The sequence below is a fragment of the Pseudomonas sp. BR20 genome, from assembly GCF_050780135.1.
Classification (GTDB): Bacteria; Pseudomonadota; Gammaproteobacteria; order Pseudomonadales; family Pseudomonadaceae; genus Aquipseudomonas.
In genome coordinates this window covers 728,347-843,689 of record NZ_CP172012.1, presented here as the reverse complement: position 1 = coordinate 843,689, position 115,343 = coordinate 728,347, and the positions used below count along the sequence as shown (strand labels likewise).

General features: G+C 61.6%; 92 protein-coding genes, 2 tRNA genes and 1 riboswitch (1 of these 95 running past the window's edge). Of the genes, 23 read left to right on the top strand and 71 right to left on the bottom strand.

Going from position 1 to position 115,343, the window contains the following annotated elements:
* The 14 genes from ACHPFG_RS03660 to rnr form a co-directional block, all read right to left on the bottom strand.
* Positions 1-511 carry the 5' portion of a transglutaminase family protein gene (locus ACHPFG_RS03660; protein WP_431701632.1) on the bottom strand. 380 nt of this gene lie to the left of the window's left edge, so 511 of the gene's 891 nt are visible here — the first part of the coding sequence; the start codon lies at positions 509-511; its stop codon lies off the left edge, out of view.
* The gene (locus ACHPFG_RS03655; protein ID WP_431701631.1) at positions 511-2,997 is read right to left on the bottom strand and encodes a circularly permuted type 2 ATP-grasp protein; all 2,487 of its coding nucleotides are present in this window, start codon (positions 2,995-2,997) and stop codon (positions 511-513) included. The genes ACHPFG_RS03660 and ACHPFG_RS03655 overlap by 1 nt, the downstream gene beginning before the upstream one ends.
* Positions 2,998-3,156: 159 nt before the next feature.
* Positions 3,157-6,447: a DUF2126 domain-containing protein gene (locus ACHPFG_RS03650; RefSeq protein WP_145336023.1), complete on the bottom strand. Its 3,291-nt coding sequence runs from the start codon at positions 6,445-6,447 to the stop codon at positions 3,157-3,159.
* A gap of 187 nt (positions 6,448-6,634) precedes the next feature.
* Positions 6,635-7,015, bottom strand: coding sequence for a hypothetical protein (locus tag ACHPFG_RS03645; protein WP_431701630.1), 381 nt, complete (start codon positions 7,013-7,015; stop codon positions 6,635-6,637).
* A gap of 65 nt (positions 7,016-7,080) precedes the next feature.
* The gene (locus tag ACHPFG_RS03640) at positions 7,081-7,539 is read right to left on the bottom strand and encodes a hypothetical protein (protein WP_024073094.1); all 459 of its coding nucleotides are present in this window, start codon (positions 7,537-7,539) and stop codon (positions 7,081-7,083) included.
* Positions 7,536-8,456, bottom strand: coding sequence for an NAD synthetase (locus tag ACHPFG_RS03635; RefSeq protein WP_431701629.1), 921 nt, complete (start codon positions 8,454-8,456; stop codon positions 7,536-7,538). The genes ACHPFG_RS03640 and ACHPFG_RS03635 overlap by 4 nt, the downstream gene beginning before the upstream one ends.
* Before the next feature lie 209 nt (positions 8,457-8,665).
* The gene (locus tag ACHPFG_RS03630; RefSeq protein WP_431701628.1) at positions 8,666-10,969 is read right to left on the bottom strand and encodes a YgiQ family radical SAM protein; all 2,304 of its coding nucleotides are present in this window, start codon (positions 10,967-10,969) and stop codon (positions 8,666-8,668) included.
* 96 nt (positions 10,970-11,065) lie between these two features.
* Positions 11,066-12,463, bottom strand: coding sequence for a replicative DNA helicase (gene dnaB, locus ACHPFG_RS03625; protein WP_017526410.1), 1,398 nt, complete (start codon positions 12,461-12,463; stop codon positions 11,066-11,068).
* A 110-nt stretch (positions 12,464-12,573) separates the two neighbouring features.
* A complete protein-coding gene (gene rplI / locus ACHPFG_RS03620; RefSeq protein WP_003171376.1) occupies positions 12,574-13,020 on the bottom strand; it encodes a 50S ribosomal protein L9 in 447 nt (148 codons plus the stop codon).
* A gap of 18 nt (positions 13,021-13,038) precedes the next feature.
* The gene (locus tag ACHPFG_RS03615; RefSeq protein ID WP_431701627.1) at positions 13,039-13,932 is read right to left on the bottom strand and encodes a hypothetical protein; all 894 of its coding nucleotides are present in this window, start codon (positions 13,930-13,932) and stop codon (positions 13,039-13,041) included.
* Positions 13,933-13,968: 36 nt separating this feature from the next.
* The gene (rpsR, locus tag ACHPFG_RS03610; protein ID WP_003171373.1) at positions 13,969-14,199 is read right to left on the bottom strand and encodes a 30S ribosomal protein S18; all 231 of its coding nucleotides are present in this window, start codon (positions 14,197-14,199) and stop codon (positions 13,969-13,971) included.
* Positions 14,200-14,228: 29 nt separating this feature from the next.
* Positions 14,229-14,651: a 30S ribosomal protein S6 gene (gene rpsF / locus ACHPFG_RS03605; RefSeq protein WP_003171371.1), complete on the bottom strand. Its 423-nt coding sequence runs from the start codon at positions 14,649-14,651 to the stop codon at positions 14,229-14,231.
* Positions 14,652-14,962: 311 nt separating this feature from the next.
* On the bottom strand, positions 14,963-15,718 hold the full coding sequence (rlmB, locus tag ACHPFG_RS03600) for a 23S rRNA (guanosine(2251)-2'-O)-methyltransferase RlmB (protein WP_003217493.1): 756 nt from the start codon (positions 15,716-15,718) through the stop codon (positions 14,963-14,965).
* Entirely contained in the window at positions 15,715-18,348 is a 2,634-nt protein-coding gene (gene rnr / locus ACHPFG_RS03595; protein WP_339451380.1) for a ribonuclease R, read from the bottom strand. The genes rlmB and rnr overlap by 4 nt, the downstream gene beginning before the upstream one ends.
* 224 nt (positions 18,349-18,572) lie before the next feature.
* On the opposite strand from rnr, the gene ACHPFG_RS03590 reads away from it, so the two are divergent.
* The 4 genes from ACHPFG_RS03590 (at position 18,573) to ACHPFG_RS03575 (ending at position 21,636) form a co-directional block, all read left to right on the top strand.
* A tRNA-Leu gene (locus ACHPFG_RS03590) sits at positions 18,573-18,659 on the top strand.
* 154 nt (positions 18,660-18,813) lie between these two features.
* Positions 18,814-18,900: transfer RNA gene (locus tag ACHPFG_RS03585), tRNA-Leu, on the top strand.
* A gap of 145 nt (positions 18,901-19,045) precedes the next feature.
* Entirely contained in the window at positions 19,046-20,071 is a 1,026-nt protein-coding gene (locus tag ACHPFG_RS03580) for an extracellular solute-binding protein (protein ID WP_431701626.1), read from the top strand.
* The gene (locus ACHPFG_RS03575) at positions 20,071-21,636 is read left to right on the top strand and encodes an ABC transporter permease (protein WP_259244676.1); all 1,566 of its coding nucleotides are present in this window, start codon (positions 20,071-20,073) and stop codon (positions 21,634-21,636) included. The genes ACHPFG_RS03580 and ACHPFG_RS03575 overlap by 1 nt, the downstream gene beginning before the upstream one ends.
* A gap of 93 nt (positions 21,637-21,729) precedes the next feature.
* Here ACHPFG_RS03575 and ACHPFG_RS03570 read toward each other — a convergent pair whose 3' ends face one another.
* The 12 genes from ACHPFG_RS03570 to ACHPFG_RS03515 form a co-directional block, all read right to left on the bottom strand.
* Positions 21,730-23,664 (bottom strand): methyl-accepting chemotaxis protein, encoded by a 1,935-nt coding sequence (locus ACHPFG_RS03570; RefSeq protein WP_431701625.1) that lies wholly within the window; start codon positions 23,662-23,664, stop codon positions 21,730-21,732.
* 139 nt (positions 23,665-23,803) lie between these two features.
* Positions 23,804-25,093: an adenylosuccinate synthase gene (locus ACHPFG_RS03565; protein WP_027604896.1), complete on the bottom strand. Its 1,290-nt coding sequence runs from the start codon at positions 25,091-25,093 to the stop codon at positions 23,804-23,806.
* A gap of 54 nt (positions 25,094-25,147) precedes the next feature.
* On the bottom strand, positions 25,148-26,335 hold the full coding sequence (locus ACHPFG_RS03560) for an ATP phosphoribosyltransferase regulatory subunit (RefSeq protein WP_053139387.1): 1,188 nt from the start codon (positions 26,333-26,335) through the stop codon (positions 25,148-25,150).
* A gap of 293 nt (positions 26,336-26,628) precedes the next feature.
* Positions 26,629-27,495, bottom strand: coding sequence for a protease modulator HflC (gene hflC / locus ACHPFG_RS03555; protein ID WP_010213607.1), 867 nt, complete (start codon positions 27,493-27,495; stop codon positions 26,629-26,631).
* Complete coding sequence (gene hflK / locus ACHPFG_RS03550) at positions 27,495-28,670, bottom strand: FtsH protease activity modulator HflK (protein WP_131696767.1); 1,176 nt, start codon at positions 28,668-28,670, stop codon at positions 27,495-27,497. The genes hflC and hflK overlap by 1 nt, the downstream gene beginning before the upstream one ends.
* 96 nt (positions 28,671-28,766) lie before the next feature.
* Positions 28,767-30,068 (bottom strand): ribosome rescue GTPase HflX, encoded by a 1,302-nt coding sequence (gene hflX, locus ACHPFG_RS03545; RefSeq protein WP_431701624.1) that lies wholly within the window; start codon positions 30,066-30,068, stop codon positions 28,767-28,769.
* A 12-nt stretch (positions 30,069-30,080) separates the two neighbouring features.
* Positions 30,081-30,341 carry an RNA chaperone Hfq gene (gene hfq, locus ACHPFG_RS03540; protein WP_003171355.1) on the bottom strand — a complete coding sequence of 87 codons (261 nt, stop codon included), beginning with the start codon at positions 30,339-30,341 and terminating at the stop codon, positions 30,081-30,083.
* Positions 30,342-30,435: 94 nt separating this feature from the next.
* On the bottom strand, positions 30,436-31,407 hold the full coding sequence (gene miaA, locus ACHPFG_RS03535; protein WP_431703436.1) for a tRNA (adenosine(37)-N6)-dimethylallyltransferase MiaA: 972 nt from the start codon (positions 31,405-31,407) through the stop codon (positions 30,436-30,438).
* On the bottom strand, positions 31,407-33,320 hold the full coding sequence (gene mutL, locus ACHPFG_RS03530; RefSeq protein ID WP_131696769.1) for a DNA mismatch repair endonuclease MutL: 1,914 nt from the start codon (positions 33,318-33,320) through the stop codon (positions 31,407-31,409). The genes miaA and mutL overlap by 1 nt, the downstream gene beginning before the upstream one ends.
* Entirely contained in the window at positions 33,320-34,741 is a 1,422-nt protein-coding gene (locus ACHPFG_RS03525) for an N-acetylmuramoyl-L-alanine amidase (protein ID WP_431701623.1), read from the bottom strand. Before ACHPFG_RS03525 ends, mutL begins: the two co-directional genes overlap by 1 nt.
* 15 nt (positions 34,742-34,756) lie before the next feature.
* The gene (tsaE, locus tag ACHPFG_RS03520) at positions 34,757-35,227 is read right to left on the bottom strand and encodes a tRNA (adenosine(37)-N6)-threonylcarbamoyltransferase complex ATPase subunit type 1 TsaE (protein ID WP_131696771.1); all 471 of its coding nucleotides are present in this window, start codon (positions 35,225-35,227) and stop codon (positions 34,757-34,759) included.
* Entirely contained in the window at positions 35,215-36,075 is an 861-nt protein-coding gene (locus tag ACHPFG_RS03515; protein ID WP_131696772.1) for an NAD(P)H-hydrate dehydratase, read from the bottom strand. The genes tsaE and ACHPFG_RS03515 overlap by 13 nt, the downstream gene beginning before the upstream one ends.
* 63 nt (positions 36,076-36,138) lie before the next feature.
* On the opposite strand from ACHPFG_RS03515, the gene queG reads away from it, so the two are divergent.
* Positions 36,139-37,203, top strand: coding sequence for a tRNA epoxyqueuosine(34) reductase QueG (queG, locus tag ACHPFG_RS03510; RefSeq protein WP_131696773.1), 1,065 nt, complete (start codon positions 36,139-36,141; stop codon positions 37,201-37,203).
* On the opposite strand, the gene ACHPFG_RS03505 is transcribed toward queG, so the two are convergent.
* A complete protein-coding gene (locus tag ACHPFG_RS03505) occupies positions 37,200-37,817 on the bottom strand; it encodes a trimeric intracellular cation channel family protein (protein ID WP_172681530.1) in 618 nt (205 codons plus the stop codon). The two genes, queG and ACHPFG_RS03505, sit on opposite strands and share 4 nt — an antisense overlap.
* Positions 37,818-37,999: 182 nt before the next feature.
* Positions 38,000-38,542 carry an oligoribonuclease gene (gene orn / locus ACHPFG_RS03500; protein ID WP_124408924.1) on the bottom strand — a complete coding sequence of 181 codons (543 nt, stop codon included), beginning with the start codon at positions 38,540-38,542 and terminating at the stop codon, positions 38,000-38,002.
* Between the two features lie 108 nt (positions 38,543-38,650).
* Between orn and rsgA the strand changes: the two genes are divergently transcribed.
* Positions 38,651-39,682, top strand: coding sequence for a small ribosomal subunit biogenesis GTPase RsgA (gene rsgA / locus ACHPFG_RS03495; protein WP_431701622.1), 1,032 nt, complete (start codon positions 38,651-38,653; stop codon positions 39,680-39,682).
* 49 nt (positions 39,683-39,731) lie between these two features.
* Here rsgA and motB read toward each other — a convergent pair whose 3' ends face one another.
* Complete coding sequence (gene motB, locus ACHPFG_RS03490; RefSeq protein WP_431701621.1) at positions 39,732-40,754, bottom strand: flagellar motor protein MotB; 1,023 nt, start codon at positions 40,752-40,754, stop codon at positions 39,732-39,734.
* 3 nt (positions 40,755-40,757) lie between these two features.
* Positions 40,758-41,609, bottom strand: coding sequence for a flagellar motor stator protein MotA (motA, locus tag ACHPFG_RS03485; RefSeq protein WP_053139364.1), 852 nt, complete (start codon positions 41,607-41,609; stop codon positions 40,758-40,760).
* Between the two features lie 167 nt (positions 41,610-41,776).
* Between motA and ACHPFG_RS03480 the strand changes: the two genes are divergently transcribed.
* Genes ACHPFG_RS03480 through asd form a run of 3 tightly spaced genes read left to right on the top strand, consistent with a single transcriptional unit; the run spans position 41,777 to position 45,062 of the window.
* On the top strand, positions 41,777-43,312 hold the full coding sequence (locus ACHPFG_RS03480; protein ID WP_431701620.1) for an HDOD domain-containing protein: 1,536 nt from the start codon (positions 41,777-41,779) through the stop codon (positions 43,310-43,312).
* A gap of 57 nt (positions 43,313-43,369) precedes the next feature.
* Positions 43,370-44,185, top strand: a complete 816-nt coding sequence (locus ACHPFG_RS03475) for a rhodanese-like domain-containing protein (protein ID WP_431701619.1) — start codon at positions 43,370-43,372, stop codon at positions 44,183-44,185.
* Between the two features lie 16 nt (positions 44,186-44,201).
* The gene (gene asd, locus ACHPFG_RS03470) at positions 44,202-45,062 is read left to right on the top strand and encodes an archaetidylserine decarboxylase (protein ID WP_431701618.1); all 861 of its coding nucleotides are present in this window, start codon (positions 44,202-44,204) and stop codon (positions 45,060-45,062) included.
* A gap of 110 nt (positions 45,063-45,172) precedes the next feature.
* On the opposite strand, the gene serB is transcribed toward asd, so the two are convergent.
* Positions 45,173-46,387, bottom strand: coding sequence for a phosphoserine phosphatase SerB (gene serB, locus ACHPFG_RS03465; protein ID WP_431701617.1), 1,215 nt, complete (start codon positions 46,385-46,387; stop codon positions 45,173-45,175).
* 133 nt (positions 46,388-46,520) lie between these two features.
* On the opposite strand from serB, the gene ACHPFG_RS03460 reads away from it, so the two are divergent.
* Entirely contained in the window at positions 46,521-48,053 is a 1,533-nt protein-coding gene (locus ACHPFG_RS03460; protein ID WP_431701616.1) for an AhpA/YtjB family protein, read from the top strand.
* A gap of 116 nt (positions 48,054-48,169) precedes the next feature.
* On the opposite strand, the gene ACHPFG_RS03455 is transcribed toward ACHPFG_RS03460, so the two are convergent.
* From ACHPFG_RS03455 to ACHPFG_RS03420, 8 genes are all read right to left on the bottom strand, one after another.
* Positions 48,170-48,880, bottom strand: coding sequence for a PqiC family protein (locus ACHPFG_RS03455; RefSeq protein ID WP_431701615.1), 711 nt, complete (start codon positions 48,878-48,880; stop codon positions 48,170-48,172).
* A 173-nt stretch (positions 48,881-49,053) separates the two neighbouring features.
* Positions 49,054-51,318 carry a DNA topoisomerase IV subunit A gene (gene parC / locus ACHPFG_RS03450; RefSeq protein WP_090400876.1) on the bottom strand — a complete coding sequence of 755 codons (2,265 nt, stop codon included), beginning with the start codon at positions 51,316-51,318 and terminating at the stop codon, positions 49,054-49,056.
* A gap of 73 nt (positions 51,319-51,391) precedes the next feature.
* Entirely contained in the window at positions 51,392-52,387 is a 996-nt protein-coding gene (locus tag ACHPFG_RS03445; protein WP_431701614.1) for an esterase-like activity of phytase family protein, read from the bottom strand.
* Positions 52,387-54,291: a DNA topoisomerase IV subunit B gene (gene parE / locus ACHPFG_RS03440; RefSeq protein WP_027604917.1), complete on the bottom strand. Its 1,905-nt coding sequence runs from the start codon at positions 54,289-54,291 to the stop codon at positions 52,387-52,389. The genes ACHPFG_RS03445 and parE overlap by 1 nt, the downstream gene beginning before the upstream one ends.
* A gap of 54 nt (positions 54,292-54,345) precedes the next feature.
* The gene (locus ACHPFG_RS03435; protein ID WP_431701613.1) at positions 54,346-54,954 is read right to left on the bottom strand and encodes a YqiA/YcfP family alpha/beta fold hydrolase; all 609 of its coding nucleotides are present in this window, start codon (positions 54,952-54,954) and stop codon (positions 54,346-54,348) included.
* 49 nt (positions 54,955-55,003) lie between these two features.
* Positions 55,004-55,819 (bottom strand): 3',5'-cyclic-AMP phosphodiesterase, encoded by an 816-nt coding sequence (cpdA, locus tag ACHPFG_RS03430; protein ID WP_431701612.1) that lies wholly within the window; start codon positions 55,817-55,819, stop codon positions 55,004-55,006.
* Between the two features lie 97 nt (positions 55,820-55,916).
* Positions 55,917-56,366, bottom strand: coding sequence for a DUF1249 domain-containing protein (locus ACHPFG_RS03425; RefSeq protein ID WP_003171323.1), 450 nt, complete (start codon positions 56,364-56,366; stop codon positions 55,917-55,919).
* Positions 56,357-56,974, bottom strand: a complete 618-nt coding sequence (locus tag ACHPFG_RS03420) for an NUDIX domain-containing protein (RefSeq protein WP_131696786.1) — start codon at positions 56,972-56,974, stop codon at positions 56,357-56,359. Before ACHPFG_RS03420 ends, ACHPFG_RS03425 begins: the two co-directional genes overlap by 10 nt.
* Before the next feature lie 194 nt (positions 56,975-57,168).
* On the opposite strand from ACHPFG_RS03420, the gene ACHPFG_RS03415 reads away from it, so the two are divergent.
* Complete coding sequence (locus ACHPFG_RS03415) at positions 57,169-57,915, top strand: RsiV family protein (protein WP_167655556.1); 747 nt, start codon at positions 57,169-57,171, stop codon at positions 57,913-57,915.
* On the opposite strand, the gene cytX is transcribed toward ACHPFG_RS03415, so the two are convergent.
* Together cytX and thiC are read right to left on the bottom strand one after the other, a co-directional pair.
* Complete coding sequence (cytX, locus tag ACHPFG_RS03410; protein WP_131696788.1) at positions 57,884-59,173, bottom strand: putative hydroxymethylpyrimidine transporter CytX; 1,290 nt, start codon at positions 59,171-59,173, stop codon at positions 57,884-57,886. The two genes, ACHPFG_RS03415 and cytX, sit on opposite strands and share 32 nt — an antisense overlap.
* Positions 59,174-59,353: 180 nt before the next feature.
* On the bottom strand, positions 59,354-61,258 hold the full coding sequence (gene thiC / locus ACHPFG_RS03405; protein ID WP_431701611.1) for a phosphomethylpyrimidine synthase ThiC: 1,905 nt from the start codon (positions 61,256-61,258) through the stop codon (positions 59,354-59,356).
* Positions 61,259-61,406: 148 nt separating this feature from the next.
* Positions 61,407-61,512, bottom strand: a riboswitch (TPP riboswitch).
* Positions 61,513-61,708: 196 nt separating this feature from the next.
* Here thiC and ACHPFG_RS03400 point away from each other — a divergent pair.
* A complete protein-coding gene (locus ACHPFG_RS03400) occupies positions 61,709-63,148 on the top strand; it encodes a TolC family outer membrane protein (RefSeq protein WP_431701610.1) in 1,440 nt (479 codons plus the stop codon).
* Between the two features lie 27 nt (positions 63,149-63,175).
* Here ACHPFG_RS03400 and waaA read toward each other — a convergent pair whose 3' ends face one another.
* Both waaA and ACHPFG_RS03390 read right to left on the bottom strand, forming a co-directional pair.
* On the bottom strand, positions 63,176-64,453 hold the full coding sequence (gene waaA, locus ACHPFG_RS03395) for a lipid IV(A) 3-deoxy-D-manno-octulosonic acid transferase (RefSeq protein WP_431701609.1): 1,278 nt from the start codon (positions 64,451-64,453) through the stop codon (positions 63,176-63,178).
* A 23-nt stretch (positions 64,454-64,476) separates the two neighbouring features.
* Positions 64,477-65,367 carry a LysR family transcriptional regulator gene (locus ACHPFG_RS03390; RefSeq protein ID WP_131696792.1) on the bottom strand — a complete coding sequence of 297 codons (891 nt, stop codon included), beginning with the start codon at positions 65,365-65,367 and terminating at the stop codon, positions 64,477-64,479.
* Between the two features lie 102 nt (positions 65,368-65,469).
* Here ACHPFG_RS03390 and ACHPFG_RS03385 point away from each other — a divergent pair, with 102 nt between their 5' ends.
* The 4 genes from ACHPFG_RS03385 to ACHPFG_RS03370 all read left to right on the top strand — a co-directional run bounded on the left by ACHPFG_RS03385 (position 65,470) and on the right by ACHPFG_RS03370 (position 68,920).
* Positions 65,470-65,805: a DMT family transporter gene (locus ACHPFG_RS03385; protein ID WP_074848568.1), complete on the top strand. Its 336-nt coding sequence runs from the start codon at positions 65,470-65,472 to the stop codon at positions 65,803-65,805.
* Between the two features lie 120 nt (positions 65,806-65,925).
* Complete coding sequence (locus ACHPFG_RS03380; RefSeq protein WP_431701608.1) at positions 65,926-67,101, top strand: NAD(P)/FAD-dependent oxidoreductase; 1,176 nt, start codon at positions 65,926-65,928, stop codon at positions 67,099-67,101.
* Positions 67,098-67,910, top strand: coding sequence for an aldo/keto reductase (locus tag ACHPFG_RS03375; RefSeq protein WP_431701607.1), 813 nt, complete (start codon positions 67,098-67,100; stop codon positions 67,908-67,910). The genes ACHPFG_RS03380 and ACHPFG_RS03375 overlap by 4 nt, the downstream gene beginning before the upstream one ends.
* A 41-nt stretch (positions 67,911-67,951) precedes the next feature.
* Positions 67,952-68,920 (top strand): metal ABC transporter ATPase, encoded by a 969-nt coding sequence (locus ACHPFG_RS03370; protein WP_131696795.1) that lies wholly within the window; start codon positions 67,952-67,954, stop codon positions 68,918-68,920.
* Positions 68,921-68,943: 23 nt separating this feature from the next.
* Here ACHPFG_RS03370 and ACHPFG_RS03365 read toward each other — a convergent pair whose 3' ends face one another.
* From ACHPFG_RS03365 to ACHPFG_RS03340, 6 genes are all read right to left on the bottom strand, one after another.
* Entirely contained in the window at positions 68,944-69,879 is a 936-nt protein-coding gene (locus ACHPFG_RS03365; protein ID WP_431701606.1) for an NAD-dependent epimerase/dehydratase family protein, read from the bottom strand.
* On the bottom strand, positions 69,872-71,296 hold the full coding sequence (gene hldE, locus ACHPFG_RS03360; RefSeq protein ID WP_145335988.1) for a bifunctional D-glycero-beta-D-manno-heptose-7-phosphate kinase/D-glycero-beta-D-manno-heptose 1-phosphate adenylyltransferase HldE: 1,425 nt from the start codon (positions 71,294-71,296) through the stop codon (positions 69,872-69,874). The genes ACHPFG_RS03365 and hldE overlap by 8 nt, the downstream gene beginning before the upstream one ends.
* A 103-nt stretch (positions 71,297-71,399) precedes the next feature.
* The gene (cysC, locus tag ACHPFG_RS03355) at positions 71,400-72,008 is read right to left on the bottom strand and encodes an adenylyl-sulfate kinase (protein WP_431701605.1); all 609 of its coding nucleotides are present in this window, start codon (positions 72,006-72,008) and stop codon (positions 71,400-71,402) included.
* Positions 72,001-72,705 carry a sulfotransferase family 2 domain-containing protein gene (locus tag ACHPFG_RS03350; RefSeq protein WP_431701604.1) on the bottom strand — a complete coding sequence of 235 codons (705 nt, stop codon included), beginning with the start codon at positions 72,703-72,705 and terminating at the stop codon, positions 72,001-72,003. The genes cysC and ACHPFG_RS03350 overlap by 8 nt, the downstream gene beginning before the upstream one ends.
* Before the next feature lie 153 nt (positions 72,706-72,858).
* Positions 72,859-74,667 (bottom strand): lipid A export permease/ATP-binding protein MsbA, encoded by a 1,809-nt coding sequence (gene msbA, locus ACHPFG_RS03345; RefSeq protein WP_131696800.1) that lies wholly within the window; start codon positions 74,665-74,667, stop codon positions 72,859-72,861.
* Positions 74,668-74,676: 9 nt separating this feature from the next.
* Entirely contained in the window at positions 74,677-75,855 is a 1,179-nt protein-coding gene (locus ACHPFG_RS03340) for an O-antigen ligase family protein (RefSeq protein WP_431701603.1), read from the bottom strand.
* 148 nt (positions 75,856-76,003) lie between these two features.
* On the opposite strand from ACHPFG_RS03340, the gene ACHPFG_RS03335 reads away from it, so the two are divergent.
* Positions 76,004-76,570, top strand: coding sequence for a toluene tolerance protein (locus tag ACHPFG_RS03335; protein WP_178116734.1), 567 nt, complete (start codon positions 76,004-76,006; stop codon positions 76,568-76,570).
* Here the strand turns inward: ACHPFG_RS03335 and ACHPFG_RS03330 are convergent.
* The 7 genes from ACHPFG_RS03330 to ACHPFG_RS03300 are packed head-to-tail and all read right to left on the bottom strand — an operon-like array spanning position 76,559 to position 84,639.
* The gene (locus ACHPFG_RS03330; RefSeq protein WP_431701602.1) at positions 76,559-77,656 is read right to left on the bottom strand and encodes a glycosyltransferase; all 1,098 of its coding nucleotides are present in this window, start codon (positions 77,654-77,656) and stop codon (positions 76,559-76,561) included. The two genes, ACHPFG_RS03335 and ACHPFG_RS03330, sit on opposite strands and share 12 nt — an antisense overlap.
* Before the next feature lie 39 nt (positions 77,657-77,695).
* Positions 77,696-78,460, bottom strand: coding sequence for a glycosyltransferase family 2 protein (locus ACHPFG_RS03325; RefSeq protein WP_431701601.1), 765 nt, complete (start codon positions 78,458-78,460; stop codon positions 77,696-77,698).
* Between the two features lie 49 nt (positions 78,461-78,509).
* On the bottom strand, positions 78,510-79,466 hold the full coding sequence (locus ACHPFG_RS03320; RefSeq protein WP_431701600.1) for a glycosyltransferase family protein: 957 nt from the start codon (positions 79,464-79,466) through the stop codon (positions 78,510-78,512).
* A gap of 11 nt (positions 79,467-79,477) precedes the next feature.
* Positions 79,478-80,875, bottom strand: a complete 1,398-nt coding sequence (locus tag ACHPFG_RS03315; RefSeq protein ID WP_431701599.1) for a PIG-L deacetylase family protein — start codon at positions 80,873-80,875, stop codon at positions 79,478-79,480.
* Positions 80,872-81,768: a GNAT family N-acetyltransferase gene (locus ACHPFG_RS03310; RefSeq protein WP_431701598.1), complete on the bottom strand. Its 897-nt coding sequence runs from the start codon at positions 81,766-81,768 to the stop codon at positions 80,872-80,874. Before ACHPFG_RS03310 ends, ACHPFG_RS03315 begins: the two co-directional genes overlap by 4 nt.
* Positions 81,768-82,898, bottom strand: coding sequence for a glycosyltransferase (locus ACHPFG_RS03305; RefSeq protein ID WP_431701597.1), 1,131 nt, complete (start codon positions 82,896-82,898; stop codon positions 81,768-81,770). The genes ACHPFG_RS03310 and ACHPFG_RS03305 overlap by 1 nt, the downstream gene beginning before the upstream one ends.
* Positions 82,882-84,639 (bottom strand): carbamoyltransferase family protein, encoded by a 1,758-nt coding sequence (locus ACHPFG_RS03300; RefSeq protein WP_131696808.1) that lies wholly within the window; start codon positions 84,637-84,639, stop codon positions 82,882-82,884. The genes ACHPFG_RS03305 and ACHPFG_RS03300 overlap by 17 nt, the downstream gene beginning before the upstream one ends.
* A gap of 316 nt (positions 84,640-84,955) precedes the next feature.
* Between ACHPFG_RS03300 and ACHPFG_RS03295 the strand changes: the two genes are divergently transcribed.
* Complete coding sequence (locus ACHPFG_RS03295) at positions 84,956-87,040, top strand: TonB-dependent receptor family protein (protein WP_431701596.1); 2,085 nt, start codon at positions 84,956-84,958, stop codon at positions 87,038-87,040.
* A 189-nt stretch (positions 87,041-87,229) separates the two neighbouring features.
* Here the strand turns inward: ACHPFG_RS03295 and ACHPFG_RS03290 are convergent, their stop codons facing one another.
* The 12 genes from ACHPFG_RS03290 to glnE form a co-directional block, all read right to left on the bottom strand.
* Positions 87,230-88,156, bottom strand: coding sequence for an ABC transporter permease (locus ACHPFG_RS03290; RefSeq protein ID WP_259244658.1), 927 nt, complete (start codon positions 88,154-88,156; stop codon positions 87,230-87,232).
* A complete protein-coding gene (locus tag ACHPFG_RS03285) occupies positions 88,153-89,139 on the bottom strand; it encodes an ABC transporter permease (RefSeq protein ID WP_431701595.1) in 987 nt (328 codons plus the stop codon). The genes ACHPFG_RS03290 and ACHPFG_RS03285 overlap by 4 nt, the downstream gene beginning before the upstream one ends.
* On the bottom strand, positions 89,132-90,655 hold the full coding sequence (locus ACHPFG_RS03280) for a sugar ABC transporter ATP-binding protein (protein ID WP_431701594.1): 1,524 nt from the start codon (positions 90,653-90,655) through the stop codon (positions 89,132-89,134). The genes ACHPFG_RS03285 and ACHPFG_RS03280 overlap by 8 nt, the downstream gene beginning before the upstream one ends.
* Positions 90,655-91,641: a sugar ABC transporter substrate-binding protein gene (locus ACHPFG_RS03275; protein WP_131696813.1), complete on the bottom strand. Its 987-nt coding sequence runs from the start codon at positions 91,639-91,641 to the stop codon at positions 90,655-90,657. Before ACHPFG_RS03275 ends, ACHPFG_RS03280 begins: the two co-directional genes overlap by 1 nt.
* Positions 91,642-91,831: 190 nt before the next feature.
* The gene (locus ACHPFG_RS03270; protein ID WP_259244656.1) at positions 91,832-93,274 is read right to left on the bottom strand and encodes a lipopolysaccharide kinase InaA family protein; all 1,443 of its coding nucleotides are present in this window, start codon (positions 93,272-93,274) and stop codon (positions 91,832-91,834) included.
* Positions 93,274-94,026: a lipopolysaccharide kinase InaA family protein gene (locus tag ACHPFG_RS03265; RefSeq protein WP_131696815.1), complete on the bottom strand. Its 753-nt coding sequence runs from the start codon at positions 94,024-94,026 to the stop codon at positions 93,274-93,276. Before ACHPFG_RS03265 ends, ACHPFG_RS03270 begins: the two co-directional genes overlap by 1 nt.
* Complete coding sequence (locus ACHPFG_RS03260) at positions 94,023-94,757, bottom strand: lipopolysaccharide kinase InaA family protein (RefSeq protein ID WP_431701593.1); 735 nt, start codon at positions 94,755-94,757, stop codon at positions 94,023-94,025. The genes ACHPFG_RS03265 and ACHPFG_RS03260 overlap by 4 nt, the downstream gene beginning before the upstream one ends.
* Complete coding sequence (gene rfaP / locus ACHPFG_RS03255; RefSeq protein ID WP_167655568.1) at positions 94,757-95,563, bottom strand: lipopolysaccharide core heptose(I) kinase RfaP; 807 nt, start codon at positions 95,561-95,563, stop codon at positions 94,757-94,759. Before rfaP ends, ACHPFG_RS03260 begins: the two co-directional genes overlap by 1 nt.
* The gene (locus ACHPFG_RS03250; protein ID WP_431701592.1) at positions 95,560-96,684 is read right to left on the bottom strand and encodes a glycosyltransferase family 4 protein; all 1,125 of its coding nucleotides are present in this window, start codon (positions 96,682-96,684) and stop codon (positions 95,560-95,562) included. Before ACHPFG_RS03250 ends, rfaP begins: the two co-directional genes overlap by 4 nt.
* On the bottom strand, positions 96,684-97,745 hold the full coding sequence (waaC, locus tag ACHPFG_RS03245) for a lipopolysaccharide heptosyltransferase I (protein ID WP_131696819.1): 1,062 nt from the start codon (positions 97,743-97,745) through the stop codon (positions 96,684-96,686). The genes ACHPFG_RS03250 and waaC overlap by 1 nt, the downstream gene beginning before the upstream one ends.
* A gap of 1 nt (position 97,746) precedes the next feature.
* The gene (gene waaF, locus ACHPFG_RS03240) at positions 97,747-98,781 is read right to left on the bottom strand and encodes a lipopolysaccharide heptosyltransferase II (RefSeq protein ID WP_167655570.1); all 1,035 of its coding nucleotides are present in this window, start codon (positions 98,779-98,781) and stop codon (positions 97,747-97,749) included.
* A gap of 54 nt (positions 98,782-98,835) precedes the next feature.
* Positions 98,836-101,775, bottom strand: a complete 2,940-nt coding sequence (glnE, locus tag ACHPFG_RS03235; protein ID WP_431701591.1) for a bifunctional [glutamate--ammonia ligase]-adenylyl-L-tyrosine phosphorylase/[glutamate--ammonia-ligase] adenylyltransferase — start codon at positions 101,773-101,775, stop codon at positions 98,836-98,838.
* Between the two features lie 383 nt (positions 101,776-102,158).
* Between glnE and aceE the strand changes: the two genes are divergently transcribed.
* The 4 genes from aceE (at position 102,159) to msrA (ending at position 110,186) form a co-directional block, all read left to right on the top strand.
* Positions 102,159-104,804, top strand: a complete 2,646-nt coding sequence (gene aceE, locus ACHPFG_RS03230; protein ID WP_131696822.1) for a pyruvate dehydrogenase (acetyl-transferring), homodimeric type — start codon at positions 102,159-102,161, stop codon at positions 104,802-104,804.
* 11 nt (positions 104,805-104,815) lie between these two features.
* Positions 104,816-106,468, top strand: a complete 1,653-nt coding sequence (gene aceF / locus ACHPFG_RS03225) for a dihydrolipoyllysine-residue acetyltransferase (protein WP_431701590.1) — start codon at positions 104,816-104,818, stop codon at positions 106,466-106,468.
* A 304-nt stretch (positions 106,469-106,772) separates the two neighbouring features.
* Positions 106,773-109,466: a putative bifunctional diguanylate cyclase/phosphodiesterase gene (locus ACHPFG_RS03220; protein WP_431701589.1), complete on the top strand. Its 2,694-nt coding sequence runs from the start codon at positions 106,773-106,775 to the stop codon at positions 109,464-109,466.
* 72 nt (positions 109,467-109,538) lie between these two features.
* Positions 109,539-110,186 carry a peptide-methionine (S)-S-oxide reductase MsrA gene (gene msrA, locus ACHPFG_RS03215; protein ID WP_131696825.1) on the top strand — a complete coding sequence of 216 codons (648 nt, stop codon included), beginning with the start codon at positions 109,539-109,541 and terminating at the stop codon, positions 110,184-110,186.
* A 68-nt stretch (positions 110,187-110,254) separates the two neighbouring features.
* On the opposite strand, the gene ACHPFG_RS03210 is transcribed toward msrA, so the two are convergent.
* Positions 110,255-111,091: a 23S rRNA (adenine(2030)-N(6))-methyltransferase RlmJ gene (locus tag ACHPFG_RS03210; protein ID WP_131696826.1), complete on the bottom strand. Its 837-nt coding sequence runs from the start codon at positions 111,089-111,091 to the stop codon at positions 110,255-110,257.
* Positions 111,092-111,266: 175 nt separating this feature from the next.
* Here ACHPFG_RS03210 and ACHPFG_RS03205 point away from each other — a divergent pair, with 175 nt between their 5' ends.
* Entirely contained in the window at positions 111,267-112,544 is a 1,278-nt protein-coding gene (locus tag ACHPFG_RS03205; RefSeq protein ID WP_431701588.1) for an O-acetylhomoserine aminocarboxypropyltransferase/cysteine synthase family protein, read from the top strand.
* On the opposite strand, the gene ACHPFG_RS03200 is transcribed toward ACHPFG_RS03205, so the two are convergent.
* Positions 112,530-113,255 carry a DUF4123 domain-containing protein gene (locus ACHPFG_RS03200; RefSeq protein WP_431701587.1) on the bottom strand — a complete coding sequence of 242 codons (726 nt, stop codon included), beginning with the start codon at positions 113,253-113,255 and terminating at the stop codon, positions 112,530-112,532. The genes ACHPFG_RS03205 and ACHPFG_RS03200 overlap by 15 nt on opposite strands.
* Complete coding sequence (locus ACHPFG_RS03195; RefSeq protein WP_431701586.1) at positions 113,230-115,284, bottom strand: type VI secretion system tip protein VgrG; 2,055 nt, start codon at positions 115,282-115,284, stop codon at positions 113,230-113,232. The genes ACHPFG_RS03200 and ACHPFG_RS03195 overlap by 26 nt, the downstream gene beginning before the upstream one ends.
* Positions 115,285-115,343 lie beyond the last annotated feature (59 nt).

The following is a 115,343-nucleotide window of genomic DNA, read 5'->3' as shown; positions in this document are numbered from 1 at the left end:
CTTCGGCATCGAAGGTGAATTCGCTGAAGATCTTTTCCATCAAGGCCTGCACCCCCAATAGCAACGGGGCACTGGGGGGGAAACAGCTCTCGGAAAACTCGACGAAGGTTTTTTTCAGGTGTACGTAGGGCGATTCGAAGCGATAACGGCAGGCTTCAATCAACTCGGGCGACAGCGGCTGGCTGCTGTAGGTCAGGCTGTCGCGGGTCTGGTCCCAGGCGGGCGAGTGCTGGAAATCCAGCACCGGCCGCGCCAGTACTTCCACAGTCAAACCGGCATTGACCAGCAATTCATCGTGGGGCCGTTCGAACGCCAGGCGGGTGATCGGGTTGCCGAACACGTCCAGCTCATCCCGGCGTGAAGACGGCTGCGGGCTGATATCCAGTTGCTGGTCGCTGCAACGCTGCCAGGCGCACGGCCTCGGCCATAAATGCGCCAGTTGCTGGGCCAGGGACACCGGGCTGTCGTAGTGGTAATGGGTATCGTGGAAAATCTGGTAGCGCGCACTCATCACACCGACACCGTTTGCTGGCTGACATCATCCACATGGGCAAAGTGGCGCAAAGCCAGACGATCCGACACTTGCCCACTCTCATCGGCGACCGCTTGCAGCAGGTCGGCCAGGCCTTCCAGCGCGGCATGCACGCTGGATTCGCCAAACAACGGGTTCTCCAGGCAACTCAGGTCGAAACGCGCCAGGCGCTCCACCAACGGCGCCAACCCGGTCTCCCGTGGCACACCGAAATCATCGTTAAGACGGCGCAGGGTACGGCTCACCAGTTTCAGCTGGAACAGCACCGCGTGGGGGTTTTGCTCGTCCAGCAGCAGCAGGTCGAGTACCGGAATCAGCTGCGGCACCGCCAGGTAGCGCGAGCGGTAGGTGATGCTGCTGTTGCCCAGCTCCAGCAACCACTCCAGCCCCGCCTGGTCGAACACCGCCACGCCGCGCAGGAATGCGGCCAGGCTGCTGCTGAGAAATTGCAGACGCTCGATGCGCCGGCCCATCATCAGGAAACGCCAGCCTTCGTCGCGGGTCATGTCGTCGAGGGCAAACCCGGACAGCGCCGCCAGGGACATCACCAGGCGGTTGAGAAAGTCCAGCAACTCACCAAAGTCAGGGCTTTCGCTTTCCAGCTCCAGGGCTTCACGCTGCAGCTCCACCAGGGCCTGCCAGTTCTCACGGGACAACTTGCCGCGCACCTGGGACGCCGCCCACTGCAAGCGTTGCAAGTTGGCGCGCAGGCTCGACGGCCAATCATCGCCGAGCAAGGCCGCCTGCAAACGCTCGGGCAACTCGCCCTCCTCCGGCAGCAGGCGCAGGTTTTCACCCAACTCGACCGCCGCCTGCAACGCCAGTGGGTCATCGCCGTCGACATAACGCGCCAGCACGATCCGCAGCCAGCGGGCGCTGTTGTCGCAGCGTTCGCAGTAACGGCCGAACCAGAACAGGTTTTCCACCACGCGGGACGGCAGATAAGGGTCGCGGCGCACCAGGTCGTGCGCACTAATCGCGCGCTGGGCGCGCCAATGCTCGCCACCGGTGGCACGTTCGCCCAGCACCCAGGTGTCCTTGCTGGCGCCGCCGCGCTGCATCGACACCACTTCGGCATCGGCATCGGCCGCCACGCGGGTCAGGCCGCCGGGCAGTACACGGTAGCCCTCCGCGCTGGCCACGGCATACACGCGCATGCCGATGGCGCGGTGTTGCAAGTGATCATCCACGGTGTGCCACACCGGTGCCTGGGACAGTTGCGCCAGCTCCTGGGCGACGTAGGCGTACGGCCGCGCACGCATGCGTTCGGCCAGGGCCTGGCGTTGTTCGTCGTTCAAGTCGCGACCGAATACCGGGGTGAAACTTTGCGACGGGAACGCGGGTTTGATCAGCAGTTCAGGCAGCTTCTCCAGGGCCTCGGCGAGTACCGGCGCCTCACCGCACCACCAGGTGGCGATGGACGGCAGGATCAACTCTTCGCCAAACAGGAACTGGTTGATCTTGGGCAGAAAGCCGAGCAATCCGGGGGACTCCAGCACGCCGCTGCCCAGGGCATTGGCCACCAGCACATTGCCCTGGCGCGCGGCGTCGAGCAGGCCGGGTACGCCGAGGGCGGAGTCGGTACGCAGCTCCAGCGGGTCGCAGAAGTCGTCATCGAGGCGACGCATGATCGCGTGCACCCGACGCAGGCCACTCAGGGTTTTCAGGAACACCGTGCTGTCGCGTACCGTGAGGTCGCCGCCTTCCACCAACGGGTAGCCGAGCTGGCGCGCGAGGTACAGGTGTTCGAAATAGCTCTCGTTGAAACGCCCAGGGGTGAGCAACACGATCAGCGGTGGCTGGTCATCGCTCGGTGCCTGGCGGGCCAGGGTTTCCTGGAGCGTGCGGAAGAAACCGGTGAGGTGCTGCACCTGCAGATCACGGTACAGGTCCGGGAAGGCGCGGGACACGATGGTGCGGTTTTCCAACGCATAACCGGCGCCCGAAGGCGCCTGCGTCCGGTCGGCGGTGACCCACCAGCGGCCATCCGGGGTACGCGCCAGGTCCACCGCATACAGGTGCAGAAACGCACCGTCAGGCGGTTGGATGCCCTGGCACGGCCACAGGAAATTGTTATGCCCGAAGACCAGCTCGGCCGGTAGCAGGCCTTCCTTGATCAAACGTTGCGGCCCGTAGAGGTCCGCCAGTACGGCGTTGAGCAAGCGCGCACGCTGGGCGATACCGGCTGACAGCTGCTGCCATTCATCGGCCGCCAGCACATGGGGCAGCAGGTCCAGTTCCCACGGGCGATCGGCGCCCTTGGGGTCGGCGTAGACGTTATAGGTCACGCCGTTTTCCTGGATCTGCCGGGTCAGCAGCGCCTGGCGCTGGGCCAGTTGCGCGGGTGTGCTGCGTTGCAGGTGATCAAGCAAGCGCTGCCAATGGGCGCGCACCGCGCCACTGTCGTCCAGCAGTTCGTGATAAGTACCCGCGGTCAGCGGGTATTGGTCGAGCAAGTCGGGCATGGAACGCTCGGCAGAGGCAAAGGGGCTCAGATTAACCTAACAAACACTGCAAATCCTCGTGGGAGGGAGCTTGCTCCCGATCGCGGTGGGTCAGTCAACCTATGTATCGGCTGATTCACCGTAATCGGGAGCAAGCGCCCTCCCACATTTGGATCGCATTTAGTCATTATTATTGGGGTGACGCCGTAGATCCAAGGTCATCGGGAATTCGTCATTGATCACAACACTCGGCACGGTGAGCTTCCCAGGCGTGTGGCCGAGACGGAAAAACCGCGCCATGCGCCGACTCTCAGCCTCATTGGCGTTCACCGGCAAGCTGTCGTAGTTACGCCCGCCCGGATGTGCAACATGGTACTGGCAGCCGCCCAGCGAGCGCTGCATCCAAGTGTCCAGCAGGTCGAATACCAGCGGCGCATGGACCGGGATGGTCGGTTGCAGGCAATTGGCCGGTTGCCAGGCGCGGTAACGCACGCCGGCGACGAATTCACCGATGCGCCCGGTCGGTTGCAGCGGCACCGGGATGCCATTGCAGGTCAGCAGGTAGCGTTGCGGCGGCAGCCCGCTCAACTTCACCTGCAAACGCTCCAGGGACGAATCCACATAACGCACCGTGCCGCCCACCGCGCCCTCTTCGCCCAGTACATGCCAAGGCTCCAGGGCCTGGCGCAGTTCCAGTTCGATCCCGCTGACGGCGTAATCGCCCACCTTGGGGAAGCGGAACTCCAGGTGCGCGGCGAACCATTCGGCACGCAACGGGTAACCGGCGGCGTTCAACTCGACGATCACGTCGGCAAAATCCTGCTCGATAAAGTGCGGCAACAGGAAGCGGTCATGCAACTCGGTGCCCCAGCGCGCCAATTTCGGTGGTGCATAGGGTTCACGCCAGAAGCGCGCGACCAGCGCCCGCAGCAGCAGTTGCTGGGTCAGGCTCATGCGCGCATGGGGCGGCATTTCGAAGGCGCGCAACTCGAGCAAGCCCAGGCGGCCAGTGGCACCGTCGGGCGAGTAGAGTTTGTCGATACAGAATTCGGCGCGGTGGGTGTTGCCCGTCACGTCGATCAACAGGTTGCGCAGCAGGCGATCCACCAACCACGGCGGGCATTCTTCACCCGGCTGCGGCATTTGGGCAAAGGCGATTTCCAGCTCATACAGCGCGTCGTTACGGGCTTCGTCCACCCGCGGAGCCTGGGAGGTCGGGCCGATAAACAGGCCGGAAAACAGGTACGACAGCGAGGGGTGGTTGTGCCAATAGCTGATCAGGCTGCGCAGCAGGTCGGGCCGGCGCAGGAACGGCGAATCCTTGGGCGTCGCGCCCCCCAGCACAAAGTGGTTACCGCCGCCGGTGCCGGTGTGGCGGCCGTCGATCATGAATTTTTCCGTGGTCAAGCGGGTTTGCCGTGCCTCTTCGTAGAGGAACTCGGTGCGCTCCACCAACTCGTCCCAGGTCGCAGACGGCTGCACGTTGACCTCGATCACACCCGGATCCGGCGTAACACGGAAGTTGCTCAGGCGCATATCGAACGGTGGTTCGTAGCCTTCCAGCAGCACCGGGCAGTGCAGTTCCTCGGCGGTGGCTTCGATGGCGGCCACCAGCTCCAGGTAATCCTCGACGCGCTCCAGCGGCGGCATAAACAGGTACAGGCGCCCTTCCCGCGCTTCGGCGCAGAGGGCGGTGCGGGTCAGCCAGTCGGCGGACTCGTCGACCTTGGGCACACGCTCGTCGCTCGGCGCAGGTTCGCCATGGCTTTGCAGTTGCGTGCTGGTCGGCAGTTCCGGCTGATCCTGGTTAGGGTCGGTGGGGTGCACGAACGGATACTCAGCCGCCGTCACCCACGGCTGCGAGGCCAACGGCAGGCGATAGCCCAGCGGCGAATCCCCCGGCACCAGGCGGCAATGGTTATCGCGCAGGTACCAACGCCCGCTCTGCCAGCGGTCATTGGCCGCTGTACGCGCCAGCGGCAACACCTGGCCGATGACTTTATCCAGGCCCTGGCTGAACACTTTGCGCAAGCGCTCGCGCTCCAGGTCGTCGCTCAAGCGAGGGTCCTGGGCGGTGACGTTTTGTGGCAACGCACCTTCGCGCCACAGGTAGTAGAAATTGTCTTCGAAGGCCGGGAATACAAAGCGCGCCGGCAGCTTGAGGCGCTCGGCGACGCTGGCCAGGAAGCGCCCAGCCATTACGCCATCAGCGCCGTAGTCCTGCTGTTCATCGGCAATAAGCGCGCTGTTGTGCCAGATGGGCACGCCGTCACGGCGCCAGTAGCAGTTAAGCGACCAGCGCGGCAATTGTTCGCCGGGGTACCACTTGCCCTGGCCGAAGTGCACCAGGCCCTTGGGTGCGTAGTGCTTGCGCATGCGCTGGAACAGTTCGGCGGACAAGCGTCGTTTATCCGGGCCGAGGGCAGCGGTGTTCCACTCGGCGCCGTCAGGGTCGTCAATGGAGACGAAGGTCGGCTCGCCGCCCATGGTCAGGCGCACATCATCCTTGAGCAGGTCGCCATCGATCTGCCGGCCGAGGGCCTGGATCGCCAGCCATTGCTCTTCGGTGTAGGGCTTGGTGACCCGTGGCGCTTCCCAGATGCGCTCAACCGACATCTCGTGGGTAAATTCGCACTCGCACGGCTCCACCAGCCCACTGATCGGTGCCGCAGACGATGGATCAGGACTACAGGCCAACGGGATATGCCCTTCACCGGCGAACAGCCCGGAAGTGGCATCCAGGCCGATCCAGCCGGCGCCGGGCAAATACACTTCGCACCAGGCATGCAAGTCGGTGAAGTCGACGTCGGTGCCGGAGGGGCCGTCGAGGGCTTTAACGTCGGCGGTCAACTGAATCAGATAACCGGACACAAACCGCGCCGCCAACCCGAGGTTGCGCAGTAACTGCACCAGCAACCAGGCCGAATCACGGCAGGAGCCGGATGCGTTTTCCAGGGTGAATTCCGGGGTTTGCACCCCCGGTTCCATGCGGATCAGGTAGCCGATGTCGGCGGCCAGGCGCTGGTTGAGGCCCACCAGGAAATCCACGGCCGGCAGGGGCGTACGGTCGATGCCGGCCAGGTAGGCGGCAAACTTCGGCGTCAGCGGTAGGGTTTCCAGGTACGGCGCCAGCTCGCGCTGCTCATCGGCGGCGTAGCTGAAGGGGATTTTTTCGGCGTAGGGCTCAAGGAAAAAGTCGAACGGGTTGAACACCGCCATCTCGGCGACCAGGTCGACTTCGATACGCAGCTCATCGGTCTTTTCCGGGAACACCAGACGCGCCAGGTAATTGCCCTGGGGGTCCTGCTGCCAATTGATGAAATGCTGCTCGGGCAGCACTTTGAGTGCATAGGACAAAATCCGCGTGCGGCTATGGGCCGCCGGGCGCAGACGTACGATCTGCGGGCCGAGTTCGACCGCGCGGTCGTAGCGGTAATGCGTAACGTGGTGCAACGCGACATGAATCGACACGGCGGCCTCCTGCGAGCCAGGGCATGGACACAAAGCGCGCAAGACTTATGCCAGAGCGGCGGTCATTGCGCTTTATCGTAAGACCCGGTGCAGTACAGCACCAAAACGGCGCCAACGTGTGCGCCCTGGTGCGAGGGTTGCACATATTTGTGGCGCACGTGTGGGCGTTGGTGGTGAATCTACCCAGTCAGCGCGCTTTGTGCCTGGCGATCACGGCGTCTTTAAGGCGGCGAACTTCCAGCAGCTTTTGGCGCATTTCGCGGTGGCGCTTGCTGTTGAGCAACAGCAAGCCCAGCAACGGAAACAGCACCGCCGAACCATAGACCAGGGTGTTGATGCCGTATTGAGTCATCGGCAACACGAACAACAGGCAGCACACCAGATAGCCCGTCACTAGCCTGGTCGCCCCCGGATACCCTCGAGCGATCATCACGTTGCCAAAGACCAGCACCGCCACTAGCACCAGGATCGCGCCTACTGAATAGTTGGCCTTGACCGCGGGATCAAGACCGCGCAAATAGGTCACGCCAGCCATGGAAACCGAGGCTGAGCCGGAGAAGATCGCCATGAAAGTCGTCCCCATGAAGACCGGGAAATAGCGCGCGAGGAAACCGTTTATCGAAGGCGGCTCCTTCACATGCGACTACTCGATCTGACGGTTGATTTAACCGCCTGCCGAATGCGACGGATTCCCACGAGTTTCGTGCGCATCTCTCGTTGAACCTTGCTGTTAAGTGTCAATAATCCGAGCAATGGGAATAACAGCGCCAACCCATAAAGGACTTTGTGAGGCTGGAATTGAACCATCGGAACTACAAACAGTAGACAGGCGACATAGATACCGACCATTACCCACACCCAGGAGGGTCGGCCCCGCAAAATCATAAAGTTGCTATGGACCGTCAACAGAATGAGCAGCGCCCCGGCAGACATGATCTTGAGCCCCACTTGAGCCATCGGCGCATCACGAAAATAGGTGATGAACGCCAGCGCCACAGCCAACGCCAAAGAAAAACACGCAGCAAATACGCCGCCCATAAACGTCAGAAAGTATTGTCTGAAAAAGTCGCGTAGCGTCATCAATTCGCTCATTCGCTTACCTCCTCGTACAGTCCAATCGCGATGGTGTTGACGTTTCCGGAGTACGCACTCCCGCCAAACCCAACGCTTGCGCCCAGGACATCTTTGATCTGGGTAGTGGTGCTGTGCTTGAGCTGCGTAGGGGTAAAACGCTTGGTGAGTTCGCCCGACGCCTGCCTCAATTTGATCATCTTCGCGGTCAAGCTGGGATGGTTGATGCTCAGCAGCTCTTTCGTCAGCTTGGCTCTTTCCTGGCGATTCAAACCGCGAAGCACATCACGCAGGCTCTTGCCCGTCGATGCTTTGGCGGCCCTGACCAGCTTGACCGTCGTCAGGGCCGAAGCGCCCACGCCTGCCAGTGATACGGCGTCCAGCACGATGGACGCATTCTGGTACCAGCCTTCACTGTCGAGCGAATCCTTGACCTCAGGTTTAGCGACTTCCAGCGCTGTTCGGGCAATGCCGTTGAAACACTGAAGCGTACTTGCGCCGGCAGCCGCATATCCCACTACAACGATGACGGAACTGGCGCCAGCGCTGAAAGGCACCAGAATTGTTCCACTGGCGATCGCAGCCCAACTGATGACCGCCCCCAAGCAGGAGATTCCGGTATTCACGGCTTCGCCAATCAGTCGCGATTCTCGAGGATTGCTCACGACATGTTGAGCAAACTGTGTTGGCGCAATGTACTTCTGCGCCTCACGCAAAATGATGCGCTTGGGCTTGATGCTGCAGATCGGCTTGAATTCGCGCAGGGTAATGACGTTGAAGTCGGCGTCGATGTAGACAACGCCTGCGCCAACGATGCCTGGATCGGCGTCGATGGCCGCAAACAGGCTCGGCAGGTTGATCTGGCTTTCGATGCGCTGGCGGGCCATGAACTGGGAACGGTTGGAGTCCATGCCGATGTTGAGCAGGGGGTTGCTCATGGGGTGTTCATCCTTGAAGGGGTGGTGACTGGACTGATGCTATCGGGGGCAAGCCCCCTCCCACACTTGATGTGTGAATACATTCAAAATGTGGGAGGGGGCTTGCCCCCGATAGCAATTTAATGGGCGCCACATTAACAAACAGACTCCCCACCGCCTAGAAAGCAAAACGCCAGCACAAGGCTGGCGTTTGCATTTTCAAGCGACGATCAACGCGGCACGACCGGCTTGCGGGCTGGCTTGCCGCCCTTGCCCTTGGCTGCATCGCTACGTTCTTTAGCTGCCTGCTTGTTACGTGCCTGCGCCGCAGCCTTGGCTTGTTCGCGCTTGTCCCACGGGTTGCTGCCGTCGCTGCCACGGGGCGGCAGGCCGGTGTGCTGGGTGAGGATCTTGGTGGTGGTTTCCTTCGCAACCTTGTGGCTGCCAGCCGGCGTCGAGTTCTTGCGACGGGCGCTCTGGTAGCTGTCGGTGGACGGCTGATGCAGCGGAATCAACTGATCCTTGCCCGGCCCGATCAGGTCGGCACGGCCCATGCGGGTCAGCGCTTCACGCAGCATCGGCCAGCCTTTCGGGTCGTGATAGCGCAGGAACGCCTTGTGCAGACGGCGCTGCTCCTCGCTCTTGACGATGGTCACCGCGTCGCTCTTGTAGGTGACCTTGCGCAGCGGGTTCTTGCCCGAGTGGTACATCGCGGTGGCGGTGGCCATCGGCGACGGGTAGAACGCCTGCACCTGGTCGGCGCGGAAGCCGTTGCCCTTGAGCCACAGGGCCAGGTTCATCATGTCTTCATCGGTGGTGCCGGGGTGGGCCGCGATGAAGTACGGGATCAGGTACTGCTCCTTGCCCGCCTCCTTGGTGTACTTCTCGAACATGCGCTTGAACTTGTCATAGCTGCCAATGCCCGGCTTCATCATCTGGTTGAGCGGACCTTCCTCGGTGTGTTCCGGGGCGATCTTGAGGTAGCCACCGACGTGGTGGGTCACCAGCTCCTTGACGTATTCCGGCGACTCGACCGCGAGGTCGTAACGCAGGCCGGAAGCGATCAGGATCTTCTTCACACCCGGCAACGCACGGGCGCTGCGGTACAGCTGGATCAACGACGAGTGGTCAGTGTTCAGGTTCGGGCAGATGCCGGGGAACACGCACGACGGCTTGCGGCACGCGGATTCGATTTCCGGGCTCTTGCAGGCGATGCGGTACATGTTCGCGGTCGGGCCGCCAAGGTCGGAGATCACACCGGTGAAGCCGGGAACCTTGTCGCGGATCTCTTCGATTTCGCGAATGATCGACTCTTCGGAACGGTTCTGGATGATCCGGCCTTCGTGCTCGGTGATCGAGCAGAAGGTGCAGCCGCCGAAGCAGCCACGCATGATGTTCACCGAGAAACGGATCATGTCGTAGGCCGGGATCTTCTCCTTGCCGTACGCCGGGTGCGGAACACGGGCGTAAGGCATGCCGAACACGTAGTCCATTTCTTCGGTGGTCATCGGAATGGGCGGCGGGTTGAACCACACGTCCACGTCACCGTGCTTCTGCACCAGGGCGCGGGCGTTGCCTGGGTTGGTTTCCAGGTGGAGGACGCGGTTGGCGTGGGCATACAGCACCGAGTCGCCACGGACTTTTTCCACGGACGGCAGACGAATGACCGTCTTGTCGCGGGTCATGCGCGGGCTGGCCAGGATCTGTACGACCTTGGCTTCTTCCGGGTCTTCAACCGGGCCCTTTTCCTGCTCGATGGCGCAGGCCTGGGTGTCCTGGGTATTCACGTACGGGTTGATGATCTTGTCGATCTTGCCCGGACGGTCGATACGGGTGGAGTCCACCTCGTACCAGCCTTCGGGCGTGTCACGGCGAATGAACGCGGTACCGCGCACATCGGTGATGTCTTCGATCTTGTGGCCCCACGACAGGCGCTGGGCGACTTCAACGATGGCCCGCTCGGCGTTGCCGTACAGCAGGATATCGGCGGTGGCGTCGATCAGGATCGAGTTGCGCACGCGGTCCTGCCAGTAGTCGTAGTGAGCGATGCGGCGCAGGGACGCTTCGATGCCGCCGAGTACGATCGGCACGTTCTTGTAGGCTTCCTTGCAACGCTGGCTGTACACCAGGCTGGCGCGGTCCGGACGTTTGCCGGCCATGCCGCCTGGGGTGTAGGCGTCGTCGGAACGGATTTTCTTGTCGGCGGTGTAGCGGTTGATCATCGAGTCCATGTTGCCGGCCGCGACGCCGAAGAACAGGTTCGGCTCGCCGAGCTTCATGAAGTCGTCTTTGGACTGCCAGTTCGGCTGCGCAATGATCCCGACGCGGAAGCCCTGGGACTCCAGCAGCCGGCCGATGATGGCCATGCCGAACGACGGGTGGTCCACGTAGGCATCACCGGTGACGATGATGATGTCGCAGGAATCCCAGCCAAGCTGATCCATCTCCTCCCTGCTCATCGGCAGGAATGGCGCAGGACCGAAACATTCGGCCCAGTACTTGGGATAGTCAAATAACGGCTTGGCTGTTTGCATGACGGTGACCGGTGTTGAGATGAAAAATCGCGGGCGCGGAATATAGCACAAATTTTGACCAATTCCGACGGTAATGGTCGGAATTGAACAGAAGGGTTATTCGTCGTCGTCGAAGTTGTAGCTGCCCGGCGCCAGGTTCTCGAAACGCGTGTATTTACCGATGAATGCGAGGCGAATAAAGCCGATCGGGCCGTTACGCTGCTTGCCGATAATGATTTCGGCAATGCCTTTGTGCTCGGTCTCGGGGTGATACACCTCGTCGCGGTACACGAACATGATCACGTCAGCATCCTGCTCGATCGCTCCGGATTCCCGCAAGTCGGAGTTCACCGGGCGTTTGTTGGGGCGTTGCTCCAGGGAACGGTTGAGCTGGGACAGCGCGACTACCGGGCAGTTGAATTCCTTGGCCAGGGCCTTGAGGGACCGGGAGATCTCGGAAATCTCGTTGGTCCGGTTATCGCCGCTGGAGCCCGGGATCTGCATCAACTGCAGGTAGTCGATCATGATCAGGGCGATATCACCGTGCTCACGTACCAGGCGACGGGTACGTGCGCGCATCTCGGACGGGCTGATACCGGCGGTGTCATCGATAAACAGCTTGCGGTCGTTGAGCAGGTTGACCGCCGAAGTGAGGCGCGGCCAGTCGTCGTCTTCCAGGCGGCCGGCACGGACCTTGGTCTGGTCGATACGGCCCAGGGACGACAGCATACGCATGATCAGCGATTCGCCTGGCATCTCGAGGGAGTACACCAGTACGGTCTTGTCGCTGCGCAACACGGCGTTTTCCACCAGGTTCATCGCAAAGGTGGTCTTACCCATGGATGGACGGCCGGCGACGATGATCAGGTCGGACGGCTGCAGGCCGCTGGTCTTCTCGTCGAGGTCGGTGTAGCCGGTGGAAATACCGGTGATGGCGTTGTCGGTGTTGAACAAAGTGTCGATGCGGTCGATGGCCTTGGTCAGCAGGTCGTTGACGCTGACCGGGCCACCGGTTTTCGGGCGCGCCTCGGCGATCTGGAAAATCTGGCGCTCGGCTTCGTCGAGGATTTCGGCGGCAGTGCGGCCTTCGGGGTTGAAGGCGCTGTCGGCGATTTCGGTGCTGATGCCGATCAGTTGGCGCAGGGTGGCGCGCTCGCGAACGATCTGGGCATAGGCCTTGATGTTGGCGACGGACGGCGTGTTTTTTGCCAATTCACCAAGGTAGCCCAGGCCACCGACCTGGGATGTCTGGCCTTCCTTGTCCAATTGCTCGGCCAGGGTCACCACGTCGATTGGCGAGTTCTGGTCGGCCAGTTTGGCGATGGCACGGAAGATCAGGCGGTGGTCATGACGATAAAAATCACCGTCCGAGACTTGATCCAGCACGCGTTCCCAGGCGTTGTTGTCCAGCATCAGGCCACCGAGCACGGCCTGTTCGGCCTCGATGGAATGCGGCGGCACCTTCAGGGCAGCGGTTTGCAGATCGTATTGCTCAGGAGCTGAAATATCGTTCATGGCCACTTGGAATTAGGGGATTGTAGAAAAACAAAAGGCACGACCTGTAAACAGGATCGTGCCCGATGTTAACTGCCTGACACGCGAGGTGCCAGTCAGTTAGGTGTTGCTTAAGCTGCTACCACGACAACGCGTACGGTGGCTTCAACTTCGGCGTGCAGGTGCACGGCTACGTCGAATTCGCCTACGTTGCGGATGGTGCCGTTCGGCAGACGAACTTCGCTCTTCTGCACTTCAACGCCGGAGGCGGTCAGTGCATCAGCGATGTCGTGGGTGCCGATCGAACCGAACAGCTTGCCTTCGTCACCGGCGGTGGCAGTGATAGTCACTTCCAGCTCAGCCAGTTGGGCAGCGCGAGTTTCGGCCGAAGCTTTTTTGTCTGCTGCTGCTTTTTCCAGCTCAGCACGTCGCTCTTCAAACGCAGCCAGGTTGGCAGCGGTTGCAGCGGTGGCTTTGCCGTAAGGCAGCAGGTAGTTACGACCGTAGCCGGCCTTAACGTTCACTTTGTCGCCCAGGTTGCCCAGGTTGGCGACTTTTTCCAGAAGGATCAGTTGCATGTGAAAATCCTCTAACTTTTAACCTTCACCGTTCGCGTTATCGGCGTCTTTCGGCGCCAGACGACCGCGAAAATCAATCAGGCCGTCGACAATGGCCAGAACCACGAGTAACGGATAGATCAGCTGCATGAACAGCAACATCGTTACGTACAACCCCACCAGCCAGAACCTGGCCAGGCGCTTCTGCGCGACCAGCCCGTGAATCAGGGCCAGCCCGGCAAACACCAGCGGTACGCTGCAAAACAGCACGGTCAAGGCCATCTGCGAACCGAGGTTCGGTCCGACAACCATGAGTGCCAGCAGCAACATCGCCGGGCCCACAGGGATTCTGATACTGCGAAATTCGCGACCAAAACCACCCGGGTTGTACAACAACGCCTGCCAATAACGCCCAAGCATCAGGCTCAGCACGCTGACGATCTGCATCATTACCGCCATCAGGCCGATCAGGGCCGGTGCAACCAGTGTCGCAAGACGCGCTCGCTCATCTACCGAAAGCTGCTGGTAGAGTTCCCCGAGGGCCAGCGGCAGGATCTTGACGATCTCCTGCGCCAGCGCCTCGATTTGCGGGCGGAAAGCCGCGTCAATCAACACTGAAAACACCAGCCCCAATGCCACGCTGACCAGCAGCGTGCGGACCCAGGACTCACTTGCGCGCAAAACCAACGCAAGGCTCGACGACCCCAGCAGCACCAAAAGTACCTTGGGTTCGCCCAATTGCAGCCACCAGATCAAGGCGGCTACCAGTCCCAGGGCCAGGATGCCAAAGGCATCCTGCAAACCGCGCCGCAGCAGCACAAGGCAACCTGCGGCAGCACCCAACCAATAAAGCAACGGCAATGCCGCACATCCAGCCACTACCAGAGTGGCCTGCACACGACCGCGCATGATGAACTCAGCTAAGGCGCGCATGCATTCAATCCCTTACTACTTGTCGACTGCCCGGTCTCAGCGGCCGTGGCTGTCGGTGTAGGCCAGCAGGGCCAGGAAGCGGGCGCGCTTGATAGCGGTGGCCAGCTGACGCTGATAACGTGCTTTGGTACCGGTGATACGGCTTGGAACAATTTTGCCGGTCTCGGATACGTAGGCTTTCAGAGTGTTGAGATCTTTGTAATCGATCTCCTTCACTTCTTCAGCGGTGAAGCGGCAAAACTTACGACGACGGAAGAAACGTGCCATTTGATAGGCTCCTTAATAAGGTCCGTGGATTACTCGTCAGCGTTATCGCTGCTGTCGCTGTCATCACTATCAGCGCTATCAGCGCCTTCGTGCTCAGGACGGTCGCGACGCTCACGGCGCTCACTGCGGTTTTCTTCAGCCTTGAGCATCTCGGATTGGCCGGTAACGGCTTCTTCGCGACGGATGACCAGGTTACGGATCACTGCATCGTTGTAGCGGAAGTTGTCTTCCAGCTCGGCCAGGGCCTTGCCAGTGCACTCAACGTTCAGCATCACGTAGTGAGCCTTGTGAACATTGTTGATTGCGTAGGCCAGTTGACGACGACCCCAATCTTCCAGACGGTGGATTTTGCCGCCGTCTTCTTCGATCAGCTTGGTGTAACGCTCAACCATGCCGCCGACTTGCTCGCTTTGATCCGGGTGGACCAAAAAGATGATTTCGTAATGACGCATGAATGCTCCTTACGGGTTGTAGCCTGCCGCTCAAAAACGGTCAGACAAGGAGTGAATGACACTTATGGACCTTGCCGCAGGGAGGCACATTGGTGCCTGCCAGGAAGGCAAGGGGCGCAATTGTAGAGAAGGGGAAGAACGGGCGCAAGGTGATTGGTGATTATTTGAACAATCTCCCCAAGCACCTCAAAAGCAAATGTGGGAGGGCGCTTGCTCCCGATAGCAGTGGGTCAGTCACAGCATCTGTAGCTGAAACACCGCTATCGGGGGCAAGCCCCCTCCCACACGTTGGTTCTATTCCAGGCTTAGAACTACTTCTTCGCCTTGGCCTTGGCCCCACGCTGACGCTGGGCCTCAAACAGGCACACGCCGGTCGCGACCGACACGTTCAGGCTGCTGACACTACCGGCCATCGGCAGGTGCACCAGGTAATCGCAATGTTCACGGGTCAGGCGACGCATGCCCTTGCCTTCGGCCCCCATGATCAGGATGGTCGGGCCGGTGAGGTCCTGGTCATAAATGCTGACCTCAGCCTCTCCCGCCGTGCCCACGACCCACAGGCCGCGCTGCTGGAGTTTCTCCAGGGTGCGCGCCAGGTTGGTCACGGCCACCAGCGGAATCACTTCCGCCGCGCCACAGGCGACCTTACGCACAACCGGCGTCAAGGTAGCCGACTTGTCTTTAGGCACAATCACCGCCAGCGCACCCGCAGCATCGGCCGAACGCAGGCACGCGCCGAGGTTGTGCGGGTCGGTCACGCCGTCCAGCACCAGCAACAGCGGCGCACCTTCGGTACGGTCGAGCAGCTCATCGAGCATCGCTTCGCCCCAGACCTGGCTCGGACTGACGTCCGCCACCACACCCTGGTGAACGCCTTCGACCCACACGTCCATTTCACGACGCTCGGCCTGACCGATTGCGACTTTGTTTTGGTTGGCCAGCTCGACCAACGCCTGCACGCGCGGCTCGCTGCGGCCTTCGGCCAGCCACACTTGCTTGACGCGCTTAGGGTGGTGACGCAGCAGTGCTTCTACGGCGTGGACGCCGTAGATTTTTTCCAGACTCATGACTTGGCCTTAGGTTTGCGCGACCCGCCGCTTTTCGCGGGGGCCGAACCCGCTTTTGGCGGGCCTTTACGGTGTTTACTTGGCTTGCTCGACGGCTTTTCCGCCCCCTGGGACTTTCCCCCAGACGCCGCTTTACCACCGCTTTTGGCTTCGTTGAGCAACTGCTGCTTCAATTCACGGCTTTTGCGCAATTCGGCATTTTTCGCCGCCGCGTCGCTTGGGCGGTAGGCTTCGGGAGCCTTGTCCTTGGAAGACGAACGACGACCTGCCTTGGCTGGCGCAGGCTCGGCGGCAGCAGCTTTCGCAGGAACGCCCTTGCCTTTGCTGGCTGGCGCAGCAGGTTCGCTGCCTCGTTTTTTACGGCCCGCCGGCTCGGCAGGTTTGTCAGGCATACCGAAGTCGATCTTGCGCTCGTCGAGATCGACGCGCATGACCTGCACTTCCACGGTATCGCCCAGACGGAAGCTGCGACCGGTACGCTCACCCGCCAAGCGGTGGTGCACAGGATCGAAGTGGTAGTAGTCGCCCGGCAAGGCAGTGACGTGCACCAGGCCTTCGACGTAGATGTCGGTCAGCTCGACAAACAGGCCAAAGCCGGTCACGGCAGTGATCACACCCGGGAACGACTCGCCCACGCGGTCTTTCATGAACTCGCACTTGAGCCAGTTCACCACGTCGCGAGTGGCTTCGTCGGCGCGGCGCTCGCTCATGGAGCACTGCTCGCCCAACTGTTCCAGGGCCGCTTCGTCGTACGGATAGATCCGCGCCTTTGGAATGGTCATGGCACCGGCACGCTTGACGTGCGGGGTGTTCTGCTTGGAATGGATCACGCTGCGGATTGCGCGGTGCGTGAGCAAATCCGGATAACGGCGAATCGGTGAGGTGAAGTGGGTGTACGCCTCGTAATTCAGGCCGAAGTGGCCCTGATTGTCGGCGCTGTACACCGCCTGGCTCAGGGAACGCAGCATCACGGTCTGGATCACGTGGTAATCCGGACGGTCCTTGATGCTGGCCAGCAGTGCCTGGTAATCCTTCGGCGTTGGGCCGTCCTTGCCTTTGTGCAGGGACAGGCCCAGCTCGCCGAGGAACGCGCGGAGTTTTTCCAGGCGCTCCGGTGGCGGACCATCGTGTACACGGTAGAGCGCAGGGATTTCGTGCTTTTTCAGGAATTCAGCGGTAGCCACGTTGGCCGCCAGCATGCATTCCTCGATCAGCTTGTGCGCATCGTTACGGGTGGTCGGGGTGATCGCGGCGATCTTGCGCTCGGAACCGAAGACAATCCGGGTTTCCTGGGTTTCAAAATCGATCGCGCCACGCACATGACGGGCACCCAGCAACACCTTGTACAACGCGTAAAGCTGCTTGAGGTGCGGCACGACATGCCCGTACTCACCACGCAACGCCTTGGCTTCGCTGGTTTTCGGCTGCTCCAGGATGGTACTGACCTTGTTGTAGGTCAGGCGCGCCTGGGAGTGGATCACCGCTTCGTAGAACTGGTAATCGGTCATTTCGCCGGTTTTCGAGATAGTCATCTCGCACACCATGGCCAAACGGTCGACTTTCGGGTTCAGGGAGCACAGGCCGTTGGACAGCTGCTCAGGCAGCATCGGGATCACGCGCTCAGGGAAATACACGGAGTTGCCGCGTACCTGGGCTTCGTTATCCAGGGCCGAACCGATCTTCACATAGCTGGAGACGTCGGCAATCGCGACGAACAACTTCCAGCCGCCGGAAAACAGGCGCAGCTTGCCGGGTTTGGCTTCGCAGTAGACCGCATCGTCAAAGTCGCGGGCATCTTCACCGTCAATGGTGACGAACGGCAGATGACGCAGGTCGATGCGCTTTTCTTTGTCCTTCTCTTCGACTTCCGGCTTGAGCTTGGCGGCTTCCTTGAGCACAGCGTCAGGCCAGACGTGAGGAATGTCGTAGGTGCGCAGCGCGACGTCGATTTCCATGCCCGGCGCCATGTAGTTGCCGACCACTTCAACAATATCGCCCTGGGGCTGGAAGCGCGCAGTTGGCCAGTGGGTGATTTTCACCTCGACGAACTGGCCGACCTTGGCAGCGCCATTGCGGCCCGGGGTAATCAGCACTTCCTGCTGGACCTTCGGGTTATCCGGCACAACAAAGCCGATGCCGCCTTCTTCGAAGTAACGGCCGACGATGGACTCGTGGGCGCGGGACACCACTTCGACGATCACGCCTTCACGGCGACCGCGACGGTCCAGACCGGAAACGCGCGCCAGGGCACGGTCGCCATCGAACACCAGGCGCATTTGCGCTGGGCTCATGAACAGGTCATCACTGCCGTCATCCGGGATCAGGAAGCCGAAACCATCACGGTGGCCGGCAATGCGGCCGAGGATCAGGTCGAGCTTATCCACGGGTGCATAGGTACCACGGCGGGTGTAGATCAGTTGAGCATCGCGCTCCATGGCACGCAGGCGGCGGCGCAGGGCTTCGAGCTGGTCTTCGGTGGTCAGACCGAACTCTTCGACCAGCTGCTCGCGGCTAGCAGGCGAACCCCGATCGGCGAGGTGCGCCAGGATCAGTTCGCGGCTAGGAATAGGGTTTTCATATTTTTCCGCTTCACGAGCGGCCTCGGGATCGAGGGACTGCCAATCGGCCATTAGAGATTTTTCACCTTGTCTATATGCGGGTTAGTTTGGCATACGCGTATTGAAACGGGAAATTTCAGGCATCAACAAGCGTTTAAAAGCCTTTTACAGCCCTCGCCGCGCACCTTGCACGACCATTGGCGAAATTTTCCAGGTTTTTTTCATAGCAGGGGTTTACAGCTAAAAAACGGCTCCGTATAGTGCGCGCCATCGACGACGGCAACGTTGTTGATGCTGCCCAGGTGGTGAAATTGGTAGACACGCCAGCTTCAGGTGCTGGTGATCGCAAGGTCGTGGAAGTTCGAGTCTTCTCCTGGGCACCAAATTCAGATCAAACCCGCGAAAGCGGGTTTTTTCGTTTCAGGCTTTTGATTTTTAACGAGAAAATCGATTTATATTTTTTGAATCAGGGGTTTACAGATTAAAAAGCCCGCCGTATAGTTCGCCCCATCAACAGCGGCAACGTTGTTTGATAATGCCCAGGTGGTGAAATTGGTAGACACGCCAGCTTCAGGTGCTGGTGATCGCAAGGTCGTGGAAGTTCGAGTCTTCTCCTGGGCACCAAATTCAGATCAAACCCGCGAAAGCGGGTTTTTTCGTTTCCGGGGTTTGAAAACGCCACCGGCAATTTCCCCCCTTGGGCGCACTTGAGAAGTTTTATCGTTTATCCTTGCAATGATTTGTTGCACTCAAGTGAGGAAAACCCCGGATGATGATCCGCGATACCCATCTCAAGACGTCCCTTCTGCGTGGCCTGACCATCACCCTGCTCGGCCTGACCCTACTCTCCCCCGCCGCCTATTCCGCCGACAAGGTCTCCCTGACCCTGTACAACGGCCAACACAAAGAAGTCGGCGACGAACTCGCCAAGGCCTTCGAAGCCAAGACCGGCATCCACGTCAACGTACGCAAAGGCAGCAGCAACCAACTGGCCAGCCAGGTCGTGGAAGAAGGCGACCGCTCCCCTGCCGACGTGATCTACACCGAAGAATCGCCGCCACTGAACAAACTTGGCGAGCAAGGCCTGCTGGCCAAGATCGACGCTGGCACGCTCGACGTGCTCCCCAAGGATTACGTCGGCCGTAACGGCGACTGGATGGGCGTAACCGCACGCACGCGCGTCGTGGCCTTCAACCCGAAATTGATTGCCGAGAAAGACCTGCCCAAGTCGGTACTGGATTTCGCCGGCCCCGAGTGGCAAGGCAAGGTCGGCTTCGTACCCACCAGCGGCGCGTTCCAGGAACAGGCCGTGGCAATTATCAAGTTGCACGGTCGCGAAGCCGCTGAAGAATGGCTGACTGGTCTGCGCGCCTTCGGCAAGGTGTACAGCAACAACATGGTTGCCCTTAAAGCCGTGGAAAATGGCGAAGTCGCCACCGTACTGGTGAACAACTACTACTGGTTTGCCTTGAAGAAAGAAAAAACCAACCTGGACTCCCAGCTGCACTACTTCACCGACGGCGATGCCGGCGGCCTGATCACCGTGTCTTCCGCCGCAGCGCTGAAATCCAGCAAGCACCCAAAAGAAGCCCAGCAACTGCTGGCGTTCATGGCCACCGAAGAAGGCCAGCGCGTGATCACCAACACCTCGGCCGAGTACCCGCTGCGCAAAGGCATGGAATCTAACCGCGGCCTCAAGCCTTTCAGCGAACTGCAACCGCCGAAAGTCACCCCCGCCGACCTGGGCAACGCGGAAGAAGCCCTGGAGCTGGAACGTGAGGTTGGCTTGAACTGATGAACCCATCGCTACCCACCCCCGCCTTGCGCGGGGGGTTCAGCCCACGCCGCAAGCGCCCTTCGATCTGGCTACTGCTCCCCGTCCTGCTACTGGTTGGCCTGAGCCTGCTGCCACTGGTGTACGTCGGGCTGAAGGCCTGGCAGGCGGGCTGGGCGCAGGCGGTGCATCTGCTATGGCGACCCTACGTATTCGGACTGCTGCGCAACACCCTGGCGCTGATGATCGGTGTGACGGTGGCGTGCGGCGTAATCGGCCTATCCCTGGCCTGGCTGCTGGAACGCAGCAATCTGCCGGGGCGCCGCATCTGGGGCGTAATCCTGTGCCTGCCGTTCGCGGTGCCGGCGTTTGTCAGCAGCTTCACTTGGGTATCGCTGAGCGCCAACTTCGAAGGGCTCGGCGGAGCGATCCTGGTGATGACCCTGTCCAAATACCCGCTGGTGTTTTTGCCGGTGGCAGCGACCTTGCGCAACCTGGACCCCTCCCTTGAAGAATCGGCCCGCACTCTGGGCCTGAATCGCTGGGGCGTATTCTTTCGCATCACCCTGCCCTTGCTGTGGCCGTCGCTGCTGGCCGGGGCACTTTTGATCGCGCTGCATATGCTGGTGGAGTTCGGCGCGCTGTCGATCATCGGCCTGCAAACCTTTACCACTGCGATCTACCAGCAATTCGAACTGGAATTCAGTAATGCCAATGCCGCGATGCTTTCGGCGGTATTGCTGGTGATGTGCCTGACCCTGCTATGGCTGGAACTGCGCGTGCGCGGCAAGGGCCGGCACGTGCGCATCGGGCAGGGCGCGGCGCGACATGCGGCGCAGGTGCGACTGGGCAAGTGGGCGCCACTGGGCCAGGTGTATTGCCTGACGCTGGCGATCATCGGCAGCGGCATTCCCTTGGGCATGCTCGGCTATTGGTTGGCGGTAGGTTCCTCGGCGGCGTTTCCGGTGGCCGAGATTGGTGAGGCATTGCTGTCCTCCCTGACGCTGTCGCTGGGTGGCGCGGCACTATGCCTGGTGCTGGCGGTACCGGTGGGACTGCTGGTGGTGCGCTACAAAGGCCAACTGGCGATCTGGGCCGAACGCCTGCCGTACCTGCTGCACGCCCTGCCCGGCCTGGTGATTGCGTTGACGCTGGTGTATTTCGCCCTGCATTACGTGCCGGCGCTGTACCAGACGTCGGCGTTGTTGCTGATCGCCTATGCGTTGTTGTTTCTTCCATTGGCCCAGGCGCCGATCCGCACAGCCTTGAACAAAGCTGCACCGCAGCTGGAAGAGGCGGCGCGCACGCTGGGGGCATCGTCGTTCAGTGCATTTTGCCGAGTGACGCTGCCGATTATTTTTCCGGCATTGGGGGCGGCATTTGCGCTGGTGTTCCTGGACGCCATGAAGGAATTGACGGCGACGTTGCTGCTCAGTCCGACCGGACTGAATACCTTGGCGACTGCCGTGTGGGCGCACACCTCGAATGTGGAGTTTGCGGCGGCGGCGCCTTATGCTGCGTTGTTGATAGTGGTGTCGGGGCTGCCGGTCTATCTGTTAACAACTCGGATGTACTTGAGCCGCTGAGACCGCTATCGGGGACAAGCCCCCTCCCACATTTTGAATGCACTTCAACCCGTGGGAGGGGGCTTGTTCCCGATGAGGCCAGAACAGACGACGCTAAGCCCGAAACTGCCCCAGACTCGCCTTCAACTGCGCCGCCAACCCGTCCAGCACCTTGCCACTGGCGGTAGTCTCCACCACCGCTTGCGCCGCACGTTCGGCCTGGGCATGGATCACCTCGACCCGGCCTCGTACCGCATGGGCGCCCTGGGCTTGATGCTCGGCGGCGCGGGTAGCCAGGCCAATCGCCGCATGCACCTGCTCCACCGATGCCTGCACCGTCTGCTGCAAGCGCACGCTGTCGCGCAGCACCAGCAAGCCTTCATTAGCCTGACGCCCGGCCTTGCCGATGGTTTCGACCGCTTCGCGTGCGCCCTGCTGCAACGCGACGATATGCGCCTGGATATCACCAGTAGAACTTTGGGTCTTGCTGGCCAACGCACGCACTTCGTCCGCCACCACGGCAAAGCCACGCCCCGTTTCGCCGGCACGCGCTGCTTCGATGGCCGCGTTGAGCGCCAGCAGGTTGGTCTGCTCGGCGATACCATGGATGACCGTCAGCACCACTTCGATCTGCTCGCTTTGCTGGGCCAGACGCTCGATGACCAGCGAACCGGCCTGGACCTGCCCCGCCAACGCCTCGATCAAACTGCCGACTTCAGCCGAAGTGCGCGAGTTCTCGTCCGTCGCCTGACGAATATCCACCACCTGTTGCAATGCCGCCTGCATGGCGTGGCTTTCGGCCTGGGCCTCGTCGGCCATTTGCGACAGCGCGCGCAAACTCTCCGCCACCTCATCACGCTGCAAGCCAGCTGCCGCATCGGCGCCGGCATTGCGCAAGGTCATGGCGCCGATTTCCACGCCGGTACGCTGCGCCACATCGCCCGCCTCGCGCACGATGGGTTGCAACTTATCCACAAAGCGATTGACCGCCGAGGCCATGTCGCCGATTTCGTCTTTGCTGTTGATTTGAACGCGCTTGGTGAGGTCGCCCTCGCCCGCTGCCAGGTCATCCATGGCCGCGATAAGCAGTTTCAGGCGATTGACCACGCGGCGGCCGAGAACCACAGCGATCAGCAGCAATACGCCGAAACCAACCCCCGCCAGCCCCATGCCGATGCGCCAACGCAAGGTGCCGGCAGCCTCCTGCACGGCGCCGGTGGTGTTGACGGTCATCTGGGTCGCAGTGGCTTGCGCCGACTGCAGGCGAGCGCCCATGGCCGCCGCGCTATCCGCCGCGGCACCTTTGAGGCTGTCGCCGACCAACTGATCGCCGCTGGCAATCAGTGCGGCAAAACGCTTGTCCAGCGCTTGCAGATCGGCCTCGACCGACGCGGTCGACACCCCCATGAGCACCTTGCCAATCTCCACGCCGTTAGGGCTAATGGAAGCCTCGACGTAGAACACCGAAGGATCGTTCTTCGCAGCGTTCAGGACTTTGTCCAGGGCGCGATCGCCCTGGCCTTTTTCCAGCAACGCCTTGTTGATCGGATTTTCGCGATTAAGGTAGCGAGTCAGGTGCTCACCCGCCGCGTCGTCATAGACCACAAACAGCACGTTAGGGTTGCGCTGAGCGCGCCGGGCAAACTCGGACAGCGTTGGCACATCGCTGTCCCACATAGCGCGGGGCGCCACGGAGGCCAGCAGTTGCGCCATATCGTTGGCGGAGTCTTGCAGGTCTTTTTCCAGGGTCGCACGCAACTGTTTCTGCTCTGCCTGCAGGCGCTCGGAAAGCCCGGCGGTCAGACGCTGACGGGTACTGGTGGACAAGCTGTCCAGGCTCGACGTGACTTCCTTGCCGGCCTGGGCCAATTCACCGGACAGCTTCTGGCTGTCGATGCCCAGGCGACTGCCTAAATCGGCTTCGAGCGCCGTGACTGTGCTCCGGGTGAGGGCAACCGCCACCAGCACTTGCACCAAAAGAGCGATACCTAGGGTAACGAACACCGGCCGCAACAGACGGCTTTGTAACAATGAGAGAACGGCAGACATCGGGAATCCCTCCACCACGAGTGCCATTAATTTGATGGCAGCGCGAAAGAGAGAAACGTAGCAAGGGTCGTGCCGCTTGGCATGCAGATACGACAAAGGGCTCCCGAAGGAGCCCTTTGCTTTTTACATCAACAGCTTATTAAGCGAACGGGTGACGCAGAACGATGGTTTCGTTGCGGTCCGGGCCCGTCGAAATAATGTCAATCGGCGCGCCGATCAGCTCTTCTACACGCTTGATGTAGGCGCGGGCATTAGCTGGCAGCTCTTCCAGGGTCTTGGCGCCCACGGTCGACTCGCTCCAGCCCGGCACTTCTTCGTACACTGGCTGCAGGCCCACGTAGCTGTCGGCATCAACCGGGGCAACGTCCTTGCCTTCGGCATCTTTGTAGCCGACGCAGATGTTGATGGTTTCCAGACCGTCGAGTACATCCAGCTTGGTGAAGCAGATGCCCGAGATGCTGTTCACATCGATAGCGCGACGCAGGATAACCGCGTCGAACCAGCCACAACGACGAGCACGGCCGGTGGTCGCGCCGAATTCGTGACCTTGCTTGGCCAGGTGCGCACCGACTTCGTCGAACAGTTCAGTCGGGAAAGGGCCCGAACCTACGCGGGTGGTGTAGGCCTTGGTGATGCCGAGAATGTAGTCCAGGAACATAGGACCAACGCCCGAACCGGTAGCAACGCCGCCAGCAGTGGTGTTGGAGCTGGTCACGTACGGGTAGGTACCGTGGTCGATGTCCAGCAACGAACCCTGGGCGCCTTCGAACATGATGTCCTTGCCGGCGCGACGCAGGTCGTGCAGCTCGGCGGTCACATCCAGCATCAGCGGCTTGAGCAGCTCAGCGTATTCCTTGCACTCAGCCAGGGTCTTGTCGAATTCGATGGCCGGCTCTTTGTAGTAACCCACCAGCATGAAGTTGTGGTAATCCACCAGTTCACGCAGCTTGTCTTCAAAGCGCGGCATGTTGAGCAGGTCACCCACACGCAGGCCGCGACGTGCGACCTTGTCTTCGTAGGCCGGGCCGATGCCGCGACCGGTGGTACCGATCTTCAGCTCGCCACGGGCCTTTTCACGGGCCTGGTCCAGCGCAACATGGAAGGACAGGATCAGCGGGCAGGACGGGCTGATACGCAGGCGCTCGCGCACCGGTACGCCTTTCTCTTCCAGCTTGGTGATCTCACGCAGCAGGGCATCCGGTGCAACCACGACGCCATTGCCGATCAGGCACTGCACGCCTTCGCGCAGGACGCCCGACGGGATCAGGTGCAAGACGGTTTTTTCGCCATCGATGACCAGGGTGTGGCCAGCGTTGTGGCCGCCTTGGTAGCGCACTACGGCGGCAGCATGTTCGGTCAGCAGATCAACGATCTTGCCTTTGCCCTCATCACCCCATTGGGTGCCCAGGACTACGACATTCTTACCCATAACACTTGTCCTCATTCGCGCAAACTTGGTGCCGGCGATGGCCGGCAGGAAAACTCAAGAAGCCAGTGGCGATACTTGCCAAAGCCCGTTCTGCAGAATCAATTGCCGGTCGCAGTCCGCTTCACGGGCGGCGGCCAATGGCTGCCCAGGCAATGCCTGGACAACTCGCTGACCCTCACTGCGCAACTGGCAAACCTGCTGCCAGAGTGCTGCGTCCGTACTGTCGGGCATCCAGATGCCACCAGACGGCAGCTCGACCTCAGCACGCCCCAGGGTCACCAGGGTTTTCAAATCGGTGGAAAAGCCGGTGGCCGGACGCGCACGACCGAAGTCGGCACCGATGTCGTCGTAACGGCCACCTTGGGCGATGGCCTGGCCAACACCCGGTACAAACACCGCGAACACCACACCGGTGTGGTAGTGGTAGCCGCGCAGCTCGCCCAGATCAAAATACAGCGGCAACTGCGGGAACCGCGCCGATAACCGCTCAGCAATCGCCAGCACGTCATCCAGTGCAGCCAATACCGGCGCCGGCGCCTTGGCCAGGCGCTCACGTGCAGCCACCAGCACTTCACGGCCGCCACACAGGTTGACCAATGCACGCAGCATGTCGGCCAGATCCGCAGGCACGCCAGCGGTCAGGGCAATGACTTCATCGATCGCCTTACGCTGCAGGGCATCGAATAGCTGTTGCTCGACTTCACCGGACAAGCCGGCCGCACGGGCCAGGCCACGGTAGATCCCGACGTGACCGAGGTCCATGTGGACATCTGGGACATCAGCCAGTTGCAGCATGGCCAGCATCAGGCTGATCACTTCAACGTCGCTGCTCGGGCTGGCATCACCGTACAACTCCGCACCCAATTGGATCGGGCTGCGGGAAGACGACAAGGCACGCGGTTGAGCGTGCAGCACGCTGCCGGCGTAGCACAGGCGGCTCGGGCCTTCGCGGCGCAAGGTGTGCGCATCGATGCGCGCCACTTGCGGCGTGATGTCGGCACGGAACCCCATTTGCCGGCCCGATTGCGGGTCGATGACCTTGAAGGTGCGCAGATCCAGGTCCTGGCCCGCGCCGGTCAGCAGGGATTCCAGGTACTCGATATGGGGGGTCACGACAAACTCGTAACCCCAGCTCTGGAACAGATCCAACACCTGGCGACGCGCTACTTCAATGCGCGCAGCTTCTGGTGGCAGTACTTCTTCGATGCCATCTGGCAGCAGCCAGCGGTCTACCGTTGCCATTACGCCATTCCCCTATGATCCGGGCGGCCAGCCCTCGGCCGAGCCTTGAGTGAAGCAGAAAATACCCGCCCCCTGCATAAACCACGCGCAAGAGCGACGTGACGAACGACCTGTTAACGGCCTCGTCGGGCACTTTCCTCGAAAAACCTGTCACGCCTGCCGAATCAAACATGCAGACGCAAAAAAGCCGGGAATTTCCCGGCTGCCGCATCATACACCCGTTTTCTGAAAGGATCACCCCGCCAGGCGTTTTAGCCGCCCGACGGAGTGCGCCCTACAAAATCACGGGCTGGTTACTTGGACTTTTCCAGGTAGCGGAAGAAGTCGCTGCTTGGGTCCAGCACCATGACGTCGGTTTTGTTCGCGAAGCTTTCACGGTAGGCACGCAGGCTACGGTAGAACGCGTAGAACTCCTGGTCCTGGCCGTAAGCCTTGGCGTAGATCGCCGCGGCTTGAGCATCACCATCACCACGAGCCTCTTCAGACTCGCGATAGGCTTCTGCCAGCAGTACACGGCGCTGACGGTCGGCATCCGCACGGATACCCTCAGCCAGCTCGTTACCCTTGGCACGGTGCTCACGGGCCTCACGCTCACGCTCGGTGCTCATACGCTCGAACACGCTGCGGTTCACTTCCTTCGGCAAATCGATGGCCTTGACCCGAACATCGACAACTTCGATGCCCAGCTCTTTTTCCGCCATCGTGTTCAACGAACGCGTGATATCCGCCATCAGCGCATCACGCTCACCGGACACCACCTCGTGCAGGGTGCGCTTACCAAACTGGTCACGCAGGCCCGACTCCAGACGGCGCGACAAACGCTCGTCGGCAATCTGCTTGAGGCCGGAGGTCGCGGTGTAGAAGCGCTCGGCATCCTTGACGCGCCACTTGGCGTAGGCGTCAACCATCACGGCTTTCTTTTCCAGGGTCAGGAAACGCTGTGTCGGTGCATCCAGGGTCATCAGGCGGGCGTCGAACTTGCGCACCTGGTTGACGTAGGGGACTTTCACATGCAGGCCCGGCTGGACATCCGCCTGGACCACACGACCGAATTGCAGCAGCACCGCACGCTCAGTCTGAGCCACGATGTAGAAGCAGTTCCAGGCAGCGATGACCACGACGACGCCCACAATCAGGGCGGTCAGCGATTTATTGCTCATCAACGACTCTCCCTGGTACGTGTTTGCTGTTGCAGCAAGTCAGCGGCAGCACGGGCGCTCGCTTCGTTGGCAGCGGCATTGGAACCGGTGGACGGTGCATTGGAGCTGCTACGACCACCTTCGATCATCTTGTCCAGCGGCAGGTACAGCAGGTTGTTCTGCCCACCCTTGCTGCCGGTCACGAGGACCTTGCTGGTATTGCTGAAGACTTCCTGCATGGTGTCCAGGTACAGACGCTCACGAGTCACTTCAGGTGCCTTGCGGTACTCGGCGACCAGCTTGGTAAAGCGATCCGCCTCACCCTTGGCACGGGAGACCACTTCGTCACGGTAACCGTTGGCATCCTCAAGGATACGCTGGGCCTGGCCACGGGCTTCCGGCACGACGCCGTTGGCGTAGGTTTCAGCCTGGTTGCGCGAACGCTGTTCGTCTTCACGGGCGCGGATCACGTCGTCGAAGGCTTCCTGCACTTCACGCGGTGCTGCTGCGCTCTGTACGTTCACCTGGGTGACGGTGATACCGGTGCGATAGGTATCGAGGAACCGTTGCAGGCGCTCCTTGATTTCGCTGGCCATCAACTCACGACCTTCGGTCAGCACCTGGTCCATGGCGGTGGAACCCACCACGTGGCGCAGGGCGCTTTCGGTTGCGTGTTGCAGGCTGATTTCCGGCTGATCAACGTTCAGCACGAAGTCCTGCAGGTTGCTGATCTTGTACTGCACGGTCAGCGGCACTTCGACGATGTTCTCGTCTTCGGTCAGCATCTGGCCCTGCTTGGTGTAGGCACGCTCACGCGTGACGTTCTCCATGTACTTCTTGTCGATCGGCGGGAAATAGATGTTCAGGCCAGGACCGACAGTCTCGTAGTACTTACCGAAGCGCAGCACCACGGCTTGCTCCTGCTCGTCCACGACGTATACGGCGCTGTACAGCCATACGGCCGCCAGCACGACAAGACCCAGGCCCAGCAGGCCATAGCCGCCGCCCTTGCTCGTACGACCGCCCTCGTCACCACCACGTTTTTTTCCACCACCGAACAACCCATTCAGGCTTTCCTGCAGCTTTCGGAAGGCCTCGTCGAGATCTGGTGGCCCCTTGCGGTCGCCATTATTGCGGCGTTTACCACCCCAAGGATCCTGATTATTCGAGTTGCCACCCGGCTCATTCCAAGCCATAGCGCTCTCCATCTGATAAAGCAAAGACGCACCCACGGCGCGCCGACCAATGCTACAGAATGCCTGCTACTGCGGCACAACCGCTTTCTCAGGCTTTTATTGCAAAGTGTGTTGTTCGATGAACTCTGTCGGTACTACGCCTTCACGGCTGACCAGCCGATTGAGCTCCGAGCGCGGCAACCGAACGGCCAGCAAGCTGACACCTTCTTCGTCGTGTTCTTCTTTCTGTACCGCGCCCAGCTCGAAAAACTGTGCACGCAGTCGAGCAAAACGCTGAGGCAAGCGCAAGGTGCCGACGAACAAATCGCTGCCGAGCAACTCGGCAATGGCTTGTTCAAGCAGCTCCAAACCACTGCCATCGCGCGCCGACAGCCAGACCCGCTGGGGCTTGCCGTTCTCGTCGCGCTGGATTTGTGGCTCAACGCCTTCAAGCAAATCGAGTTTGTTATAGACCTCAAGGATCGGCAAGTCCTGGGCGCCAATCTCGCCCAGCACGACCATGACCTGTTCAATCTGCAACATGCGATCCGGTTCGGCCGCATCGATCACGTGCAACAGCAGGTCGGAGTTGCTCGACTCTTCGAGCGTAGACCGAAACGCCTCGACCAGCTTATGGGGCAGATGACGAATGAAACCCACGGTGTCGGCCAGGACAATCGGCCCCAGGTCGTCAATATCCAGACGGCGCAAGGTCGGGTCGAGGGTAGCGAACAGTTGGTCAGCCGCGTACACGTCCGATTTCGTCACGTTGTTGAACAGCGTGGACTTGCCGGCGTTGGTATAGCCCACCAGGGACACGGTAGGAATATCGGCACGTGAACGGCCACGTCGCGATTGCTCGCGCTGGCTACGCACCTTCTCCAGCCGGCCCTTGATCTGACGCAGGCGAACCCGCAGCAGGCGCCGGTCGGTTTCCAACTGGGTTTCACCCGGGCCCCGCATGCCAATACCGCCACCCTGACGCTCAAGGTGAGTCCAACCGCGAACCAGCCGGGTGCTCATGTGGTCAAGCTGGGCCAGTTCGACCTGGAGCTTGCCCTCATGGGTACGGGCGCGTTGGGCGAAAATATCGAGAATCAGACCGGTGCGGTCGATCACGCGACACTCGAATACACGTTCGAGGTTACGTTCCTGACTGGGCGTGAGGGTATGGTTGAAGATCACCAGATCGGCTTCTTCGGCATGGACCAGGTCGCGCAGTTCGTCGACCTTGCCACTGCCAATCAGGAATTTGGCGGTTGGCCGATGACGCGGCACGTTAAAAAACGCAACGGTCTCGGCGCCGGCCGAATTTGCCAACTCCTGAAACTCCTGCGGATCTTCGCGCGCCTCAGGGTCCTGTCCATCCAAGTGAACGAGGATTACTCGCTCACCACCACCGTGGCGCTCAAAGAACAAAGGAGACTCCTATCAGGCGTTACCTGGCTCAGCGTCAGCTGCATCATCACCGGCTGCGCTCGGCAGACGGATTGGACGAACTGGAACCACTGTCGAGATAGCGTGCTTGTAGACCATCTGGCTGACGGTGTTTTTCAGCAGGATCACGAACTGGTCGAACGACTCGATCGTGCCTTGCAGCTTGATACCGTTGACCAGGTAGATGGAAACCCCCACTTTCTCTTTACGTAAAGTATTCAAGTAAGGGTCTTGTAGCGAATGCCCTTTTGACATGTGCCGCACTCCTTTAAGGATCAATAATAAAAAATCGGAAAATAGATAGCTTATGGCCGCCACACCCCCAAGGATAGACGGCAATTGCAAGGACTCAGCTCAATATGGAGACCGTTCCCAAGTATTTCAAGGCGCGTGACAGATTGTCGCTGTCCAGGCTGTCCAACCAGTGCAAATCGCTCCAGCTGCGCAGCCAGGTGAACTGGCGCTTCGCCAATTGGCGCGTGGCAATGATGCCGCGCTCCTGCATTTCAGCTGACGTCAGCTTGCCATCCAGATGATCCCAGACTTGGCGGTAGCCTACAGCACGTATCGAAGGTAACCCCGGATGCAGGTCACCTCTTGAACGCAGTGCTACGACCTCGTCCACAAACCCCTGTTCCAACATAATTGTGAATCTTTGTGCAATTCGTTCATGCAGCACCTGGCGATTTGCCGGAGCGATGGCCAGATTCGCCACAGTATAGGGCAATTGTGACTGTCCAGATGCGCCTGCGTCAGCACTTTGCGCAGTTTGTTTCAGCCTCAGTTCAGTCATGGTCTGTCCGCTGACCCGCCAGACTTCCAGGGCGCGACTGAGGCGTTGGGGATCATTGGGGTGAATGCGCGCGGCAGATACCGGGTCAACCACTGCCAATTGGTCGTGCAGGGCTTGCCAGCCAAGGCGCGCGGCCTCTTCTTCAAGCTCGGCGCGCACCTGGGCATCGGCGGGCGGCATGTCGGCCAGCCCTTCCTGCAAAGCCTTGTAGTAGAGCATCGTGCCGCCCACCAGCAACGGGATGTTGCCCCGCGCAGTGATCTCTGCCATGGCGGCCAGGGCGTCGGTGCGGAAATCCGCTGCGGAATAGCTCTCGGCCGGGTCGATGATGTCGATCAAACGGTGCGGATAATGCGCCAGCAGCTCTTTTGAGGGCTTGGCGGTACCGATGTCCATGTCCCGGTAAACCAGGGCGGAATCGACACTGATCAGCTCGCACGGCAGCACCTTGGTGAGCTCGATGGCCAGGTCGGTCTTGCCGGCGGCCGTGGGGCCCATCAGGAAGATCGCGGGGGGCAAGGCGCTCATCAACGGCCGCGCAAGAACAGTTTGTCCAGATCGTCCAGGCCCATCTGGGTCCAGGTCGGACGGCCATGGTTGCACTGGCCGCTGCGTTCGGTGTTTTCCATGTCGCGCAGCAGGCCGTTCATTTCCGGCAAGGCCAGGCGGCGATTGGCGCGGATCGCGCCGTGGCAGGCCATGGTACCGAGCAGTTCATTGATGTGTGCCTGGATACGGTCGCTGGTGCCGTACTCCATCAGGTCAGCCAACACATCGGCGACCAGCCGGTTGGCCTCGGCCTGCTTGAGCAGTGCGGGAATCTGGCGAATGGCCAGGGTTTCCGGACCCAGGCGCTGCAACTCGAAGCCCAGTTTTTGAAACACAGCGTGATGCTCTTCGGCGCAATCGGCCTCACGCTGGCTCACCGCCAGGGATTCCGGTACCAGCAACGGCTGGCCACTCAGGCCTTCGCTGGCCATGGCGATCTTCAGGCGCTCGTACATGATCCGCTCGTGAGCGGCGTGCATGTCCACCAGCACCAGGCCATGGGCATTTTCCGCGAGGATGTAGATGCCCTTGAGCTGCGCCAACGCGTAGCCCAGCGGAGGAATATCACCGCCACCTTCCGGCAAGGCCACTGCGCCCGGCTCGGCACCTGGCAACGGCGCAAAAAACTCACGATAGGCAGCCTGCGCTTCGGCGACCGGTACAGCCGATTGCGGACGCGGTGTGTATTGGTACTGATAACCCGCTCCCGAGCCAGAGCCCGGCGCTGTGTAGCTCGGCTGGGGTTGCGGCGATTGCAGCAGGTTTGCCGCCAGGCTCATTTCGCCTTGAGGACCAAACTCGCCCGCTTCGGGGCCGCTCGGACGCACCACCGCCGTCACGATGGGCGCAGACAACTGGTCATCCGGGCGCACATCGCCCAGGGCACGGTGCAAGGTGCCATAGAGGAAGTCATGCACCATGCGCCCGTCACGGAAGCGCACTTCGTGCTTGGTCGGGTGCACGTTGACGTCGACCACCGAAGGGTCGACCTCGAAAAACAGCACAAAGGTCGGATGCCGCCCGTTGAACAGCACATCGCGATAAGCCTGGCGCACAGCGTGGGCCACCAGTTTGTCGCGTACCGCCCGGCCATTCACAAAGAAATACTGCAAGTCCGCCTGGCTGCGGGAGAAGGTCGGCAAGCCCACCCAACCCCACAGGCGCAGGCCATTGCGTTCGATCTCAATCGGCAGCGCCTGCTCCAGGAAACCCGCTCCGCAGATGGCCGACACCCGGCGAGCGCGCGCGGCGTCGTCGTGGGCTTCGTGCAGGCTGAGGATGGTCTTGCCGTTGTGGCGCAGGTGAAACGCCACATCGAAACGCGCCAGGGCCAGACGTTTGATGACTTCCTGCAGGTGATCGAATTCGGTTTTTTCGGCCTTGAGGAATTTGCGCCGCGCCGGGGTGTTGAAGAACAGGTCGCGCACTTCCACCGAGGTGCCCACCGGGTGCGCAGCCGGCTGGACCCGAGGCGCCATGTCGCGGCCTTCGGTTTCCACCTGCCAGGCCTGCTCGGCATCACGGGTGCGCGACGTCAGGGTCAGGCGCGCCACGGAGCTGATGGAGGCCAATGCCTCACCGCGAAAGCCCAGGCTCATCACCCGCTCAAGGTCTTCCAGGTCGCGGATCTTGCTGGTGGCGTGGCGGGCCAGGGCCAGCGGCAGGTCATCGGAGGAGATACCGCTGCCGTCGTCGCGCACGCGCAACAGCTTGACGCCGCCCTGCTCCACGTCGACATCAATGCGCTTGGCGCCGGAGTCGATGCTGTTCTCCAGCAACTCCTTGATCACCGATGCCGGGCGCTCGACGACCTCGCCCGCCGCAATCTGGTTGGCGAGGCGCGGGCTGAGCAATTCAATGCGCGACCCGCTGTTCAAGGTTGATTCGCTCATTACTGTGCCGCCAATTCAGTGCCAGGGATGGTCAACACCTGGCCGACCTTCAACTCATCGGTCTTCAGGTTGTTGGCGCTGCGCAAGGTCGCGGCCGAAACCTGGAACCGCACCGCCAGCATGGCCAGCGTATCGCCCGGTTGCACGCGATGATCACGCGGGCCCTGGGCGATTTTCCCGGAGTCACGCAGCCAGGCGATGTAAGTGCCCGGCGGCGGGTTCTGCTGGAAGAACTGGCGCACACCGGCGCTGATGGAGCGCGCCAATGCCTGCTGATGGCTGGCACTGGCCAGCTTCGACGCCTCGTTGGAGTTGGAGATAAACCCGGTTTCTACCAGGATCGATGGAATGTCCGGCGACTTCAGCACCATGAACCCGGCTTGCTCCACACGCTGTTTGTGCAGCGAAGTCACGCGGCCGATGTTGCTCAACACCTTCTGGCCGACGTTCAAGCTGGAGGTCAGCGAGGCGGTCATCGACAGGTCAAGCAGTACACCGGCAAGCATCTTGTCCTTGTCATCTAGGGAAACGTTGCCGGCCCCGCCGATCAAGTCGGAACGGTTTTCGCTGTCGGCCAGCCAGCGGGCGGTCTCGGACGTGGCGCCGCGATCCGACAGGGCAAACACCGAGGCACCGAAGGCGGCGGCCGAAGGTGCGGCGTCGGCATGGATCGAGACAAACAGGTCGGCGCCCTTCTTACGGGCGATTTCGGTACGGCCACGCAACGGAATGAAGTAGTCGCCGGTACGGGTCAGTTCGGCGCGGTAGCCTTTCATGCCGTTGACCTGGCGCTGCAGTTCACGGGCAATGGCCAGCACCACGTCTTTCTCATGCTGGCCGCGCGAACCGGAGGCACCCGGGTCTTCGCCGCCGTGGCCGGCATCGATCACCACGATGATGTCACGCTTGCCGGCCGGGGCTGGCGGCGGCGGTGGCAGCTTGACCTGGGGTTGGGACGGGTTGACCGGTACTGCCGGCACTGTTGCCACGGCTGGAGTTGGCGCAGGCGGCGGCGCGGCATCGGCGGCGTTGTCGAACAGATCGACTACCAGCCGGTTGCCGTATTGGGCGTTTGGCGCCAGGGAGAAGCTTTTCGGGGTCACGACCTTTTTCAGGTCGATGACTACCCGCAGGTCAGTCGGCGTGCGCTGCGCCGAGCGCATGGCGGTAATCGGCGTATTGGCGGTGGACACGCTCAACGGCGCGGCCAGGGTCGCACCGTTGATGTCGATCACCAACCGATCAGGCGCCGTTAGGGTAAAGACACTGTGCTGGACCGGGCCAGACAGGTCGAACACCAGTCGCGTGTTATCCGGCGCTCGCCACAGGCGAACACTCTTCACCTGTGAAGCAGCCAGAGCATTGACAGTCATTGCCGCAAGCAACACCCCTACGACAGCAACCAACGCGCGAAAGCGCATACCTAACCCCACCAATTATTTGAATTCCAAAGCCAGAGCGGCGCACCACGACTCACCGCGCGCACTCTGGGGCAACAACTTCAGCTGACGTCCGTGATCATGCGGCGTAATGGTAATGGTCAGGTCCGGCTTTGGCAAAAAGCCTGTGCCTTTATCTGGCCACTCAATCAGGCACAGCGCGTCCTCATCGAAGTAATCACGGATGCCCATGAACTCGAGTTCTTCGGGATCCACCAGGCGATAGAGGTCGAAGTGGAAAGCCCGCACTGCGCCGATCTCGTAGGGTTCAACCAGAGTGAACGTGGGACTTTTTACCGCCCCCGTGTGGCCCAACCCGCGAATGATGCCCCTGGACAGTGTGGTCTTGCCTGCTCCCAGGTCGCCTTCAAGAAAAATCAGCCCTGACCCGGCCGTGACCTGGGCAATACGCTGACCTAACGCCACCATGGCCTCTTCATCGGCCAGGAAAAGGATTACTTCAGACACGGCGACTGTTCCTCCAGCAATTGACGAATGGCGGGTATCAGGTCGCTGGCGGCCAGCCCGCGACCAAAGCTGCCCTGACGATCCCCTGCCGTGGCGTGCAACCAGACGGCCAGGCAGCTGGCTTCATAAGCCGGCATGCCTTGGGCCAGCAGCGCACCCACCAGGCCGGCCAAAACATCACCGAGGCCCGCCGTCGCCATCGCCGGATGGCCTTGATCGCAGCGCGAAACGCGCCCGTCCGGACTGGCAATCAAACTGCCAGCACCCTTGAGGATAGCCACTGCCTTGAATTTCTGGCTCAACGCGCGCGCCACCTTAAGACGGTCGGCCTGAACCTCGGCTGTCGAAATCCCCAGTAATCGCGCCGCCTCCCCCGGATGCGGGGTGATCACGCAATGGGCTGGCAAGCTCACGCTGCCAGTCGCCAGTTGATTGAGCGCATCGGCGTCCCAGACCTGCGGCTGCCGTGCATTGGCTGCGACAGACAACAGGCTTTTACCCCAGGCGGCTTCGCCCAGGCCGGGGCCAATGACGATCACCGATATTTTTTCCAGCAAGCCCATCAACTGGTTGGCCGAACTCACGCCGACGGTCATGACTTCCGGCAAACGGGCCAGCGCGGCCGGCACATGCTCAAGGCGAGTGGCCAGGGACACCATGCCCGCACCACTGCGCAAGGCGCTTTCGGCGCCGAGCAGCGCGGCGCCGCCAAAGCCCCGGTCGCCGCCAATCATCAGCAGGTGACCGAACTGGCCTTTATGGGCGTCCGGTGAACGCGCAGCCAGTTGCGGCAAATGGCCATGCAACAAAGGCTGAACGTCGGTTATTTCGTGTTTTGTCTGCGGCATGCGTCTTCAAGCTCCGATGTCTGGCAGAATTATACGCATCTAACCTGTGGTTTCCCGTGTCTCATGCCCGCTATTACCTCCGATCTGCCCGCCCTCGCCCAATCGATCAAAGACTGGGGCCGCGAGCTGGGCTTTCAACAAGTCGGCATCAGCGGCCTGGACCTGGCTGAGCATGAACACCATCTGCAACGCTGGCTCGACGCGGGCTACCACGGCGAGATGGACTACATGGGCGCCCATGGCAGCAAACGCTCGCACCCGGACGAACTGGTGCCGGGCACCCTGCGCGTGGTGTCGCTGCGCATGGACTACCTGCCCGGCGATACGCAGATGGCGCAACTGCTGGCAAAACCGGAAAAGGCTTACATCTCGCGCTACGCCCTGGGCCGCGACTACCACAAGCTGATCCGCAAGCGCGTGCAACAGTTGGCCGACCGCATCCAGGCGCAGATCGGGCCTTTCGGCTTTCGTGCCTTTGTCGACAGCGCGCCCGTGCTGGAAAAAGCCATTGCCGAACAAGCCGGTCTTGGCTGGATCGGTAAAAACACCCTGGTGCTCAATCGCAAGGCCGGCAGTTATTTCTTCCTGAGCGAGCTATTTGTGGATTTGCCGCTGCCGGTCGATCCACCGCACAGTACCGAACACTGCGGCCGCTGCACCGCCTGCCTGGATATCTGCCCCACCAATGCGTTTGTCGGCCCCTATGTGCTGGACGCCCGGCGCTGCATTTCCTACCTGACCATCGAACTCAAGAGCGCAATTCCTGAAGACCTGCGCCCGCTGATCGGCAACCGGGTATTCGGCTGCGATGACTGTCAGATCGTTTGTCCGTGGAATCGTTTCGCGCGACCTACCGCCGAAAGCGATTTCAAGCCACGGCACAACCTGGATAACGCAGAACTGGCGGAGCTGTTCCTGTGGGATGAGGATAAATTCCTCAGCAGTACCGAAGGTTCACCTTTGCGCCGTGCCGGTTATGAACGCTGGCTGCGCAACCTGGCGGTGGGCCTGGGCAACGCGCCGTCGAGCATCCCGGTACTGGAAGCCTTGAAGGCGCGTCGGGATTATCCGTCGGAGCTGGTGCGCGAGCATGTGGAATGGGCGCTGAACCAGCACGCGGCGCGCTAGTGCACGTCGTCGTTGTAGACGAACTTGGGCATTTCCCAGTGAAACCGGATCGCCAGCAGGCGTAATAGAAAGCCGCTGAACAGGGTCAGTAGAATTGCCTGCTCGCTGGGCAGTTCCAGGTAGAGACACAGCAGGTAGAACCAGGCGGCGAGGAATGACACGCTGGCGTAAAGCTCACGGCGGAAGATCAACGGAATGTCGTTGCAGAAAATATCCCGCAGAATGCCGCCGAAGACGCCGGTGATCACCCCGCTGACCGAGGCCACCAGCATGCCGTGGCCCATTTCCAGGGCGGTCATGCAGCCGATCAGCGTGAACGCGACCAGGCCCACGGCATCCAGCGCGAGGAACAGTGAGCGCAGGTGACGCATCAACGGTGCGATAAAGATCGTCACCAGCGCCGCAACGGAGGTCAGCACCAGGTATTCCGGATGCTTGACCCACGTCAGCGGGTAATGCCCCAACAGCACATCGCGCACCGAGCCGCCGCCCAGCGCCGTCACGCAGGCGATCAGCACCACACCAAACCAGTCCATGCCGCGCCGGCCGGCGGACAAGGCGCCGGTCATGGCTTCGGCGGTGATGGCGATGAGGTAGAGCATCAGCAGCATGATGGCGATCCTTGCAAAGAGGCCGGCAGTCTAATCATTTGCTGATGGCACCAAAAGGGGGCGCTTGGCGATAAACCGAGTTGCCTGCCATCGGGAGCAAGCCCCCTCCCACACTTGGACCTGGAAATACATTCAAGTGTGGGAGCTGGCTTGCCTGCGCAGGCGCCCGGTCAGCCGCCTCCGTTTCAAGCCTTGATGAAATGCTTGCGGTAGTGCTGCAGCTCGGCGATCGACTCGCGAATATCATCCAGCGCCAGATGGGTGCTGCCTTTATGGAAGCTGTCTTTGACTTCCGGCGCCCAGCGCGCGGCCAGCTCCTTGAGCGTGGACACGTCCAGGTTGCGGTAGTGGAAGTAGCTTTCCAGCGTCTTCATGTGGGTATAAAGGAAGCGGCGGTCCTGGCAGATGCTGTTGCCGCAGATCGGCGACTTGCCCTTGGGCACCCACTTTTCCAGGAAGGCAATGGTTTCGGCTTCGGCTTCGGCCATGCTGATGCGGCTGTCACGCACACGCTGGGTCAGGCCGGAGTTGCCGTGGGTGCGGGTGTTCCACTCGTCCATGGTGGCGAGCACGGCGTCGCTGTGGTGGATAGCGATCACCGGACCTTCGGCCAAGGTATTGAGATTGCTGTCGGTGACAATGGTCGCCATCTCGATGATGACGTCGGTGTCAGGGTTCAGACCGGTCATTTCCAGATCGATCCAAATCAGGTTCTGTGGGTTTTGCATGGCTTGATTCTCTTGGCACCTTGGCGTAGCTGCGCAGTTTAGCAGGCGGGGCCGTGCTAGACTCGCGACCGTTTTACCTAACCTTTGCATTATCGACACGGAACACCAATGGCCAAACGCCAGCTCAATCGTCGCCAAAACTGGCGCATCGAAAAGATTCAAGGTGAACGCGCTGCACGCGCCGCCAAACGTGAATCCTCCGCCGTGGACGCGCTCGAGGGCGGCGACCTGGGCCCCGAACAGACGGGCCTGGTGATCGCGCACTTTGGTGTACAGGTCGAAGTCGAGGCGCTGGAAGGCGAACTCGCGGGCCAGGTGTTCCGCTGCCACTTGCGTGCCAACCTGCCTGCGCTGGTCACCGGCGACAAGGTGGTCTGGCGTGCCGGCAACCAGGGCATCGGCGTGATCGTCGCCCAGCTGCCGCGCACCACCGAACTGCGCCGTCCCGACAGCCGCGGCCAGCTCAAACCGGTAGCGGCCAACGTCGACATGATCGTGATCGTGTTCGCACCGCTGCCCGAGCCCCATGCCAACCTGATCGACCGCTACCTGGTGGCGGCCGAGCATGCCGGCATTCGCCCGCTGTTGCTGCTGAACAAATTCGATCTGATCGACGAGCAGAATGCCCCGGCGCTCAACGCGCTGCTGGCGGTCTACCGCACCCTGGGCTACCCGGTGCTGGAAGTCTCGGCCCACCACGGCAACGGCATGGAACAGCTGCAACAGCAGTTGGACGGGCGCATCAGCGTATTTGTCGGCCAGTCGGGCGTGGGCAAATCCTCGCTGGTCAACAGCCTGCTGCCAGAAGTCGATACCCGCGTGGGGCCGCTGTCGGAGCTGTCCGGCCAGGGCACCCACACCACCACCACGGCGCGGCTGTTCCACTTCCCGGGCGGCGGTGAGTTGATCGACTCCCCGGGTATCCGTGAATTCGGCCTCGGCCACGTCAGCCGCAGCGATGTGGAAGCGGGCTTTATCGAATTCAACGACCTGATCGGCACCTGCCGCTTCCGCGATTGCAAACACGATCGCGAGCCGGGCTGCGCCTTGCTCAGGGCGCTGGAAGATGGCCGCGTGCAGCAGCAGCGCATGAACAGCTATCGGTCGATTATTGCGAGCTTGCCGGAAAGTAGTTACTAAACTTGCGAAACAATAAGGCCGCGATCATCGCGGCCTTATTGTAGGTGACTTAGGAACCCGTCCCAGGCACCGTAGGGTCTTTCACCCCACCCTCATCAAACAGGTTCAGCTTCTGCCGCAGCTCATGGGCCGGCAATGGCTCCTGGCCGGGCGGAATGGCGTTTGGGTCGGCCGGCACCTCACCTGGCGCACCCGCTCCCGGAGTTGGGACCGGTGGTGGCGCGGGCTGATCACCTTCAATCGCACGCTGAGCCTTCTTGGTCAGCACAACGATATCGATGCGACGGTTGATCGGGTTGAACGGATCCTTCGCATCAAACAGTTGCGAGGACGCAAAACCCACCACGCGAGCCACTTGCGGATCCGGATAGCTGCCGGCCACCAGCGCACGACGCGCCGCGTTGGCGCGGTTGGCGGAAAGCTCCCAGTTGCCAAAGTCACCCTGGCCCGCGTAAGGCTTGGCATCGGTGTGGCCGCTGATGCTGATCTTGTTCGGCACCGCCTTGATGGTGTCGGCCATGGCCAACAAGATGTCCTCAAAGTACGGTTTCAAGCGTGCGCTGCCAGAGTCGAACATCGGCCGGTTGGCGGCGTCGGTGATCTGGATGCGCAAGCCATCCGGGGTGATCTCGAACGAAATCTGATCCTTGAACTTCAGCAGTTGCGGGTTTTCCTCGACCTTGTTCTGCAACTCTTGCAGCAACAGTTCAAGGCGTTCCTGCTCGACCTGCTCGGCCATGGCTTCGACGGTATCGCGCTCGATCGGGATTTTTTCCTGCGGCGCTTCGGTTTTGACTTCCGGGTTGATGGTGCGCTCAGGCGCCAGTTGCGGCGAGCCGCCCAGGTCGATCACGAACGGCGTACCGCTTTCCGAGAAGCCAATGGGGTCTTTGAAGTAGCCGGCGATGGCGATCTTCTGTTCGGGCGTGGCCGTGGACATCAGCCACAGCACCAGGAAGAACGCCATCATCGCCGTCGCAAAGTCGGCGAAGGCGATTTTCCAGGCACCGCCATGGTGCCCCGCAGCGAAGCGCTTGACGCGCTTGATGATTATCGGCTGGTTGTTTTCCATGGCTTAGCGACCGCGAACCGCTTGTTCCAGCTCGGCGAAGCTTGGGCGATGCTTCGGGTACAGGACCTTGCGACCGAACTCCACCGCCAACGATGGCGGCATGCCCGAAGCGGATGCCACCAGGCTGGCCTTGATCGATTCGTACAGGTTGATTTCTTCCTTGGCGTCATGGGCCAGGGAGGTCGCCAGCGGGCCGAAGAAGCCGTAAGCCGCGAGAATACCGAAGAAGGTACCCACCAGCGCCGCACCTACGTGCATGCCGATAGCCGCCTGATCACCTTCGCCCAGGGAGGCCATGGTCACCACGATACCCAGTACCGCCGCGACGATACCGAAGCCGGGCATGCCGTCGGCCACACCGGTCACGGCATGGGAGGGATGCTCCAATTCTTCTTTGAGGCTGAACAACTCCATGTCGAACAGGCCTTCGAGCTCATGGGGAGCCATGTTGCCGGAGGACATGATGCGCAGGTAGTCGCAGATGTAGGCGGTCATGCGCTCATCTTTGAGCACGGCCGGGTACTTGGCGAAAATCGGGCTGGCCGCGGCGTCTTCGATATCGGCCTCAATGGCCATCATGCCTTCGCGGCGGCTCTTGTTGAGGATCTCGTAAACCAGGCCCAACACTTCCAGGTAGAACGTGTGGGTGAAACGCGAACCGAACATGCCCAGCGACTTCTTGATCACGTGCATGGTCATGTAGCCGGGGTTCGCCTGCAGGAAGGCACCCAGTGCCGCACCACCAATAATCATCACCTCGAAAGGCTGGATCAGTGCCGCAATTTTACCGTGGGACAGGACGTAGCCGCCGAGCACGCTCGCGAAGACGACGATAATGCCGATAATTTTAGCCATAGGAGATGAGTACTTGCGCCGTCGGGTTCATGGACATATTTGGGGGAACTGAAAAACTCTTGTTCCTCTTATCGGCAAAACTGCGCCAGACTATAGCCCGTTAAGGCGAAAAGCCAGTTCGGCCCGCTCCGGGCGTGTTGACCGCAAGTGATGATCGCGCCCCAATCATGGCTAATGAAACGACAGTCCCAACTGCAAAACCTACTTCTCTAGCCGCTTGGATCAAGCGCCTGGACGAAGTGCTGCTGCCTGTTCCACAGGCCAGCCATGACCGCGTATGCAAAGCCATCCGCGATAGCCGCAGTTCGTTGCGAGATATTGCCGAGCTGATGCAAAACAGCCCGGCCCTCGTACTCAGCGTCATGCGCGAGGCCAACAGCCACACCCATGGCAGCCTGACGGCGCCGGCGGAAAACCTCGAAGTGGCGCTTAACCGTCTGGGCCTCAAACGCGCCGAGGAACTGCTGGCACGCCTGCCGTCGGTGCCGGCCCATGAAATTCCCGTAGCGCTGCGCCAGCTGTTGCTGGTCAGCCAGCACGCCTCGCAACAAGCCAATGGATTGTTCGGCAGCCGCCTGGCGCGGCTGTGGCAGGACATTCATTGGGGCAGCCTGCTGTTTCTTTCACCGCTGTGGCCGATGGCCGTTGCCTACCCCAAGCTTTTGGAGGAGTGGGAACTGCGGGTCATCCACAAGGGCGAGTCGGCACGCAAGGTCGAACAGGCGTTGTTCGGTGTGCGCCTGTTGGACCTGTGCCTCGGCCTGACCGAGACCTGGCATCTGCCGATCTGGGTGTCCCAGGGTTATACGCTGTTGCGCACCGAACAGCGCTTGCTGGTCAAGGCCCTGCATATCGCCCGCGAAGACGACCCCCTGCGCCACCAGCAATTGCTCGACGCCGATCCCAACCTGCGCCGCTGGTTGAATCAGCCGGCCAATACGGTGCTGCTGGCCAACGGCCTGGCGATGTCGGCCCAGGAGTCCTGGACCTGCCCGCACACCGAGCGCTGGCAATACCTCACCGCGCTGTACCTGCAACAGCCCCTGAGCGAAGTGCAGCAACAGGTCCACCAGCAAGCCGTCACCAGTGCCCGCGACACCTTGATGCCCGATCTCTGGCACCCGGCGCTGTCGCTGATCTGGCCCTGGCATGTACACAAGATTCATCGCGGCCTGCTGCCCGCACCACCGCCCACCGCCGAAGCCCTGGCCGTCTGGCGCAAGCGTTGTACCGAACTGCTGGTGGAGCCGAGCCGCTTTGCCAACGCCATGCATTTGACTACGTGCGCCAAGGAAGCCTTGGTGGCCAGCGGCATGCAGCGCGTCCTGTTGTTCATGGCCGATCGCGCCCTGAGCACCTTGCGTGTGCATCAGGCCGACGGCCTGCCGAAGGACGCCGCCAACCTGAGCCTGGATGTGGTCAACAGCACGCTGCTGCAGCGCCTGCTGGAAAAGTCCGCCCAGGTGCGCCTCACACCGGACAACCACGCCCAGTTCTCGGCACTGCTGCCGCCGATCCTGCGCCGCCTGTTCACCGGCGAGCACCTGTTGTTGCGCTCCATGAGCTGCAACGGGCGCGTGGTGATGGTGATGGTCGCCGACCAGGGCGGCGGGCCGTTCTCGGAAACCACCGTGCAGGCCTTCGGTAAAACCGCCCAATGCATCGAGAAAGCCCTGCACAGCTTTACCAACCGCAGCGCTTGATGCTTGCGCTACAATCGCCGTCCTTTATCGCCAACATTTGTGCCCAGGAGACCTCACATGCCTGACTTCTCTGGCTTGCCGCTGGTGATCGAATCCAGTGACCTGCTCGGTCAACTGGATGCCGAACACCTGATTCTGGTGGACCTCACCAGTGCCGCCCGCTACGCCGAAGGGCACATCCCCGGCGCGCATTTCGTTGACCCCAAGCGCACCCAACTGGGCCAGGCGCCGGCACCCGGCCTGCTGCCCGGCAAGGCCGATCTTGAGAAACTGTTCGGCGAACTGGGCCACACGCCCGACGCTACCTACGTCGTCTATGACGACGAAGGCGGTGGCTGGGCCGGACGTTTTATCTGGATGCTCGACGTGATCGGCCACCAGAAATACCACTACCTGGACGGTGGCCTGCTGGCGTGGCTGGAGGGCAAGCACCCGCTCTCCACCGACGTGCCCGCCCCGGCCGGCGGCCCGGTCAGTCTCACGCTGCACGACGGCCCCACCGCTACCCGCGAATACCTGCAAAGCCGCCTCGGCGCTGCCGACCTGGGCATTTGGGATGCGCGCGGCCCGCTGGAATATTCCGGCGAGAAGGTGCTTGCGGCCAAAGGTGGTCATATCCCTGGCGCGGTGAACTTCGAATGGACGGCCGGCATGGACAAAGAGCGCAACCTGCGCATCCGCCGTGACATGCCGCAGATTCTCGAAGACCTCGGGCTGACCAAAGACAAAGAAATCATCACCCACTGCCAGACTCATCACCGCTCTGGCTTCACCTACCTGGTGGCCAAGGCGCTCGGTTATCCGCGAGTCAAAGGTTATGCCGGTTCCTGGGGCGAATGGGGCAACCACCCCGACACCCCCGTCGAGATTTAAGGTTTAAGGACAGTCAATGAAAAAGCAGTTGTTTATCCTCAGCCAGTACCTGCTGCCGCACCACCTGCTGTCGCGGTTAGCCGGCTGCATCGCCGAGTGCCGCGTGCGCTGGTTCAAGAATGCCTTCACCACCTGGTTTGCCCAGCGCTACGAAGTGGACATGTCCCAGGCGCTGGTGGAGGACGTGACCGCTTACGAGCACTTCAACGCCTTCTTCACCCGCGCCCTGAAAGACGGCGCCCGCCCACTGGACCAGACCCCTGGCGCAGTATTGAGCCCAGCCGATGGCGCAGTCAGCCAGCTTGGCCCCATCGAGCACGGTCGTGTGTTCCAGGCCAAAGGCCACAGCTTCAGCGTGCTGGAACTGTTGGGCGGTGATGCCGCGGTCGCTGCGCCGTTCATGGGCGGCGATTTCGCCACCATTTACCTGTCGCCGAAGGACTACCACCGGGTGCATATGCCACTGGCCGGTACCCTGCGTGAGATGGTCTACGTGCCTGGGCGGATTTTCTCGGTAAACCAGACCACCGCCGAAAACGTGCCGGAATTGTTTGCGCGTAACGAGCGTGTTGTCTGCCTGTTCGACACCGAACGCGGCCCGATGGCGGTGGTATTGGTGGGGGCGATGATTGTCGCGTCGATTGAAACCGTATGGGCCGGCCTGGTTACCCCGCCGAAGCGCGAACTGAAAACCTTCCGCTATGACGAAGCCGCCCGCGCGCCGATTCACCTGGAGAAGGGTGCGGAGCTGGGTCGCTTCAAGCTGGGCTCCACTGCGATCGTGCTGTTCGGGCCGGATCAGGTGAAGTGGGCTGAAGAATTGGTGGCGGGTTCGCCGGTGCAGATGGGCCAAGGCATCGCTTTACCTAAAGCCTGACGCCGAACCCAATGTGGGAGGGGGCTTGCTCCCGATAGCGGGATATCAGTCAACACATCAGTGACTGAACCACTGCCATCGGGGGCAAGCCCCCTCCCACATTTAGTCAGTTACAACTGACCGTCGCGGTCGCGAAAGCCCAGCAGATACAGCACGCCATCCAACCCCAAGGTCGAAATCGCCTGCTTGGCCGATTGCTTGACCAATGGCTTGGCGCGGAACGCCACACCCAAACCGGCGATTGCCAGCATCGGCAAGTCGTTGGCGCCGTCACCGACCGCAATGGTCTGCTCCAGACGCAAACCTTCCTTGTGTGCCAATTCCTTCAGCAGGTCCGCCTTGCGCTGCGCGTCGACAATCGGCTCGACCGCGACGCCGGTCACCTTGCCATCGACCACTTCCAGTTCGTTGGCGAACACATAGTCAATGCCCAGCTTGGCCTGCAACTGCTTGGCGAAGTAGGTGAAGCCGCCCGACAGGATCGCCGTCTTGTAGCCCAGACGCTTGAGTTCGGCGAACAGGGTTTCGGCGCCTTCGGTCAGGCGCAGCGACGCACCGATGGAGTCCAGCACGCTCACATCCAGGCCCTTGAGCAAGGCCAGGCGTTCCTTGAAGCTGGCGCGGAAATCCAATTCCCCGGCCATGGCGCGCTCGGTGATCGCGGAAACCTGCTCGCCCACGCCGGCCGCCTTGGCCAGTTCGTCGATGACTTCGGCTTCGATCAGCGTGGAGTCCATGTCGAACACCGCCAGGCGACGGTTACGACGGAACAGCGAATCTTCCTGGAAGGCGATATCAACGTTCAGCTCCTGGGCCACGCTGAGGAATTCGGCGCGCAGGGCCTGTGGGTCGGCCGGTTCACCGCGCACGGAGAACTCGATGCAGCCTTTACCCTGGTCAGCGGGGGTGTCCAATGGCATCCGACCCGACAGACGGTCGATATGGTCGATGTTCAAACCGTACTGCGCGGTAATCGAGCTGACGCGCTGCAGCTGTTCGGCGGTGACCTTGCGGGTCAGCAGCGTCACGATATGGCGCTTCTTGCCCTGGCCGGCCACCCACTGCTGGTAATCCTCTTCGGATACCGGGGTGAAACGCACCTGCTGATCGAGCTTATACGCCGTAAACAGGATGTCCTTGAGCACCGATGAGGCCTGCTCGGTGCTGGGAATTTCCACCAGGATGCCGAACGACAGCGTGTCGTGGATCACCGCCTGGCCGATGTCGAGAATGTTCACACCACCCTGTGCCAGAACGCCGGTAATGGCTGCGGTAAGACCTGGGCGGTCTTCACCAGTGATGTTAATCAGGACAATTTCGCGCAAGGCGCACCCCCAGGCTGGAAAAAAACCGCATTCTACCCACTTTCAGTGACCATCGGGCACAGCCAGCGCTTTGCCGGTCTTGGGCCTGTCGCTATACTGCGCGTCAACTTCACGGACCAAGAGCCGAGCTCAAGTGAACCGGCCCACGCCAGTAAAAACCGACAACTTCTTCCTGCTGATCTTCCGGGCACTGCGCCACCGCCGTGTACCGATCGCATTACGCATCGCCAGCCATAACGTGATCCTGGTCGCCCTGGCCCTGGTGATCTACGCCTGCGTGATGGGTTTGCAATTCAAGCAGGCCATGCACGAGCAAGCCGACGCCCTGGGCGAGAGCCTGACCACGCAGACCGCCACCTCGGCGACTGAGCTGCTGGTGTCCAACGACATCCTCAGCCTCAACGTGCTGCTCAACAACCTGACCAAGAACCCGCTCGTGGCCCATGCCGCCATCTACAGCGTGGACAACCGCATCATGGCCGAAGCCGGGCAGCGCCCGAAAAACGGCCTGCTGGGCGAAGCCGAAGGTCTGTACCAGAGCAATATCACGTTTCAGGACGTGAAGGCCGGCCAACTGCGTATCAGCCTCGACATGCAGCAGTTCCAGCAGCCGATGACCATCAGCCTGCAAAGCATGGGTATCCTCAGCGCCATCCTGCTGGCGTTGGCCCTGGCCCTGAGCTTGCGCCTGGGCCGGCATATCTCCACGCCGCTCATGCAACTGCGCATCTGGCTGCGGGACATCGACGAACACACCCCGGCTACCGACCGCCAGGATGAAATCGGCGACCTTGCACGCCAGCTGCACGCCAGCTTCGCCCCGGAACCGGCGGTGCCTGAAGTCGAGCCAGAGCCTGAATACGACGACACCGATTACGACGACGAGCCCGAGTTCGAAGTGCGCAACCTGCGTGACCCGGGTTTCGACGAGCGTCCGCCGGTGGCGGGCCTCAAGCCTGCACCGCGTCATGCCTTCAAGGCCGAAGAAGACGACCTGGACGATGAAGACCCCTTCGCCGACCTGCGTGATACGTCAGCCGACAGCACCGCAATCGCCCCCAAGGCGGCGCCGGTACGCAGCAGCGAGCCGCAGTACAGCGCTGTGCTCGCCGTACAACTGGGTGCCCAGGACCAATTGCGTCGCCTGCCCCGTGCGCGCCTGACCGAACTGCTGGAACGCTACCGCGACTGCCTCGACCAGGCCGCCTCGCTGTACCAGAGCGAACTGCACACCCTGAACGACGGCAGCACGCTGATGCTGTTCCACAGCGAAGACAGCGGCGAAGATTACCTGACCAATGCGATTTGCTGCGGTGAGTTGCTGCGCGCCTTGGGCCATGAATTGCAGATCGAAGTCGCCGACAGCGGCATCACCCTGCAACTGCAACTGGGCCTCACCGTGGGCGATGATCTGTTCGGCATGAGCCAGATCGACCTGCTGCTGACTGAAAACGCCCAGGACGCACTGGCCTTGTCCCAACACAGCCGTAACCTGCTGCTGGTGGAGCGCAAGATCAGTGAAGACACGCTGATCCGCCAGCGCGCGCGTATCCGCCCAATTGCCAGCCCTGAGGGGGCAAGCTGCGTGGAGCGGTTGATGGAGCCGTATCCCTCGATGCTGGAGCGGCAGTTGGCGCGGATGCATGAGACCCGCGCAAAGCCCTGAAGAACATGTGGGAGGGGGCAAGCCCCTCCCACACTTGATCTGCGCCGTGACTTATATCTCCACACACAAGAAGGCCCGCTGAGTCAGCGGGCCTTTTTTGTTGGAGCCTTTTCAGATCAGAACCTGAACACTTCCATATCCGTACGGATCGGCGTAGCCATCGGCATCTTCGGCTTTTGCGGCTCTGCCGGCTTGGCCTGTACCGGGGCTGACTTACGGGGCGCCTCGGCGATGGGTGGCTGGTTGGCCAATGGCTTGAGGGCCACCGACAGCTGCTGCGCCAATTGCTGCAGCAGCACGCCCTGGGCCTGAACCTGGGACGCGGTGGTGCCGGTGTGCTCTTCCTGCAGGTGCACGATGCGGTTATCACGCACCTGGCCGCGACGGTCGATCAAGCGCCATTGCGCATCGAGGATCGCCGGTTGCGATTTACCGGAATCAAGCCGGGTAATGGTCAGCAAGACCTGCACATCCGGGCTGAAGCCGGTGGGCGCGGGCGCCAGGACCACACGCTGGCTGTCCAACTGACCGGCCACCTGACGCAACATCAACTGGTTGATATCAGACGACAAACTGCCTGCCCAACGACCATCGGTGGAACCTTGCAGGCTTCCATCGTTCTGACGTTGCAGCAGGGTTTCGCGTTGCAGGTAGTCGGCCACGACCACCGGCCCGAGCAAAACGGCCATGCCAGCGGTTTGGGCTGGCTGAGCTGGACTTCCGCTGTCCAGCTGGTACAGCGACACAGGCTTGTGTGTGCTGCAACCCGCCAACCCCAAAAGGCCAGCGAGCATCAAAAATAGAGGAACGCGTGGAGCAGTCATCATCCCATCCAGGTGGCTGCCACAAGGCGAACCACAATGTAATACTAAAAATAACCTAAACACGCTCGGCCACGCCGGCGCTGGAAAGGCCATATCATCCGTGAATATGCGCCATGACTCCAGCGCCAAAGCGTCGATCTACGCTTTAAATCGTAGATCGAGGGCTCTAATACGCCTTAAACCGGCGTTTCCACCAGCAATGCATCCACACGCTGGAAGCCGCGAGGCAATTTATTACCGCGACGACCACGCTCGCCCTTGTAGTGTTCGAGGTCGTCAGGGCGCAATGACAACGTGCGCTTGCCGGCCTGGAGCACCAGGGTGGAACCTTCCGGGATCACTGCGATGTCGGTCACGTACTCTTCGCGACTGGCCACCCGCTCGCCGGGAATACCAATAATCTTGTTGCCCTTGCCTTTGCCCAACTGCGGCAGATCGCTGATCTTGAACACCAGCAAGCGCCCTTCGGTGGTCACCGACGCCAGCCAGTTGCCTTCGCGGTCTTCCACCGGACGCGGCAGGATGACCTTGGCGTTGTTCGGCAGGCTCAACAATGCCTTGCCCGCCTTGTTCTTGGCCTGCAGGTCTTCACCCTTGACCACGAACCCGTAGCCCGCGTCGGAAGCGATCACATACAGCGAATCGTCATCCGGCAGCAGCACACATTCAAAATTCGCCCCAGGTGGCGGCGTCAGGCGACCGGTCAACGGCTCGCCCTGCCCCCGCGCCGAGGGCAAGGTATGGGCCGGCACCGAATAACTGCGCCCGGTGGAGTCAATAAACACCGCAAACTGGTTGGAACGCCCGGCTGCGGCAGTCTTGAAGCCATCACCCGCCTTGTACGACAGGCCAGTGGCGTCAATATCATGCCCTTTGGCTGAACGAACCCAACCCTTTTCCGACAGAACGACGGTAATTTTCTCGTTCGGCAGCAGTTCGGTCTCTGTCAGCGCCTTGGCTTCGGCACGCTGCACGATTGGCGAACGGCGGTCGTCACCATAGGTTTCGGCGTCTTTGATCAACTCGGTGCGCACCAGCTTCTTCAGCTTGGCTTCGCTGCCCAGCAGGGCCTGCAGCTTGGCTTGCTCCTTGAGCAGCGCGTCTTGCTCGTCGCGCAGCTTCATTTCTTCCAGGCGTGCCAACTGACGCAAGCGGGTGTCGAGGATGTAGTCGGCCTGGATCTCGCTCAGCTCGAAACGCGCGATCAGCTCGGCTTTCGGGTGCTCGGCGGTACGGATGATGTGGATCACTTCATCCAGGTTGAGGTAAGCAATCAGCAAGCCGTCCAACAGGTGCAGGCGGCGTTCGACCTTGTCGAGGCGGAACTGCAGGCGGCGACGCACGGTTTGTATCCGGAACTCCAGCCACTCGACCAGCAGGTTGCGCAGGTTTTTCAGCTGCGGCTTACCGTCCAGGCCAATGATGTTGACGTTGACCCGGTAGCTGGACTCCAGCTCCGTGCTCGCAAACAGATGCTGCATCAGCACTTCGTGGTCGACCCGGCTGTTGGTCGGGATGATCACGATGCGGCATGGGTTTTCGTGGTCGGACTCGTCACGCAAGTCAGCGACCTGGGGCAATTTCGATGGCTTGGCCTGCATCAGCGCAGCAATCTGCTCCAGCACCTTGGCACCGGACACCTGGTGCGGCAGCGCGGTGACGATAATGTCGCCGTCTTCAATGTGATACACGGCACGCATGCGCACCGAGCCCTTGCCGGTCTCGTACATCTTCAGCAGGTCGGCGCGCGGCGTGATGATTTCGGCTTCGGTCGGGTAATCCGGGCCCTGGATATGCTCGCAAAGCTGCTCGACCGTGGCCTTGGGCTCATCCAGCAAGCGCACGCAGGCGGCGGCGACTTCGCGCAGGTTGTGCGGCGGTACATCGGTGGCCATGCCGACCGCGATACCGGTGGTGCCATTGAGCAGGATATTCGGCAAACGTGCGGGCAACACCAGCGGCTCGTCGAGAGTGCCGTCGAAGTTCGGCCCCCAGTTCGCGGTACCCTGGCCCAGTTCGCTGAGCAACACTTCCGAATAGCGCGACAGGCGCGCCTCGGTGTAACGCATGGCCGCGAAGGACTTGGGATCATCCGGCGCACCCCAGTTGCCCTGGCCATCGACGAGGGTGTAGCGGTAGCTGAACGGCTGAGCCATCAGCACCATGGCTTCGTAGCAGGCCGAATCGCCGTGAGGGTGGAATTTACCGAGCACGTCACCGACGGTACGCGCCGACTTCTTGTGCTTGGAGTCGGCGTCCAGGCCCAACTCACTCATGGCGTAGATGATGCGCCGCTGTACGGGCTTGAGGCCGTCGCCGATATGCGGCAAGGCACGGTCCATGATCACGTACATGGAGTAGTTGAGGTAGGCATTTTCGGTGAAGTCAGCCAGCGACCGGCGTTCTACGCCATCTAAGCTGTCTGCGAGGATGTCACTCATGCGGGCCTCATCATTGTTTGGTAAGGCGCAGCGGAAATGCCGCCGCGCCGGATCGATTCAAAAAAGTAGCGGCTCATGGCTGGGCGCTCCAGCCGCCGGCGGGGGCGGCGAAACGATAGACCATGGGGCGTTTTTCACCATCGGCGCGAGGGCCGAAATTATTGTCGATGCCCAGCCAGACACCGTCTGCGTCCACCACCAGGGCTTCGGCCAGGCCATAGGGCTGGGCGTAACGCCGCTCGGGCGTCAGGGTTTCGTCAGCGAACGACCAGCACAGCTCGACCTTGGCCGTGACCGCATCGCGCCGGCAGATCTGGAACGCATTGCGTTCCAGGGTAAACAGCTTGCCGTCGAACAGTGACAGATCGGCGAAATCCTTGGACACCGCCTTGGCACCGATGAACTTGGCCGGCTGCATCTCCTGGCCGGCCTCACTCAGCAATACGCAAGGGCCGTCGCAATCCCACAGGCTTTGCGGACGCTTGATGGAGATGAGGCCGCGCCGCTCACGCTCCGCAGCCAGCCAGATCTGATTACCCTCGGGGTTGATTGCCAGGCCTTCGAACAACGCATTGAAGTGCAGCAACATGCCACTGGCCCGTGCTTCACGCACCATGCCCGGGGCGATCTTCAACCATTCAGGCGCACCGTTCACCGGCACTTGCAGCACCGCCGCATGGGCTTCACTGACAATGTAGCGATTGCCGGCGGCATCGCAGGTGATGCCTTCAAAATCCAGGTCGCCGCCGCGAATGAACGACGCAGCCTTGGTGCGCGAACGCAGCCCCCAGGGCAGCCCGGATTCCGGCACCGGCGGTACATCGATGCTTACCGCTTCGGCTTGCCAGGTCGGCGCACGGGTATCGAGACGATAGATCTGGTCGTCATCACGGTCGGAAACCGTCCACAACTCCTTGCCACACTGCGCCAGGCCCGACAGGTTACCGCCGCGCATGCCGTCCACCGGGTGTTCGGACACCAGCTTGAGCTCAGCCACGGGCGCGGCGGCGACCTGAGTCGCTGCCAGCCCGCTCAACATCAGGATCGCCAGGGCGAAACCTGTGCGCATCAGCCCAGGACCTCGGCGAGGTTGCCTTTGGATTCCAGCCAGGACTTACGGTCCGGAGCGCGTTTCTTCGCCAGCAGCATGTCCATCATTTCCGAGGTGGCGGCGAAGTCTTCCAGGGTCAACTGCACCAGGCGCCGGGTGTTGGGGTCCATGGTGGTTTCACGCAGTTGCGGCGGGTTCATTTCACCCAAGCCTTTGAATCGGGTGACCTGCGGCTTGCCGCGCTTCTTCTCGGCCACCAGGCGGTCAAGGATGCCATCGCGCTCGGCTTCGTCCAGGGCGTAGAAAATTTCCTTGCCCAGGTCGATACGGTACAGCGGCGGCATGGCGACGTAGACGTGACCGGCATCCACCAACGGGCGGAAGTGCTGCACGAACAACGCGCACAGCAGGGTCGCGATGTGCAGGCCGTCGGAGTCGGCGTCGGCGAGGATGCAGATCTTGCCGTAGCGCAACTGGCTCATGTCGGCGGCGCCTGGGTCGACGCCGATGGCCACGGCGATGTTGTGCACTTCCTGGCTGGCGAGGACTTCGCTGCCATCGACTTCCCAGGTATTGAGGATCTTGCCGCGCAACGGCAGGATCGCCTGGAATTCCTTGTCCCGCGCCTGCTTGGCGGAACCGCCGGCGGAGTCACCCTCGACCAGGAACAGCTCGGAGCGCATCGGGTCCTGCCCGGCGCAATCGGCCAGCTTGCCGGGTAATGCCGGGCCTTGGGTGATGCGCTTGCGCTCGACTTTCTTGCTGGCCTTGAGGCGACGGCCGGCGTTGTTGATCGCCAGTTCCGCCAGGGCCAGGCCCAGTTCCGGGTGCTCGTTGAGCCACAGGCTGAAGGCATCCTTGACCACACCGGAAACAAATGCCGCCGCTTCGCGGGACGACAGGCGCTCCTTGGTCTGGCCGGAGAACTGCGGCTCCTGCATTTTCATCGACAGTACGAACGCAATGCGCTCCCACACGTCTTCCGGCGCCAGCTTCACGCCACGCGGCAGCAAGCTGCGGTATTCACAGAATTCGCGCATGGCATCCAGCAAGCCCTGGCGCAAACCGTTGACGTGGGTGCCGCCTTGGGCGGTAGGGATCAGGTTGACGTAGCTTTCCTGCACGCTGTCGCCACCTTCGGGCAACCACAGCAGCGCCCAGTCGACGGCTTCCTTGTTGCCGGCCAGGCTGCCGCAGAACGGCTCGTTGGGCAGGCGCTCGAAATCGCTGACGGAGTCTTCCAGGTAGGAACGCAGACCGTCTTCGTAGTGCCACTCGACCTTTTCGCCAGTGCCTTTGTCTTCAAAGGTCACCAACAGGCCCGGGCACAACACGGCCTTGGCCTTGAGCACGTGCTTGAGGCGGCTGATGGAGAATTTCGGTGAGTCGAAGTATTTAGGGTCCGGCGCGAAGTACACGCTGGTGCCGGTGTTGCGTTTGCCAACGGTGCCGATCACCTGCAGGTCGGTGGCTTTGTAGCCATCGGCGAAGGTCATCTCGTACTCGTTGCCGTCGCGCTTGACCTTGACCCGTACCAGCGTGGACAGGGCGTTGACCACGGAAATACCCACACCGTGCAAGCCCCCGGAGAACTGGTAGTTCTTGTTGGAGAACTTGCCGCCGGCGTGCAGCTTGGTGAGGATCAGCTCGACGCCCGACACGCCCTCTTCCGGGTGAATGTCCACCGGCATGCCGCGACCATCGTCGGACACTTCCAGGGAGTGGTCGGCGTGAAGAATGACGTGCACCGACTTGGCGTGCCCCGCCAAGGCTTCGTCGACGCTATTGTCGATGACTTCCTGGGCAAGGTGGTTCGGCCGACTGGTGTCGGTGTACATGCCGGGGCGTTTGCGCACCGGGTCGAGGCCCGAGAGGACTTCGATGGCGTCGGCGTTATAAGAGCTAGCGCTGGGAGTGGCCATGGGGTCTCGTCGTGAGTCGTTCGATTAAAAAGTGACCTGCGATTTCCAAGGCAATTACAGGGCCGAGAAATCGAAGGATTGATACTGATCTGCGCCAATGCCGGCAAAACTCAACAACGCCGGCAATTGCTGGGCGAACCCCTGGTAACCATGGTCGCCACCGGCCTGGATGCGCAAGGCACAGGCACGGTAATACGCTTGGGCGAGGCGATAATCCAGTGTTTCATCGCCGGTCTGCAACCACACCTGGTAACGCGCGGCGTCCTGGGGCGCCGGTACTTCCAGCTCAGCCAGCGCCATGACGTGGTCGTGGGTCAATTCCCAGGTTTCATCGGTGTAGAGGTTCTTCTGGGTGCCCAGGTAACCGTCGAACATCCGATGGGGGCTGACGGCCGGGTTGACCAGCAGCGCCTTGAGGCCATGGCGCTCGGCAAGATGGGTTGCATAGTAGCCGCCGAGCGAGCTGCCGACTAGCAGTGGCCGCCCCAGCTGGGCAATGGCTTCCTCCAATTGAGGAATTGCCTGACGGGGATGGTGATGCAGAGCCGGCACACGCAGTTGATCGGCCAGGCCGAGGGTGTCCATCACGGTAACCAGCTGGCAGGCCTTGTTGGACGCAGGCGCACTGTTGAAACCGTGGATATACAGGATCGAAGCGGACATGCCGGGCTCTCCGTGCTTCAGCCAAAGAGGCGCAGTTTACAGGTAAATCTCAGTAGCCGTTGCTACCGTAATCCACCGTAAACGCGAAGCCGACCAGGCGCTCTACCCCGGTTTCCAGCCGTCCATCGGCATGCAAACGCAACCAACGATAGCCCGGCGCTTGCTCGCTGACCTTGAAATCTTCGCTGCCTGGCGCGAACTGGATGCAGGTGGACGGCGAAGCCAGCAGGCGCACACCGTTGCGCTCCCGGTCGATCTCCTGGTGCACGTGACCCCAGAGCACTGCCCTCACCTGCGGGAAACGGTCCAGCACGGCAAACAACGCATCGGGGTTGCACAAGCCGATAGGTTCCATCCACGCACAGCCGATGGGCACCGGGTGATGGTGGAAACACACAAGATGATGGCGGTTCGGGGCTTCGCTCAAGGCTTGAGCCAGCAATTGCAGCTGCGAATCCTGCAGGTAGCCCGGCACCGAGCCGGGCACGGCGGAGTCGAGCAGGGTGATACGCCAGTTGCCGACGTCCACTACGGGCTCCAGCAGGTCACTGTGCGCGGCAGCGTGCGCCATGATCTGCGGTTCGTCGTGGTTGCCGGGAATCCAGCGGGCCGGAGCATCGATTTGCCGGGTCATATCGCGAAACTGTTGATAAGACTCCAGCGTGCCGTCCTGGGATAAATCTCCCGTGGCCAGCAGCAAATCGATCCGAGGCTGCTGCGCGCGCACCAATTCGATCACCCGCTGCAGGCTCTCGCAGGTGTTCATACCCAACAGCGTGCCGTCGGCCTCGGCAAACAGGTGACTGTCGGACAGCTGCACCAGCAACGCCGGCGCATCGGGGTTCAAGGTGGATACGCTCGGCAAGGCGCTCTCCCAAGGCAATCACAGGAATATAGAGTTGGAGCGATTATGCTGGGGCAGGACGCAAAGAGGAAACCCAGGAAGCCGACGCAGTTCACATCTATCGCACGACTTCGAACTCATGGCCCAGGGCCAGGCAGTGACTCAACCATTCACCGAGGAACACATTGAGCTGTGCTTTCTCATCGGGCTGGTGCATGAACACATTCGGATAAGGATAGATGCTGCGAAAGCGCCGCGCATGTTCGGCGCTGATCACTTCGGCCATTCGCGCATCGTGGTACACCTGCACTTCCAGTTGCGGCACCGGCAGCCACGGCAGGCTGTGTTCCTGGCGTACGCGCAGGGTGGTGGTGTACGGGCAATTGACGATGACTTCCAGGGCCAGCACGCCCAGCATCTGGTCGCCATGGGTCACGCCGATGCGCCGCGCCTCCGGGGCGTGGCGCATGTCGGGCAGCAGGCGCATCAGCCGCGCATAGTTAGCCTCGCAGGCGGCTTGCAGCCCGATCAGGTCGACTCGATATCGTTCCCGTGCCTTTACTGCCATAACCCCCTCACTTCCGCGCGATTAAGCGCAAGCCATTGCAGGGCGATAATGCTGGCTGCGTTGGAAATTTTGCCATCACGAACGGCTTGCAGGGCGTCTTCAAATGCCCAGACCGTAACGCGGATGTCCTCTGCTTCTTCTTCCAGTCCATGGACACCACCCGCCCCCGTGCTGTCACAGCGGCCCAGGTACAAGTGGACAAATTCGGTACTGCCACCGGGCGACGGGAAATACTTGGTGATCGGCCACAGTGCGGAGAACGTCAGCCCAGCTTCCTCCTCGGCCTCGCGGTGTGCAACCTCCTCCGGTTCTTCGTCCTTGTCGATCAGCCCCGCGACCATTTCTACCAGCCAAGGGTTATTGCTGCGTCCCATGGCGCCCACGCGAAACTGCTCGATCAGCACCACTTCATCGCGCTGCGGGTCGTAGGGCAACACGCAGACCGCGTCATGGCGCACGAACACTTCGCGATTGATCACTCGGCTCATACCGCCATCGAACTTTTCATGACGCAGTTGCACGCGATCGAGCTGGTAGAAGCCCTTGTAGGCATTGTCGCGCTGAACAATCTCGATCGTACTCGGCGTCGATTTCGCAATGTCCGTCATACCCTTCCTCATCATGTCCGGTGCAATTCGCGCCATCCTAACGCGCTCCTGCCCATTGATGCAGCCCCTTTGCGGTTGCCGGGCCAGACGGAGGAGGTCAAACTCACGCTCAATCAGCTTAGTGGCGAACTGACTGCCCTGCCGGTAGTCGAAGCTCCACAAATTTCGCTCTTATCGATAGACGAAGGACATCCATGTCGCTTTTAAAAATCGCATCCGTGGCCTGCATCGCCTTGACCCTCGGCGCCTGCCAAAGCCTGTTCCAACCCAGCTATCGCACTCCACTGGAAGCCACCCGCGACGCCACCGAGCAGAGCAAGCCAGGCTGCGCCAGCAGCGATTGCCCGCTGGTGAATATCGACACCGTGCACTTTGCCAAGGAACCCAAGCTGGATGCCTTGATCGAGCAACGCCTGCTGGAAATGACCCGTACCAACGCGGGCGACCCGCTGCCGTCGAGCCTTGAGTCTTACCGCGAGCAATTCCTCAGCACCGCAGCCCCACGCAACAGCATGTACTTGCAGGCCAAGGTACGGGAGCAGCATGACGGTTTGGTAATCATCGAGTTGTCCAGCTACCTGGACCAGGGCGCCACCCACGGCGAGCCAGGCCGCGCTTTCATCAACTATTCGCGCCAGCAGCAAAAGGCCCTGTGGCTGAGCGACATGCTGCTGCCCGGCAAGGAAGACGCGTTCTGGAAAGCCGCCCAGGTGGCGCACAACAGCTGGCTGATCAGCACCCGCCTGAGCCTGGAACCGGAGTTCGTGAAAACCTACCCGTTCCAGAAAACCCCGAATGTGGCGCTGACGTATGGTGGCGTGATCCTCAAGTACCCCACCAGCACCATCGCGCCGTACGCCCTGGGCCATGTCGAGTTGCAGATTCCCTACTCGCGCCTGGAAGGCATCCTCAAGCCTGAGCTGGTGCCCGCGCGCCGCTGAAGGCCCGTCCCAGGATGAATTGCAACAACCCTGCCAGCGCCAGCGCCGGCAGGGTTGCGCCGATATCCGGGTACAGGTTGGCCAACAGGTGGTAAGTGCCGATACCGCCCAGCCAGGCCAACAGTGCCGGCCAACGCAGGCTGGCAATCACACCCTGACCACGACGGCGCAGGATGAAATGATCCACCAGCACCACGCCGAACAACGGCGCAAACACTGAGCCGATCAGCAGCAGGAAGTTCTGGTATTGCGCCAACGGGGCAAAACAGGCGATCAGGGTGCAGATCACACCAATGGCCAGGGCCAGGTGCTCGACCTTCAAGCGCAATAGAATCCCGCTGGACACCGCCGCCGAGTGAATATCGGCAAAGGCGTTTTCCGACTCGTCCAACAGGATCAGCAGCAGCGGAATCCCCAGGCCGGCCCCGGCCAGTGCCAGCAGCAGCGCATTCACTTCACCGCTGGGCGCAAACGCCAGGGTGTAGGCCACGCCCAGGCTCATCAGCCAGAAATTACCGATAAAGAAGCCAAGGGCGGTGCCGCCGAATACGTTTTTGGCGCGCTTGCCGAAGCGGGAGTAATCGGCAATCAGCGGCAGCCACGACAGCGGCATGGCGATGGCGATATCAAAGCCGACTGCAAAGGGCATCGAACCGTCACCGGCCCGAGCCCAGAGTGCGCCGAGGTCAGCCTTGGCGAACAGGTTCCAGGTCAGCCACAGGCAGGCCGCCAGCAGCAGCCAGATCCCCCACTTGCGCAGGATCTGCCGTACGAACGTCAATGGCCCGCTGACCGCCAGCAGGGTCGCCAGGCCACCGAAGAACAGTGTCCACAACAACGGGCTGGCCAATAGGCTGCCGTCGCTCAACGCCCGCGCGCCCAACAGGCTGGCGGCATCGCGCATCACGATGATTTCAAACGAGCCCCATCCGATCAGTTGCAGCAGGTTCAGCAACGCCGGCAGGCTCGCGCCCTTGGCTCCGAGGCTGAGCTTGAGGGCGGCCATGGCGGACAGGCCTGTGTCGCTGCCGATCACGCCGACGGCAGCCAGCAACAGCACGCCGACGAGGGTGCCGAGGAAAATCGCCAGCAAGGAACCGGACAAGCCCAGGCCCGGCGCGAGCAAGGCGCCGGTTTGCAGGACCATCAGGCCGATGCCGAGGGAGAACCACAGGGAGAACAGGTCGCGGGCGCCGAAGACGCGTTTGTCAGCAGGCACCGCGATGTCGGGGGAGTAGGTGCTCGGTTGAATGCTCAAGGGTGTTATCTCTGAGGGGCATTTTTTGTTTGAAAGATTGCTATCGGGGGCAAGCCCCCTCCCACATTGGATCTGCTGTGAACACAAAAACTGTGCATACCTCAGTCAAAATGTGGGAGGGGGCTTGTCGAGTCGTCGCACCGCCCCGATAACGGCGGTACAGGCACCGCCGTCGCTGGATCAGACCTTCTTGTACAGCTGACTGCCTTCCTGCTTGAACCGCTCCGCCTGCTCCGCCAAGCCCTTGGCCACGTCCACATCCACCGCTTCAATGCGCTGGTTGGCCGCGTACTCGCGCACTTCCTGGGTGATTTTCATCGAGCAGAACTTCGGCCCGCACATCGAGCAGAAGTGCGCGACCTTGGCCGAATCTTTCGGCAGGGTTTCGTCGTGGTAGGACCGCGCGGTGTCCGGGTCCAGGCCAAGGTTGAACTGGTCTTCCCAACGGAACTCGAAGCGCGCCTTGCTCAAGGCGTTATCGCGGATCTGCGCGCCCGGATGCCCCTTGGCCAAGTCCGCCGCGTGGGCGGCGATCTTGTAGGTGATGATCCCGGTCTTCACGTCATCCTTGTTCGGCAGGCCCAGGTGCTCCTTGGGTGTGACGTAACAGAGCATGGCGCAACCGAACCAGCCGATCATCGCCGCACCGATGCCGGAGGTGATGTGGTCATAGCCCGGCGCGATGTCGGTGGTCAGCGGGCCGAGGGTGTAGAACGGCGCTTCGTCGCAGCATTCGAGCTGCTTGTCCATGTTCTCCTTGATCAACTGCATCGGCACGTGGCCGGGGCCTTCGATCATGGTTTGCACGTCGTGCTTCCAGGCGGTCTTGGTCAGCTCGCCGAGGGTTTCCAGCTCGCCGAACTGCGCGGCGTCGTTGGCGTCGGCAATCGAGCCCGGGCGCAAGCCGTCGCCGAGGGAGAAGCTGACGTCATAGGCCTTCATGATTTCGCAGATTTCGTCGAAATGCGTGTAGGTGAAGTTCTCTTTGTGGTGCGCCAGGCACCACTTGGCCATGATCGAACCGCCACGGGACACGATGCCGGTCACGCGCTTGGCGGTCAGCGGCACGTAACGCAGCAGCACGCCGGCATGGATGGTGAAATAGTCGACGCCCTGCTCGGCCTGTTCGATCAGGGTGTCGCGGAACAGCTCCCAGGTCAGGTCTTCGGCCGCGCCGCCGACTTTTTCCAGGGCCTGGTAGATCGGCACGGTACCGATCGGCACCGGCGAGTTGCGGATGATCCACTCACGGGTTTCGTGGATGTGCTTACCGGTGGACAGATCCATCACCGTGTCCGAGCCCCAGCGAATGCCCCAGGTGAGTTTCGCCACTTCTTCTTCGATGGACGAACCCAGGGCGCTGTTGCCGATGTTGCCGTTGATCTTCACCAGGAAGTTACGGCCGATGATCATCGGTTCCAGTTCGGTGTGGTTGATGTTGGCCGGGATGATCGCGCGGCCACGGGCGATTTCTTCACGGACGAATTCAGGGGTGATGATTTTCGGCACGCTGGCGCCGAAGCTGTGGCCGGCGTGTTGCTGGTCGAGCAGGCCACTGGCGCGGGCTTCTTCCAGCTTCATGTTTTCGCGGATGGCGACGTACTCCATCTCGGCGGTGATGATGCCTTTGCGCGCGTAGTGCATCTGCGTGACATTGGCGCCGGCCTTGGCGCGGCGCGGGTTTTTCACGTGGGCGAAGCGCAGCGCGGTCAGTTCGGCATCGCTCAGGCGCTGCTGGCCGAAATGCGAGCTGAGGCCACTCAGGCGTTCGGTGTCGCCACGGACTTCGATCCACGGCGAGCGTACATCGCCCAGACCTTTGCGTACGTCGATGATGACGTTGGGGTCGGTGTAGGGGCCGGAGGTGTCGTAGACCACCACGGGCGCGTTGATTTCACCGCCGAAGTCGGTTGGGGTCACGTCGAGGCTGATTTCACGCATCGGCACGCGAATGTCCGGGCGGGTGCCTTGCACGTAGATTTTTTGCGAGCGGGTAAACGGCTGTACGGAACCGGAGTCGACCTTGGCCGATTCACTCAAGTGCACGGTGTTTTTCAGTTTTGTACTTTTTATTTCTGTGCTCATCACGGGCTCTCCAACTATCCAGGCGGTGGATTTTTGTCGGAGCGAACCTGTGACGGATGGACGCACTGGAAGCAGTGCTGTGCTTGGTGCACGAGGGTTGTTCGAAGGTCGAACAACATCCCGGACGAAGCACAAGAGGACTCGCCGGGTGACGAGAAATCTTGTTCCCTACGCAGGCGTTAACCTGATCAGGTTCAACGGGATCCGGTATTTACCGATCTCAGCCTTCCAACAAGGCACCCCGACAAGAACGCGGCCAGTCTAGACCATGCCGCGGGCAAATTGCCAATAGCGGTTTATTCAGCGTGATGAATGGCGTGATTGCGGGATTGTTGCCCGGGGATCTCGCCACTACACTCGAGAGCCGCCTCACTGCTTGACGCCAGGATTGGCCAGCCGTAGCCTTGAGCGCTAAATTATCACCATAATATTCACACTAGGGATCGCCTCATGCTGCGCAAACTTTCACTGGCTCTCGCCGTGTCTTGTGCGACCAACGGAATGGTCTGGGCAGCTGAAGCGCCCTTGTCCGCCAAAACTGACCTGGTCAGCGTCTATCAGGAAGCAGTGGATAACAACGCCGACCTGGCCGCCGCCCGCGCCCAATACGGCGCGCAGAAAGAAGTCGTGCCCCAGGCTCGATCGGGGTTGCTGCCGAACCTGTCGGGCGGTGCCGACATCAATAACGTGCGCACCCAGATCGACACACCGGCGGCGACTGCCAACCGCGACGCCCACTCCTGGCGCGCGACCCTGAGCCAGCCGCTGTTCCGCGCCGATCGCTGGTTCCAGCTGCAAGCCGCCGAGGCCACCAATGAACAGGCGGCGCTGCAACTCTCGGCCACCGAACAGAACCTGATCCTGCAAAGCGCCGAAAGCTACTTTGCCGTGCTGCGCGCCCAGGACAACCTGGCCTCGACCAAGGCCGAGGAAAATGCCTTCAAGCGCCAGCTGGATCAATCCAACGAGCGCTTCGACGTCGGCCTGTCGGACAAGACCGATGTGCTGCAATCCCAGGCCAGCTATGACACTGCACGGGCCAACCGGATCCTGGCCCAGCGTCAGGTGGACGATGCCTTTGAAGCACTGGTTACCCTGACCAACCGCCAGTACAACTCGATCCAGGGCATCGTCCACACGCTGCCGGTGTTGCCGCCGCTGCCCAACGACGCCAAGGCCTGGGTCGAGACGGCCGGCCGCCAGAACCTGAACCTGCTGGCCAGCAACTATGCCGTCACGGCTGCCGAAGAGACCCTCAAGCAGCGCAAGGCCGGCCACGCGCCGACCCTGGACGCCGTCGCGCAGTACGAAAAAGGTGACAACGACGCCCTTGGCTTCAGCAACCCGAATGCTTTTGGCACGCCGTATCGTGGCGATGTCGAGCAGCGCACCATCGGCCTGCGCCTGAACATCCCCCTCTACAGCGGCGGCCTCACCAGCTCGCAAGTGCGTGAGTCGTACTCGCGCCTGGGCCAGACCGAGCAGCAACGCGAAGGCCTGCGCCGCCAGGTGGTGGAAAATACGCGCAACCTGCACCGCGCGGTGAACACCGATGTGGAGCAGGTACAGGCGCGCCGCCAGTCGATCATCTCCAACCAGAGCGCGGTGGAAGCCACGGAAATCGGTTACCAGGTGGGGACGCGCAATATCGTCGATGTGCTGGATTCACAACGCCAGCTGTACTCGTCGGTGCGCAACTACAACAACAGCCGCTACGACTACATCCTCGATAACCTGCGCTTGAAGCAGGCAGCGGGCACCTTGAACCCAGGTGACCTGCAAGACCTGACGCGTTACCTCAAGGCGGACTACAACCCGGATCGTGACTTCCTGCCACCGGACCTGGCCAAGGCGGCCGCCGAGCAACTCAAGGCCCGCCCGGGCTATTGAACACACCACATTTGGATCGGTGTTGGGTCAGTGAGAGATCAATCGGCCCAAGCCATCCAGCAAGCGCTTAAGCGCCCCCTGATTAGCCTGCATCACCTTGAGCCCCGCCTGCGCCATCCGGCGTGCATCCTGCGGCAGCTCGAACAGCTGTCGTACGACCTCGGCCAACCCTTCTGCGTCCTCCACCTCTCGCAACGCACCCGCTTCGCGCATCATCGCGGTGATGTCGAGGAAGTTGAACACGTGGGGCCCCATCATTACCGGCTTGGCCAGCGCCGCCGGTTCCAACGGGTTATGCCCACCGGTCGCCACCAGGCTGCCGCCGACAAAGGCGCTGTCGGCCAAGGCATAGAGAAACAGCAGCTCGCCCATGGTGTCGCCGAGCAACACCGACGTTTGTGCGGTAACGGCCTCGCCACCTGAGCGACGCACCGTGGTAAACCCTTGTTGCGTACACAGCTCGAACATCGGGCCGAAGCGCTCTTGATGACGCGGCACCAGGATCAGCAACGCGTTGGGGTAGCTTTCGAGCAGTTGGCGGTGGGCCGCGAGCACCACTTCATCTTCGCCTTCGTGGGTACTGGCAGCGATCCACACCGGACGCTCAGCGGCGCCCCATTGTTCGCGCAGGGCGGCGGCGCGCACCGGCAGCTCGGGGTCGATGGTCAGGTCGAACTTGATCGAGCCGGTAACCTCGACGGTTTCCGGGCGCGCACCCAGGCTCAGGAAACGCTGGGCCTCGGTCTCGGTCTGTACCGCGAACAGGCTCATTTGCGCCAGCATCGGCGCCGTGAGTTTGGCAAAACGTGCGTAGCCCTTGGCCGAACGCGCTGACAGCCGCGCATTGGCCAAGGCCACCGGAATACCGCGCTGGGCGCAGGCGTGGATATGGTTGGGCCACAACTCGGTTTCCATGATCACCGCCAGCCTGGGCTGTACACGATCAAGAAAACGCTTGGCCGCACAGGGCAAATCGTACGGCAGGTAGCAATGCTGGATGCGCGGCTCGTTGGCGAACAACGCCTGGATGCGCTCGGAACCGGTGGGCGTCATGCAGGTGACGGTGACCGGCAGGTCTGGATAACGCGCCAACAAGCCGCGGATCATCGGCGCCGCGGCAATGCTTTCGCCCACCGACACCGCGTGCACCCAGATCCCGCCCGGTTGCATCACCGGCAAGCCATAGGAAAACCGCTCGCCGACGCGCCGGGCATAGGCCGGCGCCTTGCGTGCGCGCAACCATAGACGTAAGGCCACCAACGGCAGCGCCAGGTAAAACAGACAGCTGTAGAGAGTTCTATTCATGGCGGCGGAGTTTATCGGCTTTTTCAGTCGATCGCCTGCAAGCACTCGGCAAAACGTTTGGCGAGAAAGCGCGCGGCGGGGCCGAGGTGCTCGTCGCGCCGCCATACCAGCTCCACCACCAGGGCCGGCGGCGTCCATTCGCTGTCCAATTCCACCATCTGTTGTTGATAGGTCGGGTACTGCACGATATGCCGTGGCAGCCACGCCCAGCCCAGGCCACTCATCAGCCATTCGGCCAGCACGTAGAAACTGTCGGCACGCCACACCAATGGGCTGGCCGCTTCGCTGCCGGGGTAGACGCTGGTCTGGGTCGACATCAACAACTGGCGAAACTGGGCCAGGTGCTGGCACGTCACGTACTTCTCCTTGGCCAGCGGGTGGTTCACGCCGCACACAGTGACCATCTCCACGCTGCCCACCACCCGCCGCTCCAGAGCCTCGGGGATCTGGTCGTGATAGAACAGCAGGCCCAGGTCGGCCTGGCGCTCCACCAACTTGCGCGCCACATCGCCCTGGGCGGCGCTGGACAGCTGTACCTCCAGCAGCGGGTACTGCCCCGCCAATGCCTCAAGACTGTCGAGCACCGGCTGGAACAGCATGGCTTCATCCTGGGCCAGGCGCAGGCAGGCCTCTTCACCACGGGTCAGTGACAGTGCCCGGCCATTGAGCCGCTCACACTGGCGCAGCACTTCGCGCGCCTCCTCCAGCAACACGCTGCCGGCTTCGGTCAGGCTGGGCTGGCGGCCGCTGCTACGGTCGAACAGGCTCACGCCGAGGTCCGTCTCCAGCATCGCAATCGCGTTGCTGACTGCCGATTGTGCCTTGCGCTGTCCGCGCGCCACCGCTGAAAACGAACGCTGCTCGGCGACGCTGACAAACAAACGCATCTGCTCCAGGTTCCATTGCATGCTCATCCCACAACCCATCTTAATTTCGGATAGGTAATGACTTTACCCCATCTGATAAAACTCTAGAATGCCGGCCTTATCAGATTGCTTTACACCGAGGACTCACCCATGAACGCCGCTTACTGCTACCTGGCCATCGCCATCTGCTCGGAAGTGATCGCCACCGTTTCCATGAAAGCCATCAAAGGCTGGAGCACTCCTATCCCGCTGTTGCTGGTGATCGTCGGCTATGGCGTGGCGTTCTGGATGCTGACCCTGGTGGTGCGTACCGTGCCGGTCGGCGTCGCCTATGCGGTATGGGCGGGGATGGGCATCGTGATGGTGAGCATTGCCGCGCTGTTCATCTATGGGCAGAAGCTGGACCTCCCGGCAATGCTGGGCATGGGTCTGATTGTGCTGGGCGTGGTGGTCATCCAGCTGTTCTCGAAAACCGCCGGGCATTGAGTGTTCACTTGAGACTCAAGTGAATCCAACATTCGCAGTCGCGCCAAAGCTCGACAGCGCCTACGGTGTGTATGGCGTGAGAATGTATACTTGCGGCCTTGTTTAAAAATGAGGTCGCCCATGCCATCCGTTATTTCCACCGACGTGCTGATTGTCGGCGCCGGAGTTGCCGGCCTCTGGCTGAATGCGCGCCTGCGTCGGCAGGGGTTTTCCACGGTGCTGGTGGAAAACGCCACATTAGGTGGCGGGCAAAGCGTGAAGTCCCAGGGGATCATTCACGGCGGCGCCAAATACGCGCTGCACGGAGCCCTCACCGGCGCCTCCGAAGCGATTGCCGATATGCCGCGCCGCTGGCGTGAAGCCCTGGCCGGTGACGGTGAACTGGACCTGTCCGGCGTGCGCGTACTCTCGCAGGCCCATTACCTGTGGTCCCCTGGCACGATCGCCGGCAACCTCACCAGTTTTTTTGCCAGCAAGGCCGTGCGCGGCCGTGTCGATCAGGTCAAGGGCGACGATCTGCCCCCGGCGCTGCAAGACCGTGGCTTCAAGGGCAAGGTTTATCGACTGGCCGAACTGGTGGTGGACGTACCCAGCGTGATCGAGCGCCTGGCGCAACTGGCCGGTGACGGCTTGCTCGCCGGGCAGCGCATCGAACCCCTGCGCGAAGGCGACACCCTGGTGGGCTTGAAGGTCGATGGCCGCGAGATCCGCGCCCAGCGCATCGTCTTGAGCGCAGGCGGCGGTACCGCCGAGCTGCTCGCCGCCCTGGGCCTGAGCCAGCCCGCCATGCAAAAGCGCCCGCTGCATATGATCATCGCCAAGGGCCCGGGTTTGAAGCCGCTCTACGCACACTGCCTGGGCGGCGGTACCAAGCCACGCCTCACCGTCACCACGCACCCTGCTGCCGATGGCAACTGGGTGTGGTACATGGGCGGCGACATTGCCGAGGCCGACGGCGTGGCACGCACGTCCGAAGAGCAGATCGCCACCGCCCGGAAAGAGCTGGCGCAACTGCTGCCCTGGATCGATATGAGCCAGACCCGGTGGGCTACGCTGCGCGTCGACCGTGCCGAGCCTCTGCAATCGGGCCTGAGCCGTCCCGACAATGCCTTTGTCGCCGAAGAGGGCCGCCTGCTGGTGGGCTGGCCGACCAAGCTGGCGCTGGCGCCGGATTTCGCCGATCGAGTGATCAACAGCCTCGAACGCGACGGTATCCACCCAAGCGCAATGGAGCCTTTGCCCGACCTGCCAAAACCCGCCATCGGCGTCCCAGCCTGGGAGCAACTGTTGCCATGAGCCTGCCGACCTTGCACGACCTGCACCGCCCGCTGGGCAGCACCGGCCTGGTGGTATCGCCACTCGGCCTGGGCACCGTCAAGCTGGGCCGCGACCAGGGTGTGAAATACCCCAGCGGTTTCACCATCCCCGATGATGACGAAGCTCGGATGTTGCTGCGCCAGGCGCGCCAACTGGGTATCAACCTGATCGATACCGCACCGGCCTATGGCCGCAGTGAAGAACGCCTGGGGCCGCTTTTGCGCGGCCAGCGCAAGGACTGGGTGATTGTCAGCAAGGTCGGTGAAGAGTTCGAAGAGGGCCTGTCACGCCACGATTTCAGCGCGGCCCATACCCGCCTGTCCATTGAGCGCAGCTTGAAACGACTTGAAACGGATTTTATCGATCTGGTGCTGGTGCACTCCGACGGCAACGACCTGCACATCCTCAACGACTGTGAGGTTTACCAGACCCTGGCGCAGTTGAAGCAAGAGGGTAAGATTCGCGGTTTCGGCTTCTCCGGCAAAACCGTCGAAGGCGGCGTGAAGGCTCTGGAACAAGGTGATTGCGCGATGGTCACCTACAATCTGAACGAACAGGCGGAAAAAGCCGTCATTGATTATGCGGCGACCCATGGCAAGGGCATCCTGGTAAAAAAGGCCCTGGCCAGCGGCCACGTGTGCCTGGAGCCGGGAATGGATCCAATACATGCCAGTTTCATGCTGTTGTTTGCGCAAACGGGCGTCGCCAGTGCTATTGTCGGGACCATTAATCCGCTGCACCTGGCCCATAACGTGGCGACCGCTGCCAAGGTCATTCGTCAACTCTGATGCCGCCGACGCGGCCGACCCCGTCGCAAGAAGGAGCCGACATGCCGCGAACGCTCATAAGAAAAAACCCCAACAACTTCAAAACACTGCCGCTGCACGTCGAAGCCACCCCCGAAGGCCTGAGCTACCAGAGCGTGGGCATGCCGCTCAACTTCGCCCAGACCCTGCAGCGGCGCAAGCCGGTAGACGTGCCGGATGCCGAGCGTTTCGCGCTGGAGCTGGCAAACCTGGGAGTGTCGGTGCGACTGACCCTGCACTGGCAAAACAAGGATTACTGGGTGCTGGTGCGCCAACGTCGCCAGGACCGTGGCGATGTGGTGCTCAAGCTGATCTCCGGCTACGTCCCCGCTCACGAACTGAACCTGCCGCTGCACACTGCCATCCAGGAGATCGCCGAGGAATGCCTGCTGGAAACGCCGGAAGGCTGGCTCAGCGGGCGCTTCAACGACACGTGGCTGCCGGCCCCCTACTCCGCCGCGCTGCATTACCGTGAAGCCTTGCCGTTTCGCTTGAGCCCTTTGTCTGGCGCCGCACGCCCGGTACGTTGCGCGACCACCCAACTGATCGAGCGCCCACGGGCCTATGTGCATGTGCCGACCGCGTCGCTGCAACTGATTTATGACTTGCGCCTGGAAGTGCCGAAGGAAGCCAAATCCCTGAGCCTGTTCCATGTGGATGAGCGCCTGGAAGGCGACCAACTGGTGGCACGCCTGGACCGCCAGCGTCCGGACCTGTACCTGATGCCGCTGAAAGATGGCCAGCCGCTCGCCGAGTTGTACACCGTCAAGAAGGACCAACTTTACCCGGCCAGTACACGGGGCTTGTACCTGGCGGAAAGCTTTGCCCAGCAGGAAGGCTGGCTGGTCCGCGATGAGCGCATTCGCTGGAAGGATTGGGTCCGGCAGCAAGGCCTGGCGGAGCCTGAGAAAGACTCGAAATTGAAGCGCCTGACCGGCAAGGCGCGCCAGATGCTGCGCAAGATCGTGCCGAAGAAAAAAGCCAGCCGCTAAGGCTGGCTCCTACAGGTGAACAGTCAGCCTTTGAGCAACCGCGCCAGGCCAACCGCCAACGGGGTTGGCTCAGGCAACTTGAAGCTGGCCAGCAAACGCTGGTTATTCGCCCGCGAATGCCGAATGTCTCCCGAGCGTGCCGGCCCGTAAGTCACCGCGGGCAACGGACCAATTGCCTCTTCCAGTGCCTGCAGCACCTGCTTGAGGGTAGTAGTGCGGTTCCAGCCGACGTTGATCGCACCCAAAGGCGGCTCCGGGACTTCGATGGCCTGCACCAGCACGTCCACCAGGTCTTCCACATACATGAAGTCGCGGGTCTGCTCGCCATCGCCGAATACGGCGATCGGCCTACCCTGTTGTGCACGCTCGCAGAAGATACTGATCACGCCGGAATACGGCGATGACGGGTCCTGGCGTGGCCCGAAGATATTGAAGAAGCGGAAGATCACCGGCTCCAGGCCGTGCTGGCGGCGGTAGAAGTCGAAGTAATGCTCGCCGGCCAACTTGTCGGACGCATAGGGCGTCAACGGTGCCTTGGTGGTCTCTTCGTCAATCGAAGCGCCTTCGCCGTTGTTGCCATATACCGCGGCGCTGGAAGCGAACACCACACGCTTGACGCCCGCCTGGCGCATCGCCTCACAGACATTCAAGGTGCCGACGAAATTGCTCTGGTGCGTGCTGACCGGATCATCCACCGAAGCCTGCACGGAGGCCACCGCCGCCAGATGCACCACCGCTGTGGCACCGACAGCGGCACGCGCCACCAGCCCGGCATCGGCGACATCTCCCTCAAGCAGCTCGACGCGCGGGTTGTCCAGCGGCAGGTTGCTGCGCTTGCCTGTGGACAGGTTATCCAGCACACGCACCGCGTAGCCCTTGGCAAGCAGCGCATCGACCAGGTGCGAGCCAATAAAGCCCGCGCCACCGGTGATCAGGACCAACGGATCAGCCTTACTCATTGTTGCGGATCTTCTCGACAATGGCGGTGGTCGAGCTGTTCTCGACCAGGCCCAGCACTTTGACCTTACCGCCGTAGGCGCTGACGATGTCGGCGCCGACCACTTGGTCGACGGAGTAGTCGCCGCCCTTGACCAGCACGTCCGGCTTGACCTGGGCCAGCAGGTTTTCCGGGGTTGCTTCAGGGAAACTGATCACCCAGTCCACCGCACCTAACCCCGCCAGTACCGCCATGCGTCGGTCGACGCTGTTGATCGGACGGCCAGGGCCTTTCAGGCGACTGACCGACGCGTCATCGTTGACCGCGACGATCAGTCGATCACCTTGGGCGCGAGCCTGTTCCAGGTAGGTCACATGGCCGGCGTGCAGGATGTCAAAGCAGCCGTTGGTGAACACAATGCTCTCGTTGTGGGCACGAGCATCGTCAATTGCCAGCAGCAATTGCTCGATGCTCAGAACACCACGTTCCGACCCTTCGGAGCGCTGGATGGCACGGCGCAGCTCAGGCGCGCTGATCGCGGCCGTACCCAGCTTGCCGACCACGATGCCCGCCGCCAGGTTGGCCAGGGCCACCGCGTGGGGCAGCTCTTCGCCGGCCGCAATGGACGCGGCCAGGGTGGAAATCACGGTGTCACCGGCGCCGGTGACGTCGAACACTTCACGGGCACGCGCCGGCAGGTGCATCGCCGGGTGGCCCGGGCGCAGCAGGGTCATGCCGTGCTCGCCACGGGTCACCAGCAAGGCGCCCAGGTCGAGATCGGCCATGAGTGCCGCGCCTTTGGTCACCAGTTCGTGCTCATCGGCGCAGCCGCCGACGATGGCTTCGAACTCGCTGAGATTGGGCGTGATCAGGCTGGCTCCACGATAAATCGAGAAGTCCTTGCCCTTGGGATCGGCCAGTACCGGAATGTTCCGCGCCTTGGCGGCCTGGATCAGTTCCTGGTGGTTCTTCAGGGCGCCTTTGCCGTAGTCGGACAATACCAGCACCTTGATACCTTCGAGCAGTTCGTCGACCTGGCCGCTGAGGGCCAGGGCGTCGGTGGCGAAGGGTTCTTCGAAATCGATACGCAGCAATTGCTGGTGACGGCTCATCACCCGCAACTTGACGATGGTCGGCTGATGAGCAATGCGCTGGAACACCGCGCGCACGCCGGCACCGCGCAGGCTGTTGGCCAGGCTGTCGGCGGCTTCGTCGTCGCCGGTCACACCGACCAGGGAGGCCGGGGCGCCGAGTGCGGCAATATTGAGGGCAACGTTGGCAGCGCCACCTGGACGGTCTTCGATTTGCTCGACCTTGACTACCGGTACCGGCGCCTCAGGGGAAATCCGTGAGGTACCGCCATGCCAGTAACGGTCGAGCATGACATCGCCGACCACCAAGACAGGGGCTTGATCGAATCGCGGCATGGACAACTTCATGGAGCAACCCACATACAAAATGAACAGGGGCGCGATATTAGCACAGGGTGAGCGCCGCCTAGTTCGAGAGCTTTATCCGCGATGCGTCAGGCACTAAAACTGATCATTTTTTAAACAAAACCGTCAGGATCTGCGCCACGGCTTCGGCCAGCTCGACCTCATCGGTATTGATTTCGCAGTCGGCCGCAAGCGGCGCCTCATAGGGGCTGTCCAAGCCGGTGAACGCCTTGATGCGCCCGTCCAGTGCCGCGCGGTACAAGCCCTTGGGATCACGCTGGGCACACACGTCAAAGGGTGTGCTGATGTAAATCTCAAAAAATTGCTCCGGCCCGAACAGAGCCCTGGCGGTCGCCCGATCGACACTGAATGGCGAGATCGCCGAAACAATGACAATCAAGCCTGCGTCCACCATCAGCCGCGCCACTTCGCCGATACGCCGGATGTTTTCTTTGCGCGCCGCATCGCTCATGCCCAGGTCATTGCACAGCCCCACGCGCAAGTTATCGCCATCAAGCACGAAGGTGTGCCGCCCCTGCTCGTTGAGTTGCACTTCCAGGGCATTGGCCAGGGTCGACTTGCCGGACCCGGACAGCCCCGTCAGCCATACGCAGCAGGGCTGCTGGTACTTGAGCGCCGCCCTCGCGGCCACCGACAACGATAGGGCAAAGGGACGGATGGCAGCGCAATCGCCAGCCTGCAACTGGCTATTCATAACCTAACACCTCGTAGTCACGTTGATAGGCACGCCTGACCAGACGGCGCGTGCGCGAGGAGCAAAAGTCCCTGACCGGCTCGTGGCGACGCCCCAGTGAAACATTCAGATGTGGCAGGGATGAGTCCACGCCGAGGCGTTCGCACAGGTGCTGGAAGTCTTGCTGCAAAGACTCCTGGCGACCGAGAAAGTCCATGGCCATCTGGCCCATGTGATCGACCAGGAAGTCCGTCTGGGGAGCGAAGTGCAATTGGCGTCGCAGGTTGTCGGGGTGCAGCCAGCCGGCAACGAAATGGTCGAAGTCTCGGTAGCTGGAAACCAGCGACTGGGCTTGCAGGTCGCGAGGGCCCATGGCGTTGCCGCGCAAATAGGTATAGGCCGAGTAGGCACGCTCCAGCGGGTCACGTACGAAAGCAAATTTGAAGCTGCGCTCGCAGTGCTGGGGAAATTGCTGCTCATACCAGTAATACGGCAAATGCCCCGGCCAGCGCCCATCGAGAAGTGCCGAACACACGCTGCTGCCGGCGCATTTGGGCACATGGATAAACACGCACTGGTGTCGTTCGAAAGCCGGGTTAAGCGTTGCCACCCCAGACAGGGATTTGTTCACCGCCTGGCGATCCACCACCGACAAACGCCCCAGCAGAAACACCCTCTGGTGTTTGGGAAGCAGTTTCCACAGTAGACGTTGCAACATTCCAATACTCACGCAAGAAGGTTAGCCCTCTCGTTCGTCATTCGAATCGAGAAGGCCAACATAACAAACGATGGGCGCTGGATTATTTGGCTTTGGTCAAGCCCTGTAACGGGCCTGATACAAACACCGGGGCGCATTGCGCGCCCCGGCTGGTCAGGTGATGTTCGCCGTGACCGGCTCGTCCAGCCCCATGGCGTGCAGGCGCGAGTAGTAGCCGCCCATGGCCAGCAGTTCGAGATGTGTCCCGCGCTCGACAATTTCACCGTGGTCCATCACCAGAATCAGGTCGGCTTTCTCGATGGTGGACAAGCGGTGCGCAATCACCAAGGTGGTGCGACCTTTCATGACCTTGTCCAGCGCGGCCTGGATATGCCGCTCGGACTCGGTGTCCAGGGCCGAAGTCGCCTCATCGAGGATCAGCAGCGGGGCATTTTTCAGCAGGGCCCGGGCGATCGCCAGGCGCTGACGTTGACCACCGGAAAGCAGCACGCCGTTTTCACCGACTTCGGTGTCCAGGCCTTTTGGCAGCTCGGAGATGAAGTCCATGGCGTAGGCGTCGGCAGCGGCTTTCTCGATGTCGGCACGCGGTGCATCCGCGAGGTCGCCGTAAGCGATGTTGTTGGCCACGGTGTCGTTGAACAAGGTCACATGCTGGGTCACCTGGGCGACGTGACGACGCAGGTTACGCAGGCGGTAGTCTTCGATCTCGACCTCGTCCAACAGGATTTCCCCGGTTTCGTGATGGTAGAAACGCGGGATCAGGCTGGCCAGGGTCGACTTGCCGCTGCCCGAACGCCCGACCAGGGCGATCATCTGCCCGGGGGCTGCGCTGAAACTGATGTTCTTGAGCACCTCACGCTCCGTACCCGGGTAGGTGAAGCTCAGATTGCGCACGTCCAGCCGACCGCTGACGCGATCGCGCTCCACAGTGCCGCTGTCGACTTCGGGCTCTTCATCCAGCTGTTCGAAGATACTCTCGGCACCGGCCACGCCCTTCTGGATGGTCGAGCTGACTTCCGACAGCTGGCGAATCGGCTTGGGCAGCAGGCCCGCAGCCGTAATGTAGGCCACCAGGTCACCTGCGGTGGCTTCACCGCGCAACAGCAGCACCAGGAACATCAACGCGGCCATGGCCGTGTAGATCACCAGTTGCAGCATCGGCGTATAGACCGCACCGGTCTTGTTCATGCGCAGTTGCTTGTCGGTATTGCCCTGGCTGGCAGCGGCAAATCGACGCTCCTCGTAGCCTTCGCCACCGAAGCTGCGTACCACGCGGTAGCCCTGGATGGTCTCAGAGGCGACATGGGTAACGTCGCCCATTGCCACCTGGATTTTCTTGCTCTGCTTGCGGAATTTCTTGCTGGTGCTGCCGACCATGATCGCGATCAGCGGCAGGATTGCCAGCATTACCAAGGTCAGCTTCCAGTTCATCCACAGCAGGTAGCCGAACAGGAACACCACCGTCAGGCCTTCGCGGATCACCACCTTGATTGCATCGGTGGCCGCACCGGTGACCATGGTCACGTTGAAAGTGATACGGGAAATCAGGTGCCCGGAGTTGTGGGTATCGAAATAGCGGTTAGGCAATACCAGCAGCTTGTTGAACAGCTGGACCCGCAGGTCATGCACCAGCCCCAGGGAAACCTTGGCCAGGTAGTAGTTGCCCAGGAAAGACCCCAGCCCCTGCCACGCGGCGATCAGGATGATCAGCAGCGGCACGGCCATCAGCAACTTCAGGTCCTTGAACAACGGGATGTTGGGCAGGAACACCACATCGGGGTTGCTCAAGCCATCGACGAAGTACTTGAGAATCCCGGCAAGCATTGGCTGGGTCGAAGCGAAGATCACGAAGCCCACGATACTCAGCAGGAACATGCCGAGGTACGGTTTCACATAGCCCAGCAACCGGAAATAGATTTTCAGGCTGGATTCCTGGTCCGCTTTGGGCGGTGCGTCACTCATGTGTCGAGCTCACTGGTTGGGTAGGACGCGAACTTTATCACACGCGTCGGGTTTGGCCCGAGCCCAGACCAAAACACTGGCCATGGCAATCGGCAGCCAGGAGATAAACCACTCGGCCCGCGGCGTGCCGGTCAGGCTGGCGGCATCGAACTGCATGGCCAGGAACGAAAACACCCACATGCCGATGATGCCCTTGCCATAGAGCGTGTCGCGGGCCTTCCAGGCCTGCCACAGCACACCGAACCACAGGCAGCTCCACAGCAGCAGGCCCGGCAGGCCCAACTCGATGCTCACGTGAGTGAACAGGTTGTGGGAGTGATCAAAAAAGAGGTTATCGGCAAATACCTTGTAGTCCCCGCCCAGCCCCAGGCCGGTCCACGGGCGCTCGCTGATCATCTGCACGGCGGCCATGAAGATCTGCGGGCGGTAAGACACACCACGGGCCAGCATCAGGGACTGCATGGCGAAGAACACCGCTAGCGCCGCGATGACCGCGCCAATGGCAATCACCGTGCTACGGCGGTCACGGCACCAGGCGGGCATTGCCACCACAGTCAGCAACAAGGCCAGTGCGGCACCACGGCTTTGGCTCAACACCACGAAAAGCCCGAGAAAACCGATAGACAGCACCCACGCCACTTGCATCCAACGACCACGGGGCAACCAGTGCAACAGCCAAACCGCAGCCAGGCCAATCACGTAGGCGCCCAGTATCGGGTGGGACAACTGCCCTAAACCTTCGAGGCGGGCATTCCAGGCATTCTGCTCAAAGCCATAGAACTTGATGATCGCCACCAGCGACGACACGGCAAGCCCGAAGCCGCCCCACTGCATCACACGAATGACGCGTTCAGTTCGACCACACGCAAACACCGGGAAGAACAGCAGGAACACGCCGATATACAGCAGACGCTTGGCCTCGCGCGACGGGTCTTGGGCGTTGGTCCACAACAGACTGATCGCCCCCCAGACGGCAAGCGCGGCGACCATCAGGCACAGCCAGCGCTGTTCGCGCCAGACTTCCTTGAGGCGCTCACGGGCCGACCAGGCAAACACCATCGCCGGCAACCACAGAAACAGTGTCAAACCCTGTTGATAAATCTTATTGGTCGGGGCAAAAGCAATCGCCAACAAAAACCAAAGTAACCCGAAAATCATCCATACCTGCGCCCAACGACTTGCTTGCATCACCCGCTCCTGAATACGTTCAACCCGCCAACCCGGCATGGTTAAAACCCAAAACTTTCGGCATTATTACCGACCACTGTGCCCGCGACTTCCACAAGGCTTTCCGACGATGCAATGTTCAAGGCTTTCCCAAGCCGATTTAACCGCGATGATTGAAGGTGCCAAAATCCTGGAACAGGACAGCTATGGCCCCAAAGTCTACCTGCTGACCGACGGGAATATCCTCAAACTGTTTCGCCGCAAGCGCCTGCTTTCGTCCGCGCTGTTTCGCCCGTACTCCAAGCGTTTCATCGACAATGTGGCGCAGTTGCAACAACGCGGCATCCCGACCATGACCGTGCTCGCGTTCTTTCAACTGACGAGGCCCGGCATGACCGCCGTACTCTACCGTCCTTTGCCGGGCGAAACGCTGCGCCAGATTTCCAATCGTGAAGGCTTTGACTGGCACACGAACCTCGACCCGCTCGTGGCCCTTATTCGCCGTCTGCATGGCGCGGGCATCTACTTCCGCTCGTTGCACCTGGGCAATATTGTCGTGACACCGGACAATGAAATGGGCCTGATCGACGTGGCCGACATGCGTTTCCTGCGCGCGCCCTTGAACCCGGAATTGGCAAGGCGCAACCTGCAACACTTCGCTCGCTATATTGCGCGCGAGAAGCTGAACGAGCGCTTTCCAATGCAAGCCCTGGAGCAAGCGCTGCTAGCAGCATGAGAACAGCCGCCGGGTGGTTTCAGTGAAATCATTCCAGGCCTGCTCCGGCGCCAACGCCCGCGACTGAGCTTCGACTACCTGCTCGCCGGAACTCACGAACGCACGGGTCAGGAGGTCAGCCCAGGACGCGGTGCTGTCTACGGGAGCGTACCAGCCGGCATCACCCAGTTGTTCACGGAACACCGCCAGCTCACTGGTCAGTACCGGCACGCCAGCCATCACCGCCTCTTGCAGGATCAACCCCAGGCCCTCTTCCGTCGACGGAATGGCGACCCAGTCAAACGCCCGATACAGGGTCGCCGCCTCAGGAAGATGCCCCGGCAAGGACACCTTGTCGCGCAAGCCAAGCGCCTCGATACACGCCTCAAGCCCGGGCCTCGCCGGCCCCTCGCCGATGATTACCAGGCGCGCCCCCGGCTGATCGGCCGTCGCACTGGCAAAGGCTTCCAGCAAACAGCCAAACCCCTTGCCGTCTACCAATCGACCTACCGCACCCACCACCGGTGAGCTCTCCAACGGCAAGTCCAGACGGGAGCGAGCCTGCTCACGGGAAAGCGCTGCGGCACGAAACACAGCAGGATCGAAGGCACTGCGCAACACCGCCACGGGCCGTTGCAGGTAACGTTCAAGGGAGCTGGCGAGGGTTTGCGACACGGCCGCCAGCGTCAGTTGCGACGCTGGGAACTGCTCGAAGAGCTTGCGATCAGCTTTGCGCAAGCGCGTGACACCATGAAAAATCACCACGGCCCGCACCTGCGGCAGGTGCTTGAGCACCGGTAGAAGCACCCGCGCGACACCGATGCCATCAAGCAGCACAACCTGCACATCTTCAGGCAGGGCCCTCTGGAAGCGCGCGCGCATCCAGGGCATCAGCCACTTCCACAGGTGCCGCCCCTTAAGCCTGGCAGACGAGAGGTTCCACTCGACGGCCTGTTCGACCAGGCCATCGCTACCAACCGCACTGCCCTGAAGCAACCAGGTGTGAATCGGCACGTCGCCGTCGGCATGGGACAATATTTGCTGATGAACCTTCTGCACCGAAGCAAATGCAGAGCCACCAGCCCACATGATGTTGAGAATACTCATCGAAAAAACCTTATGCGGCGTTGGTAGGGCTCGTCGTGTTTACTGGTGGATCAACCAGCCGATACCAACCCCCAGGATCAGCATGAGCACCAGCTTGATCCGCTCTCGCCGCTTGCGCCGCGCCTTGGTCAAGCGCTCTGCTGCCGTCGCCACATGCAAACCAAAACCGGTGTGCAAAACGGCATCACCTTCCAGGGTAACCGCGGGCAGGTTCAGCTGCGCGTAACGCCTGGAAAGCCCCTTCTCACCTTCAAATCCGGCATAGGGCGCACATAACCAATATTCCTTGATACGCCGCAGGCCCGGGTTCAGCGAAAACCCCTGCCAGTCAGGCTTATCGGACTGCAAGGGATAACAAGGCACCCCACCAATCACCTCACGCGCCCCCAGATGGATATAGGGACTGTGCACCTGTAAATCGTAAACGTAATTACGCAACCAGACCTGCAGAATATCGGGGCGTTGCTCCAGGACCGTCTTGGAATCCTCGACAAAACCGGGTCGATAAAACGCCCAATCATCTTCGCAATGGAATATGTACGGGGTCTTGACCAACCCATAGGCCAAGTCGATGGATGCCAATTGCCCCAGCTTCGGACGGTTGATCAAGAACGTACAATGGCCGAGCCAATGCTCAGGAATCGCCAGGCGTACCGCGTCATCGCCAGAGTCTTCGGTAATAAAGACTTCGCGGATGGTCGCTGTATTGAACAGATCGAAGCTCGCGAGCGTGCGCTTCAACAAATCGAAGCGACCACAACTGGTCACGACGAGCGTTATATCGCTTTGAGGGGAGAATTGCATTCAAGCCTCGAAATATCATAAGGCCACCAGACGCGGCCACTGGCAGATATCAAACGCCTAGTTTCAAGCGCAATGTTTCCAGCAAACTCAACGGTGCTCGGGGACGCAGCGGCGGCTCCAGGGTCTCGACAATGCGCTGGCCGATGCGTGCAAAGCTGAACTGGCTGACCGCGAGGTCTTGCCCACTGCGCGCAATCTCAGCCGCCAGTTGAGGATTTGATCGCAATGAGGCGAGTTTTTCCTGCAACTGGGGAATGTCTTTGTAGAACACCACATTGACCATGTCCTTGAAGCCAAGCGCTTCGTTTTCCGCAGCGCCTTGGTCAAACGTCAGCAGCACACAACCACAGGCCATGGCCTCGAAGTTCTTGATCATGTACTCGCCCATGCCCACGTCGGCACTGACGAAAAAACGAATCCGGTTGAGGGTCGCGCAATATTCCTCACCCGATTTGGTGCGCGTGACCACCAAAGGTTCAACGCGGGCCAACTCATCGAGCAACGCCTTGCGACCGCTATAGGCCACGCTGTTGGTGCTGCCGACAAATGCCAGCTCAATGTCACGCTCCACCCCCTGGGCCTGCAACAGCGCCTGATCGTAGCCCTTGGGCACGAACACCGCATCAAAGCCCTCGGCGCGCAGGCGCTCGGTCACCATATACCCCGAACTGATGACCCGCACCCACGGCAAGCGACGGTAATGGGCACTGAACTTGCCCGTGTACTTGCAGGGAATGTAGTTCTGGTAGGCGTCGTGTTCGAGGATCACCAGGTTCGGGATCGTACGGATAAAGCCGGCCTGGCGAATTTCCTGCTTGAACCGCAGGAAAAACACGATGCGGTCATAACGGGTCACGTCGACTTCGCGCCTGAAGTAAGCGCGCAGGTTGCGCTGATCAGCGCTGCTCAGCCAACGCGTATCACACTCGCAGTGCTCGGCGATGCCTTCGTACAGGCGATCCAGAATCGCGCGCTGTTCTTTCTGTACCAGAAACAAAACTTTCATGACCTTTCCTTTCACAAACGCCAGAACAACTCATGCCGTCGTACGGCTTTGCGGAAAAACTCGTTCTCACCATAAGGCGACCGCGACCGCCCCGCCAAGACCCGCTGCAGCCAGCGCCGCACACGGCGCTTGAACGGCGGGGCGGGTTGCAGGTCATGCATCATGCCCAGCGCCATGGCCTTGTCGCGCTGCTGTGCCGGCGACAGCGACAGGCTGCACGGCCACAGTTCCTGCGCGTCATCGAACAGCGGCGGCAAGGCAATACCGGCACCCGCGTCCCCCATGGGCCAGCGGTCGTTGTCATGCAGGTGGTTGGCGTAACCGAGCACGGTGGTCGGCTGCCACTCCAAACCCTGCAAGGCTTCGATCACCGCTTGCTGCGCGCAGATGTGGTCAGGATGGGGATCCAGGACCGGATGGGGCAAGACAATCACTTCAGGGCGTGCGGTCAGCAGTAACTGACGCAGATCAGCGAGCAGGTTCTGCCAGGTCGGCAGGCCATCGGCATCCGCCGGCAACGGGAAAGGATTGAATTGGCGGAACAGGCGAGTATCCGACAGGTCGGCCTCGCGCGAAGCGATCGGCTGATCAGGCGCAGCGCGCATCGCCGGCAGTTGCAGGCAGAAGTAACCCAGCTGTACGCAGTGCGCCTGTGGCACCCCGGCCCAAAGCGGCACGGCAATGCTGTCCCAGGCACGCAGGCGCCCTTTGATTCGCGCGGCCTCGACCGGATCCAGGCCCATGTGCTGATAGTGCTCGGCTTCGATTTCACCGGCGGTGAGGGTCACGATCCACGGCTTGTCGGCCTGGCTGTAAAGGCCAAAGGCAGCCAGTTCGGCATCGTCGGCGTGAGGCGCGATAACCATGACCCGTTGCGCCGAATAATCCGGCGTGCCCCAGGCCCACAGCCGAGGAGCGCCCTGCAGGCTGCAAAAGCGCCCGCGTAAACGCAGCTCACCGGACATCAGGGCCGGTGCCCAGCCACTGAGGTTCAGATAACGGACACCGTTTACCCCACGCTCGAAAGCTTGCCGGTCCGTGTTGTCACCCGCCGAAATTTCAATCACAGGGTCGAGAAAACGTCCCAGCCAGCTGCCCTTGACCTTGATAGCCAACACCAGCGTCGCCTCGGCTTGCAGCGGCGAATCCACCCGCAGCCGGTTACCTTCGAAGCGAACCCCAGCCACCTCGGCATCCGCCGAAAACCGGTATTGGTAGTCTTCGTTGGGCGCATAAAACAGATGGTCGGCAAACCATGCCTCATGGGCGACCCAGGCCAGCACACCGAGCACCAACGGCAGCCACCAGGCCACCCAGAGGCCAATCACCACCAGCAACAGCAGGCCGATCAGCAAGCCGACCCGTTTATTGCGCCGATGGCGCTTGAGCAATTGCTGTTTGCGGCTCATACGGTCAGCACCGGCACAGGGTTGCACCAACGGTCCTTGTACTCGCGGTCGGCACGTCCAAAGGAAAAACGCAGCGGCTTGCCGACTTCACGCGCCTGCTCCCAGGCGCTCTGGGTATTGAGGAAGCTCAGGACGCTGCCCGGGCTGAACGCGCGGGTTTCAGGGTCGACACCACCGTTGACGTACTCCACGCTGATCCACTCCGGCGACTCGACCCGGTACACCAACTGGATAGCGATGGGCGCGTCATTGAGGAAAATCACCGAGCCGATCAGCCATTCGCGCAACAGCTCGATCACCTCGGCCATTCGCTCGGCGCCCGTGGCGACGAAGCCCCAGCGACGCAGGAACAGATCGCAGTAGATCGCGGCCAGTTCCTCGCTGGAAAACTCGCTCACCGGCCGCACCACACCCCCGGCCTCTTCGAGCAAGCGCAGCTCGCGACGCTGGTTGTAGCGAAACTTCTTCGACAGTTCTTCCGGGGTGCGGGCCATGGCCAATTGTTCGGCCTGGGGCTTGAGACCGCTGAAACGGCCTTCGTTCAGCGCCGACAAGTAGCGTGCGCGGTGCCGCAAGGGCGCCTGGGCTGCAGGCGCGGCCGGCAGGATCAACTCGGCGTTACCCAGGTCGAACAGGCCTTTTTTGCCGCGCTGCTTGAGCACGTCCTTGGACAAGGCCAGGTCGCGCCCCCAGGTCGCGATGCACGCCTGAAGCTCGCCGCCCTGCTCCCAGGCCAGGTAACGCACCGGGATGTCGGCCAGCCCGGCCAAACGTTCGATCACTTGCGGATGGGTCGCGACACTGCCACCAAAACGCTGCCAGGCATCGCTGTAGACCGGCGCGTCGACAACGGACCAGCCACGCTCACGCCAGCCTTGGAATCGATTGAGCATCAAGCCCCCGCAGTCAGTTCAATAACGTGCGGCAATTGCCAGAAGGTATCGCGTACCGCCTGGTCCGAGAAACGCTCGCGCAGGCGCTCCAGCATCATCTCGGCGCACTGCCGTTGCTGGTGTTGATCCATCGCTGCCAGGTGCCGCAGCCCCTGGGCGAGGTGTTCGGCATCGCCGAAGGGAAACAGGATACCCACGCCTTCGACCACTTCCTTCGCGCCGCCACAGGCCGTGGCCAGCAACGGTACGCCGGCCGCCATGGCCTCCAGCAGCACCATGCCAAAGGGTTCGTGGTCGGAGCTCAGGGCAAACACATCGAATGCACGGAAATACCGGCGCGCCTCCGACACCTGGCCGAGGAACAACACCTTGTCGGCAATGCCCAGCTCGCGTGCGAGGGCCTTGAGGTCCTGCTCCAGGCGCCCGCTGCCGAGGATCGCCAGGCGGCTTTCAGCCGGCAGGTGCGGCAGCGCCAGGGCAAAGCCCTTGAGCAGCGTGGCCTGGTCCTTGTCCGGGTGCAGGCGGCCGACATTGCCGACCACCCACTCGTCCGGCGACAACCCCAGCGCATCGCGCGCCTCATGCGCAGGCACCTGGGTGGCCTGCAAAGCGTCAACGTCGATGCGGTTATACAAGGTCTGGATACGTGCCGCAGGCCAGGTCGGCAAGCAGTGGCGCATGTCATCACGCACCGCGTCGGAAACACCCAGCAGGCTCAAGCGTTTGCGGAAAATCCCGGCAAACAGCTTGCGGCTGCGGCGCTGGTAATCACCAAAGGCGTGATGTACGCCAATCACCGGCAGCCGCGTGCCGAGCAAGGCAATGTAGATCGGCTTGAAACGGTGCGCGATACAAAAACTGAAGTTGCGCGACGCGGCGATCTTGCGCAGTTCACGGATGGCACCCAGCTTCAGGCCACGAATGGCCTTGGAGCTGAATTCCATGAACAACACCTCATCGGACGCACAACCGGCGGCCACTTGCGGGTCGGCGACCCCGGTGAGAAACACCGTGGTCACCTTGTAGCCGGAGCCTGCGAACAGGCTCGCGTACTGCCGGGCGCAATCCAGGAACGGCCCGTCATAGCCATGGCAGAACTGCAGGACGTGGCGTTCAGCCGAGCGCGTCATAAGGGTCCACGCCGTCTTTGACGACCAGGATATCTTCCATGATCAGGTATTGCAGGTCGGAGCCGAAGAACATGTTCAGCGCGTCGGTCGGCGAGCAGATCATCGCTTCGCCACGACGGTTGAGCGAGGTGTTCAGGGACACGCCATTGCCGGTCAGTACTTCCAGCTCTTTCATCATGTCGTAGTAGCGCGGGTTGTATTCGCGCTTGAGCACCTGGGCGCGGGAGGTGCCATCTTCATGGACCACTTCCGGCACGCGGGTCTTCCACTCTTCCGACACTTCAAAGGTGAAGGTCATGAACGGCGCCGGGTGATCGACCTTGATCATCTGCGGCGCCACGGTGTCGAGCATCGACGGGCAGAAAGGCCTCCAGCGCTCGCGGAACTTGATCTGGTGATTGATGCGGTCTGCCACGCCGGTTGCACTTGGGCAACCGATGATCGAACGACCGCCCAGGGCGCGCGGGCCAAACTCCATACGGCCCTGGAACCAGGCCACCGGGTTGCCGTCGACCATGATCTTGGCGATGCGCGCAGGCATATTCTCGATCTTGCGCCAGTTCGGCTTGCTCTCGTGCCTGGCGCACGCGGCGATTACGTCTTCGTTGCTGTAGGACGGGCCGAGGTAGACGTGTTCCATCTTCTCCACCGGTACACCACGGGCGTGGGACACGTAAGCGGCGGCACCGACAGCGGTGCCGGCATCGCCGGACGCCGGCTGCACGAACAGCTCCTTCACGTCGTCACGGGCAATGATCTTCTGGTTCAGCTTGACGTTCAGCGCGCAGCCGCCGGCGAAGGCCAGCTTGCCGGTGTCCTTGAGGATGTCGCCCAGGTAATGGTCGATCATCTGCAGGGCCAGCTTTTCAAACAGCGCCTGCATGCTGGCGGCGTAGTGGATGTACGGCTCGTCGGCGATGTCGCCTTCGCGCTTGGGGCCCAGCCATTCGATCAGTTTCGGCGAGAAGTAGAAGCCCTTGCCCTTCTCTTTATAACGGCGCAGGCCGATGACGTTGGCGTAGTCGGTGTTGATCACCAATTCACCGTTTTCAAACGAGGCCAGGCGCGAGAAATCGTATTTGCTGGCATCGCCGTACGGCGCCATGCCCATGACCTTGAACTCGCCGTCGAGCATCTCGAAACCGAGGAACTCGGTGATCGCGCCGTACAGGCCGCCGAGGGAGTCCGGATCGTAGAATTCCTTGATCTTGTGGATCTTGCCGTTCTCGCCGTAGCCGAAGAACGTGGTGGCGTACTCACCCTTGCCGTCGATCCCGAGGATCGCGGTCTTCTCCTGGAAGCCGGAGCAGTGATAGGCGCTGGAAGCGTGGGCCAGGTGGTGTTCAACCGGCTCGATCTTGATTTTCTTAGGATCGAAGCCCAGTTGCTCCAGGCACCAGACGATCTTGTTGCGATAGCGCTTGTAGCGACGGTTGCCCATCAGGATCGCGTCGAGTGCGCGGTCCGGGGCGTACCAGTAACGCTTGGCGTAGTGCCAGCGCGCCTCGCCGAACAGGCTGATCGGGGCGAACGGGATCGCCACCACATCAACGTCGGAAGGCTTGATGCCGGCCTGTTCCAGGCAGAACTTCGCCGACTCGTAGGGCATGCGGTTCTTTGCATGTTTGTCGCGTACGAAGCGCTCTTCTTCGGCGGCCGCGATCAGCTTGCCGTCGATATACAAGGCTGCGGAAGGATCATGGCTAAGGGCGCCGGACAGGCCAAGAATCGTCAATGCCACAGGGGTCTAGCCTCTTTTAGTCTGCATGCAGGCGGGTTGCGCCTGAAAAAAGTGTGCTTCCCGCCTGGGCAGGAAACAGCTAAAGGGCGGGATTATAGCTCAAAAGCAGTGGAAAGCTGTTAGCGCCGAGCGGCAAGAGTCGCCTGCCATCGCCGTTCGCGAGGGCCGATCACGCTGACACGCCCCGCTCGCGCCCAGTGCGACCGTGCTGATCGGTCGCACTGCCGGATTCCTGAATGATAAAAATCCTACAAGTCACTAAACTCGCGCCCTTTTGCGCGTTTACACCCTAAGCGCCACGGATTCCGGCTGACTCATGACCCCCCTCGCCCGCTGCAACCTGCTGCTGCCCGGCCTGCTCACCCTGTGCGGCGTCGTCCAGGCTGATGACACCGCCCTGACCCTCGACCCCAGCGTCGTCACCGGCTCGCGCAGCGCCAGCCCGACATTCGACCTGCCCTACTCGGTGGACGGCATCAGCCGCGCGCAGATCAGCGACGGCCAATTGGGCATCAACGCCTCCGAAGCCCTGTCCCACGTGCCCGGCCTGGTGGTGCAGAACCGCCAGAACTATGCCCAGGACCTGCAGATTTCCTCCCGCGGCTTCGGCGCCCGTTCGGCCTTCGGTGTGCGCGGCATCAAGCTGATCGCCGACGGCATTCCCGCCAGCACCCCGGACGGCCAGGGCCAGGCCGCCACGTTCAACCTCGACACCGCCGAGCGCATCGAAGTGCTGCGCGGCCCGGCCGCCACCCTGTATGGCAGCAATGCCGGCGGCGTGATCCAGATGTTTTCCCGCGATGGCGAAGGCCCGCCGCGCATCGGCGCCGAAACCCTGGTGGGCAGCGACGGCCTGAACAAAAACCACCTGAACGCCGAAGGCGCGGCGAATGGCGCAGGCTTTGTACTCGACGCCTCGCGCATGGACACCAACGGCTACCGCGACCACAGCAGCGCACGTCGCGACCAGACCTTCGCCAAGCTCAATGTCCAACCGGATGACGACAGCAAGCTCGCGCTGATCTACAGCAGCCTGGAGCAGAATGGCACCCAGGATCCATTGGGACAGACCTGGGACGCCTACAAGGCCGACCCGCGCTCTGTGAGCACCAATGCGCTGACGTACAACACGCGCAAAAGTATCGATCACCAGCAATTGGGCATGAATTATGAGCGGTACTTCGGTGATGCGATGCTGCAGGTGAACGGGTATACCGGGCGGCGGAGTGTGATTCAGTATCTGTCGATCCCCAAAGGCACGCCGGCCAACGAACGTGGCGGTGGCGTGGTGCAATTCGACCGCAAGTTCTACGGCGGCAGCGTGCGCTGGTTGCAGCCCGTTGAAAGTGCACCGGGGGACTTGATGATCATTACCGGGCTGGATTTCGACCAGAGCGAAGACAGCCGCCATGGCTATCAGAACTACAGCGGCAACACCCTTGGCGTAAAAGGCCAACTGCGCCGTGATGAAGTCGACACCGCGCGCAGCCTGGATCCGTACCTCCAGGCCAACTGGACCCTCGACCGCTGGACCCTGCAAGCGGGCGTCCGTCACAGCACAATGCAGATGGATGTCGATGATCAATTCCTGAGCAATGGCGACGCCAGCGGCAGCAAGACCTATCAGAAAAACACCCCATCCATGAGCGTGATGTATGCGTTCACGCCCGAGTTGCACGGCTACGTCAGCGCAGGCAAAGGCTTCGAAACGCCGACCCAGGCCGAAATGGCCTACGCGCCAGGCACTGTCGAGGGTTTCAATTTCGGCCTGAAACCGTCCGAAAGCACCCAATATGAAGTGGGCTTGAAGGCCCAGGTGAACGACACACGAATCAACGCTGCCGTATTCCAGATCACCACCGAGGATGAACTGGTGGTCGACCAGTCCCTCGGCGGCCGCACCAGCTACCAAAACGCCGGCCGCACCCTGCGCCGGGGCTTCGAGCTGGGTATCGAAAGCCAACTCGCCGAACACTGGAGCACCAACCTCGCCTACACCCGCCTGCAAGCCACCTACGACAGCGACTTCATCGGCGGCGCAAAACCCGTCGACAAAGGCAACTACCTTCCCGGCGTACCCCAAACCACGCTGTTCGCCGAGCTGAACTGGAAACCCCGGGACTGGGTCAGCACCGCTGTCGAAGGCATGTACCGCAGTAAGGTCTACGTCGAAGACACCAACAGCCAACACGCCGCGCCGGGCTACAGCGTGTTCAACTGGCGCGCACGGTTCGAGCAGAAGGTCGAACACTGGACCTTCCACCAGACCCTGCGCCTGGATAACCTGCTGGACCGCCAGTACGTCGGCTCGGTGATCGTCGGCGACGGCAACGGCCGCTACTACGAGGCGGCACCCGGGCGCTCGTGGTATGCCGGGGCGGGTGCCGAGTATCAATTCTGAACGCCCCACACATTAAATGTGGAAGGCCCCACGACCTCTTCGCCATAGCGCTGTCGCGCAGCAAACCGGAACCCCTGTGGCAAGCCCGCTCGCCACAGGAATTCGGTCGCCTGAAATTGTTTATGCAATAAGGGGAGCTTGCTCATGCCCCCCAGGCGTCGGATGGAGTCCAGCTTTCGGGGTGCAACACTAGACGCGCTCCAGCATTCGCCGGCTGGCAAAACTGAAGCTCAGCACGATAAAGATCAGCACTCCAGTCGCCACCTGCTGCCAGTAGAAGTTCCAGCCAACCAGCAGCAGCCCGTTGGCGATCACGTTGATAAACAACACGCCCAGCAGGGTCCCGGGAATATTCGCCCGGCCCTGTCTGCTCAAGGTGGTACCGATAAACACCGCACCAATCGCATTGAGCAAAAACGCGTTACCGGACAGCGGCACATAGGCGCTGACTGTCGAACCGAGCAACACGCCCGCTACCCCACAAGCCAGGGCGGTAGCCAGGGCCACGACGGTGACGATACGCCGCACCGACAACCCCGAGTAATACGCCAGCAGCGGCTGGGTGCCCTGGGCCAGCAACTCGCGACCCAGGCGCCCGCGCGCCAGTGCCAGGCCGTAGAACAGCGCCAGCCCCACTACGATCAGCAGCGGTGTCAGCCCCGTCAGCTCAGGCTTCAAGCCTTGGACGATATAGATCGGCTGGCCGCCGTCCGAGAGCAATTGCTGGGCGCTGGTGCCAATAAACAGAGTCCCAAGCGTGGCGAGAAACGGACTGATCCGCAGCCCGGCAATCAAGCCCGCATTGACCAGCCCCACCAGCAGCGCCGCCGCCAGCGCGCCCGTTACGGCCACCGCCCAGCCATGCCCGGCGTTGAGCAGCACGACAAAACTGAAACTGGCAAAGTCCAGCGCAGTGCCCACCGACAGGTCGATGCCACCGGCCGCCACCGCGTAGGTCATGCCGATGGCAACAATCGCCAGCAGCACGAAGTTGTTCAGCACCAGGCTTTGCAGGTTGCCTGCACTGAGGAAGCCCGGCGCTTGCAGCGCAAACACCACGACAATCAGCGTGAATACCAGTGGCAATGTCAGCGGCAATAAGGCCCGTGCGTTCATGCCGTCGCCCCTCGGTTCAATGCACTGGACGCCGCGACGACCAGGAGGATCAACACGCCCTGCACACCATTGACCCAAAAGCTGGAGACGTTAAGCAATTGAAAGCCATTGATCAGAAAACCGATCAACAACGCCGCCAGCAAAGTTCCCGGAATACTCGCCACCAGGCGCCGGGAAAACACCACGCCGAGAAAGGCGATCGCCACCACCGACAGCAGCATGTCGCCGGAACCGGTAGTGCTGCCGCTGAAAAACGCCGCCGAACACAGCGCAGCCACGGCGGCGCACAGGCCGGACAGTAAATAGCTCGACAGCACGTAGGCGGACACGCCAATACCCGCCGCTTCGGCCGCCTGGGGATATTCGCCCACCGCATGCAGGCGCAGCCCGTAGGCCGAATGCTGGATCAGCAATGTCAGCGCCCCCGCTGTCAGCAACAACACCCAGGCCAGGGCCGGTACGCCCAACCAGGCGCCGCCACTGAGCAGGTCCAGTAACGGCGAATCCGTGGAGACCACCGTGTTCTCCGTCAACACCAACTCCAGCCCGGCCAACACATTCATGCTGGCCAGGGTCGCCAGCAACGGCGGCAAACGCAGCACCACCACGGCCAGTCCATTGAGCAAGCCGACCGCCATGCCGCAGCCCAGGGTCAGCAGCAACGTCAACCCGAGATCCAGGCCGGCATTATTGAGGCGGCTGAACACCGCCGCGCACAACCCCAGGTTGGCCGCCAGCGACAGGTCCAGTCCTCCGGACACCACGTTAGAACCGCCGCCGATAATCACACAGGTGAGCCCGAAGGCCAGCACACCGAGGATCGCCGACTGGCTGAACACATTGGCCAGATTCCCCACCGACAGAAAGTTCGGCGCAGCCACGGCAAACCCCAGCAGGATCGCCACAAAAACGCCCACCGAACCACGGCGCAGCACCAGCACCCACAACCGCTGCGATAACCCAGGAGCCGCCGCGTCAAGCATGTTCCACCTCGCGAACGTTTGAAGCCGCAGCAGCCACGGCTCCCGTCGCACAGGCCAGCAACTGATCGCTGTCCGCTTCCCCCGCACGGAATTCAGCGGCGACCTCCCCCCGATGCAACACCAGGATGCGATCACTGATCCCCAACAACTCCGGCAAATCCGAAGACAACACCAGCACCGCCGCACCCTCTTCCACCAAGCGCCCGATCAAGCGATAGATCTCCACCTTGGCGCCCACATCCACCCCCACGCAGGGTTCATCCAGCAGGTACACCGCCGAGCGGCGGCTCAGCCATTTTCCCAGGGCGACCTTCTGCTGGTTGCCGCCACTGAGCTGATTGACGGCCGCTTGGGGCCCCGGCGCCTTGATTGCCAATTCGTCGATCAGCCGCAGGCTTTCCGCCTGCTCCTTGCGGCGGCTTAACAAACCCCAGCGGCTGAACCGCCCGAGCCCCGCCAGCGTGAGGTTTTCCAGCACCGAAAGCACTGGCGAAATTCCCTGGCTGCGCCGCTCTTCGGGCACCAGCGCAATACCCTCGGCAATCGCCTGGCCCGGCGAACGCAGGCGCAGTAGACGCCCGTCCAGATGCACACTGCCGCTGTCGGCGCGCTCGACACCGAAGAGTGTCTTGAACAACTCCTTGGCTCCCGAGCCGACCAGCCCGGTCAGGCCGACGATTTCTCCGCGCCGCACGTCCAGATCGATATGCCGATAGCGCCGCGCCAGGCTCAACCCGCGCACCTGCAACAACGGCGCCCCCAGCGCAACCTTGGCCTTGGGGTACATATCCTGCACTTCGCGATTGACCATCAGCCGCGCAATCTCGGCGCTGGACGTATGCCGGGGCTGCACCACCGCCACGTCCCGACCATTGCGCAGCACCGTGACTTCATCGCACAGGCTGTCGATTTCCTGCAGGTAATGGGAGATGTACAGGATGGATAAACCCTGGTCGCGCAGGCGTTTGACGATGCGCAGCAACTGGTCGACTTCGCGCTTGACCAGCGCCACGCTGGGTTCGTCGAACACTAGAATCTTGGGCTGGCGAATCAACGCACGGGTGATTTGCAGCACCTGGCGCTCGGCACTGCTCAGCTCACTCACCAGCGCGCCGGCGGGCAATTGCAGATCAAAATATTCCGCCAGCAAGCGCTCGGCTTCACGCTGCTGCCGGCGTCGATCCACAAACGGCCCGCGCCGCAATTCATGCCCGAAAAACAGCGCTTCGCCCACGGTAAAACTCGCCGGCAACAGGCGCTCCTGATGGATGAACTGCACGCCCAGCGCATCCACCTGACGCGGTGAAAGCGCGGCGTACGACTGGCCATCGATACTCACCTGCCCCGCGTCCGCCTTGTGGATGCCGGCCAGGATCTTGATCAAGGTCGACTTGCCCGCACCGTTCTCCCCGACCAGACCGTGGATGCTGCCGCGTTCGACTTTAAGGCTCGCATCATCCAGCGCCAGGGTGGCGCCAAAGCGTTTATGCAGGTGTTGCAGGTGCAATGCCGGCATCAGTCACCCCGCAGTTGCTGAACCTGCGCCAGGTTGGCGGCGGTGGTCAGCAGCGTGGCGACATGGGTTTCCTTGGGCAGGTCACGTTGCCCGGCCAGGTAACGCGCCACGTTCTGCACAGCGGTCTTGCCGATCAACGCCGGTTGCTGCGCCACCACCGCCCCCACCGGCGAATTCGCCTGGCCGAGCAGCGCCAGCACTTCCGGCGTACCGTCGACGCCGTAAGTCTTGATCTCGGTGCGCTTGGCATCGATCAGCGCCTTGCTCGCGCCCAGTTGCGGAATATCCCACGCCGACCAGATCGCCGAGACGCTGCCCGCCGGGTATTTGTTGAGCAGCGCCGACACTTGGGAATAGGCGTCCTGCACGGTGTTGGGGATCACGTCGCGAAGCTCCGGCTGGATGATTTCCAGCTGGGGATAATCCTTGAGCGCCAGCTTCAACTGGTCATAACGGATCGCACACACCGGCACGCCGTAGAAGCCGTTGAACACCAGGATCTTGCCTTTGCCGCCGGCGTCCTTGATCAATTGATCGGCCAAGGCCTTGCCGGTGGCGACGTTGTCGGAGGTGGTGTTGTTGAGGCTGTATTGGGACGGTGCATCGATGGTGAACAGCGGGATGCCGGCCTTGCTGATGCGCTTGAGCCAGGGGTCGATCACGCTGAGGGTACCCAGGGTCTGGATCACGGCGTCGGGTTTCTGGGTGACCACCGTTTGCAGCTGGGTCACCAGGTTCTTGTCGTTACGCCCGGCATCGAGGGTGATCGGCGTACCGCCCAGGCGCTTGATCTCATCGACCTGGGCCTGGAACGCCTTGATATCGAAATAGTGACTGGTGCCGGTCATGCTCACTGCAATGCGCTTGCCGGCCAGGGACGGCACGGCATCATCGCCCTCGGCGGCCTGGACACTGACGACATGGCCCAGCAACAGCACGGCGCCAAGGCAGATCAAACGGGAAAACGAGGAAAGGCTGGAAGGCATACAGGGCTCCGCTGCGACCGGTGAAAGGGTTCACCAGGAGGCATTGCAGAGCCCGTGCCAGGATTTTTATTGCATCAAATCAAGGGCATAACGTTTGCGGGTTAAGGCGGGCTGTCGTTCCGGGCCAACAACTGTCCGATAACTGTTGTTCAGGCAACAGTTCTTGATCGTTCACCCTGCGTGGGAACGATCAGGTCGGTTGCTTCGGCAAACGCTGATCAATCATTTGATACAACGCACTACTCTCAGGCCAATTTCGCATAAACCGCGCACGGTCCCTGGCATACGCCGGGGCGAAGCTGGCGGCAGAGCTGTGTTGGCACATCGCGTCGAGGTCGATCAGCGACCAGCGATCCTTATCCCAGAACAGGTTATGGCCCTTGAAGTCGCCATGGCTGATGCGCTCGCGAATCAGCTCGGCGAACAAATGGTCCAGCGCCAGCAGTTCATCTTCCGGCGCGTCACCGTGTTCGATATAGGGCGCGAAACGCTCGATGATGTCCGGGCCCGGCAGGTATTCGGTGACCAGGTAAGCGCGGCTGCGCAGCCAGAAAAAACGCTTTTCCAGTACGGCCAGCGGCTTGGGCGTGGCGATGCCGAGGAAGGCCAGGCGATTGCCTTCGCGCCAGGAATGCCAGGCGCGGCTCGGGCGCCAGAAGCGCTTGAGCCAATGGGCGAAGCCCTTGATGTTGTAGCGCTTGATCACCAGCGGCCGGCCGGCCACTTCGACCTTGGCCACACTGGCCGCACCACCGGTCTTGTACAGGTGGCCCTGATCCAGCAGCGCATCCGCCTGCGCCAGCACCGGCAGCATCGCGGACTCTTCTTCGCGACGAATCGCGCGCAAGGCAAAGGCGCCACGCACCACGCTGAACAGCGTGCAGTCGCGGCCCACCTTGTTCAAGAAGTCCTTCAGGCGCCAGGCGCTGACCTTGCGCACCTGTTTTTCCAGGGCTTCGAGGGGCAAGGCGTGCTCGCCGTTGCCCAGCAGGTAGTACACCAGTAATTCTTCGGTAAACGGCTCGAGGTTTTTCGGCAATTGGGCGAAAAATACCCCGAGGTTTTCCAGCACGCGGTTACGCGACAGTGGCTTGCCGGCCTCTTCGACGCGAATACCGGCGCCATCGATCAGGTACAGCTTGCCGTCCTGGCGCAGCAGGTTGTCCAGGTGCAGGTCTTCCTGCCACAGGCCCTTGGCATGCATCTGCCCGATCGCACCCAGCGCCTCGGCCAGCACGGCGGTTTGCTCGTCGGCCAGGGGCGGCAGCGCTTCGACTGCCTGCCAGGCATCAGCCAGGCTCTCGGCACCTTCGATAAACTCGAACAGCAGCCAGCCGCCCTCGCCTTCCTGCAAGCCATCGGCGAGCAATAGCGGGGTGGTCAGGCCTTGCTCGGCCAGCAGGCGAACGCCGCTGAGTTCACGCTGGAAATGCCGCGCGGCCTTGCTGCCCACCAATAATTTGGCCAGCACCGGACGCCCGCGCCATACCGCCGCGCCCACGTAGCGCTCGCCCGGCAACACCCGCAACAGGCTAAGCAGCTGCAGTTGGCCAGGGCCGGCGGCATCCGCCAGGTCGATAGTGAGGGGCAGGCTCGGCGTGCGGCCGGCGTGTTTCAACTCGGACAGACGCATCAGCGGTTCTCCTTGTGGCTACGCCGCTTCGTCAGGCGTTGCAGCCAGGCGGTGACGAGTGCGCTGCCCTCGGGCTGATCGAGGTAAGCCGCCAGCAGCTGACGCACCTGTGCGTCCGACCACTGCGGCGCACGGCGCAACAACGGTTCCAGGTCCTTGACCCGGTCCCGCCAGCCGAACAGCAGCGGGCGGGTTTTCTCCAGGTCGATCAACTGCGCGGCGTAGCCGTCACCAGTGGCCTGCAGGAAAATATGCTTGGGGTAAAAACAGCCATGCACCTGGCCGACGCTGTGCAACCGGCGCGCCAACAGGCCGCAGGCCAGCAGGATTGCGCGGTGCTGGGCGTCGCTCAGTTGCGCCCATTGTTCCAGCAACGAATCCAGGTCATTCCAGCCGTCCAGGGCACGGGTCAGCAGCATCGCGCGGTGTTCACCGGCGACTTTGCGCTCGCCGTAGAACGCCGCCTGCAGCGCCGGGATCCCGAGCTTGCGGTAACGGCTGATGTTGCGGAACTCGCGGGAAAAACTCGGTTCGCCCAAGGGCCGGTGCAAGCTGCGCGTGAGGTAGTTGCTCTGGCGCTTGAGGTAATAACCGTGGCCGTCGAGCTCCAGGCGAAACACGCTGCTCCAGCCGCCACGGCTGGTGTTCGGCTCGTCCACCGCGTCCAGTTGCTTGGCCCACAGGGCGTCGAAGGTCGCAAGGCCGTGGCGCTCCAGCAGGGCGCGATCTTCAGCCGCCAGGAAATCACTCATTCACGTCCCTCGAAAAACTTCACTACGTGGCGAATCCGCCGTTTGTCCGACTCACTCAGGTGCCGACACTGACGGTACTGCATGTAGAAGCGCAGGCGCTGGGTGGCCGACAAGTGATACTTGGCCACCTTGTCCAGGCAGGCCAGGTCCTTGGTAATGCGGTACTTGAGCCAGAAACCGCGCCAGAAATCGCCGTTGGGGCAATCGATCAGGTACAGGGTGGCCTGGTCGTCGATCAGCAGGTTGCGCCACTTCAAGTCGTTATGGGTAAAGCGATGATCGTGCATGGTGCGCGTGTATTCAGCGAGCTGGCGGCTGACCGCGCTGACCCACTTGGGATCGCGCAGGCGCGCATCCTTACGCTCGGCCAGGACCGAGAGGTCTTCTGTCCTTGGCAACTCGCGCGTGATCATCGCGCCACAATCATAGGCCAGGCCGCTGCGTTCCAGACCCCAGGCGACCACGTCGGCAGTGGGAATGCCCCACTTGGCGAAGCGCTTGAGGTTCTGCCATTCGGACTTGACCCGCGGCTTGCCCAGGTAACGCCGCAGGCCCTTGCCGGCGCCCGTGTAGCGCTTGACGTAGTAATTGACCCCGTCACGCTCCACCCGGATTACTTCCGACAGTGGGTCGCGGGTCAGCCGCTCGCCTTGCAGGGCAAACACCGCTTCGAGACTTCCAAAATCATCCGCCAGGGCGGCGTAGGCAGGTTCCAGGTTCCAACCCGCCATCAGATCGCATCCCCGTAACGTTGCTTGCGGGCGTACAACTTGTCGGCCTTGCGTTGCATCAGGCTCAGGGACGCCGATTGCTCGGCCAGGATCTGACGCAGCGGTTGGCGGAAATAGCCCTTGAGGAAGCGCAGTTTATCGCGCCGGGTCAGGCCGATTTCCAGCGCCGAGTAGTACAGCGCGGCGAGGTCCTTGTCGCGCCAACGCATTGGCAGATGGGCGCGCATCTGCGCCCGGTGCAGGTCGATCACCGAGAGCTTGATGTTGCGTGCGTCGATCGGTTTGGACGTGTCCAGCAGGAAGTGGCACAGGTAGCAATCGCGGTGATTCACGCCGCCCCGGTGCATGTCGCCGACCATGCGCGCCAGTTCGGCCGTGAGCGCATGGCGCAGTGCAGGTGTGGGCGGTTCGGCGACCCAGTTGACGGTGAGGTCTTCAAGGCTGACGGTCGGCGCCAATTCTTCAGTGATGATGAACGAGTGCTGGTCCGCCGGGTTGCTGCCTTTTTCGCCGAAGGCCACGCCGGTCATGGTCGGTACGCCGATCTCCTGCAAGCGGTGAATGGCATCCCATTCCAGGCCGGCGCCGAGCACCGGCAGCTTGGCGGTGATCAGGTTCTTGAAGATTTCCGCCCACCCGATGCCACGGTGGATTTTCACGAAATACGGGCGGCCATCCACCTCGGTGCGCAGCGTGCGACGCGCCGCCAGTTCACGGAATACCTGGCCTTGCAGTTTCTCGACTTCGGCAAAGGCGTCACGCCCGGCCCATAACGTCTTGAACGGTTCGGCAAGAATCAACTTCATCGTTTTGGCTCCGCCAGAATCACATCCGCAGCGTGCTGCGGCATGCTGTAGAGGTCGGCCGTCTCGGCGAAGGCCAACCCATTGCGGCCCCAGGCCGCGCGCTGTGCAGAATCGGTCAACATCTGCGCCAGGTATTGGTTCAACTGAGCCTGTTCAAACGGCTCGTCCAGCACCAGGCCGCTGTCGGCTTCGGCGATGTAATGGGCATAACCACACACGGCCGAGACCAGCACCGGCAACCCGGCCACCAGGGCTTCGAGCAATACGGTGCCGGTGTTTTCGTTGTACGCCGGGTGGATCAACAGGTCGGCGCCCAGCAGGAAACGCGGAATATCGCTGCGCCCCTTGAGGAACTGCACGTTATCGCCCAGCCCAAGGGTGGCGCTTTGCAGTTGGAATACCTTGGGGTCGTCCTGGCCGATTACAAACAGGCGCGTGCGTTTTTTCAGCTCGGCCGGCAACGCGGCGACGGCCTTGAGACTGCGGTCGACACCCTTGGTCTTGAAGCCGGAACCGATTTGCACCAGCAGCACGTCGTCATCGCCCAGGTTGAATTCCTTGCGGAAGCCTTCACGAATCTCGGCCGCATTCGGCGGCGCGCGGCGGTCCTGGGCAATGCCCGGTGGCAACAGGTGAAAGCGCTCCAGCGGCGTGTCGTAATGCTTGATGAACAGCGGCTGCTGCACTTCGGAAATCATCAAGACTTCGGTCTTGGCGTCCTTGGCAAACACCGCGCGCTCGTACTCGGCAAAGTGGCGATAGCGGCCAAAACTGCGGTACAGCGAATGGCGCAGGTTTTGCGCCTTGTCTTCAAAGCAGCCGTCGGCGGCGTAGTACACGTCGAGGCCGGGCATCTTGTTGAAGCCGATCAGGCGGTCCACCGGGCGCTTGGCCAGGTCGGCCGACATCCAGGCGCTGAGCTTCTCGTTGCGCCGATGGTTGAAGAACGCCTTGACCGGCGCCACCAGCACTTCGAAACCCGGCGGAATGTCACCTTCCCAGATCAGCGTGTAGACACGAATCTGATGGCCGCGCTGCTGGCATTCCAGGGCGATGCGCATGAAGTCGCGCTGCAGGCCGCCGAAGGGAAAATATTTGTACAGAACAAAAGCCAGTTGCATCAGTGCAGCTCCTCAGCCAGTAACAACGTGCTCAGCCGGGTTGCCACACGCTCAGGGTTCAGGCGCGTGAAACACAGGGGCGACTCGCGCTTGATGTCGAACCGACGCAGGTCGTCGGCCGTCGGTTGATAGGTACATTGTTTTTGCAGGCACGGCGCACACGGAAAGTCGCTGGCCAGGTGAATCTGGCCCTTGCCGTAGGCACCGGTCAGGCCGGGGTTGGTGGGGCCGAACAGGGAAATGGTCGGTACATCCAGCGCCGCCGCCAGATGCCCCAATCCGGTGTCCACCGCCACACAGGCGCGGGCGCCAGCCAATACACGGGCCACACCGGCCAGGTTCAGCTTGGGCAGCACTTCGGCGTTGTTCAGGCCTTGGGCCAAGCGCTCAGCCCGGGCCTTTTCGGCGGCGTTGCCCCAGGGCAACTTCACGTCCACGCCCAGGCGGCCCATGCGTTCAGCCAACTCGCGCCAATAGGCTTCGGGCCAATGCTTGGTGTCCCAGGTGGTGCCGTGCAGCAGCAGGACGAAGGGCTTTTTCGGCGGCAGGCCGAGGAGTTTTTCGGTGCTGAGGCCGTAGTCACCCAAGCCTTTGGGCAAGTCATAGCCGAGGGCCACGGCGAACAGTTGACGCAAACGCTCCACCGCATGCTGCCCACGGGCCACGGCCAGGCGCCGCGAATAGAAGCGCGCCGCAATCGGCTCACGGGCCGAGTGTTGGTCGAATCCGGCCACCGGAGCACGCACGTAGCGGGTCAGCCAGGCGCTTTTGAACAGGCCCTGGGCATCGATCACCAGGTCGTATTTGGTCGACTGGACTTGCTGCTTGAAGCGCCGCCACTCGCCGCTCTTGAAGGTTTGCCAGAGGTTCTTGCGCCAGCGGCGGATCGCCACCGGGATCACCTTGTCGACGGCCGGGTGCCAGGTGGGGATTTCGGCGAAGCCTTCTTCCACCACCCAGTCGAAGCGAATGCCAGGGATCGCCCGCGCCGCGTCGGTCAGTGCCGGCAAGGCATGGATCACGTCGCCCAGGGATGAGGTCTTGATTACCAGTACCCGCAACTCAGTGAACCTCGACCACGTCGCCCTGCAACCGTTGCAAGGCATCGGTTACCGGCTGCGGCAGCAATTGGCGCATGCAGTTGTAATGGCCGAAACGGCAGGTGCGATCAAAACAAGGGCTGCAATCCAGCCCCAGGCGCACCACTTCGACCTGGTCGGCCAACGGCGGGGTGAAGCCCGGCGAGGTGGAACCGTACACCGCCACCAACGGGCGATTCAGCGCAGCGGCGACGTGCATCAGGCCGGAGTCGTTGGACACCACCGAATCGGCGCAGGACAGCAGGTCGATGGCCTCGGCCAGGGACGTGTCGCCACTGAGGTTCACCGCTTCTTCGCGCAGGCCGGGGATCAGGCGCTGGCGGATGTCCTCACCTACCGGGTGATCCTTCTTCGAACCAAACAACCACACCTGCCAGCCTTCACGGATCTTGGTCTCGGCAACCTTGGCGTAGTGCTCCGACGGCCAGCGCTTGGACTCGCCAAACTCGGCGCCGGGGCACAGGGCCAACACCGGGCGATCAAGGGCCAGGCCGAACTTGGCCAGTGCCGCATCGCGGGTCACCGGGTCGATTTGCAGGCTGGGGCGCGGGTACGGCTTGGGCAACTCGGCACCCGGCGCATAGGCCAGGGCCATGAAGCGTTCGATCATCAGCGGGTAGCGCGCCTTGTCCAGCGTGCGCACGTCGTTGAGCAAGACATAGCGAAACTCACCGCGCCAGCCGGTGCGCTTGGGAATGCCGGCAAAATACGGCACCAGCGCCGACTTCAGCGAGTTGGGCAACAGGATCGCCTGGTCGTACTGGCCCGCCAGGGATTTACCGATGCGACGGCGGGTCGCCAGTTCCAGGGCACCGTGGCCGAGCGGAAAGCTCAAGGCCTTGCGCACTTCGGGCATGCGCTCGAGGATCGGCCGGCTCCACTCAGGAGCGAGCACGTCGATCTGGCAGTCTGGGTAGCGCACGCGCAGGCTCTGGAACAGTGTCTGCGCCATCACCATGTCACCGACCCAACTGGGCCCAACGATCAGAATATTCATGTAGTTTCCACAAACGATGCGGGGAGGCTTATGCCTCCCCGCCCTAATAGTGTTTCAACTCAACCCCAGCGCCTGCCAGACTCGCATCACCTGGCGCCGTTCGTCAGCGAACTGATCACCGGGCACCGTACCGGCCTCATTCTGCAAGGCCTGGCGATGCGCGGCGGAACGGTAGGCCTTATACACCTCCCGCAGCAGATGGGCATCGGCGGCGGGCATCAAACCCACCTGCTCGAGGCCTTCCAGAATGCGGATATTGTCGGTATAGCGCAGCAACGATGGATGTTGCGCAGACCACGCCAAAGCCGCGTATTGCACCATAAATTCAATATCGACGATACCTCCGGCGTCCTGCTTGAGGTCGAACAGCGCCGTGGCTTCGAAGGCATTGGCGCCGGTGCCGGCCACCGTGGCCTTGGTGCCCAGGTTGTCACGCATCTTCGCGCGCATCTCGCTGACCTCCTGGCGCAACGTCGCCAAGTCGCGCTCACGCCCCAACACTTTAGCCCGTACCTGCTCGAATGCCTGGCCCACATCCTGGCTGCCCACCAGCACCCGCGCGCGGATCAGGGCCTGATGTTCCCAGGTCCATGCTTCATTTTGTTGATAGCGGTCAAACGCCCCGAGGGAACTGACCAATAACCCGGATGCGCCGGAAGGTCGCAGGCGCATGTCCACTTCATACAACTGGCCGGAGTTGGTCTGGGTGGTCAGCAGGTGAATGATCCGCTGGCCCAGGCGCGTGAAGAACTGCGCGCCGTCGATCGGCTTGGCACCGTCGGTCTCGGCCTGCGGGTCGCCATCGTGGATAAATACCAGGTCCAGGTCAGAACCATGCCCCAATTCGATGCCGCCGACTTTCCCATAACCGACAATGATGAACCCAGGATCGCACAGGGTACCGTCCAACCGCTGCGGCGAACCGTGCCGGGCGACCGTCTGGCGCCAGGCCAGGGCCAGCACTTGTTCGAGGATGGCTTCGGCGAGCCAGGTCAGGTAGTCGCTGACTTTCATCAACGGCAGGCTGCCGGCGATTTCCGAAGCGGCCACGCGCAGGCGGTGGGCGAGCTTGAAGTGCCGCAGGGCTTCCATCTGCTGCTCCAGATCATCCTCGGGGATGCGCGTGAGGCGTTCGCGCAACTCGGCGGCGAGTTCCGGCGCCAGCGGTGGCTTGAACAGGCGGCCTTCGTTGAGCAATTCATCCAGCAGCAGCGGGAAGCGCGTGATCTGCTCGGCGATCCACGGGCTGGCGGCGCACAGGGTCAGCAGGCGACGCAGGGCGTCGGGGTTCTCCGTGAGCAGCACCAGATAGGCCGAACGGCGGGCGACAGCTTCCACCAATGGCAGTACGCGTTCCAACACCAGGTCCGGGTTGGCGTGCTCGACGGCCTGGGCCAGCAGGCGCGGGATAAACGCATCCAGGCGTTCGCGCCCCAGGCGTTGCATGGCGCGCAGTTGCGGGCTGTTGCGCAGACCGGCCAGGGCTCTAAGGGCCTTGGTGGCGTCAGTGAAGCCGCCTTCAGCCAATTGGCGGCAGGCGGCCTCTTCGTCCTGGGACTCTTCCCACAGCGGCAACCATTCCCCACCTACGACCAACTCGCTTTCCGCACCTTCTTCCTCATCGGGATCTGCAATCACCTGGCGGAAGTGCCAGTCCACGCGACCACGCCAGTACATCAGGCGCTCATGGAACGCCGCCCAGTCGGCAAAGCCGAGCATAAAGGCAATGCGCGCCTGGTCTTCAGGGCTGTCCGGCAGCATTTGGGTCTGGCGGTCGGCAATCGCCTGGATCGCATGTTCGGTGTAACGCAGGAATTCATAGCCATTGCGCAGCTCGGCGATCACCGCCGGCGGCAGGTAACCCTGGCCTTCCAGGGTGCCGAGCACCTTGAGCAGCGGCCGTTGCTGCAGGCTGAGGTCGCGGCCGCCATGGATCAGCTGGAATGCCTGGGCGATAAATTCCACTTCGCGGATGCCGCCCGAGCCCAGCTTGATATTGTCGGCCATGCCTTTGCGCCGCACTTCCTGCTGGATCAACTGCTTCATGGTGCGCAGCGCTTCGATGGCGGAAAAGTCCAGGTAGCGGCGGTACACGAACGGTCGCAGCATATCGAGCAATTGCGCACCGGCAACCTGGTCACCGGCGACCACGCGCGCCTTGATCATGGCGTAGCGTTCCCAGTCGCGGCCCTGGTCCTGGTAGTACTGCTCCAGCGCGTTAAAGCTGAGCACCAGGGCACCGGCCGAACCGTAGGGGCGCAGGCGCATGTCGACACGGAACACAAAGCCGTCGACGGTCATCGGATCGAGGGCCTTGATCAATTTTTGACCAAGGCGAATAAAGAACTCCTGATTATCCAGGGAGCGCTTCACGCCCACTGTTTCGCCGCCCTCGGGGTAGGCGAAGATCAGGTCGATATCCGACGACAGGTTAAGCTCCACCGCACCGAGCTTGCCCATGCCGAGGATGACCATGTGCTGCGGCTCGCCGCTGCGCCGCCCGGTCGGGGTGCCGAACTGCACACAGTGACGCTGGTACAGCCATTGATAGGCCTGGTCGATGCTGGCGTCGGCCATGTCGGAGAGGTCGCGACAGGTGTGCACCAGGTCGGCCTGGCGGGTCAGGTCGCGCCAGATGATGCGCACTTGCTGGCGCGTACGCTGGCGACGCAGTACACGGCCCAGCTCATCTTCTGTTTCGGCCTGTTGCACGGCCCCGGCAATCTGCCCGCACAGCTCACCCGGCGCAAAGCCGCGGTCCAGCTCGCCCCAGGCAGCCAGCTCAAGCAACATCAAAGGGTCACGAACACTCTGTTCAATGACGAAATCACTGGCGGCGCACACCCGGGCGAAGTCGGCCCACCGTTGCGGCGTCCACGCAGAAAGGCCATGATCGGCGTCCAGCGCGGCCACGGCGTCACGAAATGACTGCTCGGCCCGCTGGGCTTTTGGCAACAGAATGGCTGGCAGTTTGGCCAGCGTTGGAAGGCTCATGGTCTATCCTTGGTCGGCGCGTAAATGGCTTGCTGCTGTGAAGGCGAGCACCGCGCTCGATGAAGGACTGTCGAACAAAGGTGATAAATAGCTGAAAATATGTAATTTTTGGCAGGTAACATTAAACTTCTACCTTTTCTTGTTCGCAAAAGATCAACAATAACGATTATGCTCACCAGCTAGACCGAGCAATCCGCTCAGTCTTGTGTAGTTTTACTACTCGTATATACATTCGAAAGGCTGAAATGGACGACGATTTGTAGTAAAACTACAGGACGCCGAAGCAACCTTCGGCCATCCAAGAATTTATGTCGTCTGCCCACAAGGCCAGTCGCAAACTTCAGGCAACCGATTCTGGTAGCCTTTCCGCCCTGGAGCAAGCCATGCAAGACCTCGATCCCGTCGAAACCCAGGAATGGCTGGACGCCCTGGAATCGGTTCTCGACAAAGAAGGCGAAGACCGTGCTCACTACCTGATGACCCGTATGGGCGAACTCGCGACCCGCAGCGGCTCGCAACTGCCCTACGCCATCACCACGCCATACCGCAACACCATCCCCGTTACCCACGAAGCACGCATGCCTGGCGACCTGTTCATGGAACGCCGCATTCGCTCGCTGGTACGTTGGAACGCCATGGCGATGGTAATGCGCACGAACTTGAAAGATTCTGACCTGGGCGGTCACATCTCCAGCTTCGCTTCCAGCGCAACCCTGTATGACATCGGCTTCAACTACTTCTTCCAGGCCCCGACCGAAGAACACGGCGGCGACCTGATCTACTTCCAGGGCCACACCTCGCCAGGCGTCTACGCCCGTGCGTTCATGGAAGGTCGCATCAGCGAAGAGCAAATGAACAACTTCCGCCAGGAAGTCGACGGTCAGGGCCTGTCGTCCTACCCGCACCCTTGGCTGATGCCTGATTTCTGGCAGTTCCCGACTGTATCCATGGGCCTGGGCCCGATCCAGGCGATCTACCAGGCACGTTTCATGAAGTACCTGGAAGCCCGTGGCTTCATCCCGGAAGGCAAGCAGAAAGTCTGGTGCTTCCTGGGCGACGGCGAGTGCGACGAGCCGGAATCCCTGGGTGCCATCTCCCTGGCCGGCCGCGAGAAGCTGGACAACCTGATCTTCGTCATCAACTGCAACCTGCAGCGCCTCGACGGCCCGGTTCGCGGCAACGGCAAGATCATCCAGGAACTCGAAGGCGTGTTCCGCGGTGCCCAGTGGAACGTGACCAAGGTCATCTGGGGCCGTTTCTGGGACCCACTGCTGGCCAAGGACGTCGACGGTATCCTGCAACGTCGCATGGACGAAGTCATCGACGGCGAGTACCAGAACTACAAGGCCAAAGACGGCGCGTTCGTGCGTGAACACTTCTTCAACACGCCTGAACTCAAGGCCATGGTTGCCGACCTGTCCGACGACGAGATCTGGAAACTCAACCGTGGCGGCCACGACCCGTACAAGGTCTATGCGGCTTACCACGAAGCGGTCAACCACAAAGAACAACCGACCGTCATCCTGGCCAAGACCATCAAGGGTTATGGCACCGGTGCCGGCGAAGCGAAGAACACCGCGCACAACACCAAGAAAGTCGATGTCGACAGCCTGAAGTTGTTCCGCGACCGCTTCGACATCCCGGTCAAGGACGAAGAACTGGAGAACCTGCCGTTCTTCAAGCCAGAGCCGAACAGCGCCGAAGCCCGCTACCTGAGCGAACGTCGTACCGCGCTGGGCGGTTTCGTGCCACAGCGCCGCGCCAAGAGCTTCAACGTCCCGACGCCACCGCTGGATACCCTCAAGGCTATCCTGGACGGCTCGGGCGACCGCGAAATCTCCACCACCATGGCCTTCGTGCGGATCCTCGCGCAGCTGGTCAAGGACAAGGAAATCGGTTCGCGTATCGTGCCGATCATCCCGGACGAAGCCCGTACCTTCGGTATGGAAGGCATGTTCCGTCAGTTGGGCATCTACTCCTCCGTCGGCCAGCTCTACGAGCCAGTCGATAAAGACCAGGTGATGTTCTACAAGGAAGACAAGAAGGGCCAGATCCTCGAAGAAGGCATCAACGAAGCGGGCGCCATGAGCTCCTTCATCGCTGCCGGCACTTCGTACTCCAGCCACAACCAGCCGATGCTGCCGTTCTACATCTTCTACTCGATGTTCGGTTTCCAGCGTATCGGCGACCTGGCTTGGGCAGCAGGCGACAGCCGTACCCGTGGTTTCCTGATCGGCGGTACCGCCGGCCGTACCACACTGAACGGCGAAGGCCTGCAACACGAAGACGGTCACAGCCACATCCTGGCTGCCACCATCCCGAACTGCCGCACCTTTGATCCAACCTACGGCTATGAGCTGGCGGTGATCATCCAGGACGGCATGAAGAAGATGACCGAAGAGCAGCAGGACGTTTTCTACTACATCACCGTGATGAACGAGTCCTACCAGCAGCCTGCCATGCCGGCCGGTGTTGAGGAAGGCATCATCAAGGGCATGTACCTGCTCGAAGAAGACACCAAGGAAGCGGCGCACCACGTGCAGCTGATGGGCTCCGGCACCATCCTGCGTGAAGTCCGTGAAGCGGCGAAGATCCTGCGTGACGAGTTCAACGTCGGCGCCGATGTGTGGAGCGTTACCAGCTTCAACGAACTGCGTCGCGATGGCCTGGCCGTAGAGCGCAACAACCGCCTGCACCCGGGTCAGAAGCCTGCGCAGAGCTATGTCGAAGAGTGCCTGGCCGGCCGTAAAGGTCCGGTCATTGCCTCTACCGACTACATGAAACTGTTTGCTGAACAAATTCGCCAGTGGGTCCCGTCCAAGGAATTCAAAGTCCTGGGCACCGACGGTTTCGGCCGCAGTGACAGCCGCAAGAAGCTGCGTCACTTCTTCGAAGTCGACCGTCACTTCGTGGTGTTGGCAGCCCTGGAAGCCTTGGCTGACCGTGGTGAGATCGAACCCAAGGTGGTAGCTGACGCTATCGTCAAGTTCGGGATCAACCCGGAAAAACGCAACCCACTGGACTGCTGAGGAGACTTTTTGTGAGCGAACTCATTCGCGTACCTGACATCGGCAGCGGTGAAGGTGAAGTAATCGAGCTGTTTGTGAAGGTCGGCGACACCGTCGAAGCCGACCAGAGCATCCTGACCCTGGAATCGGACAAGGCGAGCATGGAAATCCCTGCTCCCAAGGCCGGCGTGGTCAAGAGCCTGAAAGTTAAGCTGGGCGACCGCCTGAAAGAAGGCGACGAACTGCTGGAACTGGAAATCGAAGGTGCCGCTGATGCGGCCCCTGCGGCGGCTCCTGCTGCCGCTGCTGCACCGGCGCCTGCCGCGGAAAAACCTGCCGCTGCTGCCGAGGCTCCTGCAGCCCCGGCTGCTGCTCCAGCCGCAGCGACTGTCCAGGACATTCATGTTCCGGACATCGGTTCGTCGGGCAAGGCCAAGATCATCGAACTGCTGGTCAAGGTCGGCGACACTGTCGAAGCGGACCAGTCGCTGATCACCCTGGAGTCCGACAAGGCCTCCATGGAAATCCCTTCGCCGGCTGCCGGCGTGGTGGAAAGCATCGCGGTCAAGCTGGAAGACGAAGTCGGCACTGGCGACTTCATCCTCAAGCTGAAAGTACAAGGCGCTGCGCCTGCCGCTGCTCCAGCACCGGCTGCTGCTCCGGCCGCCAAGGCTGAAGCGGCTCCGGCTCCGGCTGCTGCCCCTGCGCCCGCTGCAAAAGCCGAGGCCGCACCGGCCCCTGCTGCTGCCGCACCTGCGCCAAGCGGTGCCAAGGTTCATGCCGGCCCTGCCGTGCGTCAACTGGCCCGTGAGTTCGGCGTTGAGCTCAATGCTGTGTCAGCCACTGGCCCTCACGGTCGCGTGCTGAAGGAAGACGTGCAGGTCTACGTCAAGGCCATGATGCAGAAAGCCAAGGAAGCGCCGGCTGCCGGTGGCGCTACCGGTGGTTCGGGCATTCCGCCGATCCGTACCGTGGACTTCAGCCGCTTCGGCGAAATCGAAGAAGTGCCGATGACCCGCCTGATGCAAATCGGCGCGGCCGGTCTGCACGCGAGCTGGCTGAACATCCCGCACGTGACCCAGTTCGACCAGGCCGACATCACCGACCTGGAAGCTTTCCGGGTTGCGCAGAAAGCCGTGGCCGAAAAGGCCGGCGTGAAACTGACTGTGCTGCCACTGCTGCTCAAGGCGTGCGCGCACCTGCTCAAGGAACTGCCGGACTTCAACGCCTCGCTGGCACCAAGCGGCAAGGCGATCATCCGCAAGAAGTACGTGCACATCGGTTTTGCGGTCGACACCCCGGATGGCCTGCTGGTGCCGGTCATCAAGAACGTTGACCAGAAGAGCCTGCTGCAACTCGCTGCCGAAGCCGCTGCACTGGCTGCCAAGGCCCGCGACAAGAAGCTCACCCCGGACGACATGCAGGGCGCATGCTTCACCATCTCCAGCCTCGGTCACATTGGCGGCACTGGCTTTACGCCAATCGTCAACGCGCCGGAAGTGGCGATCCTGGGTGTGTCCAAGGCCACCATCCAGCCAGTCTGGGACGGTAAAGCGTTCCAGCCGAAGCTGATGCTGCCACTGTCGTTGTCCTACGATCACCGTGTGATCAACGGCGCGGCCGCTGCACGCTTCACCCAGCGCCTGAGCCAGTTGCTGAACGACATCCGCACCATCCTGCTGTAAGCCACAGCGGCCTCCCTTTCATCGGGGAGGCCTGGTTGCACCGATTTCCGAGCGCCACGCTCGTACCTCAACCCCGTCAATTTGGCGGGGCTTTTTTTGCTTTTCTTTACAGACAGAACAGGGTTGTACACCTTCTGTCATTCTGACTGAAGAATTCCCCCGCCCGGCCGATAACCCCCTTATAGCACTTAGCCTTCATCCTCTCTTGTCAGCCCGCGCCGCATGATGCAACCTTGCCGCAGGCAACAGTAAAGAGGGCGTGAGCCCGGCGCCGTACGCGTTATTTGAAGTGAGTTCCCCCCCCATGAAAAGCCAACCCGATGTCGCCCGTATGGCGGCCGAGGTAGTGACGCAGTTACCGGTGCCTTCGCGCCTCGGTATGCTGCGTTTCGAGCGGCTTAATGAGGCAAGCTGGGCCCTTCTGTACCTCGACCCTAACTGCGAGCGCCAATTCGGCCTGTCGGCGGTCGAGCTGTGTGCACTGCTCGGCACCCCCTTCGCCAGCCTGATGGAGCCTCAGGCACGCTATCAACTGCACGACACCATCCAACAGCAACTGAGCGAGAGCCCTCACTACCTGGTGCGCTACACCCTGCACACCAACGATGGCCCCCTGAGCCTGCTGGAAATGGGCGAAGCCTACAAACAGCACAATCGCCACCTGCTGCGCGGCTACCTTATGGTTGTAGACGGGCTGTTCAGTGAAATCCCCCCACCCGCCCCCACGGCGGACCTGGAGAGCCAGAACAGCCGCCTGCAGATCGCCCTGGAGCTCAATCAGCGCGCCCAGCAGGAACAACTGCAGCACCTGGAGCGGGTGCGTGCCCAGCAGGAGCTGATCCTGTTGCTGGCCCGCCAGCGCTACACCGTCAACAATTCGCTGCAGGAAGCGGCCGAGCTGATCACCCGCAGCGCCTGCGATATCTACCAGATCGACTGCGCCAGCATCTGGAACCTCGAAGGCCAGCGCCTGGTGCCGATCTCGGCCTACCACCGCGACGACCAACGGCACCACCTGCCCGAGCCGATCGACGCAAGCTGCTTCCCGGACTATCTGGAAGCCTTGCATACCAGCCGCGCCATCGACGCCACCAACGCGATGCGCGACCCCCGCACCCGGGAAATGGTCGAAAACCTGCGCGCCAGGGACGTCCACGCGATGCTCGATGCGAGTATCCGTGTCGATGGCCAGGTGGTCGGCGTGCTGTGCCTGGAACAGGGCGGCAGCCCGCGTGCCTGGCAGGCCGATGAAATTGCCTTTGCCGGCGAGCTGGCCGACCAATTCGCGCAAGTGATCAACAACCACAACCGCCGTACCGCCACCAGCGCCCTGCACCTGTTCCAGCGCGCGGTGGAGCAAAGCGCCAATGCCTTTCTGCTGGTCAACTGCGACGGCGTGGTGGAGTACGTCAACCCAAGCTTTACCGCGATCACCCAATACAGCGCCGAAGAAGTCCACGGCCACCGCCTGGCACATTTGCCGGCCCTGGAAAACCTCAGCGAATTGCTGTTCGACGCACCATCGAGCCTGGCCCAGAGCAACAGCTGGCAGGGCGAGTTCAAGAGCCGACGCAAAAACCTCGAACCCTACTGGGGCCAACTGTCGATCTCCAAGGTCTACGGCGACAACCGTGAACTGACCCACTACATCGGCATCTACGAAGACATCACCCAGACCAAACTGGCCCAGCAGCGCATTGAGCGCCTGGCCTATACCGACAACCTGACCAACCTGGGCAACCGTCCGGCGTTTATCCGTAACCTCGACGAGCGCTTTGCCCGCGACAGCGACAGCCCGATCAGCCTGTTGCTGGTGGACATCGACAACTTCAAGCGCATCAACGACAGCCTTGGCCACCAGACCGGCGACAAGCTGCTGATCAGTCTGGCCCGTCGCCTGCGCAACAGCCTGAGTGCCGGCGGCAGCCTGGCGCGTTTTGCCAGTAACGAATTCGCGGTGCTGCTGGACGACACTGACCTGGAAAGCGGCCAGCAGGTCGCCAGCCAGTTGCTGGCGACGCTCGACAAACCGATGTTCGTCGACAACCAATTGATCAGCGTCACCGGCTCCGTGGGCCTGGCCTGTGCACCGCTGCACGGGCGCGACCCGCAGACCCTGATGCGCAACGCCGGCCTGGCTCTGCACAAGGCCAAGGCCAACGGCAAACACCAGGTACAAGTGTTTACCGAAGCGCTGAACGCCGAGGCCAGCTACAAGCTGTTCGTAGAGAACAACCTGCGTCGCGCCCTGACCCAGAATGAACTGGACGTGTTCTACCAGCCCAAGCTGTGCCTGCGCAGCGGCCGTTTACTGGGCATGGAAGCGCTGCTGCGCTGGAACCATCCGGAAAAAGGCATGATCCGCCCCGATCAGTTCATCAGCGTCGCCGAAGAAACCGGCTTGATCATCCCGATCGGCAAATGGATCGCGCGCCAGGCCTGCCGCATGAGCAGGCAACTGAGCGCCGCTGGCATGGGCAATTTGCAGGTAGCAATCAACCTGTCGCCCAAACAGTTTTCCGACCCGGACCTGGTCGCCTCGATTGCCACGATCCTCAAGGAAGAACAGCTGCCGGCCAACCTGCTGGAGCTGGAGCTGACCGAAGGCCTGCTGCTGGAAGCGACCGAAGACACGCGCCTGCAACTGGACCAGTTGAAGAGCTTCGGCCTGACCCTGGCCATGGATGACTTCGGCACCGGTTACTCGTCGCTGAGTTATCTGAAAAAATTCCCCATCGACATCATCAAGATCGACCGCAGCTTTATCCACGAAATCCCGGACAACCAGGACGACATGGAAATCACCTCAGCCGTGATCGCCATGGCCCACAACCTCAAGCTCAAGGTGGTGGCCGAAGGCATCGAGACCGCCGAGCAACTGGCGTTCCTGCGTCGGCACCGTTGCGACGTTGGCCAGGGCTACCTGTTCGACCGGCCGATCCCCGGTGCAGAGCTGCTCGAGAAGCTTAGACGCTACCCGCGCGGGCCAATCGCCTGACAGCGCTGTAACACTCGGGCACACTGACGGTCTGAAATTTACCGCTAACTCAACCTGACGAGAGGACTGCTCATGGTCTTGCGCTCGGAAATTCTGGTGAACAAAAACGTGCTGCCTACTCAAGAACAAGCGTTGCCTGGTCGTGAAACCCCAATGAACCTGCCGGAGACGCACTTCGTCAACGGCAACCCGCTGTTGGGTCCGTTCGTCGATGACGTTGGCTTTGCGATCTTCGGCCTGGGTTGTTTCTGGGGCGCCGAACGCAAGTTCTGGCAGCGCGATGGCGTGGTCAGCACCGTGGTCGGCTACGCCGGCGGTTTCACGCCGAACCCGACTTATGAAGAAGTCTGCTCGGGCCTGACCGGCCACAGCGAAGTGGTGCTGGTGGTCTATGACCAGGCCAAGGTGAAATACGAAGACCTGCTGAAGATGTTCTGGGAACTGCACAACCCGACCCAAGGCATGCGCCAGGGTAACGACATCGGCACCCAGTACCGCTCGGTGATCTATGCGACCACGCCTGAGCAATTGTCGGCGGCGCAGGCCAGTGCCGATGCCTATCAAGCCGAATTGTCCAAAGCCGGCCTGGGCACCATCACCACCGAAATCGAAGAAGCGCCGACGGTGTACTTCGCCGAGGCGTATCACCAGCAGTACCTGGCGAAGAACCCGCAGGGCTACTGTGGGATCGGCGGTACCGGTGTGACCTGCCCGATCTAAAACCGACTCAAATCAAAATGTGGGAGGGGCGCACCGCCCCTCCCACATTGGGTTGGCGCCAGACTTGGTTACTCGGCAATAAGCCAATCCATCTGCCACCCACCCTGGGTCTGGCCAAGCTTCCTGGACAGCCACGGCAACAGCTCACGCAATTCCTCTTCCAGGCCCCACGGCGGGTTGGCAATCGCCAGGCCCGAGCCGGTCAGGGTGTTGGGCGTGTCCAGCGGATGCACCAGCAATTCCACGCGCAGCAACTTCGGCGCGCCAGTGCCGGCCAGGTCCTGGTAGAAGCGACGCAGCATCCGCTGGTCCTTCACCGGGTACCAGATCGCCGCGACGGTCTGGCGCATACGGCTGACAGCTTCCTTGAGTGACGCCGCGCAGCGCTGCATTTCGTCGAGCTTTTCAAACGGTGGGTCGATCAGCATCAACGCACGTTTTTCCGGCACCGGTAACAGCGCGCGCGGCACATGCCAGCCTTCGCCCAAGTGCACCTTGACCCGACGATCACCCTTCATGTTGTCCTTGAGCAGCACGCCGTCTTCCGGGTGCTTTTCATTGAGCAATACGCGGTCCTGGGGACGCGTGAGGCGGCGCGCAAGCTCCGGCGAGCCTGGGTAGTAGCGCAACTGGCCATCGGGGTTCATCTCATGCAGCACGCGCATGTAGTCGTCAGTCAGCGGCGGCAGATCGTCGGCGCCCCACAAGCGCGCGATACCTTCCAGGTACTCACCCGTGCGGTTGGCCTGATCACCTTGCAGGTCGTACAGACCAATCCCGGCGTGTGTGTCGAGGTAGGCGAACGGCTGCTCCTTGCGCGACATCAGGGCGATGAGGCGGGTCAAGGTCAGGTGTTTGAAGACATCGGCGTGGTTGCCGGCGTGAAAGGCGTGACGATAATTCATGGTTGCTCCTGCGCAGGGGGCGAAGTTTACCTTCTACGGGCGCAAAGGTGCAGGGCCGCATGCCGGGCGGTGCTTATGTCGCAAACGCAGGCGGCCAGTTGAAAAAAATCTAAATGCCGCCGCCAGGGTGGATTTATTGTGGCCTTCCACCACTCCAGGGAGGTCAATAACAATCATGAAAGACGCCACCATCGCGCTGCACCACGGCTTCAAGTCGGACCCGACTACCAAGGCCGTCGCCGTACCGATCTACCAGAACGTCGCCTTCGAATTCGATAACGCCCAACACGGCGCCGACCTGTTCAACCTGGACGTGCCCGGCAATATCTACACGCGCATCATGAACCCCACCAACGATGTGCTGGAGCAGCGCATCGCCGCCCTTGAAGGCGGTATCGCGGCCCTGGCCGTCTCGGCCGGCAGCGCGGCGATCCACTATGCCATCCAGACGTTGACCCGGGCGGGCGACAATATCGTCACCACACCGCAACTCTACGGCGGCACCTACACGCTGTTCGCCCACCTGCTGCCGAGCTTTGGCGTGGATGTGCGTTTCGCCCGCGACGACTCCGCCGCAGCCATCGCCGAACTGATCGACGACAACACCAAGCTGGTGTACTGCGAAAGCATCGGCAACCCGGCGGGCAATATCATCGACATCGAGGCCCTGGCCGACGTTGCCCATGCCCGTGGCGTGCCGCTGGTGGTGGACAACACCGTGGCCACGCCGATCCTGTGCAAACCGATCCAGTTCGGCGCCGACATCGTGGTGCACTCGGTGACCAAATACGTCGGCGGCCATGGCAATTCCCTGGGCGGTGTAATTGTCGACAGCGGGACGTTCCCGTGGACGAAATACGCGGATAAATTCCCCGGCCTCAACCAGCCCGAGCCGGCCTATCACGGCGTGGTCTATACCGAAAAATTCGGCCCCGCCGCCTTCATCGCCCGCGCCCGTACCGTGCCGCTGCGCAATACCGGCGCCGCATTGGCACCGATGAATGCCTTCCTGTTGCTGCAAGGCCTGGAAACCCTGGCCTTGCGCATGGAGCGCCACACCGAAAACGCCCTGAAAATCGCACAGTTCCTGCAAGGCCATGCCGAGGTGGAGTGGGTCAGCTACGCCGGCCTGCCGGACCACCCGCACCACGCATTGGCGCAGAAATACATGCAGGGCAAACCGTCGGCGATCCTGTCCTTCGGCTTGAAGGGCGGCTTTGATGCCGGTGTGCGCTTCTACGACGCGCTGCAAATCTTCAAGCGCCTGGTCAACATCGGCGACGCCAAGTCCCTGGCCTGCCACCCGGCCTCCACCACTCACCGGCAGATGAACGAGCAGGAACAGGCCAAGGCCGGTGTAAAGCCGGAGATGATTCGCCTGTCGGTGGGTATCGAAGCGATTGAAGACCTGATCAACGACCTGCAACAGGCGCTGGCCTCAACTCAACTCTGAGTCCAGGTAGCCAGCCAGCGCTTCAGGGCTGATATCCGCGCTGCGTACGAAGTAGGCGATCTTGTGCTGCAAGGTCGCCGGCGTAAAGGCGGCATACAGGTCGGGGCGCTGCTCTTCAAGCCACTGCAGCAGGTTGTCGATCAGGGTCTGTGGTGATTGCGCGGCCAAGTGCTCCAATAGCGATTCGGGCACTCGCCACCAAGGACTGGTTTTGGCCGCCGTGACTGGCGGCGTCGCAACGCTCAGCGGCTGGCCGTTGATCAGATACCGTTGGAACACCGGCAACACCGCGCCGATTTCATCGCCCAGCTTCTGCACAATCGGCAGAAACTGAGCGCCATCCCAGAAGCGCAGGAACACGCTCCGCTCATCGGGAAGCAGTATTTTGGTCAGGCTTTGCAGGTGAGCAACTACGACTTCCAACGGGCTGGACGATACCGCCAGCCAACCCCAATCCGAGGCGTCAGTGGTTGCGATCCAATTGAGGAAGGCACTGTCGGGTTCGACAATCCCTGCGTAGGGCATCACCTCATCCCACCCGGCATAGGCCGTGCCTGCCCAGAGCGCTTGAGGCGACATCCCGATGGCCGAGACTTGCCACGCAGCCAGCGGCTTCGCGTCACTGGCACGGCTAAGGACCACGTAAAGCCGCTCATTGGGGAGTAGAGGGCATTGTGCTAGCCAGTCATTGGGGGTCAAGGGCTGGGACATCAGGGTAAATTCCTTTTAAGGTTGAATGGAACGGGAGACCGCACTGCCCGTCACTGCAGCGTTGGCACTCTTCACAAAACGGCGCGCTCCGTTTCAGGCTGGTGACCTGTATCCGGCTCAGCGGTGCGGGTATAACCGCCAGCAACGCCGCTTTCACCCCCGGCATCAAGGGCGACGCCGCCGGAGCAGGCGCGCCTCCCAGTTGAATGGGCGTGCTGCTGAAAATCCCCTCTGCCGACAGCGTGATCGACTGCCCACCGGCCTGGATTGTCACGGTCGCACCCGCGTCTATGACGACGCTCTGCCCGGCGCCAATCTGGATGGTCCGCCCCGCGCGCATCTGCTGCGATCCGCCAACCACCAGATGGTCGTCCTGCTTGAGTTCCGTCAAACGGTTGCCATGGGTGATGCGCTGCTCTTCGCCTTGCAATTCATGGTGCGACTCACCGCCCACCCTGATGCGGCGCTGATTGTCGATCTGCACCTGCTGGTCATGCAGCACATGCTGGGTCCAATCCCGCTGGGCGCGCAGGTAGATCTCCTCGGCGCCCTTGCGGTCTTCGATGCGCAGTTCGTTGTAGCCACCACCACCGGGGCTGCTCTGGCTACGGAAGATGCTGCGGGTCTTGTCTGCCGGCAGATCGAGGGGAACCGGCGTCGCCGCGTTCGGCAGGCAGCCCACCACCAGCGGCATGTCCATATCCCCGTTGACGAACCCCACCAGTACTTCCATACCCACTCGCGGGATAAGCACCGAGCCATAGCGATCATGGGCCCAACCGCTGGCCACCCGCAGCCAGCAGCTGGAATGATCGTCATTCTCCCCAGCGCTATCCCAGGCCAACTGCACCTTGACCCGGCCGTATTCGTCGCAGTGGATTTCACTGTCGACGGGGCCGGTAACCACCGCGTTTTGATAACCCGACAACGCCGGCCGCGCCTGCTCAGGCAAGGGCGGGCGGAAGATCACGTCCCACGGAGTCACCACACATTCATTGCGATACCCCTGAAGAAAATCTCCACCGCCAACCTCGGTGACAGCCTCCTCCAAAACCTGAGGCTGCCTGCCTTCGTGGGTAACTTGCGTCACCAGCCACAAGTCATTCCATTCGTCCCGCGGATGCCCGGTCAATTTGAGGAACCGACCGCTGGTCACTGCGGGGTCATCACCGTTACCACGGGCTATTCGATAGTCGCTACGGTGCCGTTCCAAGCCACGTTGCGCGAGGTATTTGCCGTAGGGGCGATCGGAAAAATGACCGGGGTAGGCCTGCTCCTCAAACCGTGGAAGCTGTTCACCGACCACGCCACTCTCCAGCACCAGGCTCGGCTTGAGAAAGTCGTAGTCACGCAAAGTGACCGCTGTGGTGCGGGTTTCCAACCGCAGCGCAAAGCGCTTGATGGCCGGCGTATCCGCCACCATCCCGGAGCCCGGCTTATAGGGCGTAGGTTGATCGGGCCGGGCGAAAACTGTCTGGTCATCGCCAAACACCAGTAGGTGCCCTCCGGGCAAATGCTGGAAGTGATAGTGAATCCCCTGTTCGGCACACAGCCGCTGAATAAAGGCCAGGTCGCTCTCGCCAAACTGCACGCAATACTCGCGCTCAGGATAGGCACCACTGAGGTGAAATTCGAATTGGTCGGCATGGAGCCGCTGCTCCGCCAGCACCTGCGCAATGATCTGCGGCACCGTCTTGTGCTGGAAGATCCGCTGGTGACTGCTGTGCGCGAGATAGGCCAACTGCGGCACAAGGCTGATCTGGTAACGCGTCAGCCGTCGCCCGGAGTCGCCCTGCGCCACCCGATAAACCAAGCCGTGGACGCCATGGCCGTGAGCATCAAAGCCCAGATACACCGGGCGATGCAGCAGGTTTTCCAAGTCCAGGTCGGGCTGTTCGCTGACCAGTTCAAGATCGAAACGATACGGTTGGCTGATGGCTTCGCGGCCCTGGAACTCAAACACCTTGAGTTCACTTGGCACACCGTCAAGGGTCAGGGTAAAGGCACTTTGATTGGCAGGAGCGAACATCCGGTGTTTCTCTGCGAGGGGGTGGGCGGGAGATTCTGCACCACCGTTCCACGCTGATG

Excerpts from the sequence above, each read along its gene's own strand:
- ACHPFG_RS03655 (WP_431701631.1), bottom strand. The coding sequence starts at position 2,997 with ATGCCCGACTTGCTCGACCAATACCCGCTGACCGCGGGTACTTATCAC.
- ACHPFG_RS03645 (WP_431701630.1), bottom strand. The coding sequence starts at position 7,015 with ATGGCGATCTTCTCCGGCTCAGCCTCGGTTTCCATGGCTGGCGTGACC.
- ACHPFG_RS03640 (WP_024073094.1), bottom strand. The coding sequence starts at position 7,539 with ATGAGCGAATTGATGACGCTACGCGACTTTTTCAGACAATACTTTCTG.
- ACHPFG_RS03635 (WP_431701629.1), bottom strand. The coding sequence starts at position 8,456 with ATGAGCAACCCCCTGCTCAACATCGGCATGGACTCCAACCGTTCCCAG.
- ACHPFG_RS03630 (WP_431701628.1), bottom strand. The coding sequence starts at position 10,969 with ATGCAAACAGCCAAGCCGTTATTTGACTATCCCAAGTACTGGGCCGAA.
- dnaB (WP_017526410.1), bottom strand. The coding sequence starts at position 12,463 with ATGAACGATATTTCAGCTCCTGAGCAATACGATCTGCAAACCGCTGCC.
- rplI (WP_003171376.1), bottom strand. The coding sequence starts at position 13,020 with ATGCAACTGATCCTTCTGGAAAAAGTCGCCAACCTGGGCAACCTGGGC.
- ACHPFG_RS03615 (WP_431701627.1), bottom strand. The coding sequence starts at position 13,932 with ATGCGCGCCTTAGCTGAGTTCATCATGCGCGGTCGTGTGCAGGCCACT.
- rpsR (WP_003171373.1), bottom strand. The coding sequence starts at position 14,199 with ATGGCACGTTTCTTCCGTCGTCGTAAGTTTTGCCGCTTCACCGCTGAA.
- rpsF (WP_003171371.1), bottom strand. The coding sequence starts at position 14,651 with ATGCGTCATTACGAAATCATCTTTTTGGTCCACCCGGATCAAAGCGAG.
- rlmB (WP_003217493.1), bottom strand. The coding sequence starts at position 15,718 with ATGAGTCTGGAAAAAATCTACGGCGTCCACGCCGTAGAAGCACTGCTG.
- rnr (WP_339451380.1), bottom strand. The coding sequence starts at position 18,348 with ATGGCCGATTGGCAGTCCCTCGATCCCGAGGCCGCTCGTGAAGCGGAA.
- ACHPFG_RS03580 (WP_431701626.1), top strand. The coding sequence starts at position 19,046 with ATGATGATCCGCGATACCCATCTCAAGACGTCCCTTCTGCGTGGCCTG.
- ACHPFG_RS03575 (WP_259244676.1), top strand. The coding sequence starts at position 20,071 with ATGAACCCATCGCTACCCACCCCCGCCTTGCGCGGGGGGTTCAGCCCA.
- ACHPFG_RS03570 (WP_431701625.1), bottom strand. The coding sequence starts at position 23,664 with ATGTCTGCCGTTCTCTCATTGTTACAAAGCCGTCTGTTGCGGCCGGTG.
- ACHPFG_RS03565 (WP_027604896.1), bottom strand. The coding sequence starts at position 25,093 with ATGGGTAAGAATGTCGTAGTCCTGGGCACCCAATGGGGTGATGAGGGC.
- ACHPFG_RS03560 (WP_053139387.1), bottom strand. The coding sequence starts at position 26,335 with ATGGCAACGGTAGACCGCTGGCTGCTGCCAGATGGCATCGAAGAAGTA.
- hflC (WP_010213607.1), bottom strand. The coding sequence starts at position 27,495 with ATGAGCAATAAATCGCTGACCGCCCTGATTGTGGGCGTCGTCGTGGTC.
- hflK (WP_131696767.1), bottom strand. The coding sequence starts at position 28,670 with ATGGCTTGGAATGAGCCGGGTGGCAACTCGAATAATCAGGATCCTTGG.
- hfq (WP_003171355.1), bottom strand. The coding sequence starts at position 30,341 with ATGTCAAAAGGGCATTCGCTACAAGACCCTTACTTGAATACTTTACGT.
- miaA (WP_431703436.1), bottom strand. The coding sequence starts at position 31,407 with ATGAGCGCCTTGCCCCCCGCGATCTTCCTGATGGGCCCCACGGCCGCC.
- mutL (WP_131696769.1), bottom strand. The coding sequence starts at position 33,320 with ATGAGCGAATCAACCTTGAACAGCGGGTCGCGCATTGAATTGCTCAGC.
- ACHPFG_RS03525 (WP_431701623.1), bottom strand. The coding sequence starts at position 34,741 with ATGCGCTTTCGCGCGTTGGTTGCTGTCGTAGGGGTGTTGCTTGCGGCA.
- ACHPFG_RS03515 (WP_131696772.1), bottom strand. The coding sequence starts at position 36,075 with ATGCCGCAGACAAAACACGAAATAACCGACGTTCAGCCTTTGTTGCAT.
- queG (WP_131696773.1), top strand. The coding sequence starts at position 36,139 with ATGCCCGCTATTACCTCCGATCTGCCCGCCCTCGCCCAATCGATCAAA.
- orn (WP_124408924.1), bottom strand. The coding sequence starts at position 38,542 with ATGCAAAACCCACAGAACCTGATTTGGATCGATCTGGAAATGACCGGT.
- rsgA (WP_431701622.1), top strand. The coding sequence starts at position 38,651 with ATGGCCAAACGCCAGCTCAATCGTCGCCAAAACTGGCGCATCGAAAAG.
- motB (WP_431701621.1), bottom strand. The coding sequence starts at position 40,754 with ATGGAAAACAACCAGCCGATAATCATCAAGCGCGTCAAGCGCTTCGCT.
- motA (WP_053139364.1), bottom strand. The coding sequence starts at position 41,609 with ATGGCTAAAATTATCGGCATTATCGTCGTCTTCGCGAGCGTGCTCGGC.
- ACHPFG_RS03480 (WP_431701620.1), top strand. The coding sequence starts at position 41,777 with ATGGCTAATGAAACGACAGTCCCAACTGCAAAACCTACTTCTCTAGCC.
- ACHPFG_RS03475 (WP_431701619.1), top strand. The coding sequence starts at position 43,370 with ATGCCTGACTTCTCTGGCTTGCCGCTGGTGATCGAATCCAGTGACCTG.
- asd (WP_431701618.1), top strand. The coding sequence starts at position 44,202 with ATGAAAAAGCAGTTGTTTATCCTCAGCCAGTACCTGCTGCCGCACCAC.
- ACHPFG_RS03455 (WP_431701615.1), bottom strand. The coding sequence starts at position 48,880 with ATGATGACTGCTCCACGCGTTCCTCTATTTTTGATGCTCGCTGGCCTT.
- parC (WP_090400876.1), bottom strand. The coding sequence starts at position 51,318 with ATGAGTGACATCCTCGCAGACAGCTTAGATGGCGTAGAACGCCGGTCG.
- ACHPFG_RS03445 (WP_431701614.1), bottom strand. The coding sequence starts at position 52,387 with ATGCGCACAGGTTTCGCCCTGGCGATCCTGATGTTGAGCGGGCTGGCA.
- parE (WP_027604917.1), bottom strand. The coding sequence starts at position 54,291 with ATGGCCACTCCCAGCGCTAGCTCTTATAACGCCGACGCCATCGAAGTC.
- ACHPFG_RS03435 (WP_431701613.1), bottom strand. The coding sequence starts at position 54,954 with ATGTCCGCTTCGATCCTGTATATCCACGGTTTCAACAGTGCGCCTGCG.
- ACHPFG_RS03425 (WP_003171323.1), bottom strand. The coding sequence starts at position 56,366 with ATGGCAGTAAAGGCACGGGAACGATATCGAGTCGACCTGATCGGGCTG.
- ACHPFG_RS03420 (WP_131696786.1), bottom strand. The coding sequence starts at position 56,974 with ATGACGGACATTGCGAAATCGACGCCGAGTACGATCGAGATTGTTCAG.
- ACHPFG_RS03415 (WP_167655556.1), top strand. The coding sequence starts at position 57,169 with ATGTCGCTTTTAAAAATCGCATCCGTGGCCTGCATCGCCTTGACCCTC.
- thiC (WP_431701611.1), bottom strand. The coding sequence starts at position 61,258 with ATGAGCACAGAAATAAAAAGTACAAAACTGAAAAACACCGTGCACTTG.
- ACHPFG_RS03400 (WP_431701610.1), top strand. The coding sequence starts at position 61,709 with ATGCTGCGCAAACTTTCACTGGCTCTCGCCGTGTCTTGTGCGACCAAC.
- waaA (WP_431701609.1), bottom strand. The coding sequence starts at position 64,453 with ATGAATAGAACTCTCTACAGCTGTCTGTTTTACCTGGCGCTGCCGTTG.
- ACHPFG_RS03390 (WP_131696792.1), bottom strand. The coding sequence starts at position 65,367 with ATGAGCATGCAATGGAACCTGGAGCAGATGCGTTTGTTTGTCAGCGTC.
- ACHPFG_RS03385 (WP_074848568.1), top strand. The coding sequence starts at position 65,470 with ATGAACGCCGCTTACTGCTACCTGGCCATCGCCATCTGCTCGGAAGTG.
- ACHPFG_RS03380 (WP_431701608.1), top strand. The coding sequence starts at position 65,926 with ATGCCATCCGTTATTTCCACCGACGTGCTGATTGTCGGCGCCGGAGTT.
- ACHPFG_RS03375 (WP_431701607.1), top strand. The coding sequence starts at position 67,098 with ATGAGCCTGCCGACCTTGCACGACCTGCACCGCCCGCTGGGCAGCACC.
- ACHPFG_RS03370 (WP_131696795.1), top strand. The coding sequence starts at position 67,952 with ATGCCGCGAACGCTCATAAGAAAAAACCCCAACAACTTCAAAACACTG.
- ACHPFG_RS03365 (WP_431701606.1), bottom strand. The coding sequence starts at position 69,879 with ATGAGTAAGGCTGATCCGTTGGTCCTGATCACCGGTGGCGCGGGCTTT.
- hldE (WP_145335988.1), bottom strand. The coding sequence starts at position 71,296 with ATGAAGTTGTCCATGCCGCGATTCGATCAAGCCCCTGTCTTGGTGGTC.
- cysC (WP_431701605.1), bottom strand. The coding sequence starts at position 72,008 with ATGAATAGCCAGTTGCAGGCTGGCGATTGCGCTGCCATCCGTCCCTTT.
- ACHPFG_RS03350 (WP_431701604.1), bottom strand. The coding sequence starts at position 72,705 with ATGTTGCAACGTCTACTGTGGAAACTGCTTCCCAAACACCAGAGGGTG.
- msbA (WP_131696800.1), bottom strand. The coding sequence starts at position 74,667 with ATGAGTGACGCACCGCCCAAAGCGGACCAGGAATCCAGCCTGAAAATC.
- ACHPFG_RS03340 (WP_431701603.1), bottom strand. The coding sequence starts at position 75,855 with ATGCAAGCAAGTCGTTGGGCGCAGGTATGGATGATTTTCGGGTTACTT.
- ACHPFG_RS03335 (WP_178116734.1), top strand. The coding sequence starts at position 76,004 with ATGATTGAAGGTGCCAAAATCCTGGAACAGGACAGCTATGGCCCCAAA.
- ACHPFG_RS03330 (WP_431701602.1), bottom strand. The coding sequence starts at position 77,656 with ATGAGTATTCTCAACATCATGTGGGCTGGTGGCTCTGCATTTGCTTCG.
- ACHPFG_RS03325 (WP_431701601.1), bottom strand. The coding sequence starts at position 78,460 with ATGCAATTCTCCCCTCAAAGCGATATAACGCTCGTCGTGACCAGTTGT.
- ACHPFG_RS03320 (WP_431701600.1), bottom strand. The coding sequence starts at position 79,466 with ATGAAAGTTTTGTTTCTGGTACAGAAAGAACAGCGCGCGATTCTGGAT.
- ACHPFG_RS03315 (WP_431701599.1), bottom strand. The coding sequence starts at position 80,875 with ATGAGCCGCAAACAGCAATTGCTCAAGCGCCATCGGCGCAATAAACGG.
- ACHPFG_RS03310 (WP_431701598.1), bottom strand. The coding sequence starts at position 81,768 with ATGCTCAATCGATTCCAAGGCTGGCGTGAGCGTGGCTGGTCCGTTGTC.
- ACHPFG_RS03305 (WP_431701597.1), bottom strand. The coding sequence starts at position 82,898 with ATGACGCGCTCGGCTGAACGCCACGTCCTGCAGTTCTGCCATGGCTAT.
- ACHPFG_RS03295 (WP_431701596.1), top strand. The coding sequence starts at position 84,956 with ATGACCCCCCTCGCCCGCTGCAACCTGCTGCTGCCCGGCCTGCTCACC.
- ACHPFG_RS03290 (WP_259244658.1), bottom strand. The coding sequence starts at position 88,156 with ATGAACGCACGGGCCTTATTGCCGCTGACATTGCCACTGGTATTCACG.
- ACHPFG_RS03285 (WP_431701595.1), bottom strand. The coding sequence starts at position 89,139 with ATGCTTGACGCGGCGGCTCCTGGGTTATCGCAGCGGTTGTGGGTGCTG.
- ACHPFG_RS03280 (WP_431701594.1), bottom strand. The coding sequence starts at position 90,655 with ATGCCGGCATTGCACCTGCAACACCTGCATAAACGCTTTGGCGCCACC.
- ACHPFG_RS03275 (WP_131696813.1), bottom strand. The coding sequence starts at position 91,641 with ATGCCTTCCAGCCTTTCCTCGTTTTCCCGTTTGATCTGCCTTGGCGCC.
- ACHPFG_RS03270 (WP_259244656.1), bottom strand. The coding sequence starts at position 93,274 with ATGCGTCTGTCCGAGTTGAAACACGCCGGCCGCACGCCGAGCCTGCCC.
- ACHPFG_RS03265 (WP_131696815.1), bottom strand. The coding sequence starts at position 94,026 with ATGAGTGATTTCCTGGCGGCTGAAGATCGCGCCCTGCTGGAGCGCCAC.
- ACHPFG_RS03260 (WP_431701593.1), bottom strand. The coding sequence starts at position 94,757 with ATGGCGGGTTGGAACCTGGAACCTGCCTACGCCGCCCTGGCGGATGAT.
- rfaP (WP_167655568.1), bottom strand. The coding sequence starts at position 95,563 with ATGAAGTTGATTCTTGCCGAACCGTTCAAGACGTTATGGGCCGGGCGT.
- ACHPFG_RS03250 (WP_431701592.1), bottom strand. The coding sequence starts at position 96,684 with ATGCAACTGGCTTTTGTTCTGTACAAATATTTTCCCTTCGGCGGCCTG.
- waaF (WP_167655570.1), bottom strand. The coding sequence starts at position 98,781 with ATGAATATTCTGATCGTTGGGCCCAGTTGGGTCGGTGACATGGTGATG.
- glnE (WP_431701591.1), bottom strand. The coding sequence starts at position 101,775 with ATGAGCCTTCCAACGCTGGCCAAACTGCCAGCCATTCTGTTGCCAAAA.
- aceE (WP_131696822.1), top strand. The coding sequence starts at position 102,159 with ATGCAAGACCTCGATCCCGTCGAAACCCAGGAATGGCTGGACGCCCTG.
- ACHPFG_RS03220 (WP_431701589.1), top strand. The coding sequence starts at position 106,773 with ATGAAAAGCCAACCCGATGTCGCCCGTATGGCGGCCGAGGTAGTGACG.
- msrA (WP_131696825.1), top strand. The coding sequence starts at position 109,539 with ATGGTCTTGCGCTCGGAAATTCTGGTGAACAAAAACGTGCTGCCTACT.
- ACHPFG_RS03210 (WP_131696826.1), bottom strand. The coding sequence starts at position 111,091 with ATGAATTATCGTCACGCCTTTCACGCCGGCAACCACGCCGATGTCTTC.
- ACHPFG_RS03205 (WP_431701588.1), top strand. The coding sequence starts at position 111,267 with ATGAAAGACGCCACCATCGCGCTGCACCACGGCTTCAAGTCGGACCCG.
- ACHPFG_RS03200 (WP_431701587.1), bottom strand. The coding sequence starts at position 113,255 with ATGTCCCAGCCCTTGACCCCCAATGACTGGCTAGCACAATGCCCTCTA.
- ACHPFG_RS03195 (WP_431701586.1), bottom strand. The coding sequence starts at position 115,284 with ATGTTCGCTCCTGCCAATCAAAGTGCCTTTACCCTGACCCTTGACGGT.